The organism is Sphingomonas asaccharolytica NBRC 15499 (assembly GCF_001598355.1).
Classification (GTDB): domain Bacteria; phylum Pseudomonadota; class Alphaproteobacteria; order Sphingomonadales; family Sphingomonadaceae; genus Sphingomonas; species Sphingomonas asaccharolytica.
The window spans coordinates 1-104,811 of sequence record NZ_BCYU01000003.1; the positions used below are offsets into that span (position 1 = coordinate 1).

Genomic DNA, 104,811 nt, shown 5'->3' on the forward strand with positions numbered 1-104,811 from the left:
TATTGGACCGGCAGGTCGCCGGCCCAGCCCAGGATCGTCCCCGCCGATACGTTGGGGTGCAGGCGGATCGGAATCTTTTTGTTGAGGTACGGATTGTAATAATATTCGACCACGCCGCCGGCGGTCAGCGCGACTTCGCCCGCCTTCGGATCCTGGAAGTAATTGAGCAGCGAAGCGGTGCCCGACGCCAGCACCTTCTTGGTGATGTTCCGCTGCTCCTGGCTGTTCACGTAGAGCACGTCGACCGAGCATTGATAATTGTCCCACATCGACTGCATCATCACGTCGATCTCGGTCACCGACCCTTGACCCGAAGAGGTGAGGGTCGTGCCCGCGCCCGGCGTGCCGGTGGCGAGATAATTGACGTATGCGCCCGACCCCGGCTTCAGCGCGGTAGTCAGCAAACCGTCGAACGCGGTCGAGTTGGTCGAGCAATCCGCGCTGACCGCGCTCGCCGCCTGGCCGGTGCCGGCAAGCGGCTTGGCGAAGACGACGCTGTTGGTCGAGCTGATCGCCTCGAGCTTCTCGCTGCCGGCGGTACCGACGAACCAGGCATAGCCCGCCGCACCCTGGATCGCCGGGACGCTGCACGACAATGCCTGGCCGGCGGTCGTAGCCTGGCTTGCAGCAGATGACTTCATCGACGAACCGCCGTTGATAGAGAAGCTCTTGCCGTCGGCGCCGGTCACCGACTTCGACGTCGCGACACCGTTCGACAGCGTGCTGTTGCGCATGCCTTCCATCGTCAGCGCGACGACGATCACCGAATAGGTCACCGATCCCGACAGGGTCGACCCGGTACCGCCCGCGCTCAACGTCGGCGCGCTCGGCGTGCCGAGCGCCAGCGAGGCGTTGCCGAAGATCACGCCGGCTTCTTCTTTCAGCATCGTCTTCTGCAGCAGGCGCTGCGTCATCGACGCCTTGATGTCCTCGAACGTGCGGCCGGCGGAGATCGCTTCGAACGTCGCCTGGTCTTCCTCGCCCAGCGTACGATACGGCGCCGCGCGATCGGCGGTCGTGTAGGCCATCTGCCCGGCGCGCTGTCCCTCGGGCACCCAGGGCGTGTTGTCGAAGCCCGAGCCGGTCAGCGCGGTGACCGACTTCCAGTTGGTCGCGGTGCCGCCCCCGCCGCCGACGCGCGGCAGCGATTTGATGATCGGCGTGTTGACCGGATAGAGGTTCTTGGCCGGCGCCTGCAGGTCATAGGCAACCAGGCCGGTGCCGGTCGAAATGGCTTTCTCGACCATGTCGGGACGTCCGCCCGCCATCAGCATGATCGCGCGCGAAATATTCTCGTCGGGGTTCGACAGGCTGGAGACGAGCGACTTCTTGATCTCGTCGGGAGTCAAATTGGTCATTGCTATCCGTCCTTTGGATAGGCGCAGGAGTGAGGCCCGGGCGCGATGGCGCGGGCAACGGGGTCAGGCGACTGCGCGGGCCGCGTGAACCAGAGTGGGATTGGACAAGGCGATGCGCAGCAGGAACTGGCCGCGCTCCTGCTCGGGCAGGGTGTCGATCACTTTCTTCAGGTCATCGGCGCTGATCGCCGATGCGCCATTGGCGGAATTGGGCGAGGCATCCTCGGCTTTGCTCACCGCGCGCAGCGGGCCGGCCGCGGTCCGGGGTGCGGCGGGTTCCGCCTCGACCCGTTCCAGACGCTTGGTCAGATCGCCGATCGTCGCGTTCAGCATCGTGATCGTATCGCCGAAGCGCTTGGCCAGGTCGGCCATCATGGCGTCGCCCAGCGTGTCGCCGCGGCGCAGCTTCTCGGTGTCTTCCTCAGGATCGGGAACGGGCGGCGCTGCCTGTGGGCCAGGGCGCGCGGTGGCATTGGACGGCGGCTGATCCGCGTCGCCGCAATTGTCTTTACGGCACTGCGCACCCAGCGCGACGAGGTGATCGTGCGCAGCCTGGATGCGATCGGCATCGGCTCGGGCAGCCCCAGCATCATCGTTGCCGGTGTCGTCGTTGTCGATGCCATCTCCGCTAGCCGCGACGCGCTTTACGCGATCCTTGTTGCCGGGCGCTGGCTTGGATTTCGGCTTATGCGGCGGTGCGTCGTCGTCGGTATCGGCCGGAGCGTCGCTGTCGCGCGGCGCGTCGGAAGTATCCGTGTGGGCATCGCTATCGGCTCCCTGGTCGGCTGACTTCGGTTTCGGTCGCGGCTTGGCGGAGGGCTGCTTGTCCTGATCCTCCGGCTTGCCACGGTCGACATCAGCGGCGGGAGCATCGTCGTTGTCATGGGCGTCGGCCGCCTCCGCATCCCGGTCGCGATCCTCGTCCTGATCGTCCTTATCATCGTCGTCCAGATCGCTCGCCAAGGCCGCGGCGATCAGCCGTTCACGCGCCTTGAACAGGAAGTCCTTGTACCGCCGCGACCCCGCGTCGTCGGCCAGCTGGCGGGCCTTCGCGACCACTTCGTCGCTGGTCGGAACATAATCCATATCGGCCTTCCACATGTTGATGACGGCGTCGGGGTTGCAGGGGCTGTCGACCAGGCTGATCTCGACCAGCTTCAGCGCGGTGATCACGCTGCGGTCGGTAGTGTCGCGCTTCAGCACCTTCCCGCCGATTGAAAAGCCGGCATAGACGCCCGCGCGCACCTTGGTGATCGCCAGCGGATCGACGACATGCGCGCAGATTTGCGTGATGCCATGATCATCGACATCGGCCTCGACCACGCGCCCGGCGGCACTAGGCTCGTGCATCTCGCGCAATGCCGGGAAGCGCTCGTAGTCGGGCAGCGCCGCCTTCATCGCTTCGGCGGTGATCGTCTCGCCCTGCTGGTCGCGCGCCTCGGACGAGGCCACGCCCCAGACCCTGATCGTGCCGTCTTCCTGATCCTCGATCTTGGTGATCGCGCCGAACTGGCGAAACCGCGTCATGCGATGGCTTTCCTTTCGATGGACGTGAACGGACGCACCGCGGCAGCGGCGAGCAGGAGTTCGACTAAGTGTTCGATGATGCGGGCTCAGCTGTCCGCGGCGCTCAGTTGCGATGGCGGGACGAGGACGCGCTCCATCAGCACGGCCCCCTGAGTCGTGTAGATCATCGGCTGCGAGCCCAATCCATCGGACAGGGGATCATCCCCGCGCGCATGTCGCACTTCGTCGATCGTCTTCGACCCGTTGCGCAGATCACGGTCATCGATCTCCGACTGCACCTGGGGATCAATGCTCGTCGCCTTGACGAACGAGAATTCCAGGTCGGCATAACCGAACTCGATCTGGATTACGTCGTCGATCCAGCGCTTCATCCACAATTGCAGCGGCTCGAGTCCTTCCTCGAGCGACCGCTCCTGATCCTCCATCGCGGTCGATCGGTTCATCTGGCGCACGAACGGGGTAGGGGGCAGCGAGAAGGCGAAGGCAACGATCCGCGCCAGCCATTCGTCGAACTCGTCCTTGATCGGCGCCGCCTTGAACGCGGTGAATTGCGATCCGTGCGGACCCCAGATCAGCTTGTTCTGCTCGGCGGCATTGCCGGCGATCCGATCATCGAACCATTGCTGCAATTCCTGGATCTTCGCTGCGTCCCATCCCTCCGGCGCGTTGAGCAGGCCCGCCGGGACATTACCTTCGGTGAAATAGCTCAACTGCGCGGCCTGACGCCGCAGGATGGTGTTGATCGTGACGACGATCTGCTCGACCGGCCCGAAGCCATAGAGGTGATGCGGCCGCACGTTACGCGGCGCGTAGAGCAGGTCGGCATTGGTCAGGTTTGCCCAGACGACGCCCTTGATCACTTGCTGATAGGCGACGTCGGTCGAGCCGCGCGGCCGTCGCCCGGTATCGTCGACCATCGGGTGGATGGTATCGCCCGGCACGATCTCCAGCGCGATCAGCTTGCCACTGCGGTTGCGCCGTTTCTCGAACGCCGGCGCGTCGAGCGTCAGCAGGTCTTCCAGGCTCGACCGCATGAAGGTCGCGAATGGCGTGACGCCATCGGGCTTGCGCCAGAACCGCGTCAGCTCGGCAATACGCGGATCATCGGCGACCTTGGCCGCGCCGTCGACCGGCTTGATCTGCCAGTCGAGCCGCTCGACTTGGTCCTTGCGCGTCTCGATCGCCAGCCGCACCAGTTCGACATTGGCGAAAGCGCGCAGCGCCGGAAAGCCAGTCTGCTCATAGGCGCGCGGTTGCAAAGTGGCGTTGATATTGGGCTTGAAGTCATACCCACGCACCGGCTGCTGGACGACCGGCGTGAGTGGAAAACCGGGGGAAAACGGACCCCATGCATTCTCGTTGCTCGAATTGCCCCAGCTATAGGTGATGTTCGCCTGCGTGCCGCCCTTGGGCATCTGGTTCTCCTCTGGGCGCGTGCGGCGCCGGTTTTCAGCTGGTAAGGAATGGAAAGGCAGAGCGTCGCGGCATGGCCGCCGCGACGGTCCGATCTTCCGCATCAAAAAGGTTGCGTTCCGAACGCACCGGAGATAGGCTCAGGCCGTGCTCGAATTAGGCAGTCGCAGCTCGCATTTGTGCATCCACCACAATTCGCCGCGCCAATCGAGGTCGCCGCGCTCGGCCAGCGCGACCAAACGGGCCTGCAGCAACAGGTCGCTGGTCTGATAGACACCGGTCTCGGACTGATCCATCAATGTCGTGCCGACGATCCTCGCCATCCTCTGCCATTCGCCACTGACGTTCGCGATCAACGCGGCGTCGAAATGATCGATCGGCGCGGATACCAAGTCGCCGCCTTCGACGATCCTGAGCGGCGCATTCTCATTTCGCAATTGTTCCCAGCGAGCGCGATAAGCAGCGCGATCCCCGTCCGATAACGGAATCTCCCGTCCAAATAGCGCCGCAACCTTGGGGTCTTGAAGCAGCGGTAGACTGTTCGCCCGGACGATCGAGCAAGGCCGGTCACCGATCTGCGACAGCCACCACAGGAAACCCGCGACGATCGGTGCGACGTTCGGCGAATACCAGGCGACGACTTCACCGACTGCGGATCGTGACGCGGTCAGCACGTCATCACCGCGGTCGATCACCTCCCGCCAATCTTCGAGACCCAGTTCTGTATCGAACCACGCCGCGCGTTCGTTGGCATCGTCGGAGGCAATCGGACCCAATGCCAGATCGTCGAACGTACAGACAACGCGGTCCTCGCGGCCCGCTTCCTTGAGCGCCACCCGCAACGACCCCGCAAAAGAGGGGCTGAAGGCTACGTGAAGTGGAAGGGTGTCTGACGGCATGCAGAATTCCAGCCTAAAGGCTGGGTCGATTGGCGACAACGGGTTACGTGCCGATACCGGTATTCCCCGCGGCGTTCGCGGTCCGCACCAAATCCAGGAACCCCGCCGACGCCACCGCGTCCTCCGCCGGCCAAAACGCCATTACCAGCGCATCGGCCTTGTTGGGCGACCTGGTGCCGTCCGGCTTCTTGTCGACCACCAGCTTCAGCGCGCCGTTCACCGCGCGGGTCGCCTGGCTCAATTCCTTCCGCAGCGACGCCAGCCCCGGCATATCGCGTGGCAGGCTGATCAGGTCGGCGGGGTCGTAGACCTCGCCCGCCGTCACTGCCTTGTGCGTGCGCTCGAAGCGCAGCCGCAATTGCCACCACGCCTGCGCCTTCAAATTCGCATAGAAATCGCCATTGACCGGCGTCTCGCTATCCCCCGGCACGACGTGTTCGCGGGGCCGGAGTGGCGATGCCCCGGCATTCCACGGTCGGAAGGTGATCTCGGCGGGCAACAATGCTTGCCCGTCCGCGTCAACCTCATCGCGCAACCGATTGGCTTCCGCCTTCACGCCTGCGCCGACGCCGATACTGTCATATTGCAGCGCGACCGTTCGACCGCGCAGCCGGTCGACCGCCAGCCGCGTCGCCTTGCCGACATCGCCTTCGCCCCAATCGTCGACCGAGTGCACGACCGATCCCTTGGCGATGGCCAACGCGTGCCGGTCGCCGCCTTCATCGGCCGGATCGAGCCCCGCGCGCCACGCTCCGTCGTCGTCGAACCCCAGCACCAGATGCGCGTCGATCGCACTCGCCACCCAATCGCCGGGGATGATGATTCCCTCGATCGCGGCGGTGTAATTGCGATCGACTTCCTGCGCGAAGACGTGGAGCAGTCCGTCCGCCGCCGCCTTGGCCCGCCGCCCGGCATACCAGGCGGCGTCCTTGGCCGGATGGTCGCGCCAGTCCATCACGAACACATTGACCCGATCGGTGACGAGTACCGCCCCGGGCGCCCATTCGACGCCGCTTTCGCGCCGGCGATGGAACACGTTGCCGGGTCCGTTGACCGAACTCATGTCGATCTGAACATTGGTCGTATCGGCCAATGCCGCCTCGATCTTCTCGGGCCGCTCGTAATGCGCGCTCTCGTCCTTGAAATAAATCAGCTTGCGCCCGCCGCGCCCGATATTGTCGCCAGACTCGCCGGTGATCGTGGCGCCGGTTGCGCGGTTGACGATCTTCATGCTCGGCATATCGTCGCGAGGATCGAACCCGGCGGGTAGCATCAGTCGCGGCAGGTGGCGGACGATTATCCGCATCTTCTCGAAAATGCTGTCGGGATCGCCGATCTTGTCGACCAATTGCTCCTTGCGGGAACCCCAGCCCACAGCGGCACCCGGCCGGTATAACCACAGCCATACCGAGAAGGCGCAGGCCAGCCACGTCGCGCCCATGTCGCGAGCTTTCTCGATCAACCCGCTCTGCTGCTGGTCGACAGCGGCGTGCAGGAACGTGATCATCTCGATCTGGCGGAGAAAGGGCACGAACGGCATCACCGGCGGCTCATCGCTCGCCGCCTTGCGCGGATCGTACGTCACTGCCCAATGCGCGATCCACCCGGCCGGATCATTGCGATATCGCTCGGCCAACCCGGCGCGCAGCCCGGCGTCCGCCTTCAGCCGGCGCAATCGATGCTGCCGCGCGATCAGCTCAGCGATATAGTCTGGCGGCCAGGTTGGAGAGGCCGGCGCGGAAACCGCCGTCACCCCAGTTCTTCCCGATAGCGTTCCGCCGCCTCGCGCGCCGACATATCAGGCGTAATCACCTCCGTAGCGCGCGTGCCGATCCCATGCGGATCGGGCGCCGAACCCTCGCGCCGCCCTGCGCGCGTCTTCTCCCACCACAGCATCGCCGTGGTGTTCCCGTTCATCGCGGTCTCGAACAAGGTCAGCGCGATCCGCGCATTGGCCACTTCGACGCCCGCATCCAGCTCGGTGCGGCACCGGCGTTTCAACGTCGTTGTACTCATTCCCATGATCCGCGCGATGATCGCATAAGGCGTCCCGATCTCGGCGAAGCGTCGCACGTCGGCACGCATCGCGTCGGTAATTTCGATCGTTATCCGTCCGTTCTTATGCGCACCTTTGGGAGCGGGCGCCGTCGCGGGCGAGGCTGGGCCGGTGGTATTGATAGCGCCCCTGGTCGATGTTCCCGACCCCGCACGCCTCCGTTCCGCCATCCGAACTCCACCCGATCGCTATCCGCCCGACGTGCCGTAACACCCCGCTACGGCAACGTTCGGACGTTGCCGAATGAGTGTCGCGGAATCGGTGGATTTTCTGCGAGAAAACTGCGCGACGTCGTCTCGGTCGAACGCAAAATTGGATGATTGCTACATACACGTTTTTTCGTGGCAGTCAAGAAGTTTTCACGTTTTGTTCTTATTTTCTTGGGTGAGCGGAGGGACGGCTGACGCCGCCCCTCCATCCGATGAGCTAGGCGATCGCCGGCGGCCCGAACCAAGTCGTCAGCGCCTCACCCAGCCCGTCGTCATTGCCATCTCCAACCCAGGCAACATGCCCGTCGGGCCGGACCAGCACTGCAGTCGGGGCGGGCACCACGCCGATCACCGGCAGCTCCCAAATGCCTGCATAGCTCGCGTCCAACAGCTTTACCCGATCCGCCCAGGGCGAGATGTCTATCGCGCCCGGCTCGCTCAGATTGATCAGCACCGGTCCTGCATCGTGCAGCAAGCCGAACACCCGCATCGGGCCGTCAGCGCTGACCAGGTCGAGGTCCGGCATCCGCCGCCCGAGCAGCGCGTGGCCTTCGCCAAGATCGTACCGCACATCCAGCCCCGACATCATCCCCGCGATCCGCCGGCGCGGTTCGTCCATGTCCAGCAGTTCGGCGACGATCTCGCGCAAAGCGCCGGTGCGCTCGTCCGCGCGCCGCAGGGCGACTTGCGCCATCGTATTGCGCAGCACCCGCGCGGCGACCGGATGACGTTCGGCATGATAGCTGTCGAGCAGGCTCTCGGGCGCCGTCCCTGCGGCGACGCGCGCCAATTTCCATCCCAGGTTCACGGCATCGTGCAACCCGATGTTGAGGCCCTGGCCCCCGTCAGGCGAATGGACATGCGCCGCATCGCCGGCCAGCAAGATTCGGCCCTTGCGATACGTCGCTGCCTGCCGCGTCATGTCGCTGAAGCGCGAAATCCAACTCGGATTATGCACGCCGAAATCGGTCCCATAGACCGCGATCAGTCCTTCGCTCAGGTCGCTGAGTCCCGGATCACCAGCACGCCCGGCCCACTGCTCGGTGATCATGACGCGCACCGTCTTGCCGTCGTCCATTCGGCTCAGCCCATGCAGCCCGATCGCGTCACGGCGGATGCCCCAATCGGGTTCCTCGTCTAACTCGACCTCTGCGATCAGATTGCTGATGGTGGGATCCCACCCCGGAAAGTCGATCCCCGCCGCCTTGCGGATCAGGCTGCGGCCGCCATCGCATCCGACCAAATAGCCGGTCCGCAGTGAGCTCCCGTCGGACAGCGCGATGTCGACGCCCATTTCATCCTCGACGAACCCGACCACGTCGCGTGCGCGATAGGTCGGCACCCCAAGCTCCTCGACGCATTCGGCCAGGATGCGCTCGATATGGTTCTGCCACAAAGCCAGTCCGTAATTGTGCCGCGTGGGAAAGTCGCTGATGTCGAGCCTGGTGAGCGCGAAGCCCGTGACCTGCATCGCTTCACCAGCGGCCAGGAACCGATCGGCAATGCCGCGCTGGTCGAGCAACTCGATCGATCGAGCGTGTAGCCCGCCCGCGCGCGACCCTGCGAGTTTCTGGTCGGGCCGCCGCTCCACGATCGCGACATCGGCGCCCGCCAGCGCCAGTTCGCCGGCCAGCATCAGCCCGGTCGGCCCGGCGCCGCAAATCACAATCGAATGATCGATCGCCTTCGTATCGGCGTCCTCACGCAAGTCATAAGTAGATGATACCGCCCGCATATCGCGTCTCCCTGCGAATCGATGGGGCAGGGGCTTTACGGCAAAGGGCGGGTCTTGAAGCAAGGGCCTTGCCAACTATATCTCGAAAGTGCGGGGGAGATATGTCCGCCGCGCACTCCCAAAAATTCAGCACGAAAAGTCAGGCGATCGCTCTGCGGGGCGGTCTGGTGACGACCTCTCGTGACGCGCCGGACAATGTCGGCCCAGTTACCGTTGCGTTCCCAGCAGCTCGCCCGCACCCAGCCGAGCGTACACCGTCTCGACATCCTCGCGGTCCACATCCCGTCGCGCTGCCGACGCCATCTCGGGCCACATCCGCAATGCTGTGATCAGCCGTTTGCGTGCCGTCCGCCATTGCATCCCATGCGCGTGCGCCAGTTGCACGAACGACTGGTCGCTCAGGACCATGTCGAGCACCATCGCCCGCGGCCGTGGGATTGCCTCGCACCATGCGCGATAGGCGACCTCCATCCGTATTCGTTTCAACGATTCGACCAGCTGATCTCGCCCCGAATTGGCGAAGTCGACACGCGTTTCCAGCGATACCGACCGTATCGATCCGGCGCGCCGGATGCGCTCTGCCACGTCGGCAATCTCTTGGGCCGCGGCGCGCTCGTCCGCGCTGATCTTGCCCAGCCGCTCCATCCGGTGGAGCGGCGATTGCCGCCGCCGCTCGGGCAGCGCGTTCGCCTTTTCGTGCGTCTCCGGCGTGCCTTCATTCTTGTGCCGCCACCGCGCGATCATTGCCTCGTGCCGTCGTTCCGACTCCTCGCGCCGGTGCAGCGCGGCGGCGAGACGGTGGGCAGCATCGGGCTGCTGCTCGCGTTGTGGGAGCGCGGCCAATCGTCGTGCGGCACTGGCGCGGATCATCGCGAGCCGGTCTTCCGCGCCACTCTCAGCGCGCGGGCTCGCCCGCCGGATCTTCGGATTGCTATCCGCCAACGTCTTTTCTCCTGATAAATTCGGTGTCTGATTTGACCGGCGCGGCGGCTATCCGGTTTGCATTTCGGTTGTCGGCGTGGGCCGGAGGGATGCGGGGACAATGCCGCCGTAGATCGGATCGGGATGGTCGCAGAGCGGGCATCCACATTCCGCGCACTTCGTTTGCGGCCCGTCCTTTGGCGATTGGCTAGAGCGGGCGGAGCGAGCAGGGCTGGTCATCGACAAGAAATTGGACATATTGTCCAACATATCAATCGTCAATTGGTGGTTTGATATGAGGCGATGTCATGGTACAATTTGTCCATGACCGATCCGATCACGCCCGAGGAGTTCGATGCTCTTTACATCGCTAGGGTGAAAGCGCTCCGCCAGCTCAGGGGGATGACGGCTGGACAGATGTCGACTCTGCTCGGCGTGCCGGCCGAACGCTATCGCAAATACGAATCGCGCACGCCGATGCCCCACGCGCTGATGGAGCAATTTGCCTTGATCACGGGCGTGTCGGTTGAGTTTCTTCTCACCGGACGGCGCGTGGCTGGGAAGGGGCCTTATCCTGACGTACCCGGTCCGCATATGATCGAAAAATGGCGCGCCGACCAACGGAGTAGGGATTTACGAAAACACGGCTGATTTGGCCAGATTGTCCATCATATCACCGTGCCTCGGATTCGGTATTCGCCAATCCCTATGTTGAATAGTTGGACAATATGTCCCATTTATGCCGCTCGCCGTCTTTCGTCGTGGAGAGCCATAATTGCCGCCTGCCGCTCTTCAGCTCTCGCCCGACCTCCATCCCGAAAGCGTACGTCTGCTCGCGATCGATTGCTGGACTGGTGACCCGGCGGTTGCGGCGTTGATCGATGCGGCTCGCGCCCTGATTCCGATAGCGGAGAGGCTACGTGATCTGTGTACCCGGCGTCCCTCGGTCGACCGGCTGATCGCCGACGAAATCGGCCTGCTCGTTTGGGAAACGATCGAAACGGGACGGGTCAATGTCTGGCAGCGAGAACCGCGAGCCAGCGGCGTGATCGGCGCGATCTGGACAGAGCTGGAAAGCCTGCGCACGCGCTGGATAGCCGCGCGCTTGCAGTTCGAAGGGTTTTCGCCGGCCGCGCACGACATCGGGCCGTGGTACGATCGATTGCAAGCGCTCGAAGAGGAAGCGCCGACGGTGGCAATGTTATGGAGATCGCCCGCACGTGCGGTAGTCTAGCTACGCTGATGCTGAGCATCCGATCTGACATGGGCGGCTGGTGGAGCTGAGGGGAATCGAACCCCTGACCTCTGCAGTGCGATTGCAGCGCTCTCCCATCTGAGCTACAGCCCCGCCCACGCCGCAAGAGCGCTTCCGCCCTTGGGAGCGCGAGCCTCTAGCGACCATTTTCCGGCTTTGCAACACGCGGTTTGCCGCGTTGGTCGAACGGGTCGCGCCGAGCCGCCGGACAACCTCGTTAACCTGCGTCAAGTGGCCGCTGAATCGCGGAACTGGCGGGCTTTGTGTCCCGTTTAAGAGGGCAGGCGGGCGCGGTCCCCCCTTTCCGCGCCCGCCGTCCAAACGCGATGAGAGGACCCGCCAGATGGCATATGAACGCTACCCCCGCGGCAATTCGCTGCAAGGCGATTATTACGCACCCGGCGACGACGATTACGGCCGCGATTATGGCTCCGGCCAGGACCACACCTATACAAGCGCGCGCGAATATGAGGCCGCCGGCATGATCGGCCCGCGCCGTGGCCCGGATCGTGATCGCGACGATTACGATCGCGGCTATTACAGTCAGGGCCGCAGCCCGAACTTCGCCAATCGCGGATACGATTATGGCTCCGGTCCACGCTATCGTGGCGGCTACGCGTCCGACCGCTTCTCCGATATCGGCCGCCGCGACGACGATCGCGATTACGGTCGGCCAGACACGTATCGCGGCCGGCGCAACGCGGGCGCGGGCCGTGGATATGATCGCGATCCACGCGACTATAGCTATGAAGACCGCAACTTCTTCGCACGTGCCGGCGACGAGGTGCGATCGTGGTTCGGCGACGAAGAGGCCGAGCGTCGGCGCGAAGCGGACCAGCGCTACGATCAGCGTTATGGCGGCGATGGTGGCTATCGTGGCGACCACGACTATCACAGCTGGCGCGCTGGCCAGATCGCCGCGCTCGACCGCGATTATGACGAATATCGCCGTGAGAACCAGCAGCGGTTTTCCAACGAATTCGGCAGCTGGCGCAACGAACGCCAGACCCAGCGATCGAGCCTGCAGCGCGTCACCGAGCATATGGACGTGGTCGGTTCCGATGGCGAGCATATCGGCACGGTCGACAAGGTGCGTGGGGATCGCATTCTCCTGACCAAGAGCGATCCCGACGCTGGCGGGCGCCATCATTCGATCCCGTCGCGCTGGATCGACCGGGTCGACGACAAGGTAATCGTGCGCAAGACGGCCGAGGAAGCCAAGGCGCATTGGCGCGACGAAGAGCGAAGCGCCTTCTTCGGCGGTGACAGCGCCGGCCGCGATCAGGAGGAAGGCGGCGACGGCCGCATCCTCAACCGCAGCTTCTCGGGCACGTACTGAGCAAGCGGTAAGCGTAAGGGTGGGGCTCGGACGACACGGTCCGAGCCCCATTTCTATGTTCGCTTAGTGACCGTTCCCAAGAGCGTCGGTCGTCAATCCTTGATACCGGGCTCGTGGCCGGATCACCGCACCGCTGGCCGATTGTTCGATGGCGTGCGCCGCCCATCCTACCCCGCGCGCGGTGGCGAACAGCCGGAACGGCGCGTCGGCAGGCAGGTCAGCGGCGACCGTCATCGCAAGCAAGGCGAAATCGATATTGGGCAGCGCCTCGGTTGCATCCACGACAGCGTTGCGCAGTTCGGTCAGCATGGGATCCAGCGTCACTAGCGGCAACAGGGCGGCGGCGCGCGGATCGCCATGCGGATAGAGTGGGTGGCCGAACCCCGGCAAACCGTGGCCTGCTGCCAACCACCGGGCCACCGCCATATCGACGCCGTTCGCTTTGGCCTCCGCCGCGAGTGCGCTGAGTGCGGCGCCGGCACCGCCATGTTTCGGCCCCGACAACGTCGACAGTCCCGCCATCAGGCACGCCGCCATCGGCGCTCCGGTCGACGCAGCGATCCGCGCCGCAAAGGTCGAAGGGTTGAGTTCATGGTCCGCGAGCAGCACCAGCGCGCGTCGAACGAGGTCGGTGCCCGTCGCATCGAGCGACCAGCCACGCGCCAGCCGTTCGTGTATCGCTCCGTCGCCCGCCGCACCAAACGTGCCGGCGATCGCCGCGACCGCTACGGACGCTTCCTGAGCGAGTTTGGCGGGCGCTCGTCCGATCATCGGCTTGGCGCCCGCGATCAGCGCCGCCAACGCGCGGAAGGGATCGCCATCGCCAGCCGCCGCCGGAAACACCGCCACTGGCTGTTCCCATAACATTGCGGCGATCTCCTCCAACGTCGCGTGATCGGCCAGTTCGGTCGCACGGCGCCCGCGAAAGACCAGTTGCCCGTGCGCCACGGTCGAAATCCGCGTCGGGATCACTGGCTCGCCCCACGCCATGGCCGATGCCGCGATCGACGCGGTGCGCCGCCCCCGCGCGCGCCGCTTGGTCAGCGCCAGAATGTCGTCGCCGCGATATTCGCTGCGCCGCGGATCGACCGCGTCGGCGCGGCGCTCGATCAAGCCGCGACTGACATAGGCATAGAGCGTCTGCGGTCGGACTCCCAACGTGACCAGCGCCTCGTCGCGCGAAAGCCATTCCTGCATGATTGATTCACTTGATCAAGATTGATTCGCAATCGCGACGAGACCATCTGAGCTGCGTCACGTCAAGGGAGTTCGGCTGATGAATAGCGGTTTGGAAGATGTCGTCGCCGCGGAGACGGTGCTGTCCGATGTCGATGGTGAGGCAGGGCGGCTGATCATCCGCGGCCATCCGTTGGAAGCACTGGCGGGCCGCTGGACGTTCGAACAGGTCGTGCATTTGCTATTCGATGGTTTCTTCGACGACCTGCCCAATCCCGATCGCTTGGCCGCAATGCTGGGGCAGGCGCGTGCCGACGCGTTCGAGCGCGCCCGTCCGTTACTGCCGCTGCTGGCGGAGCTATCCGTTTATGATGCAATGCGCGCGGCGCTCGCGCCGATGCCGGACGGCGTTACGCTCGACGACGCGTTGCGCCTGATCGCAGCACCCGCAGTGCTGATTCCCGCCTTGCTCCGTCAATCTGCAGGACAGGACCCGATCGCACCCGGTCCATCCCGCGGCCATGCCGACGACGTAGTACGGATGCTCGGCCGCGATACCGGCGGTGCGGCGCTCGACGCCTATCTGGTGACGGTCAGCGACCACGGCCTCAACGCGTCGACCTTCGCGTCGCGCGTCGTCGCGTCGACCCAGGCCGGGCTGACGTCGGCTGTGCTGGCGGGGCTGGGCGCGCTCAAGGGCCCGCTCCATGGCGGCGCGCCCGGCCCGGTGAGCGAAATGCTCGACGGTATCGCGGCGGAAGGAGACGCACAGACCTGGATCGACCGCGCACTCAATCGCGGCGAACGGCTGATGGGCTTCGGCCACCGCATCTACCGTGTTCGCGATCCGCGCGCCGATGCCTTGAAGGCGGCCCTCCACATGCTCGACCGTGTCGGTGGCCGATTGGAATTCGCCGAGCAGGTCGAACGCATCGCGCTCGTCGCCTTGCGCCAGCGCAAGCAAAGCCGCGTCATCGAAACCAATGTCGAATTCTACACCGCCTTGCTGCTCGAAGCAGTCGGCTTTCCCAAGGAAAGCTTCACCGGCGTTTTCGCGATGGGCCGCGTCGTCGGCTGGATCGCGCATGCCCGCGAACAGGCGCTGACCGGACGCCTGATCCGGCCCAAGTCGACCTATATCGAGGAGGGCAGGGCGCGAGCGGCTTAGACCGCGACCTCGGCCCGGGTGGCAGCGCTGCGCAGGCCGGCGTCGAGCATTTCCATCACCGCGATCGCTTCGTTCGGCGGAACCGGGTTTGGCCCGTCGCCGCGAATCGCGGCAGCGAGCGCCAGCCAGAACATCCGATAATCGCCACGTTCGTTGGGTACGGATAAGGTGGCGCCGTCCTCGCCGATCGTCAGCGTGCCTTCGATCGGATCGAGTCCCCAATCGCCGCTTCCCGGCGCGCGACCGGCGAGCGTGGCGGCTTCCTGTGGATCGCTGCCATGCTTGATCCAACTCGCGCGTGTGCCATGCACCGCGAAGCGCAGACCGTACTGCGCGGCAAGCTTGGTGGCGTGCAGGATCACGCGGCGTTTCTCGTAACGCAACACGGCATGGAAATAATCGGGCGACGGCGAGCCGTCGCGTAAGGTCGCCAGGTCGAGGCTGATTCCTTCGGGTCGCCCGAACAGCACCAGCGCCTGGTCGACCAGATGCGGCCCCAGGTCGAGCCAGGCACCGCCTTCGCGCGCTTCTTTCCACAGGCCGGTCGGCGCTGGGCGCCAACGATCGAAATGGCTTTCCAGCTGGACGATCTCGCCCAACGCACCTTCCGCGATCAGCCGCTGCAGCGTTCGAAAATCCGCGTCCCAGCGGCGATTCTGGAATATCGTCACTTGCTTGCCCGCCGCTTCGCCGGTCACCGCAACGCGGCGCGCATCGGCCAGGTTGGCGGCGAACGGCTTGTCGATCAGCACATGCTTACCGGCGCCCAGTGCCGCGATCGCGTGCTCGGCGTGAAGAGCATCGGGGCTGGCGACGACGACGAGGTCGATACCGGGTTCGGCCAGCAGCGCCGCGACATCGGGCACTACACGCATATCGGGCAAGTCGGCCTGCACCTTCTTCGGATCGCGTGTGACGATCGCCCGCAACGCCATGCCGGGCGTGGCGCGGATATAGGGAGCATGGAATGCCCGGCCTGCAAGGCCATAGCCGATCACGCCGACACCGATTTCCCGCATCATTGTCGCTCCGCCACAACCTCGATCGCCGCCGCCTATGTCGGATTGATACCCATGGCTCAAGCTACGCCTGGCGGATGGCGAGCCAGACCGCCGATGTAACCCCGAGCCGGCCCGCTTCGAACCTGTCGCGCAATCGACGAGGGATAGCATGCTCACAAACCTCTACGCCGCGACGACCCGCGGGCTTTCCGCGCGCTGGGCGCCGATTCCGCTCCGGCTGATCGTCGGATACGGTTTCCTCGAACACGGCCAGGCCAAGCTGGGGCGCGGCGTCGGCGCCTTCGCCCAAATTCTCCAAGCATTGGGCATGCCGTTTCCCGATCTGCTCGCCTGGGGGGCGGTTCTGGTCGAGATGATCGGCGGTGTGGCGATTCTATTGGGTGCGTTCGTCGCATTTGCCAGCGTTCCGATGGCTATCGTCCTGCTGGTTGCTATCTTCACCGTGCATCTCCCCAACGGGTTCAGCTCGATCAAGCTGCAGTCGGTCGATGGAGGCGGCGCGCATTTCGGCCAGCCGGGCTATGAAACCGACCTGCTCTACCTCGCGGGCCTCGCGACGTTGGTCCTTGGAGGTGCCGGCCGGTGGTCGGTCGATGATCTGATCGAGCAGCGATCGACCGCTGCTCGCAAGCTGTTCGGCAGATTTCGACACAATCGTCCCTAACGATCGATTACCGCGGGAACGGGTCGGCCGGCGCCGGGTTGTCGACGGCATGAAGCGCGCTCGTTCCCGCTACGAAGTATTCCCGGCCAAGGCCGTCTTGGCTGGCGGACGCTTCCGTATAGCTTGGGCTTGGCGACGCCTCGCACGCTCAGGCACAACCCGCCATGCGGCACTCTTCGAGACGCTCGAAGACTGCTTGACCTCGATCAATCGCCATTCGCGCGCCCAGGCACTGCCGACGATCCGCGTCATCCTCGACCCGACGGAAGGCTAGTGGGCAAACGCGTCGCGATCATCTTTGCCCGTCGCGCGCTAGTCAGGACGACACGCTGAATGGCGGCGTCATGGCAGTATCGCTCTCCAGATAGGCCTCGATAGCCGGGGGCAGGAGCTCGCTATCGAGAATGTCGAGATGATTGGCGTTTGGCACGATCATCAAGCGGGACGCGCTGCGCCCCTTCGCGAAACCGTCTGCCTTGCCGCCGCCCATCAATTCGAAAAGCGCAAGGGCATGCGCGGGACGAACGCTGTCGGCGTCGCCACCGATCATCAATATCGGTGCCTTCACACCGTTGGCGATCGCATCGCTCCAGTCGTAGCGCGACGACATCAACCGTGAAACGTTGCGCACGAGCAGCGGCCAATCCTGCGGGCGTGGGGCCGCTTTCTCATAGGCCTGGTGCCATTTGGATCCCTTCATCGCCTCGCCATCCATCGCCTGGGTGCCGGCCAACACTTCGGGAAACCAGCCGTCGGTCGCATGCGGTGCAGAAATGACGACCAGCTTTCGCACCTTGTCGGCGTGACGCAGGCCGAGCTGCAAGGTGACTCCGCCGCCCACCGAATAGCCCGCAACGTCGACCCGGCCCAATCCGAGCACCGCGATCAGCCCCGCGATGTCGTCGGCCATCGCTTCATAGGTCATTGGCCGACCGTTGTCCGCGGTATGGCCGTGCCCTTGCAACTCCACTGCAATCACTCGCCGTTTGGCCGCGAGGGCCGGAAGCAGGCGCCCGAAAATGGCATCGATCGTCCCCAGGCCACCATGGAGCAGGATCAGCGGCGTACCGGCGCCGTGGCTTTCATAATAGAGTTCGATCCCGTTGACTGCGACATACTGTCCCTTGTTCGTCATGATCTTCTTCCCTTGGGCTGGCGGAACGGTCGAGACGGCCGCGGCGACCGTCAACGCGGCTGCCGCGCGCAAAAGGTCGCGTCTCAACATGACCCCCTCCGCGTTTCGCAAATCAGGAAAATGATGCACGCAATCGCCGCGAGGCCGATCGCGGCAATCGCGAAAGCGGCGGCATATCCGCCGGCGGCGGCCAATGCCCCGATCCCGAGCCCTCCCAGGCCCAGCCCGGCGTCATAAGCCGCGTTCCACACCGCGCTGACGCCGTCCGCATGGGTCGGAGCGGCACGTTGCAGCAATTGCGTCAGCGTCGCGCTCTGCAACACGCCGAACGCGGCGCCGCTGCCGACCATGCCCGCGATCACCGCCGCATCACCTGGCAAGGCCAGGCAGAACATCGCTGCAGTGGTACTTACCACGCCTGCAATTATTGCTTTCTTCGGGCCGTGACGGTCGATCGAACGGCCCGTCGCCAACCGCGCGACAGCGGAGGCGATGCCCTGCAGCAGCAAGGCGAGCATGATCGTCGTCACAGCGACTTCGCGGTGCGCCAGCGGCAGGAAGGTGATCGTAGCGCCCACCGCAATCGCGCCGATCGCCAGGGCACCGGCCGGCCATGCCGAGACACGGAGCGCAGGAAGGGCATGCGGTTGGTGCTGTCCATCCGCAGGCGCCACCCGGCCGGGAAAGGCCGCGAGTCCAGCCAATGCCCCGAGCCCCATCGCGGCGGCAATGCTTGCCGTTACGATGGGGCCGAACGCCGCCAGCGCCCAGGGCCCGAGCGGTACGCCTAGGATCGCCGGCAGCGCCGATGCCAGTCCATAAATGCCCATCGCCTCGGCGCGGCGGCTCGCCGGCGCCAACGATGCGGCAAGTCCGCATGCTGCGACCAGGAGGACGCCAAGGCCAAGCCCCCGCGCCGCGCAGCTCGCCAACACGATAGTCACGTCGTTCGAAAAGGCGACCAGCGCGGGCAGCGCGAGCACCAGCAACGCGATGGCGGTCGCCAAGCGGCGGCCCAGCCGCGCGATCAACCGCGGCGCGATCACTTCCCCGACGATCGTCGTCGCCATCAGTGCGGCGGTCGTCGATCCTGCGGCCAGTTCGCCGTCCAAAACGGCGGCATGCGCCGGCACGGCCGACAGCAACAGATAGAAGCTGCCCATCGCCATCGCGATCGTGCCGCATAGCGCCAGCATCGGCGCGGTGAGAATGGGGTCACGCCGATGGCCGGCGATCTTTGTTTCAAGTGCGAACGTGCCCATCGGGATTTCCTCCGGCTTTGCTGTCGGAGGAGTAACGCGCTACTGGTATCGTCGTGATGACCAGTTATGGGCAGATATTGTTGACCAGTTCGGCACCGGATCTACCTTTTGCTCTGGAGCGAACGGCGGGTGAAAGTCTGACATCGCAACTTCGCCGTCGATTGCTCGATGCACTCCGCTCGGGATCGTTGCGCGCCGGCGTTCAGCTACCCTCGACGCGCGCCCTGGCGGCCCAGTTGGGCGTATCGCGCCCGCTCGTGCTTGATGTCTATGCCCAGCTTGCGGCGGAAGGATATCTGATCCTGCGTCGCGGTGCGCGACCCGTGGTGGCGGCGGTCGGCGCGACAATGGCCGCCGAGGCGCAGATCGCACCACCCACCGATCACATTCGGTTCGATCTACGCCCGGCCATGCCCGATGTTGGGCAGTTTCCTCGCAAGGCGTGGTTGCGTGCAATCCGCAATGTCCTCGGCGAATTGCCGGCCGGCGAGCTCGGTTATGGCGATTTGCGCGGCAGCATCGTGCTGCGCACCGTAATTGCCGATTATCTTGGTCGCGTCCGAGGCGTAATCGCCGACCCGAGCAGGATCTACATCACCAGCGGCTTTGCCGAGGGCCGCGCGCTGACCAGCGCTGCGTTTCATGCGCGAGGCATACGGCGCCTCGCGGTCGAGAATCCCAGCTACAGCGATTGGATTGCGGTCGACAAAGCGGGCCTTACCCGCATCCCTATTCCGGTCGACGAGCGCGGAATGGATATCGATGCGCTGGACGCCTCCTCCGCCCAGGCAGCGTTCGTGACACCTTCGCACCAATTCCCGATCGGCGGCGTGCTCAGCGCGGATCGTCGGCAACGGCTCGTCTGTTGGCTACGCGATCGTAACGGCTTCGCGCTGGAGGACGATTACGACGCCGAATTTCGCTACGATCAGGCACCCGTCGGGGCGTTGCAGGGGCTCGCGCCCGATCGCGTTATCTATGCCGGTACCGCCAGCAAGACGCTTGCGCCGGCGCTCCGTCTCGGTTGGCTGGTCGTCCCGCCGGACCTCGTCGGAACGATGAACGACGAACTGCGCCGCTGGAGCGAAGGCCCGCCCCGGATCGACCAGGACGCGCTCGCCGACCTGATCGAGTCTGGTTTTTACGACCGGCACTTGCGACGGATGCGGCGACTCTATCGCGATCGCCGCGACCGTCTGATCGATCGCCTGGCTCGCGCTTTGCCCGGGTTGGAAATCGAAGGCGCAGCGGCGGGGCTGCACGTGACGTTGCGCCTTCCAGCGGCAATCGACGAAGCCAGCGAAATGGCGATCGTCGCCGCGCTCGGCCGGCGCGGCGTCGCGACCGAAGGGCTCTCTCGATACAGCCGAACCGCTGCCGGGCCGCGCCGGCTATTCCTGGGCTATGGTCGCGCGTCCGACAGCGCGATCGACCAGGGTGTGGACGTGCTCGCCGAGATCGTCGAGGCAGCTGTGGCGCGTATCTCGCGTTGAATGGATAATGGGCGATCGGCTTGATGCAGGCGAGCACGCACTCGCCGGGTTCTATTTCGGCCAGGTCGGCGTCGGCGTTGGCGCAGCGGTCGGTGAGGGTTGCGGCTGCATCGCCTTCTGCCATTCCGGCGACAGATCGGCGATACCCGGCGACGCCGGAAAGCGCGTGCGTGCCGTCGCGAACAAGGTGCGCGCCGTCGCCGCCCCGGGAACGGTCGCATTGATACCGACCCAGCGCCAATGCCACGGTTCCCACGTCACCCCCTGCGCATTGCCCGGCGGGAACGACAATTCGAATCCGAACTCGGTCGCATGCTGCAACAGCCATTTGCCCGGCGGTGTATTGGCGATGCAGTCGCTGACATCGCCGCAGCCGCGGGTAAGTGGCCGGATGGCGAAATCGAGCGCGTAACCTGTGGCGTGCTCGCTATAGCCAGGCGGGCCCGAGCTTTTCGCGCGCTCGGCGGCATCCTTGCATCGCTTGCCCGGTCCGATCTGTCCGCAGAAGATTTGGCGCTGGCGTTCGATCGTGCGGAAACAGGATATGCCGCGCAACTTGCCTTTCACTTCCGGCACCTGATCGGCAGCGGCGAGCAACGCGGTCATCGCCACCGCGGCGTCATGATGCAGTTGGCATGGCCGCCCCGCCCCGAAATTGCCGGGAATAGCCACCATGTCGGCCGGATTGCCTTCCGGATAGGGAATATGTCCCAACATCCGTCCGTCCGGCAGCGGGTCGATAGTCTGGCCGTTGCACAAGGTGACCGGGGTCAGCGCGAGAGCGGCGGCGGGAGCGAACAGGAACAGGGCAACCAGCAACCAGCGCAACGGCATCAATATGCTCCGTGGGGGGAAACAAAGCGCACAACCACTGGCACGCGGGCGGCTTGAGTGGCAAGGGGTGCGCCATGCTGGCGGATAAGGTGTTGTTCCTCGACGGTGAGGCGATGGTAATCGACAAGCCTGCCGGCTTGCCGGTCGATCCGCCGCGCCGCGGCGGGATCAGTCTGGAGAACCATCTAGACAGCCTGACCTTCGGGTTCCAGCGCTGGCCGATGGCGGTGCACCGGCTCGACCAGGACACGTCGGGTTGCCTCCTGCTCTCGCGAAATCCCAAAGCGCATGCCCGGCTGCAACAGGCGTTCGAGGCGAACCGCGTGGAGAAACGCTATCTCGCCGTACTTGAGGGCGTACCGGTGGACAGCGAGGGCGTGATCGACCTGCCGCTGGCCAAGGTCTCGACGCGAGAAGAAGGGTGGCGGATGACCGGTTCGCCCGAGGGCAAGGCCGCGCGCACCGCTTGGCGCGTGCTGCGCACCGAAGGCGGACGGGCGCTCGTCGAATTCCGTCCGGCGACCGGCCGGACCCATCAGATTCGCGTCCATGCGCTCGAGGGAGTGGGTATGCCAGTGGTGGGGGATCCGGTCTATGGCCGCGCCGATACGCTCGGCATGCTGCTCCATGCCGCCGAACTGATTATCCCGCGTGACGGCAAGCCGGCGATCGAGGCGGTCGCGCCGATCCCCGAACGGTTCGTCGCGGCGGGCTTTGGTCATGAGTGACGGCGACGGCTGGGTCGACCGTATCGATACAGCCATCGTCGAAGAGCGTTTCCTCGCCGCGACTGGCCCCGGCGGGCAGAACGTCAACAAGGTTGCGACCGCGGTCCAGCTTCGCGTCAACGTCTTCGCGCTCGGGCTCCAGCCTTTTGCTTATGAACGGCTCAAGGAACTGGCCGGCAGCAAGATGACCGCCGGGGGCGAATTGCTGGTCACCGCGCGCCGTTTCCGCACACAGGAAGCGAACCGACAGGATGCGCGCGAGCGGCTGGCCGAACTGGTCCGCGCCGCGCACGTACGCCAGGCCAAACGCGTCAAGACCAGGCCGTCGCGCGCGGCCAAAGCGCGGCGCGTCGACGAGAAAAAGGGGCGCAGTACGGTAAAGGCCGGGCGCGGCAAGGTCCGTATCGACTAAAGGGATAAGGATGGCGAAACCGAGCCCGAACCTGCGCCGCTACACCAGTTTGCCGGTAGTGATCGACATGCTGATGAACGAGCGGATCACACTCGTCAGCCCGTCGGCCTGGGTCGACGCCAACGACCGCAAGGCGATGGCGGTGTATCAGGAACATCTCGGCCACGGCTTCGTCGGCGCGGTCTGCCTGACCGAAGCGCCCGAAACCTTCCATCACTGGCAGGTGTTCGCCGGCGGATCGGCGGGCGTGTGCGTCCATTTCGACAAGGCGCGGTTCTGCGCGATGTTCGATGGCCGCAGCAATTGCCTGATCGGGCCGGTCGATTATGTCCGCATCGCCGATATCGCGACGATCGACGCCAGTGACATCCATCGCCTGCCGTTCATGAAGCGGGCCGGTTTCCGCGACGAAGCCGAGTTCCGCGCGATCGCCGTCGGCGGGGACGAGGACGAGGTGATCCACATCCCGCTCGATCGCACCGCCATCAGCCGCATCACCTTCAGTCCGACCATCCCGCCCGCGCTGGTCGACACCACGCGGCGGTTGCTCCATCAGCTTCCCGGCTGGGAAAAGCTCCGCATCGTCCAGTCGCGCCTGACCGACAGCGAATCGTGGCAACGCGCGCTGGAGAAATATCCGGCGCGGCATGCGGGAGGCACGACGAAAACGCGGAAAAAAGGATGACCCCATGCATCCGACCTTGCTGAGAGGACTTAGCGTGATCGGCGTCGCCATCGTCGTTGCGCTGGCCGTCATCTGGCTGTCGAGAAGCCCGCCCGACGACATCATCCCGGTGGAATTCCGGGGGATATGGCTCGATCCGGGCGCCGACTGTCAGGATACGAGCGCTCAGATGCGGATAACGGGCAGCACGATCAACTACGACCGATTGTCCTTTAAAGCAGACGGCCTGGCGGAACGGCGAGAAGACACCGTCTCATTGACTGGAGAGTCGTTCCCGAACGGAGAGGCGGTGCGAGAGACGGTCCAGCTTCGCGTGCAGGATCATCGCACTAGGCTCGTCATCGTCACGCACGATCTGACGCGCCAGGGTTCGTTTGTCAGATGTCCCTCGCCGGACAAGGAATGATCGACAGCGTTGCCCCGCTTGAGTGACGAGGTTGAGGCGAGCCTCTGCGGATCATTTTCTCGAAACCCCTCCCGCAAGCGAAGTGTGATCGCTACATCGCGGCGCATGTACGCCTTCGACATCGCCGCCGGCTCAAAGCCTGATCTCTATCGCGACCTGCTCGCCGCCTGCGACGCCGTCACCGCGGATGAGCCCGATGGGGTCGCCAACATGGCCAATGTCGCCTCGCTGCTGTGGCAATATCTGCCCGATCTCAATTGGGCAGGTTTCTACCGCAATGTCGGCGACGAGCTCGTGCTCGGGCCGTTCCAGGGCAAGGCGGCGTGCATCCGCATTCCGTTCGGCAAGGGCGTATGCGGCGCCGCGGCGGCGACGCGTGAGACCCAGCTCGTCGCCGACGTCCATGCTTTCCCTGGCCATATCGCGTGCGACGCCGCAAGCCGTGCCGAATTGGTCGTGCCGATCGTGGCGGGCGATCGCGTCGTCGCGGTGATCGATCTCGACAGTCCCGAACCCTCGCGCTTCGATGATGAGGATGCCGCAGGAATCGAACAGATCGCCAGACTGTTGACGGACAGGGTTAACAACTGAATCCTGATCCAGATCGGGACAAACATAAGGCTGGTGAAAAACTGGCGGAAAATCGGGGTTTTTGGTACTCATTCCCAAGATTGATCGCGCCGGCTTGGTTAATGGCCGCGCCGAGTAACAGGGAGTGTTAACCATGCGAACCCTAGTGATTGCTGCGGTTGTGGCCACATTGGCCTTTGGCGGAGGTGCCGCCGACGCCCAGCGACTCGGCAATGGCGGCGCGCCCGCCGGCGGCTGGAGGGGCGGCCAACCGGCGCCGCAAGGCCAGCCGATGCCTCGCCCCAATCCCGGCCAATGGCAGGGGCCGCGTCCAGGCAATCCGGGCGGCTGGAACGGCAACGGCCCGCGTCCCGGCAATCCCGGTGGCTGGAACGGCAATGGCCCGCGCCCCGGTCATCCGGGGAATTGGAACAATGGCGGCCAATGGCGCGGTAGCTGGAACGGCAATCGCAGCCGGTGGGGCAATCGCGTCGGCGGCTATTGGTGGGCCGGCGTCCAGGCGCCCGGCGGCTGGAACGGCTATTCGCGCATCAAGCGCGGCAAGCGCATCCCGAATTATTGGCTGTCGTCCAATTTCATGATCGGCGATTGGCAGCTCTACGGCCTGATGACGCCGCCCGCCGGCTATTATTGGACGCGCTATTACAACGATGCGTTGCTCGTCGACCGGTATGGCGTGGTCTATGACGGCGCCTATGACATCAATTGGGACCGTTATGACGACGGTTATGCCTATGACGACAGCAACGGCTATGCGTCCGGACCGGATTTTGGCGGCCCGGCTCCGGCCTTTGGCGCAGACTATGCTGTGCCGGGCTATGGCGGCAACAGTAGCTATTACGAGGAACGCACGGACTATCGCGCCGTGCCGCAGCCCGTACCGGCGCCGACCGTCGCCTATCGCGGTGGCTATGCCGGCACCTATTACACCCCGCCAGGCACCACGACGACGATCGTGATTCCGGGCGCAACCACCACGACCACCACTACCGAATATATCACCGAGACGTATCGCCCGGTCGCCCGCAAGGTCTATCGCGCGCCGGTGAGGAAGTGGCGGCCCAGGGTGCGGTGCACCTGCAGCTGCGGTTGCCGCTGATCTAACCAGTTCGTTGGGGGGACGCTGCCCGTCGTCGCTATCGCGACGGCGGGCAGTTCCGTTTGGGCGATGGCGGCATGAAGCAGGATGCGAATGGGTGGATCCAGCTGTTCGCCATCAAGCAGCGGCCACAAAGGATTGAGTCGCGAAAAGGTCATGTCCGCGACCTTTTCCGGCGCTCGGGTGGCAACTTTGTTCGCGTTGAAACTCAGCCCGACGCGCAACAAAGCTTTGTAACATCACGTATTGCAACGGCAAATTCTCCATTGCCGCATCCATCTTGCAGCAAAGATAGTTTATGCTACCGTTAGGCGTCTTCACTCGAAAAGGAGTGGTTATGTGTCGAGCAGTCGCGGTTGGAGTTTCGCTGGTGGCCCTTGCATGGGCCGGGTCGGCATCGGCGCAGGATGCGCCGGCAGGCAATCCTCCGGCGGCGGCAACCACGCCTCCCGACGATAATGCGCCGCGGGTCGATGACATCATCGTGACTGCCCAGAAGCGCGCGGAAAATCTCCAGGACGTGCCGGTCGCGGTCAGTGCGGTGACCGGCAAGACGCTCGAGAACAAACGCATCCTCGACCTTGTCGATTTGTCGAACGCGACTCCGGGCCTACAGATCAAATCGGACGATAACGGTGCCAATCCGCGCATCTTTATCCGCGGCGTCGGCGTCAACGACTTCAACCCGGCAACCGCCAGCGCGGTCGGCATCTATGCCGACGGCGTTTATGTCGGATCGCCGCTCGCGCAGCGCTTTGCGTTCTTCGATCTGCAACAGGCAGAGGTCCTGCGCGGGCCCCAGGGCACGCTCTATGGCCGCAACACCACGGGCGGCGCGGTCAACGTCACCAGCCGCAAGCCGGGCAACGACGTCGAAGCGGACTTCCTGGCCGAATATGGCCGGTTCAACTCGGTCAACCTTCAGGGCGGAGTCAGCCTGCCGCTGGCCAGGGACCTTCTCTCTGTGCGCGTCGCCGGCATCTACCAGCGCGACGACGGCTATTCGGTCAACCGGCTGACCGGCAATCGCGGCAATAACGCCGATCGCTGGGCGGTGCGCGGCAGCGTCCATTTCACCCCATCGAGCGCGATCACCGAGGATCTGGCCGTCACCGTCGGCAAGTCGCGCGGCGGGTCGATCTGGGCCTATAATCGCGCCCTGTTTCCGCTCAGCCCGGACGTCGCCGGCCCCGACGGTCTTTGCGCGCCGGCCTATTATGGCACTGCCAACTGCACCAACGTCCTCGGCTACGCCAATGCGAGCAAGAACCTCTATGAGGGCGATTACAGCTTCGAGGGGAAGGATCAGGTCAACCTCTTCACCGTCGCCAACACGCTGACCATAAATCTCGGCTCGGCCGACATCGTCGCGGTGACCGGCTATCAGCATGCCAAGCGTAACGACCAGGAAGAAACCGACGCCAATCCGCTGCCGGTAATCACCGCCAGCTATATCGCGCGCCAGAACACGTTCAGCCAGGAATTGCGCCTGCAATCGAGCGGCAAGCCGGCGCTGCGCTATGTGTTCGGGCTCTATTACGCCCATGACGATCTGACCAACAATTCCGCCTATGACGTGCTGGCGATCCTGCCCGCCGACCCAGTGTCGGGAATCGGGCGTTTCGTCTGGCCGCTGGCGCAGAAGACCGACAGCTATGCCGCATTCGGCCAGCTGGACTACGACCTGACCAGCCGGCTGACCGCGACGGTCGGGTTGCGCTACTCGGCCGACCGCAAGGATTTCCACTATTTTAGCGGAGAGACGAACACGGGCACGCCGTTCTTCACCTTCGATGGCTCGAAGACCTTCGATTCCGTGTCGGGCAAATTCGGGCTGCAATATCGCTTCACGCCCGATGTGAACGCTTATGCGAGCTACAGCCGCGGGACGAAAAGCGGTGGTTTCTTCAGCGGTCAGACCGGCAATATCGCCGATATCGGTCCCTACAAGGATGAGACCGTCAATGCCTATGAGGCTGGTCTGAAGACTGAATTGCTCCACCACACGCTGCGCGCCAATCTGGCCGCCTTCTATTACGATTATCAGAACCTTCAGGTCTACACGACGGTGATCGACGGGTTCATCACGCGCCAGCTGTTCACTAATGCGTCCGCCGCGCGCATGTACGGCGGAGAGCTCGAACTGGAGGCGACGCCGGCGCGGGGTCTGACCATCTCGATGAACGCGGCTTATCTCAACGCGACCTACCGAAACTTCGTGTCGGCCGGCGCCGATTATTCGGGCAACACATTGCCGTCGGCCCCCAGGATCAGCGTCCAGACCGCGGTCGACTACACCCAGCCGGTATCGTTCGGTGCGATCGTCGCGAATGTCAGCGCGAGCTATCGCAGCAAAGTGTTCTTCGACACCGCCAACACGCCGCGATTGAGCGACCAGGCCAGGGTCTATGTCGATGGGCGGCTGGGCGTGCAGCTCGTTCGCGACAAGCTCGAGATCGGCATATGGGGTAAGAACATCTTCGGAGAGACCAACATCTCAGACATCACGCCGATCGCGAGCCTGGGCTTCGATGTCGTCAGCGTCGGGCCGCCGCGCACCTATGGCCTCTATCTCCGCGCGCATTACTGAGGGGGGACGGGGATGACCGTCATCGCGATCGAGAACGCACATGGCTGGATCGGGCCGCGCCCCAGCGCGGCCCAGATCGGGGCGATCCTGTTCGTGGGCGTCGCCGGCATCCTGTTCGCCGGCGTGGGACCGCTGCTGCTCGGCGGGCTCGAAGCCTCGGGTCGCATCAGCTCGGCGCAACTCGGCCAGGCGGGAACCGCCGAATTGCTGGCGATGGGCGTGGCGGCGGGACTGACCGGGCCGCTTTATGGCATCAGGAACCTGCGGCTGCTGACGATCCTGTGTGGGCTGGCCATGGCCGGGCTTAACGCGCTGTCGATCGTCGTTGACGGCTGGACCGTGGTGCTCGTTCGCGGCCTCAATGGGATCCCGAGCGGTGCGCTGATCTGGCTGATGACCGCGATGATCGTGCGCTCTGCGCGTCCCGATCGTTGGGCAGCGATATACCTGACCGTCCAGACGCTGGCGCAAGCGGTGATCGTCGCGGCGCTAGGCGCCTTAGTCGAAGGGACGGCCGGTGTAGGAGCGGGGTTCGCCGTGCTGGCCGCGATCGGCATCGCGACCGGGCTCGCTGGACTGGTGGTGCCCAACAGCCTGGCGGTGTTGCCGGTCGATCCTGATGAGCCGACCGGGCGCCTGAGCACGCGCGGGCTGGTCGCGCTTGCCGCCGCCTTCGCGTTCAATGCCGGCATCCTGGCGGTGTGGATCTATGTCGAGCCGCTGTCGCGCCAGTCGGGGCATCCGGCGGGCACGGCGGGGCTGGCGATGGCGCTGTCGCTCGGCGCGCAGGTCGCCGGCGGATTGATCGCCACCTTCGCCGCCGGGCGCCTGCCGACCGCACCGACCTTGGCCGTCTCGCTGCTCGGTATGGGCGCTGCGATGATCGTCTTCGCCTATCTGCCGGGCGTCACTATTTTCCTGACCGTCTCGGCGATGTTCGGCTTCCTTTGGATGTTCGCCTCGCCTTTCTTCACGCCGCTGGCGATTGAAGCGGACCCGACGCGGCGCGCGGCGATGTTCGGGTCGGGCGCAGCGTTGCTCGGCTGTGCCGCGGGTCCGTTCCTGGCGTCGCTGTTGGTCGGGGAGACGGACGTGCGGCAAAGCCTCATCCTCGGCGTCGGTCTCCTCGCGACATCGCTCGTCATTGTCCTGCTGCTGTACTTTGTGCGGGCCAAAAGCCACTCCTTCGCCGCATGACGACAGCCTCATCTCCTTCCGATCCCGCCCACGCCGCGAGCGGCAAGCGCCGCCGCCGGGCGATCCCGCTCGCGACCAAGCATCGCCCGATCCAGGCGCGCGGTCAGGACACGTTCGAACTGATCCTGGACGTCGCCGGCGAATTGCTGCGCGAGATCGGCTTCGAACAGCTCACCACCAACCTGATCTGTCAGCGCGCCGGACTGACGCCGCCAGCGCTCTATCGCTATTTCCCCAACAAATACGCGGTGCTGAAAGAACTCGGCGACCGCCTGATGCGCGCGCAGGATGACGAAGTGCTCGTCTGGGTCACCGAGGGCGGCCTGACCGGCGCGACGTTCGAGGAACGGTTGGCCAAGAGCATCGCGATCCAGGAACGCATGGTCGCGGTCCATCGCGAATTTCCCGGCGGCATCGCGATCGGCCGCGCCTTGCGCGCGGTGCCGCTGCTCAACGATCTGCGCATCCGCTCGCGCGATATGGTCGCGAGCGCGTTCGCCGAGACGCTGCGCCGGCAACATCCCAATAGCGATGAGCGGCGGGTGCAGGTGGCCTGCCGCCTGATCGTCGAGCTCGGTTACTCGGCGAGCGAGATGGTGGTCGAGGAACCCGACCGCGACGCCGACCTCATCAACCGCGAAGTATGCGTGATGTTCGCGCGCTATCTTGAGCATTTCGACTGACCGCTGCCCATGGAGAGAGCAGGCATGGATTGGCACAATTGGTCGGGCAGCGTCGCCGCTCGTCCGCAGCGTATCGAGCGCCCAAAGACCCGCGTTGAACTGGCGGGCCTGATCCAGGCCGCCGACAAGGTGCGCGTCACCGGTGCCGGCCATTCCTTCATGCCGCTGTGCGAGACGTCCGGCACCTTGCTCAGCATGGGCGATTACGAAGGCGGCATCGACATCGCGCCGGATCGCCGCACGGCCTGGGTTCCCGCCGGCTGGGGGCTCGACCGACTGACCGAGGCTTTGTGGGCGCAAGGGCTGTCGCTGATCAATCAGGGCGATATCAATCCGCAGTCCCTGGCCGGCGCCACCGCAACCGGCACGCATGGCACCGGGGCGGAGCTGGGCAGTCTATCGACCCAGGCGTGCGGTTTCGAACTGATGCTGGCCGACGGCAGCCTGGTTGAATGCGGTCCCGACCAGAACCCCGATCTCTATCAGGCACAGCGACTGTCGCTTGGCCTGTTCGGGGTGGCCACGCGGATCCGCATCAACGTGTTGCCCGCTTATTATCTCGAGGAACGGATCGAGCGCCGCCCGCTCGCCGAAATGGCCGAGCGCTGGGAGGAACTCGGTGCCGCCACCCGCCATTTCGAGTTCTTCGTCTTTCCTTATGCCGATTACGTGATCTTCAAGACGCTCCACCCCGTGGAGGGCAGCGGCGATCTCAAGCACAGCACCGACATCGACGAGTCGATCTTCCGCAACGTCTGCGAAATAGGGCGTCGCGTGCCCAAGCTGATCCCGACGCTGCAGCGATTCATGATGAAGATGAGTGCGAAGCCGACCCAGCGTGTCGGGCCCGCCTGGCGCGTCTTTCCGTCCGACCGCACGATCCGGTTCGAGGAAATGGAATATGAGGTGCCGCGCGCTGCTGGGCTGCCGACGTTGCTGGAAGCGATCGCCTATATCCGCCGCCGCAAATTGCCCGTCGCTTTCCCATTCGAATTCCGCCTGACCGCGGCCGACGACATCTGGATGAGCCCTTTCCACGCCGGGCCGGCCGCCTCTATCTCTTTCCACCAATATGCCAAAATGCCGTGGCGTGACCTGTTCACCGAAATGGAAGCAGTGCTGCGCAGCTCGGGCGGCCGCCCGCACTGGGCCAAGCGCCACACCATGACCGTCGACGATGTCGCGCGTCTCTATCCGCGCACCGGCGATTTCCTGCGTGTCCGCGAAACCGTCGATCCGGGCCAGAAGTTCGTCAATGACGACCTTGCTCGCCTGTTCGGCCTGACCCCTCCCGCCCGGAGCTGACTTACGTGAACGACCAGCAACTGCATGCCCATCTGATTGGCCGCCAGGGTTCGCGCCATGATCTCAACACCCCGGTGCTGGTGCTTGATCTCGACCGGCTGGATAGCAATATTGGCCGGATGGCCGCGTTCGCCGCGGCGCACGGACTCAAGCTTCGTCCGCACGCCAAGACGCACAAGAGTGTCGATATCGCCCAGCGCCAGATCGCGGCCGGTGCGGTCGGGCTGTGCTGCGCCAAGATCGGCGAGGCAGAAGCGCTGGCCGATGGCGGCATCACTGGGTTGCATATCACGTCGCCGGTCGTGCCGGCGCCTGCGGTCGATCGGCTCGCTGCGCTCAACCTGCGGTCGGCGGAGCTGATGACCGTGGTCGACAACCCCGACAATGCGCGAGCCATCGCGCAGGCGGTCGAACGGGCAGGGGACGCCAAATTGTCCGTGATCATCGACGTCGATCCCGGCATCCACCGCACCGGCGTTGCCTCGCCGGAGGCCGCGGTCGGGCTGCTCGAGACGATCCGCGCGCTACCCGCGCTCGTCTATCGCGGCGTGCAATTCTATTGCGGCTCGCACCAGCACATCCACGCCTTCGCCGAGCGCGAAACGGCGATGCGCGAGCGCGCCGACTATCTCCGCGCCGTCATCGCCGCGCTTGCCGAGGCCGGAGGCGCGCCGGAGATCGTCACCGGGGGCGGGACGGGGACGCATCGCATCGATGTCGGCCTGGGCATCTTCACCGAACTCCAGGTCGGTTCCTACATTTTCATGGACGACGAATATCGTGCCTGCGATCTGACCGGCGAAGAGGACGCGCCAATCCCGTTCGAAACCTCGCTGATGATCGACACCAGCGTGATCAGCGCCAACACCCCGGGTCTTTTCACGCTCGATGCCGGGATCAAGTCGATGGCGACCGACGCCCCGCTACCCTCGGTGGAAACCGGAGCCCCCGATGGTGCGCGCTTCTTCCTGATGGGCGACGAGCATGGCGCGGTCCTGACCCTGCCGGACTCGCTCGCGCTCGGCGATCGCATCTCGCTCCGCACGCCGCATTGCGATCCGACGGTCAACCTGTACGACAATTATCACGTCGTGCGCGGACAGACGCTCGATGCGATCTGGCCGGTGTCGGGGCGCGGCCGGTCGCGCTAACCCGAAACCCTCCCCGGGGCGAGTACGCGGGTATCGGGCCAAGTTCGAAACGTGCTCCTGCGAAAGCAGGAGCCCAGGGTCGCATGCGATACCCTTCGTAACTCTGGGCTCCTGCTTTCGCAGGAGCTCAAGCCTTGCTTGCCCCGATCAGGACAAAGGCCGGAACCTCATTGCGCTATCGTCGCGGCGCCGGTCCGGCGAAAGTCACCAGGCTTTCCGATCCGTCCGCTGCGATCGACGACACGCCGACGAAATTGTCGTCGATCGGCACGTTCTTCAGCACCAATTCGGTGGCGCCGACAACATCCCGGCTCGTCGCCCAATTCTGCGTGTCGGCGCGGCGCCAATGCACGCGATATTTCACCGCACCCTCGGCCGGCTGCCAGCGCACTGTCGTGTCGCGCGACAACGCGCCCTGGACGGTCACGCCTCCCGGTGCAGCTGGCGCGGCAGCGAGCCGGCGGATCGTCGCGATGTTGATCGCCGCCACCTTGGCCAGATAGGCGAAGTCCATCTTGTCGATCGTATCGCCATAAGCGACGCCGTTCTCGGTCCGGACATATTGGTGCTGGCCGTCCCAGCGTTCGGCCGCGACAGTGAAACGCACCGCCGGATAACCGAGTTCGAGAAACGGCAAGTGATCGCCGCCGCGCCCAAACCGATCGGGGCGGCGCACGATGAACGCGTCGAGCCCGCCGCGAATGCCCGCCGCGACCTGATCGATCGTCTTGGCCAGCGCGCGGCTGGGGCCGTCATCCTCGCCGCCATTCATCCGCCGCGCGAGATCGCCCTTCAGATCCTCGCTTTCGCGAATGCCTTCGGAAAAGACTCGCACGCTCTTGTTCGCGACCACGCCACCCTGGCCGACCGAATTGCCGACGATGTCGTTGTTGAGCATCGCGGTCACCGTCCAGCCGCGCTCCTTGGCGGTATCGGCGAGCAACTTGCCGCCCCACAATCCCTGTTCCTCGCCGGAGAAAACGGCATAGATGATCGTCGCGCGGAACTTGCGCTTCGACAGGATGCGCGCTGCCTCCAGCACCACCGCCACGCCCGATGCATCGTCGTTGGCGCCGGGCGCGTCCGCCTTGGCATCCATGACATCTCCGACGATCGAATCGATATGTCCGCCAATGATGACCACGCGATTGGGGTCGGAGCCCTTTTGCACCCCCAGTACATCGACGATGTCCACGCCGTTGGGTGCCCGCGGGCCGGTAAAATCGCGCGCGATCGTTTCGCTGGTCAGGCATCCTCCGCAGTCCGCACCGATCGTGTCGAACTGCGCGTTCGCCCAGGCGCGAGCCGCGCCAATCCCTCGCTTCGGGGCATTGGGATCGGACAGCGAGTGTCGCGTGCCAAACGCGACCAGCGCGCTGACAGTCGCTCTCATCCGAAGCGGGGAAGGCTGCTCGACCGCAGGCGACGCGGAAACGAGTAGGAGCGGGGCGAGCATCACGACTTTGCGCATCGCGGCAACGTGGCCCGATGCGGGCATCTGCGCAACGAAATTAGGCGGTGGAAGAAGCGGCTAGCCAGTCTCCGCGCGCGCGCGTCTCAAGTGCGACGGGATGATCCTCGAGTTGGCACGCAGATTTTGGCGCGATTTGAATAATATTACGCAACGGCTGCGAAACGGTTGGCACTTACATAGTTAAGATACGTTCGTTTCAGTAACAGGAGGTGCGCGCGATGGCCACGGAACGCGTAGTCGCGTTCGGGTTTCTGACGAGCAGAGACCTTGAATTGTTGGGCAGTGGCTTCAATCGCCATTTTCCGGTGACGAATGACGACTTGTTTGCCGAATTGATTGACCAGCTCGATCGAATCGAAATCGAGCCGGCGGATCGAGGTATCATTTTGCGTACCAGGGACAGGTGATCACGGCGCTCAACTGAGCCGGTCGATCGCCTCGCGGTCCAGGCTTCCCGGAATCACCATGATCGGCACCGGCAGCGTGCCCGCCTCGCTTCCCGCGAAGTGGCTGACCAACGGCCCCGGCGATCCGCTCGGTGCCGCGCCGAGCACCAGGGCGGCGATTTCCGGATTGCCTTCGATCGTCTCGCGGATGACCTTGGGCGCATCGCCTTGCTTCAACGTGATGGCGGGCTTCAGTCCCGATTCCTCGAACAACGTCCCCGCCGCGCCGGCAATGATCGCTTCGGCGTGCTGGCGAGCCTCCGCCTCGATCGTCGCCTGGACGCCGCCAAAGGCGATGAATTCCTGCGGTTCGATGATCGACAGGATCTCGACGCCGCCGCCGGTCTTGACCGCGCGCCGCGCGGCAAAGCGCAATGCGACCTCGGCTTCGGGACTGTCGTCGACCACCACCAGATAGATGCGCATGTCGGCCGGGCTCCCCTCGTTCGCGCGATAGGTGGCGCGGAACGTGCGCTCGCGCAAGCACCACGGTCTTGACCCGGAGCGTGGTGGGGGCGAAGGAGCCGCTTCACATCCGCCTCCCCAGGACGCCCGAGAGGACGCAGAATGCCCATCGAGATCAAGATGCCCGCGCTTTCACCGACAATGGAGGAGGGCACGCTGGCGAAATGGCTGATCAAGGCCGGTGACACCGTCAAGTCGGGCGACCTGATGGCTGAGATCGAAACCGACAAGGCGACGATGGAATTCGAAGCCGTCGACGAAGGCGTCATCGCCGAGATCGTCGTTCCCGAGGGGACCGACAATGTGAAGGTCGGTCAGGTCATCGCGATCCTCGCGGTTGAAGGCGAAGACGCGTCGGCGGCGAAAGCCGCGCCCAAAGCGGAGGCCCCGAAAACGGAAGCGCCGAAGGCCGAGGCTGCTCCGGCGCCGTCGCCCGCTCCCTCTCCCGCGCCCGCAGTTTCCGCAGCGACGCCGGCTCCGTCAGCTGCGGCGTCGGATGACCGGGTCAAGGCAAGCCCGCTGGCGCGACGCATCGCGGCTGAAAAGGGCGTCGATCTCGCATCTTTGGTCGGCTCAGGCCCCAACGGCCGCATCGTTCGCGCCGATGTTGAAGGCGCGAAGCCCAGTGCTGCGGCTCCGGTGGCCACTCCTGCTCCGGCCGAGGCCGCCGCTGCGCCAGCGCCGGCCAAGCCTGCCGCGATCCCGGATATTCCGCACGAAGCGACCAAGCTGTCGAACGTCCGCAAGACGATCGCGCGCCGCCTGACCGAATCGAAGCAGCAAGTTCCGCATATCTATTTGACGGTCGACATCCGCCTCGACGCGCTTCTCAAGCTGCGCGCCGACCTCAACAAGAGCCTCGAGCCACGTGGCGTGAAGCTGTCGGTCAACGACCTGCTGATCAAGGCGCTCGCCGCGTCGTTGATCCAGGTGCCCAAGTGCAACGTGATGTTCACGCCCGACCAACTGATCAGCTTCCAGCGGGCGGACATTTCCGTCGCGGTCTCGACTCCCTCGGGCTTGATCACGCCGATCATCACCCACGCCGATACCAAGGGCGTCGCGGCGATCTCGACCGAGATGAAGGACCTCGCCACACGGGCGCGCGACAACAAGCTCAAGCCTGAGGAATATCAGGGCGGCACTGCCTCCATCTCGAACATGGGCATGTTCGGAATCAAGCAGTTCGAAGCGGTGATCAATCCGCCCCAGGGCATGATCATGGCGATCGGCGCCGGAGAGAAGCGTCCGTATATCGTTGACGACGCGCTCGGCGTCGCCACCGTGATGTCGGCGACCGGCAGCTTCGATCACCGCGCGATCGACGGGGCCGACGGCGCCGAACTGATGCAGGCGTTCAAGGCGCTGATCGAAGCACCGCTCGGCATGCTTGCCTGAGGCACGGACGATGTCCGCGCGGACCATTGCCGAGGCGTGTTACATGGTCGCCAGCGCGATCGTGACGTACCTCATCACCGCGACGGCGGCGTGGGGCTATCCGCAGGGTGCGGCGACGATCTGGCCGATCGGCCTGGTCGCGATGGCATTCGTGATCGGCTTCGGGTTCAAGCCATTCCTCCTTTCGTGGCGCGCTGACCGTAGCGGGCGGCACGACGCATGAGCGCCGCCACCTCGCTTATCCCGCCGGCGCGCGACCCGGCGATCCGGGTCACCGCGATGCCCGCCGACGCCAATGCCTATGGCGACATTTTCGGCGGCTGGCTGATGAGCTTGATGGACTCCGCCGCCGGCCTGGTCGCCGCGCGCCACTCGCATGGCCGTGCGGTTACCATCGCGATGGACGGCATGCAGTTCCACGCTCCAGTCCATATCGGCGACGAAGTGTCGGTCTATGCGCAACTGGCCAAGGTCGGACGCACGTCGATGACGATCGATGTCGAATGCTGGGCGCGAGATCGCCACCGCGACGATCACCGCAAGGTGACCGAAGCGCGGTTCACCTTCGTCGCGATCGATCAGGACCGCAAACCGCGGCCGGTGATCGGCGAATGAACGCCACGCCAACCTCTCCACCCGAAGGCATGCCCGACATCCGCGTGACGGTGATGGCCGCCGACGCCAATCCTTATGGCACCGCGTTCGTCGGCTGGCTGTTTGGCCAGATGTCGCTGGCGGGTGGCAGCCTCGCCTCGCGCCGCACCGGCAAGCGCGCGCCAGTCGTCGCCGCCGACGGTTTCAAATTCCTGGCGCCGGCCGATATCGGCGACGAACTGTCTGTCTGGGCTGAGGTAGTAGGCGAGGGGCGCACCTCGCTGACCATCGCCACCGAAGCCTGGAAGCGCGACCGTCATGGCGAGGCGATGGCCAAGGTCGCGGAAGGGCGGTTCGTCTTCGTCGGCGTCGGCGACAATCGTCAGGCGGTGGCTTGATGCCTTCCCGCTTCCCATATTCTCTTCGATATTAAGCAAGGACCTCCCCAGTGGCTGAAACCTACGACCTCATTGTCCTCGGCTCGGGACCCGGCGGCTATGTCGCGGCGATCCGCGCAGCGCAGCTCGGGCTCAAGACCGCGATCGTCGAGCGCGAATTGCTCGGCGGCATCTGCCTAAATTGGGGCTGCATTCCGACCAAGGCGCTGCTGCGCTCGGCCGAAATCTATCATTATATGCAGCATGCCAAGGATTACGGCCTGGTCGCCGACAAGATCAGCGCCGATCTCGACGCGGTGGTGAAACGCTCGCGCGGTGTCGCCAAGCAGCTCAATCAGGGCGTCACGCACCTGATGAAAAAGAACAAGATCACCGTGCATATGGGCACCGGCAAGCTGACCGGGAAAGGGAAGCTCACTGTCACCGCAGAGGACGGCAAGACGACCGACCTGACGGCCAAGAACATCATCGTCGCAACCGGCGCGCGTGCCCGCGACCTGCCCTTCGCCAAGGCCGACGGCAAGCGCATCTGGACCTATCGCCACGCCATGACGCCGAGCGAAATGCCGTCGAAGCTGCTGGTCATCGGCTCGGGCGCGATCGGGATCGAGTTCGCCAGCTTCTACAAGGATATGGGCGCCGATGTTACCGTGGTCGAGATGCTCGACCGGCTTGTCCCGGTCGAGGATGCCGACGTCTCGGCTTTCCTCGAAAAGGCACTCAAGAAGCAGGGCATGACCATCATGACCAAGGCCGGCGTCGACAAGCTCGATGTGACGGCCAGTGGCGTGAAGGCCTCGATCAAGGACAAGGACGGCAAGGTCACGACGGCCGAGTTCAGCCACGTCATCGTCGCGATCGGCATCCTGCCCAACACCGAGAATATCGGCCTCGAAGAGCTTGGCGTGAAGACCGATCGCGGCCACATCGTCACGGACGGCATGTGCAAGACCAATGTCGACGGCCTCTACGCGATCGGCGACGTGACGCAGCCGCCCTGGCTCGCGCACAAGGCCAGCCACGAAGGCGTGATCGCGGTCGAGGCGATCGCCGGAAAGCATCCGCATGCGATGGACCAGCTGAACATCCCGGGCTGCACTTATTGCCACCCGCAGATCGCCAGCGTCGGCATGACCGAAGCCAAGGCCAAGGAAGCCGGCTATGAGGTAAAGGTCGGCAATTTCCCGTTCATCGGCAACGGCAAGGCGATCGCGCTGGGCGAGGCCGAGGGCTTCGTGAAGACGGTGTTCGACGCCAAGACCGGCGAGTTGCTGGGCGCCCACATGATCGGCGCCGAAGTGACCGAGCTGATCCAGGGCTATACGATCGGCAAGACCGGCGAACTGACCGAAGCCGAGTTCATGGAAACGGTCTTCCCGCACCCGACGTTGAGCGAAATGATGCACGAGAGCGTGCTCGGCGCCTACGGCCGGGCGCTGCATATCTGACGCAGCGCGGCTCGCCCAACAACTCACGACCAGCTGCGTCCACGCGGTTGCGGATCAGCCGACGCGAGAGCGCGCTCAGCCCCTGCCGCTAGGGGTCGCGTCGCCGCGCGCGATGTGCTGATTTGCCCAAGATGGGGAAATCGGGTCGATTCTGGCCCCTTTGGGCAGCGTTACTGCTCGCCGCGACGATGGTCGCGGCGGGTTGGCCGGGGCTCGCCCAATATGACAGCGTCGAACAGTTCCGGCAGGTCCTGAGCGGCCGGTATGACGACTGGCACCCACCGGTCATGGCGCGGCTCTGGTCGCTGCTCCACGTCATGGGTGGAGGCGCCGGCCCGATGCTGGTCCTGCAGATTGCGCTCTATTGGCTGGGGCTGGGGCTGCTCGCTGGCGGATTGGCACGCACCGGCCGCTCGCGTGCGGCGGCGCTGGTTCTCGCGATCGGGGCGCTCCCTGGGTTCGCGGTATGGCAATGGGCCGTGCTCAAGGACGTCCAGATGGTTGCCGCGATGCTGGCGACGGTCGGCATCGTCGGATGGTGGCGCCTTCGCGGTGAGCGCGTGCCGCTGGTCGCTGCAGCGCTCGCGATCCTCCTGTTGGGCTATGCGACATTGGTCCGTGCCAACGCGCTATTCGCGACCGTGCCGCTGGCGGTGATGCTGCTGCCGCGTCGAGGCTGGCCGACGCGGTTGATGCTGGCATTGGCCGGGATGGCCGCGGTGTTGGTGCTGACCCCGCTGATCGATGCGGACCTGTTCGACGCGGCCCCGAGTGGCGTGCGGACGACCGAACCGCTGTTCGATCTCGCCGCGATCGCGGTGCGGACCGGCGATGCCGATGCGACCGGGATCGATCCCGAGGGGATCGCGGCGCTGCGGCGCGGCCGCTGTGTGAAGACCTATTTCTGGGATACGCTGGGCGATGGCCCGTGTGGGGACGCAATCGAGTGCTTGGCATCGCGGCCGGTCGGCGCGATGTACCTGCAACTTGCTTATGCCGCGATCCGCCATCCGGTTGCCTATGCCGAGCATCGGTTGGCGCATTTCAACATGACGCAACGTTGGCTCATCGGCCGCGGGCTGATGGACGGCTGGCCGCCGTCGCGATCCCAGCCCAATACGCAGGGACTGGGCGATCCCGGGCCAGTGGCGTCATGGTGGATCGTCAAGACCGCGGTGCTGGCCGATACACCCCTCGGCTGGCCGATCGTCTGGGTGGCGCTCGCGCTGGCGGCGTTGATCGAAGCCTTATGCCGCGCTGCCTCACCATTGCGCGACCTTGCCTTGGCGCTGCTGATATCGTCGCTCGCGCTGGAGGCGAGCTTCGTCGCGATCAGCATCGCCGCGGACGTGCGGTACCATCTTTGGCCGATGATCGCCGCGGGGTTGGGTGCGATCCTCCTGGTCGCGGACGCGCGCCCGGCAAGGCGCATGCTGGTCGCAAGCAGCGTCACGTTGGCGCTGGTGATCGCAAGCGCTATCGCCGCGCGAGCGATCCTGCCGCCCGCGCCGAGTGGCTATCCCGAGATGTTGGCGAGCTAAGGCTTGGCGAACTCGGCGAGCAATGGCTGATACTCTTCCATCGACGGGAATTGCGCGTACGAATGCGGCGCATCGACCAGCGCCCAGGGCAAGGCCTCGCTGGTGTAGTTCTGCACGAACGGCGTAACCCAGCTTGGGTCGTCCAGCATCGTCGCGCGCACGTTGACGAAGCCCATGTCCGGCTCGAAATCGGTATAGACCCAGCTCTTGCAGCGATCGCAATGCTGATGGTGCAGCCGTTCGCCATGCAACCCGCCGATCACCGTTTCACCCTCGGTCAGCTCAAAGCCCCCGCGCGGCACTGCCACGCTGGTCGAATAGGCGCCGCCGGTCATCTTCTGGCATCCGGTGCAATGGCAGATCGCCGTGAACATCGGCGGCGCGTTGATCCGGAAGCGAACTTCGCCGCAGCGACATCCTCCCTCCATCGGCAATGTCCACTTCGCCATTCCATTCCTCCATGCCTTGAGGCAGCCTGATCTTTAACAAATAAGGGGAGCAAAGAGGATGCAGACTTTCGCGATCTTGTGGCCGGCGATCGCGCTCGCGGCGCTCAGCTTCGCGGTGATGGTGTGGGTGGCGGTCGCACGGACCGGTCATATGAAGAGGAACCCGCCGCGCCCCGACGACCTCGTAACGGGCGAATCAGCGATGCGCTATTTCCAGCCGGTCGAGATGCCTGCCAACAATCTCCGCAATCTGTTCGAAGCGCCGGTGTTGTTCTTCGCCCTCATCCCGCTGCTGCTGATCACCCACCAGGCCGGCCATGCGCAGGTCGCGCTCGCCTGGGTCTATGTCGTGCTACGCGTGATCCACAGCATCGGGCATGTCGTTCTGCACAAGATATCGGTCCGCGCACCCGCTTTCTGGGTGTCGGTGATCGTGCTGATGGCGATGTGGATCGGCTTCGCGATCGATATCGCGGGTGCCCAAACCGCTTATGACGCGGCGATCGACAACATGACGATCTGATCGCCGCAGGGAGTCAGGCTGCTTCCTCTTCGCTCGGCTCGTCGATCATCTTGAATTCGCGCGAGGCGCCCAGCACCGGCGTGACCGTTACGGCCGCCGCGGCAGCCTGGGCGGAGAAATGCTTCAGGCGACCGTCGACATGTGCGCCGGTTTCCAGCGAGATCGTCTCATATTCGACATCGCCCGTGATCCGCGCACCCGCTTCGACCGTCAGCTGGCGGATCGACACCGCGCCCTCGATCCGGCCGGCGATGCGCGCATTTTCGGCGCGGACCTGGCCCTGGATGAGCGCTTCGGTTCCGACAACCAGGCTGCCGCAATCGAGATCACCCTCGACGCGCCCTTCGATGTGGAGATCGGCCGAGGCCCGAACGTTCCCGGTCACGACGACGTCGGAACCGATTACCGAAAAGCCGGCGCCGGAGCTGCCGTTGGTCCGGCGCGCCGCAGCGGCCGCGGGCTGATAGGTCGACGCCGGCGCGTCGTCACGCTTGTTGAACATCCCATACCCCTTTGTGCGAATCCCGAGTCTCGCGCGCCAACCTAGCGAACTCGGCATCAGGCGGGATAGGCACGAAACGGGTTGAGCGGCAGGCCGTTATCATTGGCGGGCGAGACGAGGAACTGACGGCCGAGGAGTAATGTCGCGGCGATCATCGGCAGCGCGCCGAGTACTGCCAGCGCGGTCACGCCGGATAGATAGGCGAGCAGACCGGCCAGCGATGCGAGCTGCACGAGGCCGGCGATCCGCCAACTATGGCGGTCGTTGCGCACGAACGCGAGGACGAGGGCGAGTATGTCGGCAAGGAAGAAATAGCGCTCATGCATGCGTGGCAGCAACCCGACCGTGATGAGGGTGACCAGCAAGGCGGCGGCGAGCAATTGTTCGCGTTCCGGAGCCCGCCAGGAAAAGCGCGCGATCAGCCAGGCCGACGCACCGGTCGCGGCGGCAATGGCCAGCCCGCTCAGCGGCAAGTCGCCGACCAGCGGCAGCGCCTGCGCGATCACCCAGATATTGGGTGCGTTGAGCGACAGGAGCGGAGACCAGTCGGCTTGGTGCAAGTAGATCGTGGCGAGGTCGGCGGCAGGCCAGCCGAGCAGCCACGCTGGCAGCATCGCGGTTACGAACGCCGCCGGCGCGATCGGCCATAGCCGAAAGGGCACGCGCCGCCCGATCAGCAAGGCCAGGATGATTGGCGCAGAGAAGGCCGGCTGCAGCTTGATTGCAAGCGCCAGTCCGCACCATGCCAGCATCATCGCGTGGTGTCGTTTCACTGCTGCCGCCAGCGCCATCACGCTCGCCGCGGCCCAGATCGCGTCGCATTGCCCGAGCAGGCCAGCATTGAGGACCACGGTAGGCAACGCAAACACGATCATCGCCTTGCGGCCAGGATGCATGACATCGAGTGCTGCAAGCAGCCGCCAAACCGCCGCGACCAGTGCAAAGGTGCCGGCGATCGACAGCAGTTTGATCAGCGAGATCGGATCGGCGAGCGGCGCGGCGAGCGTCGCCGTGGCGAGCAGATAGAGATAAGGCGGCGTGTAATTACCGAACGGATGCGCGAACGCGGCGATCGGACCGGTGGCGCGAATATGCTCGAACCAAGGCACGAGATAATTCGGCAGATCCTTACCGAACCAGCCCCAGAGATAAACATATAGACCCGTTGCGACGGCGAGCGCGAACAGGGTAGGGCGCCAGGATCGATCGAACGCGGACATCGTCCCGATCTAGCCCGGCCAGGTTAGCGGCGCGTAAAAGGATCGGCGATGCCAGCGCCCCGTTGACCGTTTCCGACTCCCCGTCTATAGGCGCGCCCGCTCACTCGGCAGTTTTGCCGCGCGGGTAAGAGCTGAACGTTGCCGGAAGACACGGACCCGGGAAGCCGAAAGGCGCTCCCTCGGTCCTTTTTCGTATTCGCTAACAATGGCTCCCGGCAAAGTAACCGCCAGATTCTCTGGTAACATACAAGGTGAAGGGCTTCATGCCGACGATTAACCAGTTGGTCCGCAAGGGCCGTGATCCGCAGAAGGCCAAATCGAAGGTCCCTGCGATGGAACAGAACCCGCAGAAGCGCGGCGTCTGTACCCGCGTCTATACGACGACTCCGAAGAAGCCGAACTCGGCTCTGCGCAAGGTGGCCAAGGTTCGCCTGACCAACCAGCGCGAAGTCATCAGCTACATCCCCGGTGAAGGCCACAACCTTCAGGAGCACTCGGTGGTCCTGATTCGTGGCGGCCGTGTGCGCGACCTTCCGGGTGTGCGCTACCACGTGCTCCGCGGCGTGCTCGACACGCAGGGCGTCAAGGATCGCAAGCAGAGCCGTTCGAAGTACGGCGCGAAGCGTCCGAAGTAATCACACAGCCAGAGTAAGCCCCGGACGGGTTCCGGATCGGCTGAAGTTTGTAAAGGAAAGTTCAAGATGGCTCGTCGTCGTCGTCCCGAAAAGCGGGAAATCCTGCCTGATCCCAAGTTTGGGGATGAGGTTCTGTCGAAATTCATGAACAGCGTCATGCTGGACGGTAAGAAGTCGGTCGCCGAAGGCATCGTCTATACCGCGCTCGACACCGTCGAAACGCGCGCCAAGAAGGACCCGCTCGCGGTGTTCCACGAAGCGCTCAACAACATCAAGCCGGGCATCGAGGTCCGCAGCCGCCGCGTCGGCGGTGCGACCTACCAGGTTCCGGTCGACGTGCGTCCGGAGCGTGCTCAGGCGCTCGCGATCCGCTGGCTGATCACCGCCGCGCGTTCGCGCTCGGAGAACACCATGTCGGCTCGCCTGTCGGGCGAGCTGCTCGACGCGTCGAACAACCGCGGCAACGCGGTCAAGAAGCGCGAAGACACCCATCGCATGGCCGAAGCCAACCGCGCTTTCAGCCATTATCGCTGGTAATAGACTGGATCGGCCGGTTCCGCTGCGGCGGGACCGGTGATCTGGCATTGGTAATTTAATTACCTACATAGCGGGCAGCCGGATCGGCCGGCTCCCCACATTTTCCAAGGAAGCTACGATCATGGCCCGCAGCCATCCGCTCGACCGCTATCGCAACATCGGCATCATGGCGCACATCGACGCCGGCAAGACGACGACGACCGAGCGCATCCTCTATTACACCGGCAAGTCCTACAAGATCGGCGAAGTGCACGAAGGCACCGCGACGATGGACTGGATGGAGCAGGAGCAGGAGCGCGGGATCACGATCACGTCGGCCGCGACCACGTGCTTCTGGCGCGCGGATGAGGGTAACGGCGAAGAGCATCGCATCAACATCATCGACACCCCGGGCCACGTCGACTTCACCATCGAAGTCGAGCGTTCGCTGCGCGTGCTCGACGGTGCGGTCGCGTGCTTCGATGGCGTTGCCGGCGTCGAGCCGCAGTCTGAGACGGTGTGGCGTCAGGCGGAGAAGTACAAGGTTCCGCGGATGTGCTTCGTCAACAAGCTCGACCGCACCGGCGCGAATTTCGAGCGTTGCGTGGAGATGATCAAGGATCGTCTCGGCGCGCGTCCGCTCGTCCTCTATCTCCCGATCGGTATCGAAGGCGGGTTCAAGGGCCTGGTCGACCTGGTCCAGAACCGCGCGATCATCTGGCTCGAGGAATCGCTGGGCGCGAAGTTCGAATATCGGGACATCCCGGATGACCTGAAGGATGCCGCCGCTGCCGCGCGCGCCGAGCTGATCGAGGCCGTTGTCGAGCAGGACGACGCTGTCATGGAGAAGTTCTTCGAAGGCGAAGAGCCCGATCCGGCGACGATCAAGAAGCTGATCCGCAAGGGCACGCTGAACTTCTCGTTCGTGCCTGTGCTGTGCGGCTCGGCGTTCAAGAACAAGGGCGTCCAGCCCTTGCTCGACGCCGTGGTCGACTATCTGCCGAGCCCGCTCGACGTTCCCGCCATCAAGGGCGTCAAGCTCGACGGCGAGACCCCGGACGAGCGTCCGTCGTCGGACGAGGCGCCGTTCTCGGCACTGGCGTTCAAGATCATGAACGACCCGTTCGTCGGCACGCTGACCTTCGCGCGCATCTATTCGGGCAAGCTCGAAGCCGCGTCGCAGGTGGTCAACTCGGTCAAGGACAAGAAGGAAAAGGTCGGCCGCATGCTGTTGATGCATGCGAACAGCCGTGAGGACATCACCGAGGCCTTTGCCGGTGACATCGTCGCGCTGGCCGGTCTCAAGGACACCACGACGGGCGACACCCTGTGCGCGGGCGACAAGCCGATCATTCTCGAGCGGATGGAGTTCCCGGACCCCGTCATCGAGCTGTCGGTGGAGCCCAAGACCAAGGCCGACCAGGAGAAGATGGGCGTCGCGCTCAATCGTCTCGCTCGCGAGGACCCGTCGTTCCGCGTGTCGACCGATCACGAATCGGGCCAGACCATCATCAAGGGGATGGGCGAACTCCATCTCGAGATCCTGGTCGACCGCATGAAGCGCGAATTCAAGGTCGAGGCCAATGTCGGCGCCCCGCAGGTCGCGTATCGCGAGTATCTGGGGAAGAAGGTCGACATCGACTACACGCACAAGAAGCAGTCGGGCGGCTCGGGCCAGTTCGGCCGCGTCAAGGTGACGGTTGTCCCCGGAGAGCGTGGTTCGGGCTTCCAGTTCTTCGACGAGATCAAGGGCGGTAATATTCCCAAGGAATATATCCCCTCGGTCGAAAAGGGCATGCGCGAGACCGCGGAAACGGGCTCATTGATCGGCTTCCCGATCATCGATTTCGAAGTCCACCTGACCGACGGCGCCTATCACGACGTCGACTCGTCGGCGCTGGCGTTCGAAATCTGCGCGCGTGGCGCGATGCGTGAAGCGGCCCAGAAGGCCGGCATCAAGCTGCTCGAGCCGATCATGAAGGTCGAGGTCGTTACCCCGGAAGATTATCTGGGCGACGTCATCGGCGACATGAACAGCCGCCGTGGCCAGATCCAGGGCACCGACGCGCGCGGCAACGCGCAGACCGTCGAGGCAATGGTCCCGCTCGCCAACATGTTCGGCTATGTGAACCAGCTCCGCTCGTTCACCCAGGGCCGCGCGAGCTACTCGATGCAGTTCTCGCACTATGACGAAGTGCCGCAGAACGTGGCTGATGAAGTGAAGGCGAAGCTGGCCTGAGGCGCTTGAGCGCGCAGGGCTGGCGTTACTGAAAAACACCCGCTATTGGGCCGCCTTCGCGCGAGTCCCGATAGCGGGCCCACGAAACGATTTTCCAGAAGGTAGGGAAAAATGGCGAAGGCAAAGTTTGAGCGGAACAAGCCGCACATGAACATCGGCACCATCGGTCACGTCGACCATGGCAAGACGTCGCTGACCGCGGCGATCACGAAGGTCCTGGCCGAGACCACGGGCGGCACCGCAGTCGATTTCGCCAACATCGACAAGGCGCCGGAAGAGCGTGAGCGCGGCATCACCATCTCGACCGCGCACGTCGAGTATGAGACCGCCAACCGCCACTATGCGCACGTCGATTGCCCGGGCCACGCCGACTATGTGAAGAACATGATCACCGGCGCCGCGCAGATGGACGGCGCGATCCTGGTCGTGTCGGCGACCGACGGCCCGATGCCGCAGACCCGCGAGCACATCCTGCTCGCCCGTCAGGTCGGCGTGCCGGCGATGGTCGTGTTCATGAACAAAGTCGATCTGGTCGACGACGAAGAGATCCTGGAGCTCGTCGAGCTCGAGGTTCGCGAGTTGCTGTCGGCTTACGACTTCCCGGGCGATGATATTCCGATCATCAAGGGCTCGGCGACTGCCGCGCTCAGCGGTTCGGACGCGAAGCTCGGCCAGGAAGCCGTTCTCGAGCTGATGAAGGCCGTCGACGAATATCTGCCGCAGCCCGAGCGTCCGCTCGACAAGCCGTTCATGATGCCGATCGAAGACGTGTTCTCGATCTCGGGTCGCGGCACGGTCGTGACCGGCCGCGTCGAGACCGGCATCGTCAAGGTCGGTGAGGAAGTCGAGATCGTCGGCATCCACCCGGACGTCCGCAAGACCACCGTCACCGGCGTCGAAATGTTCCGCAAGCTGCTCGATCAGGGCCAGGCCGGCGACAACATTGGCGCGCTGATCCGCGGCGTGGGTCGTGAAGAAGTCGAGCGTGGCCAGGTTCTGGCCAAGCCGGGTTCGATCACGCCGCACACCGACTTCAACTCGGAAGTGTACGTCCTGTCGAAGGACGAAGGCGGCCGTCACACGCCGTTCTTCGCGAACTATCGTCCGCAGTTCTACTTCCGCACCACGGACGTCACCGGCACCGTCGAGCTGCCGGCCGGCACCGAGATGGTCATGCCGGGCGACAACGTCGCGCTGGGCGTGAAGCTGATCGCGCCGATCGCCATGGACGTCGGCCAGCGCTTCACCATCCGCGAGGGTGGCCGTACCGTTGGTTCGGGCATCGTCTCGGGCATCAGCAAGTAAGCTGATCCCCAAACGACCGCCCCGGCGCCCAAAAAAAGGGCGCCGGGGCGGTTGCTTTTTGTAGGAAGCGCCTGTATCCGCGCGCCTCCAGTTTAGTTTGAACAGCAAGAGGTTGCCCCCGTTTTGGGGAGCCGCCCCGCTCTTTGGCATCGGTAGGAACCATGGACAGCAATATTCGCATTCGCCTGAAGGCGTTCGATCATCGTGTGCTCGATCAGGCCACCGGCGACATCGCCGACACCGCCCGACGTACCGGCGCTCTTATCCGTGGTCCGATCCCGTTGCCGACGCGCATCGAGAAGTTCACCGTGAACCGCGGCCCGCACATCGACAAGAAGTCGCGCGAGCAGTTCGAGGTGCGTACGTACAAGCGTATGCTGGATATCGTTCAGCCGACTCCGCAGACCGTCGACGCGCTGATGAAGCTCGACCTCGCCGCCGGCGTCGACGTCGAAATCAAGCTCGCCTGAGCTAGTTTGGCTAAACCCTCGCGAAAGCGGGGGTTGCCGGTTGACGGGGCGCTCTGCTTCGACTATCGGCGCTGCTCCCGCGGTTGACCAATTCGGTCCTGCGGGACGCTGACAAATAGAGATACCGCTGATCTTCTGATCAGGACAGCGTCTCCCGTCACGTTCTCTGGCTCAGGCCATCGAACAACCAGCCCGGGACGGGGGCTCGCTTCGCATTTCCGGGCTGGACCGATCGGTGCTCGTTACCGGTCACAAGCACCCTTGGGATGGTCCCTTGGGTGCCTCTGTTATGGAGTGAACAGATCATGCGCACTGGCGTGATCGCGAAGAAGTTGGGGATGACCCGCCTGTTCCAGGACGACGGCCGCCACGTGCCGGTCACCGTCCTGTCGCTCGAAGGGCTGCAGGTTATCTCCCGTCGCGAAATTGATAAGGACGGCTACACTGCCGTTCAGCTCGGGGCCGGCACGGCCAAGGCGAAGAACGTCGCCAAGCCGCAGCGCGGTCATTTCGGCAAGGCGGAAGTCGAGCCCAAGGCGATCGTCGCGGAATTCCGTGTCGATGCCGATGGCCTGCTCGACGTCGGTGCCGAAATCTCGGCCGACCATTATGTCGCCGGCCAGATCGTCGATATCCAGGGCAAGACCCAGGGTAAGGGCTTCCAGGGCGGTATGAAGCGCTGGGGCTTCGGTGGTCTTCGTGCCACCCACGGCGTCTCGGTCTCGCACCGTTCGCTCGGTTCGACCGGTCAGCGCCAGGATCCGGGCAAGGTCTTCAAGAACAAGAAGATGGCCGGCCACATGGGTGACAAATATCGCACCCAGCAGAATCTCGAGATCGTCGGCACCGACGTCGAGCGCGGTCTGATCTTCGTGAAGGGTTCCGTGCCCGGCTCGAAGGGTGGCTGGCTGTTCGTCAAGGACTCCGTCAAGGTCGCCCGCCACGCCGACGCGCCGTTCCCGGCCGGGCTGAAGCAGGCCGCCAACAGCAACAACGCTCCCGCAGAGACGCCCGCCGAGACGGTGGACGCTCCTGAGGCGACCGAAGGCCAGGAGGGCTGAACGTGAAGGTCAAGGTTCAATCCTTCGACGCCAAGGCGAAGGCCGCGGACATCGAGCTCAACGACGAGGTCTTCGGCCTCGATCCGCGCGCCGACATCCTGCACCGCGTCGTCACCTGGCAGCTCGAAAAGCGCCGTGCGACCGCACGCGGCACGCGCGAGCGCGCCGACGTTGCCCGCACCGGCAAGAAGTATGGCCGCCAGAAGGGTGGCGGTACCGCTCGTCACGGCGATCGCCGCGCCCCGATCTTTATCGGTGGTGGTAAGGCTCACGGTGCCCGCGTTCGCGACTTCAATCCGTCGCTGAACAAGAAGATCCGTGCGCTCGGCCTCAAGATGGCGCTGTCGACCCATGCCAAGGCCGGGTCGCTGATCGTCATGGACTCGATCGCCATCGACGGCGGCAAGACCAAGGCGCTCAAGGGCAACCTCGAGAAGATCGGCTTCGGCAAGACCGCTTTGGTGATCGATGGCGACGCCGTCGAGAACACCTTCGCGCTCGCCGCCGGCAACCTTCGGGAGATCAACGTTCTCCCGGCCGCCGGCGCCAACGTCTACGACATCCTGAAGCATGACACGCTGGTGCTGACGCGCGCTGCGGTCGAGAAGCTGGAGGCGCGTTTCAATGGCTAAGAAGCCGACCAAAAGCGCGGTCGACATCCGTCACTATGACGTGATCGTCGCCCCGCACATCACCGAGAAGTCGACGCTCGTCAGCGAGCAGAACGCGGTGGTGTTCAAGGTTGCGGGCGACGCGACCAAGCCGGAGATCAAGGCTGCCGTCGAGGCGCTGTTCAACGTCAGCGTGTCGAAGGTCAACACGATCGTCCAGAAGGGCAAGACCAAGAAGTGGAAGGGCGCTCCGTATACGCGCTCTGACATGAAGAAGGCGATTGTCACCCTCAAGGAAGGTCAGTCGATCGACGTGACCGAAGGGGTCAAGGCGTAATGGCACTCAAGCATTACAACCCGACGAGCCCGGCCCGCCGTGGCTTGATCCTCGTCGACCGTTCGGCGCTGTACAAGGGCAAGCCCGTCAAGGCGCTGACCGAAGGCAAGCGCAAGACCGGTGGTCGCAACAACAAGGGCCATGTAACGTCGCGCGGCATCGCCGGCGGTCACAAGCAGCGTTATCGTATCATCGATTTCAAGCGCCGCCTGTGGGATGTCGACGGCACCGTCGAGCGGATCGAATACGATCCCAACCGTACCGCGTTCATCGCTTTGGTGAACTATGGTGCGGGTGAGGATGGCAAGGATCGCGTCGCCTATATCATCGCGCCGCAGCGTCTCGCCGTTGGCGACAAGGTTGTCGCGGGCAAGAAGACCGACGTGAAGCCGGGCAACGCCATGGAGCTGGGCCAGATGCCGGTCGGCACCATCGTCCACAACGTGGAGATGAAGCCGGGCAAGGGTGGTCAGATTGCACGGTCGGCAGGGACATATGTCCAGGTCGTCGGTCGCGACCGCGGGATGGTGATCGTTCGCCTCAACTCGGGTGAACAGCGTTACATTCCGGCGGATTGCATGGCGACGGTCGGTGCGGTGTCCAACCCGGACAACCAGAACACCAACCTCGGCAAGGCCGGCCGCAATCGTTGGAAGGGCATCCGCCCGCTGACGCGCGGTGTCGCCAAGAACCCGGTCGACCACCCGCATGGCGGTGGTGAAGGCCGGACCTCGGGCGGCCGTCATCCGGTCACCCCGTGGGGCAAGCCGACCAAGGGTGCCCGCACCCGTCACAACAAGCAGACCGACAAGTTCATCATCCGGTCGCGTCACGCGAAGAAGAAGGGCTAACCGCTCATGGCTCGTTCCGTTTGGAAAGGTCCGTTCGTCGACCTCAGCCTTCTCAAGAAGGCCGAAGTCGCTCAGGAATCGACTGCCCGTAGTGGCCCGATCAAGACCTGGTCGCGTCGCTCGACCATCCTGCCGCAGTTCGTCGGCCTGACCTTCAGTGTCTACAACGGCCGCAAGTTCGTGCCGGTGTCGGTCAATGAGGACATGGTCGGCATGAAGCTCGGCGAGTTCGCGCCGACCCGGTACTTCCCGGGTCACGCCGCCGACAAGAAGGGCAAGCGTTAAAATGTCGAAGCCTAAGTCTCCCCGCAAGGTCGGCGACAAGGAAGCGCTGGCCGTCGCTACCCAGATTCGTGGGTCGGCGCAGAAGCTCAACCTCGTCGCGGGTCTGATCCGCGGCCGCAAGGCCGGCGACGCGCTCAACATCCTCGCTTTCTCCAAGAAGGGAATGGCGATCGATGCGCGCAAGGTGCTCGCCTCGGCGATCGCGAACGCGGAAAACAACCACAACCTCGATGTCGACGCGCTCGTCGTCGCCGAGGCGTCGGTCGGCAAGTCGATCACGATGAAGCGCTTCGCGACCCGCGGCCGTGGCAAGTCCACCCGCATCCTGAAGCCGTTTTCGCGCCTTCGCATCGTCGTCCGCGAGCAGGAAGAAGCATAATGGGTCACAAGAGCAATCCGATCGGCCTGCGCCTGCAGATCAACCGTACCTGGGACAGCCGCTGGTTCGCGGAAGGTCAGGATTACGGCAAGCTCCTCCTCGAGGACCTGAAGATCCGCAAGTACATCGTCGACACGCTGCCCCAGGCGGCGATCTCGAAGGTCGTGATCGAGCGTCCGGCCAAATTGTGCCGCGTGTCGATCTATGCCGCGCGCCCCGGCGTGATCATCGGCAAGAAGGGCACCGACATCGAAAAGCTGCGGCGCAAGCTCGGCACGATGACGGGTTCGGACGTGTCGCTGAACATCGTCGAGATCCGCAAGCCCGAGATCGACGCCAAGCTCGTTGCGCAGGGCATTGCCGACCAGCTCGAGCGTCGTATCGCGTTCCGTCGCGCCATGAAGCGTGCGGTGCAGTCGGCGATGCGTCTGGGTGCCGACGGCATCCGCGTGCAGTGCGGCGGCCGTCTCGGCGGCGCCGAGATCGCGCGCACCGAAAGCTATCGTGAGGGCCGGGTGCCGCTGCACACGCTGCGCGCCCACCTCGATTATGCCGAAGCGCAGGCGCACACCGCTTACGGTGTCTGCGGCGTCAAGGTGTGGGTCTTCAAGGGCGAGATTCTCGGCCATGACCCGATGGCGCAGGAGCGGTTGATGATGGAGGCTCAGACCTCCGGCGTGCGCCCGGCGCGCGACGACCGCCGCTAAGGACAACAGGACATGCTGCAACCAAAACGCACCAAGTTCCGCAAGGCGTTCAAGGGCCGGATTCACGGCGACGCCAAGGGTGGCGCCACGCTGAACTTCGGTTCCTACGGGCTGAAGGCGATGGAGCCGGAGCGGATCACCGCGCGTCAGATCGAGGCGGCTCGCCGCGCGATCACGCGTCACATCAAGCGCCAGGGGCGCTTGTGGATCCGGATCTTCCCGGACGTGCCCGTCTCGTCGAAGCCGGCCGAAGTCCGCATGGGTAAGGGTAAGGGTTCGCCGGAATTCTGGGCGGCACGCGTCAAGCCCGGCCGCATCCTGTTCGAGCTGGACGGCGTTCCCGGCCCGCTCGCGGCGGAAGCGTTCGAGCGCGCGGCGATGAAGCTGCCGATCAAGACGAAGGTCGTGGCGCGCCTTGGCGACACCTCGCACCTCGGAGGCGAGTAAGATGGCGAACAAGATCGATTATAGCGGCATGGACGAGCAGACGCTCGACCAAGAGTTGGGCAACCTGAAGCGCGAGGCGTTCAACCTCCGTTTCCAGGCCGCGACCAGCCAGCTGGAGAAGCCGAGCCGCGTGCGTGAAGTTCGCCGTGACATCGCTCGCATCAAGACCCTGCAGACCGCGCGTTCGCGCGCTGCGGCAAAGTAAGGAAACGGACATGCCGAAGCGCGTGCTGACCGGGCAGATCGTCTCGGACAAGGGCGACAAGACGGTGGTCGTGAACGTGGAACGCAAGGTCAAGCATGCGCTCTACGGCAAGATCATCCGCCGCTCGAAGAAGTATCACGCCCATGACGAGGGCAACGAGTACAAGCAGGGTGAAACCGTGCGGATCGAAGAGACCGCGCCGATCTCCAAGCTGAAGACCTGGAAGGTGATCGAGCGGGTTGACACCCACGCGACGCCGGAGCGGGTCGACGTCGACGCGTAAGCGTCAGCAGTTTTCATCGGAACCGCCGGGCCAGTCCCGGTAGGCCAAACGAGAAGGAACCGGATCGATGATCCAGATGCAATCCAATCTCGACGTCGCTGACAATAGCGGCGCGAAGCGGGTGCAGTGCATCAAGGTGCTGGGCGGCTCGAAGCGTCGCACGGCCGGCGTTGGCGACATCATCGTCGTCAGCGTCAAGGAAGCGCAGCCTCGCGGCCGAGTGAAGAAGGGCGACGTTCACCGCGCGGTGATCGTGCGTACCGCCAAGGATATCCGCCGTCCCGACGGCTCGGTGATCCGCTTCGATTCGAACGCGGCCGTCCTGGTCAACAAGAACGAGGAGCCGATCGGCACCCGCATCTTCGGCCCGGTCGTGCGCGAACTGCGTGCTCGTGGTCACATGAAGGTGATCAGCCTGGCTCCGGAGGTGCTGTAATGGCTGCTGCGAAGATCAAGAAGGGCGACCAGGTGATTGTCCTGTCCGGTAAGGACAAGGGCCGCACCGGTGAAGTCGTCAAGGCGATGCCGAAGGACGGCAAGGTCGTCGTTTCGGGTGTCAATGTGCACGTCCGTCACGTCAAGCCGAGCCAGACCAACCCGCAAGGTGGTCTCGATCGCTCGGAAGCGCCGATGCACGTGTCGAAGGTTGCCCATGTCGTGGACGGCAAGCCGACCCGCGTCCGTTTCGAAACGGGCAAGGACGGCAAGAAGGTCCGCGTCGCGGTAAAGACCGGGAAGAAGATCGATGGCTGACAAGTACAAGGCTCGCATGCAGGCGCGCTATGACGACGTGATCGTCAAGGCGATGACCGAGAAGTTCGGGTACAAGAATGCGCTCGAAGTGCCGCGGCTCGAAAAGATCGTCTTGAACATGGGCGTCGGTGAGGCGACCCAGGACAAGAAGAAAGTCGAGCAGGCAGCTTCGGAAATGGAGCTGATTGCGGGCCAGAAGCCGGTGATCACCAAGGCGAAGAAGTCGATCGCGCAGTTCAAGCTGCGTGAGGGCATGCCGATCGGCGTGAAGGTCACCCTTCGCCGTGAGCGCATGTACGAATTCCTCGACCGCTTCATCACGATCGCGCTCCCGCGCGTTCGCGACTTCCGCGGCCTCAATCCGAAGTCGTTCGACGGTCGCGGCAATTACGCGATGGGCCTCAGGGAACAGCTCGTGTTCCCGGAGATCAACTATGACCGCATCGACAAGGTGCGCGGCATGGACGTCATCGTAACCACCACCGCGAAGTCCGATGATGAGGCTCGCGAGCTCCTCCGTCTCTTCGGTTTCCCGTTCCCCATCGAGGCGGACGGCGAAGCGAAGCAGGCGGCATAAGGGAAAGAGAACTTAAGTCATGGCGAAACTGAGTTCCGTGAACAAGAATGAGCGTCGCAAGAAGCTGGTGGTGAAATATGCCAACCGCTATGCGAAGCTGAAGGCGCAGGCGAACGACAAGTCGCTCGACGAAACCGAGCGTCTGATCGCGCGGCTGAAGATGGCCGAGATTCCCCGCAACGGGAATCCGACCCGCATCCGCAATCGTTGCGAAGTGACGGGCCGTCCCCGCGCTTACTACCGCAAATTCCGACTCTGCCGTGTGCAGCTGCGCGAACTGGCCAACAAGGGCCTGATCCCCGGCGTCACGAAGTCGAGCTGGTAAGGACACGAAGATGGCAGTGACCGATCCCCTGGGTGATATGCTCACCCGCATCCGCAACGGCCAGCGCGCGCGCAAGGACTCGGTCCTTTCGCCGGCGTCGAAGTTGCGCGTCCGCGTGCTCGATGTTCTCCAGCGTGAGGGCTATATCCGCGGTTATTCCGAGGAAGAGATGGGGCCCGCCAAGGGCATCCGTATCGAGCTCAAATATTTCGAGGGCCAGCCGGCCATCAAGCACGTCGCGCGCGTCTCGAAGCCGGGCCGCCGCGTGTACAGCGGTTCGCAGGAACTGCCGCGCGTGATGAACGGCCTGGGCATCACCATCGTCTCGACGCCGCGCGGCGTGCTCTCGGATGCCGAAGCACGTGAGCAGAATGTCGGCGGCGAAGTGCTGGCGGAGGTGTTCTGATGAGCCGCATTGGCAAAAAGGCTGTCGCGATTCCGAGCGGTGTCACCGCGACGGTCGCCGACGGCACGCTCAGCATGAAGGGCCCCAAGGGCACCCTCAGCATGCCGATGGCCGATGAGGTCATCTACGACGTCCAGGCGGACTCGATCGGCGTCAAGCCGGCCAACGAGACCAAGCGCGCTCGCGCGTTCTGGGGCATGCAGCGGACCCTGGTGCAGAACCTGGTGACCGGCGTGACCGACGGCTTCACCAAGAAGCTGCTGATCACCGGCGTCGGCTACCGCGCCAATGCCCAGGGCAAAAGGCTGAAGCTGCAGCTCGGCTATAGCCACGATGTCGATATCGACGTGCCGGAGGGCCTGACGGTCGCTACCCCGGACAACACGACGGTCGAGATTTCGGGCGCCGACAAGCAGAAGGTCGGCCAGCTGGCCGCCGAGATCCGCCGCTGGCGTAAGCCCGAGCCGTACAAGGGCAAGGGCATCAAGTACGACGGCGAGTACATCTTCCGTAAGGAAGGGAAGAAGAAGTAATGACCAAGGGTCTTTCGCTTTTCGAGAAGCGCCGCCGGCGCAATCGCACCGCGCTCCGTTCGCGTGGCGGCGGTCGTCCGCGCCTCTCGGTGCATCGTTCGGGCAAGCACATCTATGCCCAGGTGATCGACGACGAGAACGGCAAGACCGTTGCCGCCGCATCGAGCCTGGAAAAGGACGTGCGCGACAAGTCGGGCGCGAACATCGACGCCGCGGCCCGGGTCGGCAAGCGCGTGGCGGAAGCCGCGGTGAAGGCCGGGGTCAAGCAGGTCGTGTTCGATCGCGGCGGCTTCCTGTTTCATGGCCGCGTCAAGGCGCTGGCCGATGCGGCTCGTGAAGCCGGACTGGAGTTCTGAGAATGGCTGACGAAACCAACCCGACGGTCGACGCTCCCGTCGATGCGCCTGCGGTCGAAGCGACCACTGCCCATGAGGCGCCCCAGGGCGGCCGTGGTGGTGGCGGCGGCGGTCGCGGTGGTCGTGGTCGCGGTGGCCCGGGCGGCGGCGGCGGTGGCGGCAATCGTGGCGGCCGTGATGGCGGCCGCGGCGGACGTCGCGACGATCGTCGTGGCCAGGGCAGCGACGACGGCGGCGAAGAGCTGATCGAAAAGCTCGTCCACATCAACCGCGTCTCGAAGACGGTGAAGGGCGGCAAGCGCTTCGGCTTCGCGGCGCTGGTCGTGGTGGGCGACGGCAAGGGCCGGGTCGGCTTCGGTCACGGCAAGGCGCGCGAAGTGCCGGAGGCGATCTCCAAGGCGACTGCCGCTGCCAAGAAGCACATGATCCGCGTTCCGCTGCGCGAAGGCCGCACGCTGCACCATGATGGCAACGGCCATTTCGGTGCGGGCAAGGTCACGCTGCGCTCGGCGCCGCAGGGTACCGGCATCATCGCCGGCGGTCCGATGCGCGCCGTGTTCGAATCGCTCGGCGTCGCCGACGTGGTGACCAAGTCGGTCGGCACGTCGAACCCCTACAACATGATCCGCGCCACCTTCGAGGCGTTGGGCGACCAGACTTCGCCGAAGTCGGTTGCGCAGCGGCGCGGTAAGAAGATCGCCGACCTGCTCGGCCGCGGTGGCGCCGACAAGGGCGCGGCCGAGGCTGAAGCCCTGGCGATCGCGGAGTAATCGACATGGCAGCCAAGAAGGACGCCGCGATCGGCACGGTGAAGATCACCCAGACCGGTTCGCCGATCCGCCGCACCAAGGACCAGCGTGCCACGCTGATCGGTCTGGGGCTCAACAAGATGCACCGGACCGTCGAGCTGAAGGATACGCCCGAGGTTCGCGGCATGATCAAGAAGGTCGCTCACATGGTGAGCGTCGCCGAGTAACCCATCTAGCCCTCTCCCGCTTGCGGGAGAGGGTTGGGTGAGGGTCTTCTTCCTTCTTCTCCGCGGTGTTGCGGTAACGAAGAAGAAAGAAGACCCTCACCACTTCGACTAGGCAGCAAGCTGCCAAGTCTCCGTACCTCTCCCGCAGGCGAGAGGGGATAAAGCTACCGTTCGCGGGAGCTTGCGCGACAAAAGCGAAAGCGAGTGCATGATATGAAATTGAACGAACTGCGCGACAACCAGGGCGCGCGCCATCGCAAGATCCGCGTCGGCCGTGGCATCGGCTCGGGCAAGGGCAAGACCGCCGGTCGTGGCCAGAAGGGCCAGAAGAGCCGCGAAGGCGTCTCGATCGCGGGCTTCGAGGGCGGCCAGATGCCGCTCCACATGCGTCTGCCAAAGCGTGGCTTCAACAACATCTTCGCCAAGGACCATGCCGAGGTGAACCTCGGCGCAATCCAGAAGGCGGTCGACGCCGGCAAGCTCGATGCCAAGGGCACGATCGACCACGCCGCGCTGAAGGCCGCAGGCCTGGCGCGCGGCGGCAAGCATGGCGTCCGTCTGCTCGGCAAGGGCGAAGTTACCGCCAAGCTCAGCTTCCTGGTCGCCGGCGCGTCGAAGGGCGCGATCGAGGCGGTCGAGAAGGCTGGCGGTAAAGTCGAGGTCATCGAGCTCGTCTCCGCCGCCGACAAGGCTGCTGCCAAGAAGGGCGTCAAGTATCGCGAGCGCAAGGCCGACAAGGAAGCCAAGCAGGCTGCCGCGAAGAAGTAATCCACACCGGTCCGTCGCTTGTGCGACGGGCGATAGGTGACAAGGCCGAATGGGCGCCTATATGAGCGGCGGGGGCGCGGAACACGCATCTCCGCCGTTTTTATTTCGGGACGATCAAATAAATGGCATCCGCAGCCGATAGTCTGGCCTCAGGGCTCAACCTTTCCAAGTTCGCCCAGGCGACCGACCTCAAGAAGCGGCTGTGGTTCACGATCGGCGCGCTGATCGTCTTCCGCCTGCTCAGCTACGTCCCGCTGCCGGGCGTCGACCCGACCGCGCTCGGCGTGCTGTCGAACCAGACCAATGGCGGTGTGCTCGACTTCTTCAACAATTTCTCGGGCGGGTCGCTCAAGCGCATGTCGCTGACCGCGCTCGGCGTGATGCCCTATATCACCGCCTCGATCGTGGTGCAGCTCGCGACCTCGCTGTCGCCGACGCTCGCCGCGATCAAGAAAGAGGGTGAGAGCGGGCGCAAGCGGCTCAACCAATATACCCGCTACGGCACCGTCGCGCTGACTGCGGTGCAAGGCTGGTTCATCGCGGTCGGGCTGGAAGCCTATGGCGCCAATGCCGGCGTCCAGGCAGTGGTCGAACCCGGCATGCTGTTCCGCGTCGGCGCGGTGATCAGCCTGATCGGCGGCACGATGTTCCTGATGTGGCTGGGCGAGCAGATCACCAGCCGCGGCATCGGCAATGGCGTTTCACTGATCATCATGGCTGGCATCGTCGCCAACATGCCGACCAACATCTACAATCTGATCAATGGCAGCCGCACCGGCAGCATGGACAGTTTCCAGGTGCTCGGGATCATCGCCGCGGTGATCGCGATCATTCTGTTCATCTGCTTCATGGAGCGCGCGCAACGGCGCATCCTGATCCAATATCCAAAGCGACAAACCCAGCGCGGCGTCCAGTCCGATCGCAGCCACTTGCCGCTCAAGCTCAACACCGCCGGCGTGATCCCGCCGATCTTCGCCTCGTCGCTGCTGCTGATGCCGCTGACCATCACTCAGCTCGCAGGCAACAAGGTAAAGGGCGATACCTGGTGGGGCGATGTCGTCATCAGCCTCAACCAGTACCTCCAGCACGGCTCGATCCTGTACATGACGCTGTACGGGCTCGGCATCATCTTCTTCTCGTTCTTCTACACCGCCGTGGTGTTCAATCCCGAAGAGACCGCGGACAATCTGAAGCGCTATGGGGGGTTCATCCCGGGCATTCGCCCGGGCAAGAACACCGAAGCCTATTTCGATTATGTGCTGACGCGCATCACCGTGATCGGCGCGGCCTATCTGGCGGTAATCTGCCTGGTGCCCGAATATCTCGTCTCGGCGCTGAAGATCCCGTTCTACCTCGGCGGCACCAGCCTGCTGATCGTCGTCAACGTGACGATGGACACGGTGACCCAGATCCAGTCGCATCTGCTGGCGCACCAATATGGCGACCTCATCAAGAAGGCGAAGTTGAAGGGCGGCCGCCTCCGTTAAGAGGGGCGGCGCCAACAGGGAGACAAGGGGTGCATACGTGAACATCATCCTCCTCGGCCCACCCGGGGCCGGCAAGGGCACCCAGGCGGCGAAGCTCGTCGCTGACCGCGGCATGGTCCAGCTATCGACCGGCGACATGCTGCGCGCCGCGGTGAAGGCGGGGACGCCGACCGGCCTCAAGGCCAAGGCGATCATGGATGCCGGCGAACTGGTGCCCGATGATGTCGTGTCGGGGATCATCGGCGAGCGGCTCGATCAGATGACGGCGGGTGAGGGCGCGATCTTCGACGGCTATCCGCGTACCGCCGCGCAGGCCGAGGCGCTCGATCAATTGCTCGCCGATCGCGGCCGCAAGCTCGACCATGTGATCGAGCTGACCGTCGACGAGGACGCGCTCGTCACACGCATCACTGGCCGCTACACCTGCGCCAAGTGCGGCGAGGGCTATCACGACACATTCAAGCAGCCCAAGGTCACCGGCGTCTGCGACGTCTGCGGCTCGACCGAATTCAAGCGCCGCCCCGACGATAACGAGGAAACCGTTCGCACCCGGATGGCCGAGTATCGCGGCAAGACCGCGCCGATCATCCCGATCTACGAAGCCCGCGGCATCCTGGCGCGGGTCGACGGCATGGCAGATATCGACCAGGTCAGTGCGGCGGTGGCGGCAGCGCTGGACAGTAAGTAAGGCGATAGGGCCTGAGGCCCGGTCGTCTTCCTTTGGCAAATAGTCGGCATCCTAGCGAAACACCCTACCGTCACCCCAGCGAAAGCTGGGGTCTCGTGGTTTACAAAGCGATCGCGCCGCCGCTTGAGATCCCAGCTTGCGCTGGGATGACGGAAGTGGCTGGGGTGAGGGGAGGGTGTTTCGCGGGAGTGACGGATAGCTTGTGGCACGATAGTCTTCCTCCATCCTGAGGGGGGATCCACCATGTTCCGCGCCACAATTGCCGCCGTTCTGTTTGCGATCGTCACAACACCCGCCATTGCCGATGTCGTGAAAACCGAAGCCGCCGGCTTCGTCGTCGAAAAGACCGTCACGATCGACGCCTCGGCCGACACGGTGTGGGAAACGCTGCGCGCTCCCCAACGCTGGTGGTCAAAGGAACACACTTGGTCCGGCGATTCCGCCAATCTCTATATCGACAGCCAGGCGACGGGGTGCTTCTGCGAGAAGCTGCCGGGCCGGGGCAGCGTCCAGCATGCGCGACTGATCTTCGTCGACAAGGGCAAGATGCTGCGGATGGAAGGCGCGTTCGGCCCGCTCCAGGGTGAGGCGATCGTCGCGACGATGACGTTCGAACTCTCGCCGGAGGGCGACAAGGCGACCAAGGTCAAGATGACCTATGTCGCCGGAGGCTATTCGCCGACGGGGTTCGAGAAACTCGCCCCGCTCGTCGATGGGGTGCTCGGCACCCAGCTTGACGGGCTCAAGACCGCGGCCGAGGCGCCGCCACCTGCTCCCGTCGGCCCAGACGATAAGAAATAGCGGGGAACGCCGATCTTCCTTCTCGCGTTCGATACCTGTGGGCATTGGAAGGAGGATGGCCGGTGCGTGTCGATCGCGGCAATCGTTGGGCGCTCGGGCTCGGCTTGGGCATCCTGGCAGCAGTCGGAACCGGCATCTTGGCGGGCAATCAGACGGTGGCCGAGATGAACCCGTTCTACGCCAACCTAGCCACGGCGGCGGGCGGGGTGGATCGTGGTACCGAGATCGTCGACGCGTCCTTCGTCCAACCCGCCGACACGCTTCCCGACACCGGCGATCTCAGTTATGGACGGGGACGAGCGGATGACGATCGTTATGCCGCCACGGATATCCGCTGAAGCGCGGGCGACTGGCGCATTCCACTGGCAGCCGCGCTTGACAGTATAGCGACTCGACCCTAAGTGAACGCCCTTCCGATACACCGGCTGACCGGCGGCGCTTGCCTGCGTCCGCCGCTGTCGTGCGTTTCGGGCATCGCGATGAGATGGGGTACGTGGCAGCCATGCCGTATCCCGTGGAGCTAGGAGAATAAATTTCATGGCACGTATTGCGGGTGTCAACATCCCGACCAACAAGCGCGTAGTGATCGCGCTTCAGTATATCCACGGCATTGGCCCGGCCAAAGCCAAGGAAATCACCACGAAGCTGAACATCGCTCCAGAGCGTCGTGTTCAGGACCTGACCGACCAGGAAGTGCTGCAGATCCGCGAAGCGATCGACGCCGGCTATATGGTCGAGGGCGATCTTCGTCGCGAGACCGCGATGAACATCAAGCGCCTGATGGATCTGGCCTGCTATCGCGGCCTGCGCCACCGTAAGGGTCTGCCCGTCCGTGGCCAGCGCACGCATACCAATGCGCGCACTCGCAAGGGCAAGGCCAAGCCGATCGCCGGCAAGAAGAAGTAAGCAGGCGCGCTAGCCCGCACCGCTACTTCCAGCTTCGAAGGTTAGGATAGAAAAATGGCACGTGAACCGCAGCGCCTTCGTCGGCGCGAACGCAAGAACATCACCGCCGGCGTCGCCCATGTGAACGCCAGCTTCAACAATACCATGATCACCATCACCGATGCCCAGGGCAATGCGATCAGCTGGTCGTCCGCCGGGATGATGGGGTTCAAGGGATCGCGCAAGTCGACCCCGTACGCGGCGCAGGTTGCCGCCGAAGACGCGGGCCGCAAGGCCGCCGAACACGGCGTCCGCACGCTCGAAGTAGAGGTCAAGGGTCCGGGTTCGGGCCGCGAGTCGGCGCTTCGCGCGCTGCAAGCGGTCGGCTTCCAGATCACCTCGATCCGCGACGTGACCTCGATCCCGCACAATGGCGTGCGTCCGTCCAAGCGTCGCCGCGTCTGAATTCGTCTGGCCGGCGCGCGGTTGATCGCGCTGCGCCGGCATTCGCCCACGGCCGCAGGGGTTACCCCCACCCCCGGCCCAACAGAGGGAAGCCCCCGTGTCTGTCAATGCAAAGAACTGGCAGGAATTGAAGAAGCCCAACGCGCTCGAAAAGAAGGGCGGCGATGGGAAGAGCAAGGCGACCTTCGTTGCCGAACCGCTCGAGCGCGGTTTTGGTCTGACCCTTGGCAACGCGCTGCGTCGCGTGTTGCTGTCGAGCCTTCAGGGCGCGGCGGTCACTTCGATCAAGATCGAGAACGTGCTGCACGAGTTCAGCTCGCTTGCCGGCGTCCGTGAGGACGTGACCGACATCGTGCTGAACGTGAAGCAGATCGCGCTGAAGATGCAGGGCGAAGGTCCGCGTCGTCTCCAGCTCGCGGCCACCGGCCCGGCAGAGGTCAAGGCCGGGGACATCGCCGTGTCGGGCGACATCGAAGTGATGAACCCCGACCTGGTGATCTGCCACCTCGACGAGGGTGCGACGCTCAACATGGAGCTGACCGCCGATGTCGGTAAGGGCTATGTCGCCGCGGTCGCCAACCGTCCGGCCGATGCGCCGATCGGCTTGATCCCGGTCGACGCGCTTTACTCGCCGGTGCGCCAGGTGTCGTACAAGGTCGAGAACACCCGCGTCGGGCAGGAACTCGATTACGACAAGCTGACGCTGACGGTCGAAACCGACGGCACGGTGACCCCGGAGGACGCGCTCGCTTATGCCGCGCGCATCCTGCAGGACCAGCTGGCGCTGTTCGTCCACTTCGACGATTCGGCGATCACCCGCTCGGCGCCGATCGGCGTCGCCGCGGCGCCGTCGGATACCGGTGTCTCGGGCGACACCCAGCAGATCAATCGTTACCTGCTCAAGAAGGTCGACGAGCTCGAACTGTCGGTGCGTTCGGCCAACTGCCTCAAGAACGACAACATCATCTATATCGGCGATCTGGTCGGCAAGACCGAAGCCGAGATGCTGCGCACGCCAAATTTCGGCCGCAAGTCGCTCAACGAGATCAAGGAAGTGCTGTCGAGCATGGGTCTCCGCCTCGGGATGGAAATCCCGGGCTGGCCGCCTGAGAACATCGAAGAGATGGCCAAGAAGCTGGAACAGGAAATCATGGGCTAACGCCCATCCGCCGTCATCCCCGCGAAAGCGGGGACCCAGCTCCTTTACGAGGGACTGGGTTCGACGGCGGGAGATGGGCCCCCGCTTTCGTGGGGGTGACGATTGGGTGTGGTCCGCGTCGCCACCTGGTCTGGGGTACCTGAAACGGCCCCTTAACGAACTGAAAGGACTAAGAAATGCGTCATAAGGTTGGCGGTCGTAAGCTTCAGCGTACCTCCGCGCATCGTCTCGCCCTGTTCCGCAACATGGCGGCCGCGCTCATCAAGCACGAGCAGATCACCACCACCGTCGCCAAGGCGAAGGAACTTCGCCCGTACGTCGAGAAGCTGGTGACGCTGGCGAAGAAGGGCGGCCTGTCCAATCGTCGTCTGGCGCATGCGCGCTTGCTCGACGACGCGCAGCTGGTGAAGTTGTTCGACGTGATCGGCCCGCGCTACGCCTCGCGCGCCGGTGGCTATACCCGCGTCATCAAGGCCGGCATCCGCGCGTCGGATGCGTCGCCGATGGCGATCATCGAGTTCGTCGATCGTGACGTCTCGGCCAAGGGCCAGGATTCGGGCCCGGTCATGACCGACGAGGATTACGACGTCGCTGCCTGAGCGGCATCGCCCGAAATAGAAAAAAGGCCTCGCGGAAGCGGGGCCTTTTTTTGTTCGGTCACCGCAGCAGCGACCGCGGCGTCGGCGACAACATCAGCACTTGCGGGGTGCGCTCACGGTAATTGGCCAATGCTGGCTGTAGCGACCCACGCCAGACCGCCCTCGCTCGCAGCTTGCGTTGAGCGGACTGATAGGCGGCAGGGCTGGCAACGCGCGTGAACCACACCAGCAGTCGCTCGTTTTGCCGCACATAGAGACGCGGGAAATTGTTGGGCTCGGTCTCGGGGCTATAAGCGGCAAGTACCGGTAGGCCGGCCGCGCGATAGGCAGGCGCCAGCGTGTCGCGGAAATAGGCCGCATATCCCTGGTCTGGCTGTTTCCACAGATATTCGATCGTCGCCACGACCAGCCCAGCCGGTTTGCCGTCGGCGCCCGGCGGCGGCCGTTGCCCGCTTGGTGAGCCGAACCCAGATCCCGACCAGGCGGGCCGCAACAGCAGCACGTCGTCATTGTCGTCGAGCAGCGGGTTGGCCTCGCCGCGATGCGCTTGCCAGACCGGCCCGAAATAGAAATCGTTGAGCGCCTTGCCGCGCGCTTCCATCGACGAGAAGGCGCGGATCCACGTGAACCGGCTGGGATCGTCGCGGTCGCGGAATTGGCCGACCAGCCGCATGCCCAGCTTTTCCTGGCTTTCGACGAACTCGCGCTCGAACAGGGCGATCATGGCGTCTCGCTTGCCCGGCACGATCTTATACTGGCGCAGCTCAATGACCGGATGCGGCGCTGCGTCGTCGGCAGCGATGCCGGGGGCTGGAGCGGAAAGCGCCGCAATGCCGGCAGCGGCGAGCGACAGAAAAGGAACGCGCTTCATGTCCGGCTGAACTCCATGATCCAATTGACCTCCCAGGTGGCGCCGCCGTCAGCCGAAAAGGCTTGGGTCCAGCGTGCCGTGGTCAGCGTCGGCCGCTCCCAAAGGAAGCGCAGCCGGATCGGACGGCCGCGGAAGCTGTCCTCGCCGAAGAAGGTTCCGACGCCATCCTTGAACGCGCCGTAAAGCGGCGGATCGATCTTGGGATCGCGCCCGTCGATCCAGTGCAGCGACCATTGCCCGGTATCGGGATGGAATAGCCGCAAGGTGCAGGCTTCGTAGCGTCCTTCCGGCTGATCGATGACGTTCTGGTCGAAATTGCCCAAGCCGCCCAGGATCGGATCGGCATGCATGGTGCCGCCGAACGCGATCCAGTCGGTACTTCCCACCAAACGGTCCCGCAGCTTGCGATGGCGGACTTGCCAGGATCCGTGAATAAAATCGAAGTCCCCGGCGCCGGTCGGACGAGCGAGCCCAGCTATCGTCATTGCTTGGCCCTCGTGAAGTCCATGATCCAATTGGTTTCCCAGCTCCGCTCGCCATCGTCCGAAAAGGCCTGCGTCCATTGCGCAATGGTCGGACTCAACGGCTCGTAAGTCGTGCGTACGCGAATCGGCCGTCCCGCGAAGACATCGTCCGCGAAGAATGTCCCGCGCTTACCCTCGAACCTGCCGACCACCGGCGGATCGAGCGCGGGTGCGCGGCCATCCAGCCACCAGATCGACCAATGCCCGGTCGCTGTACTGAACAGTCGCAGCGAGTGCGCTTCGTAAGGTCCGCTGGGGTCGGACAGCTCGTTGCGATCGAAATTCCCGGCGCCGTTCAGGATCGGCGATACCGACAACGTGCCTGGGAAATCGAACCACTCGTGATTGCCAGCCAACCGTTTGCGCAGCTTGCGATGGCGCACACGCCACTCGCCGATCAGGAAATCGAACCCGCGCTGCTGATCAAACCGACCGCCCGCCGCCAATGCCGGCTGCCACGCTGCGGCCAGCGGCAGCGCAGCGGCGAGCGCCAATGACTTACGGCGATTCAGTTCCTTGTTGGTGTCCATTCGACGCCTCCTTGTGTAGAACAGGGCAACCGGTTTGTTTTGTCAATAGGCCAGTCGGCCGACTCTACTTCTGGTTGGGGGTACGAATGGCATTCTTTTCCACCGGCTCCGAACTGCATCGGGTCGGCGGCTGTAGTTCGGCTATGTCGGGGCTGGGGGAACCATCCCGCTCAGGCCTACATCGAAAGCGAGCGGTTTCTCCCGAATTATTGGGCCGCGCTCCGTATGGAAGCGCGGCCCGCATGCATCAGCGGCACTTATACTCGCTGTTCGACTGGTCGACCTTCTTGCCGAGGAGCGCGCCGAGAGCGCCGCCGATCAGCGTGCCCGCGACGCGGTTGCGGCCGCCATCGATCACGTTGCCGACGATGCCACCGGCGGCGCCACCGATGATCAGCCCGGTCGTGCCGTCGGAGCGCTTGCAATAATAGCGCCCGTCGGATCCACGATAGACCTGGTCGTTCGAGCTCAGCGTGCGCTCCTGGTAGCGCGGGTCGTCGCGATAATAACGCGAGGCGTCATAATCGGTCGAATATTGGCCGTCATTGGGACCATTGTAGCGCGGGTCGTTATAGCCGCCGTTATTATAGCCGCCATTATTATAGCGGCGGTCGCGCCGCTGCGCCGCTTCGTAATCGGCACGCGCGCGGTCGTAGATCGCGGTTTCGTTGTCATAGCGGCGCTGGGCGGCTTCCCAGCGGCGTTGCTCGGGCACGCTTTGCGCCATTGCGGGGAGCGCAATCGACGACAGCATGATGGCTGCGATTGGGAGGGAGCGGATCATTTTTTCTTCTCCTTGTTACAGGGCGGACAACACCTAAAGGCCGTTATGGGTCCGAAACGGCGCCACTTCCAGCCATTGAACGCGGTGTGCCGCCTGATAAACAGGATGCCCCACGCTAGCTTGCGGAGCCCTGAATGCGCCATATCTTGCCGCTGACCCTGATTGCGCTTGCCGCGCCCGCTCTTGCCCAGACGAGTTCTCCGAAAACCGATATGACCGCTCTCCCTTATCCCGCCACTGAGCGTGGCGACACCGTCGACGAGCAATTCGGCGTGAAGGTCGCCGACCCCTATCGCTGGCTCGAAAACGACGTCCGCACCGATCCCAAGGTCGCGGCGTGGGTCGAGGCGGAAAACAAGGTCACCGACGCCTATCTGGCGACGCTGCCCGGCCGCGACGTGTTCAAGGAACGTCTCAAGAAGCTGATCGACTATGAGCGGTTCGGCCAGCCCGAGCGCAAAGGCGGACGCTATTTCTATCTGCACAATACCGGTCTGCAGAATCAGGCGGTGCTGTTCGTCCGCGACGGCGTCGATGGGCAGGGCAGGGTGCTTATCGATCCCAATGGCTGGTCGAAGGACGGTGCCACCGCGCTCGGCGAATGGGCCCCAAGCGAGGACGGCAAGAAGCTGGTCTATGCGATCCAGGACGGCGGCACCGATTGGCGCACGGTCAAGGTGCTCGACGTCGACACCGGCAAGGTACTCGACGACGATATCGAATGGGTCAAATTCTCCGGCCTGTCCTGGGCCAAGGACGGTTCCGGCTTCTATTATTCGCGCTTCGCTGCCCCGCCGGAAGGCAAGAAGTTTCAGTCGACCAATGAGAACCAGACGGTCTATTTCCACAAGCTCGGCACGCCGCAATCGGCGGACGCCCTGGTTTATGCGACTCCCGATCATCCCAAATGGGGCCATGGCGCCGGCGTCACCGACGACGGCAAATGGCTGGTCATCTATACGACCGAGGGCACCGACAACCGCAACGACGTGACGGTCATCGACCTGACCGCGCCCAATCCGATGCCGCGCAAGCTGTTTACCGGCATGGCCAATATGTGGGGGCTGATCGGCAATCGGGGCGGCAATTTCTACTGGCTGACCAACAAGGATGCGCCGCGCAACAAGGTGGTGATGACCAATCTCTACGCGCGCTCGGCAATCCCGCCCGAGGTCGAGGTCATCCCGCAGGATAAGGCCGTGCTCGACACCGCCAGCCTGATCGGCGGCAAGCTGATCGGCGAATATATGGTCGACGTGAAAAGCGAGGTCCGCCGCTTCACGCTCGACGGCAAGCCCGATGGCAAGGTGACGCTGCCGGGTATTGGCGCTGCGGGTGGGTTCGGCGGCGAGGCCGACAATCCCGAGACCTTCTTCACCTTCACCAGCTACACCACGCCGACGACGATCTATCGCTATGACGTCGCGACCGGCAAGACGAGCGTCTGGGCGCAGCCCAAGGTGGCGTTCGATCCAGCCGGTTATGAGGTCAGCCAGGTCTTCTATCCGTCCAAGGACAAGACAACGGTGCCGATGTTCATCGTCCGCAAGAAAGGCGTGACCGGCCCTGCACCGACGCTGCTTTATGCTTATGGCGGGTTCAACATCTCGATGACCCCCGCCTTCTCGGCGACGCGCGTCGCCTGGCTCGAACAGGGTGGAGTGCTTGCGGTCGCCAACATCCGCGGTGGCGGCGAATATGGCAAAGCATGGCACGATGCCGGGCGGCTCGCCAACAAGCAGAACGTGTTCGACGATTTCATCGCCGCGGGCGAGTATCTCAAGGCCAAGGGCTATACCGGCAAGGATCAGCTCGCGATCCAGGGCGGATCGAATGGCGGCCTGCTGATCGGTGCGGTGGTCAACCAGCGGCCCGATCTGTTCGCCGCCGCGCTGCCTCAGGTCGGGGTGATGGACATGCTGCGCTTCGACCGATTCACCGCCGGCCGCTATTGGGTCGACGATTACGGCTATCCGTCGAAGGAAGCGGATTTTAAAACGCTCTACGCCTATTCGCCTTATCACAACATCCGCACGGGCAAGCCCTATCCGGCGATCCTGGCGGCGACGGCCGATACCGACGATCGCGTCGTGCCGGGGCATACCTTCAAATATACCGCGATGCTCCAGTCGCTGGATCTGGGCCCGAAGCCGCACCTTGTTCGGATCGAGACGCGCGCCGGGCATGGATCGGGCAAGCCGACCGACAAGATCATCGACGAGACCGCGATCGACTGGGCGTTCATTGCCAGATGGACTGGCCTCGATGTGAATCCCATCGACTGAATGGGGTTTATGGTCCGGCGCTTTCTATCTTGCGCCGGACCGTTTTTCAAAGATAGGGTATGGTCATGAACGACCAGACCCCGCTCAAGAAGCCGATCGACAAAAAGGCGCTGCTCGCGAAATATATCGCCGAGCGCGACAAGCGCCTGCGCGACGACGGCAACGCCCAATATCTCAACCTCGAGGGCAATCTGGCGCATTATGCCGCCGATCCACACACGCCATTCACCGAGCGCGATCCGGTCACCGACTATGTGACGTTCGCCTTTGTCGGCGGCGGGTTTGCCGGCTTGGTGACGGGTGCGCGGCTCGCCGAGGCCGGGATCAGCGATTTCCGCATCATCGAAAAGGGCGGCGACTTCGGCGGCACCTGGTATTGGAACCGCTATCCCGGAGCGCAATGCGATACGGCATCGATGATCTACATCCCGCTGCTCGAAGAAACCGGGCATATGCCGACCGAAAAATACGCGCATGGCCCCGAAATCCTCGAGCAATGCCAGCGGATCGGCCGCCAATACCATCTCTACGACAAGGCGCTGTTCCACACCCAGATTCGCGAGGTCACTTGGGATGGCGAACAGTCGCTCTGGGTGATCACCACCGACCGCGACGATCGCTTCACCGCCAAATATGTCGGCATCGGCACCGGTCCGCTCCACGTCGCCAAGCTGCCGGGCATTCCCGGCCTCACCAGCTTCAAGGGTAAGTCGTTCCACACCAGCCGGTGGGACTATGACTATACCGGCGGCGACGCCAAGGGCGCGCTGATGACTGGCCTGGCCGACAAGCGCGTCGCGATCATCGGCACCGGCGCGACCTCGGTCCAGGCGGTCCAGCACCTCGCGCGAGCCTGCAAGGAACTGTACGTCGTCCAGCGCACGCCCTCGTCGGTCGACGTCCGCAACAACGTACCGATCGACCCCGACTGGTTCGCGAGCATCGCCACGCCGGGGTGGCAGCGCCGCTGGCTGGAGAATTTCACCGCCAACCAGACGCCGGGCAATATGATCGAGGAGGATTGGGTCCAGGACGGCTGGACCGATCTGTCGCGCCGGATCAAGGCGCGGGTGGCGACCCTGCCGCCCGACAAGCGCAGCCTGACCGACATCATGTCGGTATGGGAGGATTCCGACTTCGAGAAGATGGAGGAGATTCGCGATCGCGTCGACGCGATCGTCGAGGACAAGGAAACCTCAGCGAAGCTGAAAGCCTGGTACCGCCAGCTCTGCAAGCGTCCGTGCTTCCACGATGCCTATCTTCAGGCGTTCAACACCCCCGGCACGCATCTGATCGATACCGACGGGCAGGGAGTCGAACGGATCGACGAGACCGGCTTCGTCGTTGCCGGCAAGCATTATGAGGTGGATTGCATCGTCTACGCCTCGGGTTTCCATGTCGGGACGAACTTGCAGAGCTTGCTCGGCTTCGACGTGATCGGCCGCAACGGCGTGAAATTGACCGACAGCTGGGCGCTGGGGATGCGCTCGAAGCACGGCATCCACGTCCATGATTATCCCAACATGTTCGTGGTCACGCCGACCCAGGGTGCGAACCTGATCTCCAACGTCCCGCACAATCTGACCGAGTCCGCGCGCGCGATCGCGGCAGTCGTTCGCCACGCGGAAGCGATTGGCGCCAAAGAGGTCGAGGTGACGCAGGAAGCGCAGGAGGCCTGGGTCGATCTGTTGCTGACCGGACCGGGGCGAACGTTGCGCAACGCACCCGATTGCACGCCTGGTTACTATAACAATGAGGGCAAGGATCCGGGCCCTGCGGCGGCGCTCGCGGTCGGCTATCCGCTCGGGGCTTTCGCTTACTTCCGGTATCTCGACGACTGGACGCGGTCGGGCAAGTTCGAAGGCCTGGCCTTCAGCTGAGCTGCCGCCCGCCGCTTCGTCGAACGGCGGCAGGCCGTTCCCCCGGGCATGCCGCGGCCCGACCCCCTCTGGGAAGCCGGGCCGCGCCCCTCTAAATCAGCGCGAGGACATCTGGGGAAAGCGTACCAGCGCCGCGCGCGCGACATTGCGCGACCAGATCGCATCGCCGGTCTTGGTTTCCATCATCTCGTTGTCGAGCACGAGCGCATGGCGATAGGCTGCAGCAGCATCCGCCGTGCGGTCTGCGCGCAAATACGCCTGGGCGAGCTCGATATAGGCGCCGCCATCCTTGGGCGCGACGCGGGTAAGCGCTTCGGCCGAACGGACATCGGAGTCGCGCGCCGTGACGAGCGCCGTGGTCTGGCCGTCATTCGAGGCCGCCGCTGCCGGAACCGCCGCCAGCGGCGCCGCGACAAGCAAAGAGAATATTACCGTCTTGATCATGTCTGCATCCTTCCAAAACCATCGCTTGATCGCGATGTTACAGAATCATGACACATTTCCTGCACTTTTGTGAAGTGTAAATCGTATTCGGACTTATACGGAGGCGACGAAGAGGTTTCGCGACGCCCCAACTGGCGTTCGGGGAGATCAGTCGCTATCGGGCGCCATGAACCAGCACAGCGACTCGATCCTCATCGTAGATTTCGGCAGCCAGGTGACGCAGCTCGTCGCGCGCCGCGTGCGAGAGGCGGGGGTCTACTCCGAAATCGCCCCCTTCCAGTCGGCAGCGGACGCCTTCACGCGGATGAAGCCGCGCGGGATCATCCTGTCGGGCAGCCCAGCCAGCGTATTGGATGACGATAGCCCGCGTATTCCCCAGCCGATCCTCGACAGCGGACTGCCGATCATGGGCATCTGTTACGGCCAACAGGTGATGATGCATCAGCTGGGCGGCACCGTGGAGCTGGGCGACAGTGGCGAGTTCGGCCGCGCCTTTATCGAGATCGACGACGGCTGCGAATTGTTCGACGGACTATGGACCGAAGGCGAGACCCACCAGGTGTGGATGAGCCATGGCGACAAGGTCACCGCGCTCGCCCCCGGCTTCCGCCCCGTAGCGGCCAGCGCCGGCGCACCGTTCGCGGTGATCGCGGACGACACCCGCCGCTATTACGCGATGCAATTCCATCCGGAGGTCGTCCACACGCCCGACGGCGCCCGGCTGATCGCCAATTTCGCGCGTCACGTCTGCGGGCTGACCGGCGACTGGACGATGGCCGAATTCCGCGCCGCCAAGATCGCCGAGATCCGCGCCCAGGTCGGAGACAAGCGCGTCATCTGCGGCCTGTCGGGCGGCGTCGACAGCGCGGTCGCCGCGGTGCTGATCCACGAGGCGATCGGTCATCAGCTGACCTGCGTGTTCGTCGATCACGGCCTGATGCGCTCGGGCGAGGCCGATCAGGTCGTCAGCCTGTTCCGCGGCCATTACAACATCCCGCTCGTCCACGTGAACGCCGAGACATTGTTCATGAGCGGCCTCGCGGGCGTCACCGACCCCGAGGCGAAGCGCAAGTTCATCGGCAAGACCTTCATCGATGTATTTGAGGATGAAGCGAAAAAGATCGGCGGCGCCGATTTCCTCGCGCAAGGCACGCTCTATCCCGACGTGATCGAAAGCGTGTCGTTCACCGGCGGCCCGTCGGTGACGATCAAGAGCCATCACAATGTCGGCGGCCTGCCCGATCGCATGAACATGAAGCTGGTCGAACCACTGCGCGAATTGTTCAAGGACGAGGTGCGCGCGCTCGGCCGCGAGCTCGGCCTGCCCGACATCTTCGTCGGCCGTCATCCGTTCCCCGGACCCGGCCTCGCTATCCGCATCCCGGGCGAAGTGAGCAAGGAACGCTGCGATATCCTGCGCAAGGCCGATGCGATCTATCTCGAGGAGATTCGCAACGCCGGGCTCTACGACGCGATCTGGCAGGCATTCGCGGTGCTGCTGCCGGTGCGCTCGGTCGGCGTGATGGGCGACGGCCGCACTTACGACAACGTGCTGGCGCTGCGCGCCGTGACCTCGGTCGATGGCATGACCGCCGATGCCTATCACTTCACCGGCGAATTCCTGTCACGGGTTGCGACGAGAATCATCAACGAAGTCAGAGGTATAAATAGGGTCACCTACGATTATACCTCAAAGCCACCTGGAACGATCGAGTGGGAGTGAGGTGACCATTCCGGCCTCGTCAAACCTACGCCCAGCCTAAGTCGCGACTTCGTCCAATAGCCAATCACGAAAGATCCGCGTGGCAACTCGGCTCTTGCGGGACAATAACCGCGTGAGCCAATAGCGGCCGGCATCGACCTCGACCGCGAAAGGCTGGACGAGACGATCCGCGGCCATCTCCCGCGCGAACATGATCCTCGGTGCAAGGGCGATGCCCAGGCCGCTCATTGCCGCGCCAACCATCAGCGCGGAACTATCGAACAGAGGACCCCGCAGCGTGGGTGGTGTGGCGCCTGCGGCCTCGAACCACCGGGTCCATTCGCTGGCGCGATAGGATCGCAGCAGTCGTTCGCGGGTGAGGTCGCCCGGCGTCCGCAATCGCTGCGCCACGGCGGGCGAGCATAATGGGGTCAGTGGCGCCTCGATCAGCGGCTCGGCATGCGTTCCATGCCAGGCGCCGTCGCCGAACCGGATCGCATAATCGAGCGCTTCGCCGGCAAGATCGACCCGATTGTTGTTGATTGATACGCGGAGTTCGATGTGCGGATGCGCCGCGGCGAAGCCGTCCAGCCTTTCGAGCAGCCAGCCCGTCGCGAACGTGCCGACGACGCCGATGCTAAGCGCGTCCCGGAACCCTCCATCGGCATAACGATCCAGCGTCGCGCCGATCCGATCGAACGTCTCTGCCAGCACCGGCACCAAGGCGTGGCCGTCGTCGGTCAACGCCAGTCCGCGTGGCAGCCGATCGAACAGGCGCGTCCCCAGGCGACGTTCGAGCTGCGCGACCTGATGGCTGACCGCTCCCTGGCTGACGCACAATTCGATCGCGGCGCGGGTAAAATTGAGATGGCGTGCCGCTGCCTCGAACGCTCGCAAGGCATTGAGCGGAAGTCGAGCGCGATCCATGCCCGATCATGAATTCAGCTCATGGCTCTGTCCAGAGAAGATGCTTTGTCGTTCATCCCACCCGGCGGCATCACGGCGGCGAAGGAGAACAGGACATGCTCGCCAAACTCGCCGTCATCGTTGCCATTGCTCTCGTTGGACCCGCCGCCGCGGCCGATCGCGACGATCCGCTGACCCGACCGATCGCCCCGGAACGGGCGGCGGAATGGCTAGCTCCGCGTCCTCCCGTCCGCATTTTCGGCAATAGCTATCTTGTGGGCTTCGGCGGGCTCAGCGTCGCATTGATCGATACCGGCGATGGCCTGATCCTCATCGATGGGGCGTTGCCACAGGCCGAGCCGACGATCCTCGCCAATGTCGCGACGCTCGGCTTTCGTCCTCGCGACATCAAATACATTCTCAGCACCGAACCGCATTTCGATCATGCCGGCGGTATCGCGGCGCTGGCTCGCGATACCGGAGCGACGGTCGTCGCGAGCCCGCGCGGAGCAGAAGGGCTGCGATCGGGGCGCCTCGCCGACGACGATCCACAGCGCGGCTATGACAGTCACTTTCCGGCCGTGCCCTCGGTGCGGGTCATTCGCGATGGCGAAACACTGCGGCTCGGCAACACCGTCGTTACCGGGCGCGCCACGCCGGGCCACACGATGGGCAGCATGAGTTGGACCTGGCGGTCGTGCCAGGCGCGGCAGTGCAAGTCGGTCGTTTTCGCCTCGAGCCTCAATCCGGTTTCGGCGGACGGCTACCGCTTCACCTCACCATCAAGTCGACCCATCGTCGCCGGGTTTTACCGCAGCTATGCCGCGATGGCGGCGATGCGTTGCGATATTCTGATCACAGCGCATGCCGACCAGTACGGCGCCAAGGAAAGATTTCAAACGGCACCCGGAGCTTGCCGCGCCTACGCCCGCGCGGCCGAACGCTCGCTCGCTGCCCGAATACGCAAGGAGGGCGCGATGTGAGCGAGGTACGGCCGGCGCCGATCGTCAAAAGGTCGATGGCGCTTGCTGGATGCCCAGCGCGCAGGCGAGCTCCACATTGAAAGTCATGGCCGTGCCTCCTCGGGAGGTGAGATCTCCGGCGCGGCCGTCAGACATTCGAGGAGATGTCCATTCGGATCGTCGAAGTAGAAGCCCCGGCCGTTGAACCGGTGGTTCAACTGGCCGCCCAGCGTTCTAGCCGGGTCCGCCCAGATGGGCTGAGATCTGGATCGCAGCCGCGCCAGCACGTCCTCGAACTCGTGCTCCGCGACCTGAAAGGCATAATGCTGGGGCGAGACCTCGCCGGTCTTCTCCATGAAGTCCATCGAGACCCCGTTGGAGAGTTGCACGACCATGAAGTGCAGAAAGGGGCGGGCGGGCGGCAGGCCCAGGGTTTCCGTAAGGAATTGCGACGAGGCCTGCTTGTCGCGACACCAGACGATGGTGTGATTGAACTGGATCGACATGGTCGTCTCCTTTGCCGTGCAAGGGTGGCTGCCGCGACGGCAGCACACCCCTTGCAACCATGGGTCGGATCAATCCGCCGCGCTCGAAAAGCCCGACATGTCCATCCACACCGCTTCCCAGACATGCCCATCGGGGTCGGCCAGACTGCGATTGTAGAGGAAGCCGAGGTCCTGCGTCGGATTGATGTCCGCATTGCCCCCATGGTCGGCGGCGGCGTCGTTCATCTGATCGACCGCCTCGCGGCTGTCGCACGAGATCGCCAGCATCACTTCGCTCGAGGTCGCCGGCGCGATCGGCCGGCTGGTGAAGCCCTGCCACTTGGGGTGGGTGAGGAGCATGACGTTGATCGTCTCGCTCCACACCATGCACGCCGCCGTTTCATCGCTGAACTGCGCGTTGTTGGTAAATCCCAATGCCTCGTAGAACGCCTTGGACCGAGCGAGGTCGGTCACTGGCAGGTTCACAAAGATCGTCTTCGCCATCATAGGGCTCCTCTGGTCGGCAAGTCCTACCGGCCGACAAGGAGGCGGTAGTTGCCGTTCCAAGCTCCGCCATGACCGTCATGGCGATTGCTTGTCAGGGAGGAGTAGAGGCGTGTCGGCCGCGAAGAATTGATGTTTGGTATGAAATCGCGTCAGCGACTGTCTGGTCTCCGCATGGCGATCGTTTTCCGCAACCGGCTGAGGCTTTCCGGCGTAATGCCCAGCCAGGCCGCGATGTGGTGCTGCTTCAAGCGCCGGTGCAGCTCCGGCTCGCGCTGAATGAAATCGACGTAACGCTGCATCGCGTCGTCATGCCGGAAGGCGATCTCGCCCGGCTCTTTTTCGATGATCCAGTGGCGCTCCATATAGCTGATATAGAAAGCGGCAATGTCGGGGACTTCGCGGACGAGCGCCTTGAAGGCGGCGAATTCATATTCGAGCACGGCGCTGTTTTCGATCGCCGTGATCGTGAATAGGCTGGGCTCGCCGAGCAAGGTCGCGCTGACCGACGCGGCAATGCGGTTTTCGGGGAAGAAATATTTAATGACCAGGTCGCCGTCGCGGCCGACATAATGCTGGCAGAGCAGACCCTCGACGACGAAGGCGCAGGTCGTGGGGACGTCGCCCGCCCGAATGAACGGCTCGTCCTTGCGATACTGCCGGGGCCGCAGGAGCGATGACCAAGCCAGCTCGGCTTTCGCCGACAGATCGGTATAGGTCCGGACCTTGGAGAAGAATGCGTCTGCGCTCATTACGTGAATCCACCACTTGGCGATGGCTGAGACTTGGCTCCTCCCATAGGCGACCCGAGGGGGCAACTGGCTTGGCGTCCTCTCGAACGCCGACCGCATCGACCCGGACTTCAGGCCAATAGCGGCAGTTTGCTGGCGGTTCCGGTGACGGTATAGTCGATTTCATTCAAGCGACGGTGATCGTCTCGCATCGTTCTGCCGGTCCACCGACGCCGGCCGTGAAGGAGCAACCGACATGATCGACAGGCGAACCTTCTCTGCCAGCCTGGCTGCCGGCGCTGCCGCCTCGCTGGTTGCCGCCCGCGGCATGGCCGCGATTCCGGTCCCGACGAAGGCGCGCAATGTCGTCCTCGTCCATGGATTATTCGCCGACGGCTCATGCTGGTCCGAGGTGATCGCGCGTTTGCAGGCAGCTGGGCTTAATGCCACGTCCGTGCAGAATCCCCTGACGACGCTGCCTGAAGCAGTCGCATCGGCGCAGCGCGTGCTGGACCGTCAGGACGGCCCGACTGTGCTGGTTGGACATTCATTCTCCGGAATGATCGTCACGGAGGCCGGCGTTCATCCGAACGTCTCGGCACTTGTCTATGTGGCGGCGCGGGCGCCGGACTCCGGTGAGGACTATACGGCTCTGGCGAAGACGTTTCCGACGCCCCCGGCATCCGCCGGGATCGTCTATGACGGCGATGAGGGGCGTCTCAGCGAAGCAGCGTTCCTGCGCGATTTCGCGGGCGATCTGCCGAAAGAAAAGGCCAAGATCCTCTACGCTGTCCAGCAACCGTTCCAAAAAGTCCTGCTGACGGGAAAGACCACGCACGCGGCCTGGCGGTCGAAACCGAGCTTCTATGCCGTTTCGACGGAGGACCGGACGATCAACCCCGATCTCGAACGCTTCATGGCCAAGCGCATGGGCGCCAAGACCATCGAAGTGAAGGCAAGTCACCTCTCCCTCATTTCTCATCCCGGGGAGATCGCCCAGCTCATTCTCGAAGCCGCCGGACAACGCAGGTAACCGGAGCGAACGACTTCTGCTGACCCAGGCGATGAGCGCGGGGTTCGTCTTCCATCGATCGGCGGGACGAACCTGTTAGCGCTTCACGAACCGATAGGCGAAGCGATCGGTCTCGCCCTTGATCGAGGGGTCGAACACCTTGATCGAGTGCGGATCGTCCTTATTCGCCAGCGTGGTGCTTTGCGCATCCAGCGAGAAGCCCGCCGCCTCCACCTCCTCGCGGACCGACGCCGGATCGATCCGATGCAGCGATTGGGTATCGCTCGTGCCTGACCCTGCGGCGGCGGCGTGATCGACGATGACGTAGGACCCACCAGGCTTCAGCCGCTCGTAGACGGCTCGATTGAAGTCGGCTGCGGTCGCACCCTTGGACTGGATCAGCTCGGTGTGGAGATCGTGGTAGAACAGGTGAAGCCACAGAACGTCCGCTGGTTGCGTGACTTCCGGCATCGCCAGCAGATCCGCCGAGACGGCTTCGACATTCGCTCGGCCCGGTTCCTTGGCAAGCGTCCGCATGAGGCCGACCGGATCGTTCTCGAAGTGAGCGACTTCGGCCGGGACAAAGCTGTAGACCCGTCCTTCGGGTCCAACGATGTCGGAGAAGAGGCGGGTCCAGTTGCCGTCGCCCGGATAGACGTCGATGACGGTGGAGCCCGCATCGACGCGTGCGAACCGGATCAATTCGGATTGTGTGGATTGGTCGTACATAGGGATCTCCGTTGCAGTTTGGCATGCGACGGGCACGTCGCGGACGAGGCGGCGAGCCGGATCAAGAAGCGCGCAGATCGCTGCCGTCATCGGGCCGACCTTCTGCACTCTCCGGGCCCGTCATCGCGGCGGCCCGCGCCAATGCCTGCGTGTCGACATACTCCCGGATGCTCGTCAGCCTGCCGTCTCGAACCGTGATGGCGAAGATCCAGTCATCCTCGAACGTCTTGTTCGTGGCTTTGATCCTCCCTTCGGCAAAGCCGACGACCAGAACCCGGTCTCCCTGCGCTACGAACTCGCGCGGTTCCGTGGACGTTTCGATCGACTTGGAGGCGGTCTCGAGCAAATCCGCCAACCCTGCGTGCCCGCGGCGCGTTCCGGCCAGCGGCCAATCCTTGCCCGGGATGATCCACTCGATGTCTTCGGCGACCAGCGCCAGCAGAGCCCCTCTATCGCCGCTCCCGATCGCGGCGAAAAACTCCTTCACGGTCTGAACGTTGTTCTGGATACTCATGGCGATCTCTCCATTCCCCCCTTTCGCGATCGGATCCGCTCGATCCGATCGCGTCCGTTGTGTTGCTGTGGGTGGGAACGTCGTGTTGATCAGTCGAACTTGACCAAATCCTTGAAGATCAACCGGCCCCAAACATTGCCGTGCGCCTGCACAAGCAATCCGCCTTCCGAAAGCCCGCCCAGGTTGATCGGCGCAAAGCCGAGCTTCTCCGCAAGCGCGCCGATTTCCGATGCCGCAGCGTCGTCGTCGCTCGTCAGGAACACGACACGCTTGCCGCCGTGTACGGCCGGATCCTGAGCGAGGATCGAACCGACGAGATGGTTGAAGCCCTTGACCAGCTTGCCGCCGGTAAAGGCCTGCTCGACGACCCTGGCGGAAGGCTGTCCGCCCAGTTCTTCATCGGGCACGCCGTATGCGTTAGTCACGTCGACGATGATCTTGCCCTGCCAATTGGGCAACGCCTTCGCGACATCCGTGTGCTGATGGAAACGGACGGCCAGGAAGATGACGTCAGCCTTGACCGCCTCCGCGAGCGTTTTGGGCGTGATCCCGCGTCCGATCGCGGCCGCGACGGATGCAAAGCTCTGCGGATCGCGGGTGGTCGCGACGCCTACCTCGATTCCCTTGCGCGCAAATGTCTTGGCGAGGGTCTGGCCGATCTCGCCGAAGCCGATGATTGCGTAACTCATGCCGTGTCTCCAATCGTATGTGATGCCTGGGGTCAGACTTGCGCCAGGCCGCCATCGACGGCGAGATCGACGCCGGTGATGTAGGAACTTTCGTCGGAGGCGAGGAACGTGACGGCAGCCGCGATTTCCTCTGGCTGGCCCCTGCGACCCATGGGGACTTGCGAAGCAAATTGGGCGGCCGCTTGCTCGGCTTGCTCGGGGGTTAGCCCCGTCGTTGTCGCCAAAGCGGGGGTGTCGATCGGTCCCGGGCTCATCGTATTCACCCGAATCTTGCGGTCTTTGAGCTCGAGCGTCCAAGCGCGCGAGAAGCTGCGTACGGCCGCCTTGCTCGCGGCGTAGGCACTAAATGCCGGCAATCCCATGATGTTAGAGACCGAGGAGGTCAGGATAATCGATCCGCCGTCTTTGAAGAGCGGAAGTGCCTTTTGGACCGTAAAGAACAAGCCCTTCACGTTCACGTCGAAGGTCTGGTCGAAATGGGCCTCGGTTGCCAATTCGAGCGGAGCGACGGTCCCCGCGCCAGCGTTCGCAAAGAGAATGTCGATGCGACCATGTTTCTCTTTCACGACGGCGTAGAGCCGATCCAGATCTTCCAAGCGCGATACGTCGCCGACGACCGTCGTAACGTTTTCTCCAATAAGGGCTGCAGCCTCCTCCAGCTCTTTCTCTCGCCGCCCGGTGATCACGACATGCGCACCTTCTTCGACGAAGCGCTTGGCTGTGGCCAACCCGATTCCGCTGCTGCCGCCGGTGATGACCGCGACCTTGTCTTCAAGCTTCTTCATAAATCTTATCCTTGCTTGTGTGTGGAGCCGCCGGCGTCAGAGCTGCGCCAGGCCGCCGTCGACCGCGACTTCGCTGGCGGTCATGAAGCTGCTGTCCGACGACGCGAGAAAGGCGGCCACGGCCCCAATCTCCGCCGGATCGGCCATGCGCTGGAGCGGAGTCATCGCGGCGAAGGCCTTCTGGCCCTCTTCGCCCAGCGCTTCCTTGGCGAGTTCGGTCGCCGTCGCTCCGGGCGACAGCACGTTTACCCGTATGCCGGTGCCCTTCAGGTCCTCGGCCCAGGTCCGCGCGAGGTTGCGCACCGCCGCCTTGCTCGCGCTATAGGCGCTGAATGCCGGGGCGCCGGTGGTGCCGGCGCTCGATCCGGTCAGGATGATCGACCCGCCCGGGCCCATCAGCGGCAGGGCGTTCTGGACGGTGAAAATCGTACCCTTCACATTGGTGTCGAAGGTATCGTCGATATGCTCGGCGGTGATCTCGCCCAGCGCAAGCGGGCTTCCCGCCCCGGCGTTGGCGAAGACGACGTCGAGCGTTCCACGCTCGGCCTTCACTGCCGCGTAAAGCCGGTCGAGATCGGCCAGATCGGAAACCGAGCCTTTGACCGCGCGGGCATTGGGCCCGAGTTCGGCCGCAGCCGCGTCGAGCGTTTCCTGCCGGCGGCCGAAGATGAAGACAAAGGCGCCCTCCGCGATGAAGCGCTTTGCCGCGGCAAGGCCGATGCCCGTCGCGCCACCCGTGATGACTGCAGTCTTATTCTCTAGCTTTCCCATGACATCTCTTTCGACGCGATCTTTGGTTGATCGGGGGAGGCCCCCGAGAAGCTCAAACATGGGTCTGCAGAGTGGGGCGCGGAGTGCGAAAGTGCGCACATCGGTGGTGCGAAATCGATCCGGCTGGATGACTGGCATGGCCTGTACCCGACGATATCGGCTATGCTCGCCGGTAGATATCGGGTCTGGAAAGGCGCACCGCGCGGTGCGAGACTGCACCATGATCGACTGGGATGACGTTCGCTACTTTCTGGCCATCGCGCGCGAAGGCTCGGTGCGCGCTGCCGCCCAGCGTCTCGGCGTGAACCATGCGACCGTGCTGCGACGCGTCGCGCACCTCGAGGAACGCCTTGGCGCGCAGATGTTCGAAAAGCTGCCGTCGGGCTACCGCCTGACGATCGCAGGCGAGGAGGTCGTCGAGCTCGCGACCCAAATGGAGGCGTCGTCGCATCAGCTGGAGACGCGCGTCTTCGGACGTGACCAGAGCGTGCGCGGGCCTTTGCGGGTGACACTGGCACCGCCTCTCGCGACACACCTGCTCATGCCGGACTTCGCCGATTTCGCGCGCCTGCATCCGGACATCGAGATGGACGTCTTGTCGTCCGGCGATCTCGCCAACCTGACAAACAGAGAGGCCGATGTCGCGATCCGCGTTGTCTACGACCGCAAAACCCTGCCGCTCAATCTCCACGGCCTGAAGGGACCGGAGGTGTTTGGCTGTGTCTACATGTCCCGCGATCGACTCGCCGCCTGGCGCGCGGGCGCGCCCGATCCCATCCGATGGATCGTCATAAGCGCGCACGGAGTTCCGGATTGGGCTAGTGAGGGCGAGCTTCGCACCACGGGAGTTCCATTCCGTACCACGGATGCCCAAGCGCAAATCGTTGCTGTACGGCACGGGCTTGGGATCACGACATTGCCATGCTTCGTCGGCGATGCCGACCCCCTATTGGTGAGGGTGCCGAGCGTCGACCTGCACCTGTACGGAACGCTCTGGCTTCTCACACAGGGAGAGACGCGCAAGACCAAGCGCGTGCGGCTCTTCACGGACTTCGTATCCCGCAGGCTGGCTGCCTACGCTCCGCTTCTCGCCGGACTGTCCATATCGGGCGACTGACGCGCAGAGGGTTATTCAATGGTCATGGGTCGGGGGGATGCGTCGCGCGGCGGTTCCTTGGCCCCTTTTGCTGATACTCGGTTGCTAGCAGTCCGGCCCGCCGATAGGAATATGTACGATTTATTTTGGCGCGGGAGCGAATATGAAGAGGCTGCGGATCGGACTGGTGGGACTCGGCAAGATCGCGCGGGACCAACATCTGCCGGCGCTCGCCGCGAACCCGGATTACGATCTCGTCGCGATCGCTAGCCGCAACGCCACGCTCGATACCGTTGCCAACTTCCCGACCATCGAGGCGATGCTCGGCGGCGATGTCGCACTCGACGCCGTATCGCTCTGCACGCCGCCGCGTGGCCGCTTCGATCAGGCGCGCATGGCGATCGGGGCAGGGCTGCATGTCATGATGGAGAAGCCGCCAGCCGCGACTATTTCGGAAGCGGTCGCGCTGGCCGATATGGCGAAAGCGAAAGGCGTGGTGCTGTTCGCCACGTGGCATTCGCGCGAAGCAGCCGGAGTCGAGCCGGCGCGCGCCTGGCTCGCCGGACGACAGATCGATGCGGTCCGGATCGCGTGGCGTGAGGATATCCGCCGCTGGCATCCGGGACAGGATTGGATACTCGAGGCAGGCGGGTTCGGCGTGTTCGATCCCGGCATCAACGCTCTTTCGATCGCGACCAGGATACTGCCCGAGCCCTGGCGGGTGGACAATGCGACGATCACCGTTCCTGCTGGCCGGCAGGGGCCGCTCAAGGCGACGCTCGCGATGTTGGCAGGCGCCGTCCCGGTATCGGCCGAATTCGATTTCCTGCAGACCGGCCCACAGACCTGGGACATCGAGGTCGATACCGATGCCGGCACGTTGGTGCTGTCGATGGGCGGTTCGATCCTGCGCCTGCCCGGCGAGCAACCGCGCAAAGCGGCGGACGCCGAATATCCAGGTCTCTACAGTCGCTTCGCGGAACTGGTTGCGACCGGCAAAAGCGATGTCGACTTGCGGCCGCTTCAGCTCGTGGCGGACGCCTTCCTGATCGCGGAACGTACCACCGGCGATGCGTTCGAATGGTGATCTTCTGCGGACAACCGGAAAAAACGGAGGGATGAGGCCATGATGTTACGTGCTGCGCTGGTGTTCGCAATCGCGCTCCAGGCTACGACTCCGGCGCCTGTCGCGACCTGGGTGCGCGATCCGCGCAACTGGCCGACGCCGGTCATGGACACGGTCCCGCCGGCGATCCCGGCAATGCGCAAAGGTGCGGTGCTGGTGCTCTCCAAGACCAACGGGTTTCGCGATCCAGATCAGATCGCCGCCGCGAAGACGGTGCTGGTCGAGCTTGTCCGCAAACAGCATCGCGACGTGTTCGAGACCGAGAATGCTGCCGTGATGAACCCGCGTGACCTCGCGCGTTTCGCGGTGGTCGTGCTCAGCAGCACCAGCGGGAAGATCTTCGACGACACTCAGCGCGCCGCGTTCGAATCATGGATCGAAAAGGGCGGTGGAGTGGTCCTGCTCCACGGCGCTGGCGGCGACCCGCATTATGACTGGAGCTGGTACCCGACCACGCTGATCGGCGCGCAGTTCATCGGCCATACCGCCTATCCCAAGCAATTCCAGCAGGCGACGATCGACGTGATCGACCGCAGCAATCCGGCGACGCGCGACCTGCCGGCGAAATGGGTGCGGACCGAGGAATGGTATTCGTTCGATCGGGTGCCGACCGGCAACGATACGCACATCCTCGCGACGCTTGACGAGAGCAGCTACGAACCCTTCCCCGAGCGCATGCGGATGGGCAAGATCCATCCGATCATCTGGACGCGCTGCGTCGGTCGGGGGCGGGTGTTCTTCTCCGCACTCGGCCATAAGGCGGAGACCTATTCGGAGCCGCTCCACCAGAAGATGATCGGCGGCGCGATCCGCTGGGCCGCGCGTGCGGAGGGGAAGGGCTGCTGACGCTGCCCGGCCGTCAGGCCGGGTTGGTCACCTTGCAGCCCCAAAGCGCGTAATACAGCACGTACATCTCGCACAAAGCCGTGACGATGAAGGCGAGCTGGATGCCGAAATTGTCGGCGACGCTACCCTGGATGAACACCAGCGCACCGCCGGCGATCGACATGATCAGCAATCCCGATCCCTCTTCGGTCAGCGGCCCGAGGCCGCGGATCGCAAGCGCGAAGATCGTCGGGAACATGATCGAGTGGAACAGGCCAACGGCGATCAGCGCGTACATTGCCGTGGGGCCAGGCACGAAGGTCGCGACGAGCGCCGACACCAGCGCCCCCACCGCGAACACCGCGAGCACCTTCTCCGGCGCGAAATAGCGCATGATCCACGCGCCGGCGAAGCGGCCGATCATCATTCCGCCCCATACGAAGGTCAGGTAGAAAGCAGCCTGCTCGTGGGTGATGTTGGCGATATGGGGCTGCGACGCGAAGTTGATGAACAGGTTGCCGACGCCGATTTCAGCCAGCACGTAGAGGAAGATCGCGCCACAGCCGAGGATCAGGTTGCGGTGCTTCCACAGCGATAGATGCTTGCGCTCATCGGCGTTGGCGCGCTGCGTTGCGGAGCCAAGCGCGGGCAGCTTGGCACGCGCGATGACGACGGTCAGCACCGCGAGCACGATCGCGACGATCAGATACGGCAATTCGGTCGCCTGCGCGTCGGCCATGCGCTGCGCATGGCTCAGCTGGACGCCCTCCGCCGAGGTGCCGGCGGTGGTGCGGGCGAGGATCAGATACCGGCCGAACACGATCGCCAGCACGTCGCCGGTTGTGTTGAACGCCTGGACCAGGGTGAGTCGCGACTCCGCGGTCTGGGGCGAGCCGATTACCGCGACATAAGGATTGGCGGCGACCTGGAGCAAGGCGATCCCGCACGACACGATGAACAGGGAGGCGAGCGTGACACCATAGGAAGGCAGGCTGGCCGCCAGGATCATCCCCAGCGACCCCACCGTCATCACCGCGAGCCCGACCGTCAGCGCCTTTTGATAGCCGATCCGCTCGATCAGCTTGGCCGCGGGAATCGAGGCGACGAGATAGCCGACGAACCACGTCGATTCGATCAGGGTGGTCTGCAGGTAATTGAGCTCGAAGACGCTCTTCAGGTGGGGCAGCAACGTGTTGTTGATGACCGTGATGAACCCCCACATGAAGAAGAGGCTGGCGAGCAAGGCGAGCGCTGGCCCGTATCTGCCGCCGGTCTGCATTCCGACCTGCTGACGCGGGGTAGTTGCCGCGGGACCTGCCATCATCCTCTTCCTTCATACGACCGCAAAGCTTGTGCCTTGGCTAATTGTCTGATTATATATCGCTTGTGCCGCGGTCAATCCGGTCGGCACCGAAAGGAGGGGCGGCATGCATAATGTATTGAGATTCATGAAATTCGCGGCCGCCTCGTGCCTCGCTCAATCTCCCCTGGAGCCCTGAATGCCCTCCGACAACATGCCCAAGCTCCGCAGCCGCGCCTGGTTCGATAATCCCGACAATGTCGACATGACCGCGCTGTATCTCGAGCGGTACCTGAATTTCGGCCTCAGTCTCGAGGAGTTGCAATCGGGCAAGCCGATCATCGGCATCGCGCAGACCGGATCCGACCTCAGCCCGTGCAACCGCCATCATCTCGTGCTCGCCGAGCGCGTGCGCGAAGGAATTCGTGAGGCGGGCGGCATCGCGCTCGAATTCCCGGTCCACCCGATCCAGGAAACCGGCAAGCGCCCCACCGCCGGTCTCGACCGCAACCTGTCCTATCTCAGTCTCGTCGAGACGCTCTACGGCTATCCGATCGACGGGGTGGTCCTGACGATCGGCTGCGACAAGACGACGCCCGCCTGCCTGATGGCGGCGGCGACGGTGAATATCCCGGCGATCGCCCTGTCGGTCGGGCCGATGCTCAACGGCTGGCACAAGGGCGAGCGTACCGGGTCGGGCACGATCGTCTGGAAAGCGCGGCAGATGCTCGCGGCAGGCGAGATCGACGATGCCGAGTTCATCCGCCTCGTCGCCTCGTCGGCCCCTTCGACCGGCTATTGCAACACGATGGGCACGGCGACGACGATGAACTCGCTGGCCGAGGCGCTCGGCATGGCGCTGCCGGGGTCGGCGGCGATCCCGGCGCCGTATCGCGACCGTCAGGAAGTCGCCTATCGCACCGGCAAGCGTGTGGTGGAGATGGTCGCGGAGGATCTCAAGCCGTCGGATATCCTCACCAAGGATGCCTTCCTCAACGCGATCGCGGTCAATTCGGCGATCGGCGGATCGACCAACGCGCCGATCCATCTGACCGCCATCGCGCGCCATGTCGGCGTCGATGTGCCGCTCAAGACCTGGCAGGACCATGGTCATGCCATCCCGCTGCTGGTCAATCTCCAGCCAGCCGGCGAGTATCTCGGGGAAGACTATTACCGCGCGGGCGGTGTTCCCGCGGTAGTCGCGCAATTGATCCAGCACGGATTGATCGCGGAAGGCGCGATGACCGCCAATGGCCGCACTATCGGCGACAATTGTCGCGACGCCGTGATCGAGGACGAAAAGGTCATTCGCCCGTTCGCCGATCCCCTGATGAAGGATGCCGGCTTCGTCGTCCTGTGCGGCAATCTGTTCGACAGCGCGATCATGAAGACCAGCGTGATCTCGCCCGAATTCCGCGACCGGTATCTCTCCAACCCCGACGATCCCGACGCGTTCGAGGGGCCGGTCGTGGTGTTCGACGGGCCGGAGGATTATCATGCGCGGATCGACGACCCTGCTACCGGCATCACGCCCGCGACCCTGCTGGTGATGCGCGGCGCGGGACCGATCGGCTATCCGGGCGCCGCCGAAGTGGTGAACATGCGGCCACCTGCGCACCTGATCCTCGACGGGGTCCACGCATTGCCCTGCATCGGTGACGGCCGGCAATCCGGCACGAGCGGCAGCCCCTCGATCCTCAACGCCTCGCCCGAGGCCGCGGCGGGCGGCGCGCTGGCGTTGCTCCGGACCGGCGATCGCGTGCGCATCGACCTCAGGCGCGGCACTGCCGACGTGCTGGTCGACGAGGCCGAACTCGCCGAACGGCGGCGTGTCTTGGAAGCGGCGGGCGGCTATCGTTATCCCGCGTCGCAAACGCCGTGGCAGGAAATCCAGCGCGCGGTGGTCGGCCAGCTCGGCAGCGGCGCCATCCTGGAAGGGGCGGAGGCCTATCAGCGCATCGCCCAGACCAAGGGTCTGCCGCGCGACAATCACTGACACTCCAATTTCCCCTCCCTTTAAAGGGAGGGGATTAAGGGGTGGGTGAGTATCGGGCGAGGCTCGATGCCTTGTCCGATACTGTTTTGCCGATAGGTTATTGAGTCTTTTGGGCGCGCAGACGCGCGCACCCACCCCCGACCCCTCCCTTGCAGGGAGGGGAGCTTTGTTACTCCCTCTCGGGCAATTCCATGTCCGTCAGCGCGAGCCGCAGCAGGTCGGTCATCGTGCGCCGCGCGCCATCGGCATCCTTTGCCGCGATCGCTTCATGAACGCGGCGGTGATCGGGCAGCGGGTCACGCGGCAGGTTGCGGCGCCGCTGCTTGAACTTGGTGGTCCAGCTCACCGCCGCGCCGACTGTGCTGGCAAGCGCGGTCAGCGGTTCGTTGCCCGCGGCGGCCAGGATGGCGCGGTGGAAACGCTGGTCGGCGGCGCGTCCGCGCTCGTCGGCCAGGCCGAATGCCTCCATGCCTTTGAGCGCGTCGGTCATTTCGGCAAGGTCCTGGTCGCTGCGCCGCTGTGCCGCGAACGCCGCCGCGGCTGGCTCGATAACCTCGCGCAGCTCGAACAAGTCGACGATGAACTGGGGGTCGGGCTCGCCCTCGAACGTCCAGGCCAGGATATCGGGGTCGAGCAGATTCCAGCGGTTGCGCGACGTGATTCGCGTTCCTGCCTTGGGTCGGCTTTCGACCAGCCCCTTGGCCGCGAGGATACGGATCGCTTCGCGATAAGCGGTGCGCGAGATGCCGAGTTCCTCGCTTGCCTCGATCTCGCCGTCCAATATGTCGCCAGGCCGGCGAATGCCGCCGACGATCTCGATACCGAGCTTACGCGCGATCGTACCGTGGATGCGTGGCGCGGGAGGGGGACGGTCGTCATCCATCGACCGCGCGAGCCTATGCGGTCGCGGCCCGGGTGACAATGCTCACAAGCTGCGCACCGCGATCTGAACTGCTGCCGCTCGCGCGAGCGGATTGCGCGCCGGCAGCGTGAAGGGGGGTGCTTCGACCTCGAACACGTCGCCCGGCTCGGTCTTCACCCCGTCGCTGAACGACAAAGTCGCGGTGCCGAAGAAGTGGACGTGCAGGTCGCCAGGGCGGCGAAAACCGGCATATTTGAAATGATGGTGCTCGAGATTGGTGATGCTGTGCGACATGTTCGCCTCGCCTGAGACGAATGGCTTCTCCCAGATCACCGCCCCGTCGCGCAGGATGCGGCTGGTGCCGCGAACATCTTCGGGCAGCTCGCCGAGCAGCAATTCCGGACCCAGCGCGGCGGCGCGCAGCTTCGAATGCGCCAGCCACAGATAATTGCCGCGCTCAGTGATATGGTCGGAGAATTCGTTGCCGAGCGCGAAGCCGATCCTGACCGGGGCGCCGTCCGGCGCGATCAGATAGATGCCGGCGATCTCTGGCTCCTCGCCGCCGTCGAGCGCGAAATCGGGCATCGCGAGCGGCGCGTCGGGCGCGGCCAGGATCGCGCCGTCGCCCTTGTAGAACCATTCTGGCTGGACGCCGATCGCGCCGGTCTCGGGCTTGCCGCCTTCCACCCCCATCAGGAACATCTTCATCGAATCGGTTGGCGCCGGGTTCTCGATCGCCGCGCGGTGCATCTTGTCGCGTCCCTCGGCCGAGCCGAGATGGGTAAGGCCGGTGCCGCTGACCAGCAGGTGCGCAGGGTCGGAATGATCGATCGGACAGAGCAGGGCGACGCCCGCAAGATCGATCGGCTCGCCGAGCCGCGCGCCAGCGAGTTCAGCGAGCGAGACGCCGGCCGCCATCGCTTCGGTAGCAAGCGCCAGCGTCGTCGTCGCACCGGACACGCGGCGTGCGCCGTCGTCACCCAGTGCGGCGACTCCGCGCGCACCATCGTCGAATTGGATGAGGGACCGGATCAATTGGGCGACTCCTCTCGCTGGCCATCGATGCGGCGGGCTATTCCCCACTCATTCGCGTCGCCGATCGCGGCGGGGATCAGGCTGGCCGGCAGATTCTGGAAGCAGACCGGACGCAGGAAACGCTCGATCGCCTTGCTGCCGACCGAGGTGGTGCGGCTGTCGCTAGTTGCGGGGAAGGGCCCGCCATGAACCATCGCGTGCGCGACCTCGACTCCGGTCGGCCAGCCATTGGCCAGGATGCGGCCGACGCGGCGGGCCAGCAGCGGCAGGATTTCCGCGGCAGCGGCTTCGTCGGCCGGATCGATCTGGATCGTCGCGGTCAATTGTCCCTCCAGCCCGGCGACGACTTTCGCCAGCTCGGCGGTGTCGCGGCAGCGCACGACGATCGAGGACGAACCGAACACCTCGTTGCCCAGCGCCGAATCGGCGAGGAACTGCTCGGCGCTCGTCTCGAACAGCGCACCCACTGCCTGGTTTGCCCCGTCACCCGGTCCGCCGCGCGCGACGGTGCGGACGGCGTCATGTCCGGCGAGCGCGCCGACACCCTTCTCGAACGCGGCGTGGATGCCCGGGGTCAGCATGGTCGCGGACCCGGTGCCCTGGAGCGCCTGACCGGCTGCCGCGACGAATGCGTCGAGGTCGGGACCGTCGAGCCCGATGACCAATCCTGGATTGGTGCAGAATTGCCCTGCACCCATCGTCAACGAGGCAACGAACGACGTGGCCAGCGCCGGTCCGCGCGCGGCGAGCGCGGCAGGGAACAGGATGACGGGATTGATGCTCGACATCTCCGCATAGACGGGGATCGGCTCGGCGCGCGCCGCGGCGATTCGCACCAGCGCCAGTCCGCCGCCGCGCGATCCGGTGAAGCCGACCGCGTTGATCCGCGGATCCGCGACCAGCGTCCCACCGAGCGCGTTGGTCTCGCCGGGAAGGTAGGAGAAGACGCCCGCCGGCAAGCCGCTCGATGCTACCGCCGCGGCGATCGCGCGCGCTACCAGTTCGCCGGTGCCGGGATGCGCGGGATGGCCCTTGACCACTACCGGACAACCGGCCGCCAGGGCCGAGGCGGTGTCGCCACCCGCAACCGAAAAGGCGAGCGGGAAGTTCGACGCGCCGAACACGGCAACCGGCCCCAGCGGCAGGTTCATCCGCCGAAGATCGGGGCGCGGCAGTGGCTGGCGGTCTGGGAGAGCCGGATCGATCGTGGCGTCAAGCCAGTCGCCTTGGCGAACGACGGACGCGAACAAGCGAAGCTGTCCGACGGTCCGCGCGCGCTCGCCCTCGAGCCGGGCACGGGGCAGGCCGGTTTCCTGCATCGCGCGAACGATCAGCTCATCGCCGATGTCGAGGATCGCCTGCGCAGCGGTATCGAGGAACGCGCCGCGCCTTTCGGGCGTGATCGCCGCATAGGCCGGAAAGGCTGCCTCGGCGAGCGCACAGGCCGCGTCCACCGCCTCGGCTCCGGCAGAGGAGAAAGCGGGCTGCAGAGCCTCACCGGTCGCCGGATCGACGGAAGTGAAGCGGGTATCGGACTGGCGCGCCTCCGCACCGATCAAGATGGAACCGTCTATCAAGGAATGTCTCCAATAACTCAGACATAATTAGCCTGGTTGATCGGTCGCATCAACCCCGTCCGAGATTGCGCGATTGGATCCTGCACTCGCCAGGAACACTGTAAGTACCGCCTTGGTCGCGAATGCTTGCCGCCTGAGTCGATGATGCCTGACGCACTTGGCGCTGGCCGAAGCTTGTTATAGCGCGGACCAGACGCGCAGCACTCCAATTCCCAGCCTTGAGGACCAAGACGTTGATCGACCTTACCGGAAAGACCGCCCTCGTGACCGCCGCCGCGCAAGGTATCGGACGCGCCTCGGTGCTGGCGCTTGCCGCCGCGGGCGCGCGCGTCATTGCGACCGACGTCAACGAAGCGGGGCTGGAGGGGTTGGCCGGCGAGCGGATCGAGACGCGCCGGCTTGACGTGCTCGATCCCGAAGCGGTCGCGGCGCTTGGCGACGAGACGATCGACATCCTGTTCAATTGCGCGGGCGTCGTCCACGGCGGAACGGTGCTCGAAACGAGCGACGCCGATCTCGATTTCGCGTGGCGGCTCAACGTCGTCGCGATGACACGGACCTGCCAGGCAGTGCTTCCCGGCATGGTCGAGCGCGGCGGCGGCGCGATCATCAACATGTCTTCGGTGGCGTCGAGCGTGAAGGGGGTGCCCAACCGCTTCGCTTATACCGTGACCAAGGCGGCGGTGGTTGGACTGACCAAGTCGATCGCAGCCGATTTCGTCGGCAACAACATTCGCGTTACCGCGATCTGTCCGGGCACGGTCGAGACGCCGTCCTTGCATGATCGTCTGTCCGCCGGCGGCGATTATGACGGCGCGCGCGCCGCCTTCATTGCGCGCCAGCCGATCGGCCGCATCGGCGCGCCGGAGGAGATCGCAGACCTGGTCGTCTATCTCGCGGGGGCGACCTACACGACGGGACAGGTGCAGATCGTCGACGGCGGGTGGACGATTTAGCGCTCGGCAGAAAAGCCAACTTCGGCCCAGCGAAGGCCGGGGCCCTGTCGGCGTCCTTTTAAAGGCATCCGGACGGCCACGCGGCTGCCGCTTGCGCCCATCGAGTTCCGGCCCTTATTGTCATACTGTTCACGATCCCGATCGGATTTCCGGCACCGGGCGATCGGAGGAGACCAATGACGATGCAATCCCGTCCTGATTTCGGAAGGATCGCCGACGCGACCTTGTCGAACGCGGACCAGGTCGCACGCTCGATCGGCAGCGATATCCTGTCGGGTGTCTTCGCGCCGGGTTCGAAATTGCCGTCCGAGGCCGAGATGCTGGCGCGTTTCGGTGTGTCGCGCACCGTCTTGCGCGAGGCGTTCAAGACGTTGACTGCGAAAGGCCTGATCGTCGCGCGGACGCGTGTCGGTACCACTGTGCTCGACAGCGTACATTGGAACTTCTTCGATGCCGACATCCTGGCTTGGAAGGTTGCGCAGGGACTGGATGTGGATTTCGTCCGCGACGTCGCCGCGATCCGTATGGCGATCGAGCCGGCGGCAGCCGAAGCCGCGGCCCAGCGGGCAACGCCGGAAGACATAGCGATCCTGCGCGGCTGCCTCGCCCGTATGGCGGAAGCGACGAGCAGCGCGAGCGACTTCGCCCATGCCGATCTCGATTTCCACAAAGCGGTCGGTTACGCCTCGGGCAATGTGCTGATGCGCTCGCTCGCGGCGGTGATCGAAACCGCTTTGCTCGCCTCGTTCCGGCTGAGCTCACCAGTACGCGAGGCCGAGGTGCATGAAGAGAGCGTGCAGGGCCATAGCCGCATCGTCGACCTGATCGAGGCCGGCGACGGCGCCGGCGCGGCACAGGCGATGCGCGCGATCATCACCCATGGCCTCGATCGGCTCGAGCGCGCGAGTGCATCCCGCAAGCGCAAGACCGCGAAGTAATCCTCTATCCGATCCGCCACGACAGACGCGGGCGCTCGACATCGGTGCCGGGCAGGTCGCTGGTATATTCGGCGCGCCGGTCGACAACGCGCACGATCAGAGCGTCAGGCCAAGGCGGTAGAGCCGATTGGCGTTGCCCGCGAACAAGGCGCGGCGCTCGTCGTCGCTGAAATCGGCGACGATGGCGTTATAGGCATCGAGATGCTGATCGAACCCGCCGAACAATTTATCGGTCGGGAAGTCGCTGGCGAACATGGCGCGGCCGGTGCCGAACAGCTCGATCGTCTCGAGCACGTAGCTACGCATCTGCTCGATCGTCCATGGCCGGAAAGCGAAGCCGATGCCCGAAATCTTGACCGCGACATGCGGGATAGCGGCGAGCGCGCGCATCCCCGCGCGCCATTCCTCGCGACCGCTCTCGCCGACCATAATGCCGGCATGGTTGATCATCACCGGCACGTCGGGATGCCGTTCGAGCAACGGCGCCAGGGCGGGAAACTGGCCGGGATAGGCCTGGAGGTCGAAGCTCAATCCGTATTTGCCGAGCAGCGCGAAACCCGCTGCCCAGGCTTTGTCGCCGGTCACGTCGCGCGGCGTGTAGGTGCGCACCGGGTCGGGGTGCCAGTTGACGATATGGCGGATGCCGCGCACCGACCGGCGCTCGGCATGCGCGGCGAGCAAGGCTTCGACTTTGGGGTCATCGAGCGCGGCGAAGGCGACGATCGCGTTGGGCATGCCGCGCGCGTCGGCCATCGCCTGCAGCCAGTCGCTCTCCTGCAGCGCATCCGCCGGATCGGCGCCGGCATCGACATGGACGATGCCCCGCACGTCCCAGCCGTTGGCGTCGGCGAGATAGTCGTCTAGCCCGTAATCCTTCGCGATCGGCTCGACGCTGCCGTTCGGGCCGTCCTCCGCGAATGGCGGCATCAGCCACGGATAGCGGAGGTGGGACAGGTCCCACAGATGGACATGGGCATCGACGAAAGGCAGCCGCTCGGTCATGTCAGAAGGTCGTGCGGCCGCCGGACGTGTCGAAGGTGGATGCGGTGGTGAAGCTGCATTCCTCGCTCGCCATGAAGCAGACCATCGCGGCGGACTCGCTGACCTCGCCCAGCCGGCCCATCGGGATCTTCGAACGCATGTAATCGACCTGGCTTGGGGGCAATTGCGCCAGGATCGGGCTTTCGAACGTCGCCGGGGTCAGCGCATTGGCGATCACGCCCTTTTCGGCGAGCTCCTTGCCGAGCGATTTGGTGAAGCCGATCACGCCTGCCTTGGACGCCGAATAGGCGCTGGCATTGGGATTGCCTTCCTTGCCCGCAACCGATGCGATGTTGACGATGCGGCCATAGCCGTTCGCCAGCATCAGCGGCACGACCGCGCGGTTGCAGTAGAACAGGCCGTTCAAATTGATGTCGATCACCCGCTGCCAGCTGTCAATCGGGAATTCGTGGACCGGAACGGTCGCGCCGGTAATGCCGGCCGAGCACACCAATATGTCGACCTTGCCGAGCGCCGCGCCGCTGGCCTTGGCCGCTGCCTCGACCGCGGCGGGATCGGAGACGTCGAGCGCCTGCGTGTCGGTGGCGCCAACCTCGTCCTTCGCGGCGGCCAGCGCTTCGGGATTGAGATCCCAGAGCGCTACCGTCCCACCCTCCGCGACAATGCGCTTGGCGACGGCCTTGCCGAGGCCGGACGCGCCGCCGGTGACGATCGCTGCGCGCCCGGCGAAGCGACCTGCATAGACGCTCATTTGGCGGCGTCCCAGGCGACGAATTCCTGCCGTTGCTCGCCGAGCTTCTCGATGCCGAGCTCGACCACGTCGCCGGCCTTGAGATACCAGGGCTCGGGCTTCTGGCCGAGGCCGACGCCAGGCGGCGTGCCGGTGGTGATCACATCGCCCGGCAGCAAAGTCATGAATTGCGAGCAATAAGCGACGATCTGCGCGACGGTGAAGATCATCGTCTTGCTGCTGCCGTTCTGCATCTTCTTGCCGTTGACCGACAGCCACATCGCCAGGTTCTGCGGATCGCCGACCTCATCGGCGGTGACCATCCACGGGCCGATCGGTCCGAACGTCGGGAAGCCCTTGCCCTTGTCCCAGGTCAGGCCGCGCTCGATCTGCCAGTGACGCTCGGACACGTCGTTGACCACGCAATAGCCGGCGACATGGTCGAGCGCGTCCGCCTCGTCGACATAGGAAGCGGCGGTGCCGATCACGACGCCCAGTTCGACTTCCCAGTCGGTCTTCTTCGAGTCCTTCGGAATGGTGACGGGGTCGTTCGGCCCCTGGATGCAGCTCACCCATTTCTGGAACACGACCGGTTCCTCTGGCACCGGCAGGTTCGATTCGGCGGCATGATCGGCGAAGTTCGTACCGATCGCGATGAACTGGCGGGTGCCGGTCACGCAGGCGCCATAGCGGACCTCACCCTCGACCAGCGGCAGCGAGGCGGGATCGATCGCCGCGAGCTTGGCCAGGCCCTCCTTGCCCAGTTCGTCCGGTCCGATGTCCGCGACATGGCCCGACAGGTCGCGGATGCGCCCGTCGGCGTCGATCAGGCCGGGCTTCTCGGCGCCCACGGCACCATAACGGCAGAGTTTCATGGATAATCCTTAGTTTGAATAGGGACGGTGGAGCGCGATATCGCGATTGAGCTCGACGCCAAAGCCCGGCTTGTCGAGTTCGCTCGCGCGAATCTTGCCGTTCACCGGCACCGGCTCGCCCAGCAATTGCGGCGCGAACATCGGCACGATCTCGGTGGGCCCGGGGTGCATCATCAGGAACTCGGCGAACGGCGAATTGTGCCGCGTGATCACGAAGTGATAGCTGTAGACCGACGATCCGTGCGGCACCATCATCACGCCGCGGCTATCCGCGTAATTGGCGATCTTGATCAATTCGGTGACGCCGCCGCACCAGCCCACATCGGGCTGGATGATGTCGCAGCATTCCATGTCCATCAGCATGCGGAAGCCCCAGCGCGTCGCCTCATGCTCACCGGTGGTGACGAGCAGGCCCTTGGGCGCGTTCTTCTTCAGCTGGGCGTAGCCCCAATAATCGTCGGGGCTCAGCGCCTCCTCGATCCATTTGAGTCCGCATTCGTGCCAGGCGCGCTGCGCAAGCCGGGTCGCATAATCGATGTCGAGGCTCATCCAGCAATCGTACATCAGCCAGAAATCGTCGCCGCACTTGCTGCGCATGTCGGCGAGCAACGCGATGTTCTTCTCCATTCCCTCCAGCCCCTCGGCCGGGCCATGATGGAGCGGGAGCTTGCCGCCGATGAAGCCGAGTTGCTTGGCGATATCCGGCCGCGAGCCGGTGGCGTAGAATTGCAGCTCGTCGCGCACCGCGCCGCCGAGCATGTGATAGACCGGCTCGCCGCGCAATTTGCCGAGCAGGTCCCAGAGCGCGAGGTCGACGCCCGAAATGGCGTTCACCACCAGTCCCTTGCGCCCGTAATATTGGGTCGCGAAGTACATCTGGTCCCAGATCTTCTCATATTCGGCCGGGCTGCGGCCGACCAGGAATCGCGACAGATGCTTCTCGACGATGAACGCGGCGGGCTCGCCGCCGGTGGTCACCGCGAAACCGATTGTCCCGTCATCGGCCTCGAGTTCGACCACCAACGTGCCGAGGACGTTGATGCCGAAGCTCCGCCGCGACTGGCGATATTCCGGATACCGCGCCATCGGCGTCGAAATATGATCGTCGATCCAATGGCCGTCGCCCTGGTCGTGATAGTCGGCGCCGCCGCCCCGGACGGTGAACGCGCGAACATACTTGATCTTCGGCAGGCCCATCCGAATCCTTCCCCTGTCACGCCCTTAGCGGCGTCGCCTGTCTTGATTGTATAATATGACTATTAAAGTCAACCGCCCTTGGGGACTTCACGGCCGGCAAGTTGCGGTGGAACGGGTCCTCCGGTGGCCCAGTCGAGCAGCTCGATCGTGTGAACGACCGGAATACCGAGGCGCGGCGCGAGCTGCATCGCGCAGCCGATATTGCCGGTAGCGATCACGTCGGCGTCGAGCCGGGCAAGATTGGCCGCCTTGCGCTCGCCGAGCTTGCCGGCGATGTCGGGCTGGAGGATGTTGTAGGTGCCCGCCGATCCGCAGCAGAGATGCGCCTCGATCGGCGTGCGGACGGCATAACCCGCGCCGGCCAGCAACCGCTTGGGCGCGTCGGTCACTTTCTGTCCATGCTGCAACGAACAAGCGGCGTGATAGGCGACCGTAAGGCCGCGGCCGTCGCCTAGGGGCAAATCGGCGTCGATCAGCACTTCGGTGATGTCGCGCGCGAGCTCGGAAATCCGGGCCGCCTTGTCGGCGTAATTGGCATCGCTGCGCAGCATGAACCCGTAATCCTTGATCGTCGTGCCGCAGCCCGACGCGGTGACCACGATCGCGGCGAGCTCGCCCGTTTCGATCTCGCGCGTCCAGGCGTCGACGTTGCGCCGGGCGGCTTCCAAGCTGGCCTTCTCGCGCCCCATATGGTGCACCAACGCACCGCAGCATTCCTCGCCGGGTGTCAGCACGACATCGTAACCCGCGCGATCGAGCAGGCGGATCGCCGCGGCGCGGAATTCGGGGCGCAGCACCGGCTCGGCGCATCCCTGCAGCAACGCAATGCGCGGACGCGTCGTGGACGCTGGAACATGTTTTGGTGGCGCGGCCGGGATCCGTCGCGGTGCCAGCGCGAGCATCGCCGCGAGCGGGCGCAACGCACCTACTTTTGCGAACAGCGGCGCCAGCGGCCGACCGACCTGCGCCAGTCGCAACGCCGTCCGGAATCGGGTCGGGTGGGGGAGTATCCAAGCCAGAATGCTGCGCAGCATTCGCTCATGCCACGGGCGCGTGTAGCTCTCGTTGATATAGGCCCGCGCGTGGTCGACCAGGTGCATATAGTTCACGCCCGACGGGCAAGTCGTCATGCACGACAGGCAGGACAGGCAACGGTCGACATGCTTGACGACCTCGGCGCTCGGCGCGCGCTCGTTCTCGAGCATGTCCTTGATCATGTAGATCCGGCCGCGCGGGCTATCGAGTTCGTCGCCGAGCAGGACATAGGTCGGGCAGGTCGCGGTGCAGAAGCCGCAATGGACGCATTTGCGGATCACTCCTTCGGACGATGCCATCGCCGGATCGGCCAATTGCTCGGGGGAGAATTGCGTCTGCACCTAGAAGCGTCCCGTCTCGAACACGCCCGCCGGATCGAAGGCGCGACGCACGCGCTCCTCCAGCGCGGCGAGCGCCTTGGGTTGCGGATGGAGCGCCGGCACGACGGCGCGCATCGATGCATCGGCGCGCACGAGCATGGCGTGCCCACCTGCTTGCATGGCAGCGGCGCGGATCGCCTGCGGATCGTCTTCGCTCGCCAGCCAGAGCAGGCCGCCGGCCCAATCGAGCAACCACGCGCCGTCGATCGCGGTGATCACCTTCGCCATCTGTGCAGCAGGGGCGATGATCCGCCACAGCGGCAACCCCGTCGGCAACGGTGCAGCCGTGGCGATGGCGGGCCAGAGGCGCGCGGCCTCTCCGTCAGCGAGCGGCGCGATGCCGTCGACCAGCTGGGTGAGGATCGCCGCGCGCGCCTCAACCGAACTGGGAAAACCGTCGAGGCGGATCGCGGTAAGCGGCGTGCCGTTCCAGTCCTGCAGATGCGCCGCCGCGGACACTTCGGCGGACGATCCCATCGCCCGCGTCATCGCCGAGATCGCGGCGGCGGGATCCAGCCCGGCGACTCCGAGCGTCAGCCGCAGGCGCGGCGCGGGCAGAACCTTGAGGGTCAGTTCGGTGATCGCCGCCAGCCGGCCCCAGCTTCCGGTGATCAGCTTGGGGAGATCGTAGCCGGTGACGTTCTTGACGACCTTCGCGCCTGCGACGAAACGCTCGCCGCGTCCCGATATGCCGACAAAGCCGAGCAAATGATCGCGCGCCGCGCCGCGGCTGACGCGGGTCGGGCCAGCGACACCGGCCGCGACGATCCCGCCGATCGTCGCCTCGCCAACCGCGCCGCCGAGTATCGCGCCGTGATCGAACGGATCGAACGCCAGCACCTGACCCTTTTCGGCGACCAAGGCCTGGACCTCGGCAAGCGGCGTCCCCGCTTTCACTGTCAGTACCAGCTCCGGCGGGTCGTAATCGACCACCCCGGAAAAGCCGCGCATGTTGACGATCCGCGCGTCGGGCGAAGGCGCGCCGACCGCGTCCTTGCTGCCGCCGCCGCGCAGCCGCAGCCGCGTCCCGTCGCGCGCCGCCTCGGCGACGATCGCCGCAAGCGCATCGGCGCTGTCAGGACGGATCGCGTCTGCCATCGTCAGAAGCGCGGCAAATCGGGGAAGGGCAGGGCACCGCGATGGACGTGCACGCTGCCGAGTTCGGCGCAGCGGTGCAGCACGGGGAACATCTTGCCGGGATTGAGCAGCAATTCAGGGTCGAACGCGCATTTTATACGCTGTTGATGCGCAAGGTCGGTTTCGGTGAACATCACCGGCATCAGGTCGCGCTTCTCGACCCCGACGCCATGCTCGCCGGTCAGCACGCCGCCGACTTCGACGCACAATCGCAAAATGTCGGCGCCGAATGCCTCGGCCTGCTCGAGTTCGCCGGGTTTGTTGGCGTCATAGAGGATCAGCGGGTGCAGATTGCCGTCGCCGGCATGGAACACATTGATCACGGCCAGGCCATATTGCTCTGACAGCACGCGCATCCGCGTCAGCACGTCGGGCAGGCGGCGGCGCGGGATTGTCCCATCCATGCAGAGATAATCGGGCGCCAGCCGGCCGGCGGCGGGGAAGGCGGCCTTGCGCCCCGCCCAGAAGGCGACGCGCTCGTCATCGTCGGTCGAAATGCGCACCGATACCGCGCCATTGGCGCGCGCGACCGCCTCGACTTCTTCGAGCAGATGGCTGCATTCGGCGGCTGGGCCATCGAGCTCGACGATCAGCAGCGCCTCGACGTCGAGCGGATAGCCCACCTGGACGAACGCCTCGGCGGCATGGACCGCGGGCTTGTCCATCATTTCCATCCCCGCCGGAATGATTCCCGCGGCGATCACGTCGGCAACGCAGCGTCCGGCGCCTTCGACCTCGGAAAAGCCGATCAGCAGCGCACGCGCGGTTTCGGGCCGCGGCAGGATACGCACCGTCACTTCGGTCACGACGCCGAGCAACCCCTCGGAGCCGACGATCAGCCCGAGCAGGTCAAGCCCCGCCGGCTCAAGCCCGCGCCCGCCGAGGCGCAGCACTTCGCCCTCGATCGTGACGAATTCGACGCCGAGCACATTGTTGGTGGTCAAACCGTATTTCAGGCAATGCACGCCGCCCGAATTCTCGGCGACATTGCCGCCGATGGTGCAGGCGATCTGGCTCGACGGATCGGGCGCGTAATAGAAACCCTCGTCCTCGACTGCCCGCGTGATCGCCAGATTGGTGACCCCGGGCTGCACCACCGCCAGGCGGTCGGTATAATCGACCTCAAGGATGCGGTTGAACCGCGCCATGCCGAGCAGCACGCCGTCGGCCAGCGGCAGCGCGCCACCCGACAGCGACGTGCCCGCGCCGCGCGGCACGACCTTGACGCGATTGGCGTGGCACCAGCGCAGGATCGCGGCGACCTGTTCGGTCGTCTCGGGCAACACCACGACCATCGGCGGCTGGCGATAGGCGGTCAGCGCGTCGGATTCGTAGGGACGCAGTTCGTCCGGCTTTTCGATCACGCCTTCGCCCGGCACGATCGCGCGCATCGCGGCGACGATCTCCCCGCGGCGCGCGAGCACCGCTTCGTCGGGGGCGGGCATGCAGATGGTCACGGCAGCGTTATTGCAGGTTCACGTACATGCCGCCATCGACCAGTAGCGCGGCGCCGGTGACATAAGCCGCCATGTCGGACGCCAAAAAGACGATCGGCCCGGCCAGGTCCTCGGGCATGCCGAGCCGGCCGAGCGGGGTGCGCGCTTCCATATATTTGCGCTTTTCCGCGTCGGCGAGATCGTCCTTGTTGATCTCGGTCAGGATCGTGCCGGGCAGCACCGAATTGCAGCGAATACCGTGCTTGCCGAGTGCGATCGCGGCGGACTGCATCAGCGAATGCACGCCGGCCTTGGTCGGGGTGTAATGCGTCTGGAACTCGCCGCCGACCAGGGCCGAGATCGACGACACCGCGACGATCGCGCCGCCGTCGCCCTGCTTGACCATCTGGTTGGCGGCCGCCTGGACCATGAAATAGGCGCCGTGCAGATTGACGCGGAAGGTGCGCTCGACCGTCTCGACCGGCATATCGAGAAAAGCGTGGAACGGGCAGATGCCGGCGTTCGACACCATCACGTCGACGCGGCCGAACTCGGCGACCGCCCGCGCGACGAAATCGGTCGCGGTCTCGGGCAAGGCGACGTCGCCCTTGATCGCAATGCCGCGCTGCCCGAGCGCCTCGATCTCGGCGACGCAGGAATGCGCCTTGTCGTCGCTCGACGCATAATTGATCGCGACGTTCGCGCCATGCTGCGCGGCACCGATCGCCGCGGCGCGGCCGATGCCGGTCGATCCACCGGTGACCAGCACCGTCTTTCCCTCGAGAAGCTTCATCTCTTTCCTCGTTACTTGATGGGCTCGGCCAGGATCGATCGGTCGATCGCGTCGATGCGATTGACCCCGGTCAAAGTCATCGCGACCGTCATTTCCTTGGCGATCAATTCCAGCAATTTGGCGACGCCGGTCTCGCCTTGCGCCGCCAGCGCATAGACCCAGGCGCGCCCGAGCAGCACGCCCTTCGCGCCCAGTGCCAACATGCGCACCACGTCGAGCCCATTACGCACGCCGCCATCGGCCAGCACGGTGAGCGCGTCGCCGACCGCATCGTCGATCGCGGGCAAAGCGCGCGCACTCGACAGCACGCCATCGAGCTGGCGGCCGCCATGATTGGAGACGACGATGCCGTTGGCGCCGATCGCCGCCGCCTCGCGCGCATCCTCGGGATCGAGGATGCCCTTGATGATCAGCGGGCCATCCCATTCGGCGCGGATCCAGTCGAGATCCTTCCACTGGATCGACGGATCGAAATTGGCGCCGAGCCAGCCCATATAGTCATTGAGCCCGCTATCCTTGCCCAGCACGGGCAGCAAATTACCCAGCGTGTGTGGCCGTCCGCGAAGGCCGACATCCCATGACCAAGCCGGCTTGCCGATCGCCTGCAGCATGCGGCGGAGCGGCGCGTTGGGTCCGGACATGCCCGAATGCGCATCCCGATAGCGCGCGCCCGGTACCGGCATGTCGACCGTGAACACCATCGCGCTGGCGCCGGCCGCTTTTGCCCGCGCGATCAGGTCCTTCATGAAGGCGCGATCGCGGATCACGTAGAGCTGGAACCAGAACGGATCGGCGACCTGCGCGACTTCCTCGATCGAGCAGATCGATACGGTCGACAGACAGGCCGGGATGCCCGCTGCCTTTGCCGCGCGGGCGGCCTGGATCTCGCCGCGCCGCGCATACATGCCGCTGATCCCGACCGGTCCCAAGGCGACCGGCAGGCCGACCTGCCGACCGAACAGGCTGGTGCTCAGGTCGATCGTCGCGACGTCCTTGAGCACGCGCTGGCGCAGCGCGATGCCGGCCAAATCCGCGACATTGCGGCGCAGCGTCACCTCGGCATAGGCGCCACCATCGGCATAATCGAACAGGAAGCGCGGCAGACGTCGCCGCGCCGCTTCCCGGAAATCACTGGCCGAAGAAATAATCATATTATTTCTCTAATGGCGATGCGTAGCCTCGTCACCCCTCAATAAGACGTGAACAGCGCCTCGCGCGCAAGTTAAAGGGCGGTGCCGAGTGCCAGATCAGCGAGCGGACTTCATCCCCGCTTCGATTTCCTCGAGCGACTTGCCCTCGTTGCGTGGCGCGCCGAGGAATCCGATCAGCCCGCTCACCACCAGGAAACCCACCAGGATCCAGGCAAGCGTAGTGAAGCCGGTCGCCGTCAGCGCCGGCACGAAGAAGCTGAAGACGCCCAGCGACACGCGCACCACCGCGAACATCACGCCCTGCGCGGTCGAGCGCAGAAGGGTGGGAAACATCTCCGCGCTCCATAATTGGAAGAAGCTCTGCGCGCCGAACCCGCCGCCGAACATCATCAGGAACACGTGGATGAGCGCAATTGGCAAGGTCAGGGGAAAGATCGCGAGCAGCGACATGCCGACCACCTGGATCACCGCGGAAATACCGAACATCATCCGCTGGTTCACCCGGTCGGCGAATTGCATGAAGACCAGGTAGATCGACATCATGCCGATGAAGAAGCTCAGCGTCTGCACTGCCACGGCAGTGAACTGGCTCTGATTGCCGACCGTGCGCAGGATGAAAGGAAAGAAGAAGCCGTTGGTCCCCGCCCACAGGTTCCAGACGCCGTACATGCCGATCAGGAAGGCCATCGAGCGGATGTTCTGCCAGGTCAGCAGATCTTTCAACTGGCCGCGGCGCTGCTCCTCAACCGGCCTCGCCTGGGCTTCGAGCCAGCGCTTGGACTCGTGCATGCGGGCGCGGAGAAAGGTGAGGGCGACCGCGAGGATGGCGAGGTGCGCGAACACGATGCGGGCGCCGAGCAGGCCCAGCGGTGACAGCGCCGCGAACATCAGCAGCACGACGGTCGGGCCAAGATACCACAGCACCTGTGCGGAGCCGCTATGCTTGGCCCGCGCGTCGTCGGGCGCCTGTTCGGCAATTAGCGACCAGGAGGCGGGAATGTCGGCGCCCACCGCAAGGCCGACCAGGAAGAACCCGAGCACGACCATCCAGGCGTTCATCGCGAACACCAGCCACAACATGCCGAACGCGTAAAACAGCATGTCATACTGGTAGATTTTCTTGCGGCCGAGAGTGTCGCACAACCGTCCGCCGATCAGTGCGCCGATCCCCGCAGATATCGCGTTAGGGCCGAACGCGCCGAGGACGCCGAGCGTCGTGTTGCTGAGCCCGTACGCTTCCTGCCACAATGCCAGCGCCACCGAGCCCGCGACGATCGACCCCGCGTCGATATAATTCGCCAGACCCGCCAGGATCGTATCCCGCCAGCCTCCCGCCGCGGAGCCCCCCGTGGTCATCGCCGCTCTCTCCATCATAGGTATGATAATATTATTTTCGGAGTGTAGCAGCGGCGTCGCGCGGCGCAAGTCCCGCGCAGGAAGGGAGGCGAGCGGTTCTCTCAGCCAAACGAGCGTGGCTTTTCGGCCGGCCAGCGGGGGCGTGGACCCGATCCCCGACTTAAATCATGCCGCGTTCTTGTTCCCGCGCTTGGCGGCGACTTCCACGCGGTCGCGCCCATGGGCCTTCGCCCGCAGCAGCGCGGCGTCGGCGGTTTGCACGAGGCGGTCGGCGGTGCAGTGAACCGGCACTGCCGCCACCCCGACCGACACGCTCACCGCACCAAGCCGAGCCCCATTATAATCGAGGGTGAGTCCCGCCACCCGTTCGCGGATATGTTCGGCCCGGGCCGATGCCTGTTGCGCATCAAGCCCCGGGAGCAGCACCAGGAACTCCTCGCCGCCATAGCGAAACGCCAATTCCCGATCGCGCACGCTGTCGCGCAGCGCCGTGCCGACTTCGCGCAACACGACATCGCCGGCGTCGTGGCCGAAACTGTCGTTGAAGCGCTTGAAATGATCGACGTCGAGCATCAGGCAACTGACCGGCAGGTCGGCGCGCAGCGCGTCCGACAGGATTTGCGCGAGCGTCGTGTCCAACTGGCGGCGGTTGCCGAGCCCGGTCAGCGCATCTCCCATCGCCATCGCGCGCAATTGCTCGCGCAAGCGGATGTTGGCGATCGCCAGGCCGATATTCTCGGCCAGCATCGTCAGATAATTTTCCGAGGTCGACGTTGTTTCCGGCGCTCCCGGCGCACGCTCCAGATACAATAGGCCAAAGGTTTCGCCATGCGCGCTCAGCGGCAGGCACAAGGTATCGAGCGCCAGGCGATCCTCGACATCGAGATGCTCGCACGGAATATCGATCGTGGCGGAGGCCGGCCGGTGCGGCAGCCCCCGACGCAGGGCCCAGCAGGCGGACGGCGCGAATTCGTGTCGCGACCGTTGCGGCTCGAGCCAATGGCACGCTTCGACGACCGC

At 64.5% G+C, this 104,811-nt stretch carries 116 protein-coding genes and 1 tRNA gene; 69 read left to right on the plus strand and 48 right to left on the minus strand.

Features of this window, described 5'->3' with window-relative positions; translation table 11 throughout:
- From SAS01S_RS01105 to SAS01S_RS01140, 8 genes are all read right to left on the minus strand, one after another.
- Window positions 1–1,358 (minus strand): hypothetical protein (locus tag SAS01S_RS01105; RefSeq protein ID WP_066803510.1); only part of this gene is annotated, 1,358 nt, incomplete at its 3' end.
- A 63-nt stretch (window positions 1,359–1,421) separates the two neighbouring features.
- Entirely contained in the window at window positions 1,422–2,885 is a 1,464-nt protein-coding gene (locus SAS01S_RS01110) for an HK97 family phage prohead protease (protein ID WP_066803513.1), read from the minus strand.
- Window positions 2,886–2,971: 86 nt separating this feature from the next.
- Window positions 2,972–4,300, minus strand: coding sequence for a phage portal protein (locus tag SAS01S_RS01115; RefSeq protein ID WP_066803516.1), 1,329 nt, complete (start codon window positions 4,298–4,300; stop codon window positions 2,972–2,974).
- Window positions 4,301–4,438: 138 nt separating this feature from the next.
- The gene (locus SAS01S_RS01120; RefSeq protein ID WP_084238379.1) at window positions 4,439–5,197 is read right to left on the minus strand and encodes a DUF3658 domain-containing protein; all 759 of its coding nucleotides are present in this window, start codon (window positions 5,195–5,197) and stop codon (window positions 4,439–4,441) included.
- Window positions 5,198–5,240: 43 nt separating this feature from the next.
- On the minus strand, window positions 5,241–6,950 hold the full coding sequence (locus tag SAS01S_RS01125; RefSeq protein ID WP_066803521.1) for a hypothetical protein: 1,710 nt from the start codon (window positions 6,948–6,950) through the stop codon (window positions 5,241–5,243).
- On the minus strand, window positions 6,947–7,423 hold the full coding sequence (locus SAS01S_RS01130) for a hypothetical protein (protein ID WP_157082614.1): 477 nt from the start codon (window positions 7,421–7,423) through the stop codon (window positions 6,947–6,949). The genes SAS01S_RS01125 and SAS01S_RS01130 overlap by 4 nt, the downstream gene beginning before the upstream one ends.
- Window positions 7,424–7,679: 256 nt before the next feature.
- Window positions 7,680–9,197 carry an FAD-dependent monooxygenase gene (locus tag SAS01S_RS01135; protein ID WP_066803526.1) on the minus strand — a complete coding sequence of 506 codons (1,518 nt, stop codon included), beginning with the start codon at window positions 9,195–9,197 and terminating at the stop codon, window positions 7,680–7,682.
- Between the two features lie 207 nt (window positions 9,198–9,404).
- Window positions 9,405–10,139, minus strand: a complete 735-nt coding sequence (locus tag SAS01S_RS01140; protein WP_066803529.1) for a hypothetical protein — start codon at window positions 10,137–10,139, stop codon at window positions 9,405–9,407.
- A gap of 303 nt (window positions 10,140–10,442) precedes the next feature.
- Here SAS01S_RS01140 and SAS01S_RS01145 point away from each other — a divergent pair, with 303 nt between their 5' ends.
- Together SAS01S_RS01145 and SAS01S_RS01150 are read left to right on the plus strand one after the other, a co-directional pair.
- The gene (locus tag SAS01S_RS01145; RefSeq protein WP_066803537.1) at window positions 10,443–10,769 is read left to right on the plus strand and encodes a helix-turn-helix domain-containing protein; all 327 of its coding nucleotides are present in this window, start codon (window positions 10,443–10,445) and stop codon (window positions 10,767–10,769) included.
- 124 nt (window positions 10,770–10,893) lie between these two features.
- On the plus strand, window positions 10,894–11,352 hold the full coding sequence (locus SAS01S_RS01150; RefSeq protein ID WP_066803539.1) for a hypothetical protein: 459 nt from the start codon (window positions 10,894–10,896) through the stop codon (window positions 11,350–11,352).
- Between the two features lie 38 nt (window positions 11,353–11,390).
- Here the strand turns inward: SAS01S_RS01150 and SAS01S_RS01155 are convergent.
- A tRNA-Ala gene (locus SAS01S_RS01155) sits at window positions 11,391–11,466 on the minus strand.
- 250 nt (window positions 11,467–11,716) lie between these two features.
- On the opposite strand from SAS01S_RS01155, the gene SAS01S_RS01160 reads away from it, so the two are divergent.
- The gene (locus SAS01S_RS01160) at window positions 11,717–12,712 is read left to right on the plus strand and encodes a DUF2171 domain-containing protein (protein WP_066803541.1); all 996 of its coding nucleotides are present in this window, start codon (window positions 11,717–11,719) and stop codon (window positions 12,710–12,712) included.
- Between the two features lie 63 nt (window positions 12,713–12,775).
- Here SAS01S_RS01160 and SAS01S_RS01165 read toward each other — a convergent pair whose 3' ends face one another.
- Entirely contained in the window at window positions 12,776–13,909 is a 1,134-nt protein-coding gene (locus tag SAS01S_RS01165; RefSeq protein WP_066803543.1) for a citrate synthase, read from the minus strand.
- 79 nt (window positions 13,910–13,988) lie between these two features.
- Between SAS01S_RS01165 and SAS01S_RS01170 the strand changes: the two genes are divergently transcribed.
- A complete protein-coding gene (locus SAS01S_RS01170; RefSeq protein ID WP_066803545.1) occupies window positions 13,989–15,056 on the plus strand; it encodes a citrate synthase/methylcitrate synthase in 1,068 nt (355 codons plus the stop codon).
- On the opposite strand, the gene SAS01S_RS01175 is transcribed toward SAS01S_RS01170, so the two are convergent.
- Window positions 15,053–16,078: an oxidoreductase gene (locus tag SAS01S_RS01175; RefSeq protein ID WP_066803547.1), complete on the minus strand. Its 1,026-nt coding sequence runs from the start codon at window positions 16,076–16,078 to the stop codon at window positions 15,053–15,055. The two genes, SAS01S_RS01170 and SAS01S_RS01175, sit on opposite strands and share 4 nt — an antisense overlap.
- Before the next feature lie 148 nt (window positions 16,079–16,226).
- Here SAS01S_RS01175 and SAS01S_RS01180 point away from each other — a divergent pair, with 148 nt between their 5' ends.
- On the plus strand, window positions 16,227–16,742 hold the full coding sequence (locus SAS01S_RS01180) for an HvfX family Cu-binding RiPP maturation protein (protein ID WP_066803549.1): 516 nt from the start codon (window positions 16,227–16,229) through the stop codon (window positions 16,740–16,742).
- 316 nt (window positions 16,743–17,058) lie between these two features.
- Here SAS01S_RS01180 and SAS01S_RS01190 read toward each other — a convergent pair whose 3' ends face one another.
- Together SAS01S_RS01190 and SAS01S_RS01195 are read right to left on the minus strand one after the other, a co-directional pair.
- A complete protein-coding gene (locus SAS01S_RS01190; RefSeq protein ID WP_066803555.1) occupies window positions 17,059–17,967 on the minus strand; it encodes an alpha/beta fold hydrolase in 909 nt (302 codons plus the stop codon).
- Complete coding sequence (locus SAS01S_RS01195) at window positions 17,961–19,139, minus strand: MFS transporter (protein WP_066803558.1); 1,179 nt, start codon at window positions 19,137–19,139, stop codon at window positions 17,961–17,963. The genes SAS01S_RS01190 and SAS01S_RS01195 overlap by 7 nt, the downstream gene beginning before the upstream one ends.
- Window positions 19,140–19,195: 56 nt before the next feature.
- On the opposite strand from SAS01S_RS01195, the gene pdxR reads away from it, so the two are divergent.
- Window positions 19,196–20,632, plus strand: a complete 1,437-nt coding sequence (gene pdxR, locus SAS01S_RS01200; RefSeq protein ID WP_066803798.1) for a MocR-like pyridoxine biosynthesis transcription factor PdxR — start codon at window positions 19,196–19,198, stop codon at window positions 20,630–20,632.
- A gap of 51 nt (window positions 20,633–20,683) precedes the next feature.
- Here pdxR and SAS01S_RS01205 read toward each other — a convergent pair whose 3' ends face one another.
- A complete protein-coding gene (locus SAS01S_RS01205; RefSeq protein WP_066803561.1) occupies window positions 20,684–21,466 on the minus strand; it encodes a M15 family metallopeptidase in 783 nt (260 codons plus the stop codon).
- 74 nt (window positions 21,467–21,540) lie between these two features.
- Between SAS01S_RS01205 and SAS01S_RS01210 the strand changes: the two genes are divergently transcribed.
- The 11 genes from SAS01S_RS01210 to SAS01S_RS01260 all read left to right on the plus strand — a co-directional run bounded on the left by SAS01S_RS01210 (window position 21,541) and on the right by SAS01S_RS01260 (window position 32,313).
- On the plus strand, window positions 21,541–22,194 hold the full coding sequence (locus SAS01S_RS01210) for an RluA family pseudouridine synthase (RefSeq protein ID WP_066803564.1): 654 nt from the start codon (window positions 21,541–21,543) through the stop codon (window positions 22,192–22,194).
- A complete protein-coding gene (gene arfB / locus SAS01S_RS01215; RefSeq protein ID WP_066803567.1) occupies window positions 22,187–22,606 on the plus strand; it encodes an alternative ribosome rescue aminoacyl-tRNA hydrolase ArfB in 420 nt (139 codons plus the stop codon). Before SAS01S_RS01210 ends, arfB begins: the two co-directional genes overlap by 8 nt.
- 10 nt (window positions 22,607–22,616) lie before the next feature.
- Window positions 22,617–23,291, plus strand: a complete 675-nt coding sequence (locus SAS01S_RS01220; RefSeq protein WP_066803570.1) for a hypothetical protein — start codon at window positions 22,617–22,619, stop codon at window positions 23,289–23,291.
- Window positions 23,292–23,295: 4 nt separating this feature from the next.
- Entirely contained in the window at window positions 23,296–23,697 is a 402-nt protein-coding gene (locus tag SAS01S_RS01225) for a hypothetical protein (protein ID WP_066803573.1), read from the plus strand.
- 105 nt (window positions 23,698–23,802) lie between these two features.
- Window positions 23,803–24,288, plus strand: coding sequence for a free L-methionine (R)-S-oxide reductase MsrC (locus tag SAS01S_RS01230; RefSeq protein WP_066803577.1), 486 nt, complete (start codon window positions 23,803–23,805; stop codon window positions 24,286–24,288).
- Between the two features lie 133 nt (window positions 24,289–24,421).
- Entirely contained in the window at window positions 24,422–25,387 is a 966-nt protein-coding gene (locus tag SAS01S_RS01235; RefSeq protein ID WP_084238381.1) for an RcnB family protein, read from the plus strand.
- A gap of 370 nt (window positions 25,388–25,757) precedes the next feature.
- Window positions 25,758–27,977: a TonB-dependent receptor gene (locus SAS01S_RS01240; RefSeq protein WP_218016225.1), complete on the plus strand. Its 2,220-nt coding sequence runs from the start codon at window positions 25,758–25,760 to the stop codon at window positions 27,975–27,977.
- A 12-nt stretch (window positions 27,978–27,989) separates the two neighbouring features.
- Entirely contained in the window at window positions 27,990–29,174 is a 1,185-nt protein-coding gene (locus SAS01S_RS01245) for an MFS transporter (RefSeq protein WP_066803585.1), read from the plus strand.
- Entirely contained in the window at window positions 29,171–29,857 is a 687-nt protein-coding gene (locus SAS01S_RS01250) for a TetR/AcrR family transcriptional regulator (protein ID WP_084238382.1), read from the plus strand. The genes SAS01S_RS01245 and SAS01S_RS01250 overlap by 4 nt, the downstream gene beginning before the upstream one ends.
- 24 nt (window positions 29,858–29,881) lie before the next feature.
- A complete protein-coding gene (locus SAS01S_RS01255; protein WP_066803588.1) occupies window positions 29,882–31,162 on the plus strand; it encodes a D-arabinono-1,4-lactone oxidase in 1,281 nt (426 codons plus the stop codon).
- A 5-nt stretch (window positions 31,163–31,167) separates the two neighbouring features.
- A complete protein-coding gene (locus tag SAS01S_RS01260; RefSeq protein ID WP_066803590.1) occupies window positions 31,168–32,313 on the plus strand; it encodes a DSD1 family PLP-dependent enzyme in 1,146 nt (381 codons plus the stop codon).
- 175 nt (window positions 32,314–32,488) lie between these two features.
- Here the strand turns inward: SAS01S_RS01260 and SAS01S_RS01265 are convergent, their stop codons facing one another.
- Entirely contained in the window at window positions 32,489–33,784 is a 1,296-nt protein-coding gene (locus SAS01S_RS01265; RefSeq protein ID WP_066803804.1) for a M20/M25/M40 family metallo-hydrolase, read from the minus strand.
- 221 nt (window positions 33,785–34,005) lie between these two features.
- Between SAS01S_RS01265 and SAS01S_RS01270 the strand changes: the two genes are divergently transcribed.
- Window positions 34,006–34,194, plus strand: a complete 189-nt coding sequence (locus SAS01S_RS01270; RefSeq protein ID WP_066803593.1) for a hypothetical protein — start codon at window positions 34,006–34,008, stop codon at window positions 34,192–34,194.
- A 9-nt stretch (window positions 34,195–34,203) separates the two neighbouring features.
- Here SAS01S_RS01270 and SAS01S_RS01275 read toward each other — a convergent pair whose 3' ends face one another.
- Window positions 34,204–34,659: a universal stress protein gene (locus tag SAS01S_RS01275; protein ID WP_066803807.1), complete on the minus strand. Its 456-nt coding sequence runs from the start codon at window positions 34,657–34,659 to the stop codon at window positions 34,204–34,206.
- Window positions 34,660–34,800: 141 nt separating this feature from the next.
- Between SAS01S_RS01275 and SAS01S_RS01280 the strand changes: the two genes are divergently transcribed.
- The 6 genes from SAS01S_RS01280 to SAS01S_RS01305 all read left to right on the plus strand — a co-directional run bounded on the left by SAS01S_RS01280 (window position 34,801) and on the right by SAS01S_RS01305 (window position 40,077).
- A complete protein-coding gene (locus SAS01S_RS01280; RefSeq protein ID WP_066803596.1) occupies window positions 34,801–36,096 on the plus strand; it encodes a pyruvate dehydrogenase complex dihydrolipoamide acetyltransferase in 1,296 nt (431 codons plus the stop codon).
- Between the two features lie 10 nt (window positions 36,097–36,106).
- The gene (locus SAS01S_RS01285) at window positions 36,107–36,319 is read left to right on the plus strand and encodes a hypothetical protein (RefSeq protein ID WP_157082615.1); all 213 of its coding nucleotides are present in this window, start codon (window positions 36,107–36,109) and stop codon (window positions 36,317–36,319) included.
- Window positions 36,316–36,711, plus strand: a complete 396-nt coding sequence (locus SAS01S_RS01290) for an acyl-CoA thioesterase (protein ID WP_066803602.1) — start codon at window positions 36,316–36,318, stop codon at window positions 36,709–36,711. The genes SAS01S_RS01285 and SAS01S_RS01290 overlap by 4 nt, the downstream gene beginning before the upstream one ends.
- The gene (locus SAS01S_RS01295) at window positions 36,708–37,088 is read left to right on the plus strand and encodes an acyl-CoA thioesterase (protein WP_066803604.1); all 381 of its coding nucleotides are present in this window, start codon (window positions 36,708–36,710) and stop codon (window positions 37,086–37,088) included. Before SAS01S_RS01290 ends, SAS01S_RS01295 begins: the two co-directional genes overlap by 4 nt.
- A 50-nt stretch (window positions 37,089–37,138) precedes the next feature.
- Complete coding sequence (gene lpdA / locus SAS01S_RS01300; RefSeq protein ID WP_066803606.1) at window positions 37,139–38,536, plus strand: dihydrolipoyl dehydrogenase; 1,398 nt, start codon at window positions 37,139–37,141, stop codon at window positions 38,534–38,536.
- 131 nt (window positions 38,537–38,667) lie between these two features.
- A complete protein-coding gene (locus SAS01S_RS01305; RefSeq protein ID WP_066803608.1) occupies window positions 38,668–40,077 on the plus strand; it encodes a hypothetical protein in 1,410 nt (469 codons plus the stop codon).
- Here the strand turns inward: SAS01S_RS01305 and SAS01S_RS01310 are convergent.
- Complete coding sequence (locus SAS01S_RS01310) at window positions 40,074–40,526, minus strand: GFA family protein (RefSeq protein ID WP_066803610.1); 453 nt, start codon at window positions 40,524–40,526, stop codon at window positions 40,074–40,076. The genes SAS01S_RS01305 and SAS01S_RS01310 overlap by 4 nt on opposite strands.
- A gap of 58 nt (window positions 40,527–40,584) precedes the next feature.
- Between SAS01S_RS01310 and SAS01S_RS01315 the strand changes: the two genes are divergently transcribed.
- Complete coding sequence (locus tag SAS01S_RS01315; protein WP_066803612.1) at window positions 40,585–41,049, plus strand: MAPEG family protein; 465 nt, start codon at window positions 40,585–40,587, stop codon at window positions 41,047–41,049.
- Between the two features lie 13 nt (window positions 41,050–41,062).
- On the opposite strand, the gene SAS01S_RS01320 is transcribed toward SAS01S_RS01315, so the two are convergent.
- Together SAS01S_RS01320 and SAS01S_RS01325 are read right to left on the minus strand one after the other, a co-directional pair.
- Entirely contained in the window at window positions 41,063–41,551 is a 489-nt protein-coding gene (locus tag SAS01S_RS01320; RefSeq protein ID WP_084238383.1) for a bactofilin family protein, read from the minus strand.
- Between the two features lie 56 nt (window positions 41,552–41,607).
- Complete coding sequence (locus SAS01S_RS01325) at window positions 41,608–42,771, minus strand: putative hexosyltransferase (RefSeq protein WP_066803614.1); 1,164 nt, start codon at window positions 42,769–42,771, stop codon at window positions 41,608–41,610.
- A 263-nt stretch (window positions 42,772–43,034) separates the two neighbouring features.
- On the opposite strand from SAS01S_RS01325, the gene rpsL reads away from it, so the two are divergent.
- The 33 genes from rpsL (at window position 43,035) to rplQ (ending at window position 63,880) form a co-directional block, all read left to right on the plus strand.
- Window positions 43,035–43,406, plus strand: a complete 372-nt coding sequence (rpsL, locus tag SAS01S_RS01330; protein ID WP_022691828.1) for a 30S ribosomal protein S12 — start codon at window positions 43,035–43,037, stop codon at window positions 43,404–43,406.
- Between the two features lie 66 nt (window positions 43,407–43,472).
- Window positions 43,473–43,943, plus strand: a complete 471-nt coding sequence (gene rpsG / locus SAS01S_RS01335) for a 30S ribosomal protein S7 (protein ID WP_066803617.1) — start codon at window positions 43,473–43,475, stop codon at window positions 43,941–43,943.
- Window positions 43,944–44,064: 121 nt separating this feature from the next.
- Entirely contained in the window at window positions 44,065–46,161 is a 2,097-nt protein-coding gene (gene fusA / locus SAS01S_RS01340; protein WP_066803620.1) for an elongation factor G, read from the plus strand.
- A gap of 111 nt (window positions 46,162–46,272) precedes the next feature.
- Complete coding sequence (gene tuf, locus SAS01S_RS01345; protein WP_066803623.1) at window positions 46,273–47,466, plus strand: elongation factor Tu; 1,194 nt, start codon at window positions 46,273–46,275, stop codon at window positions 47,464–47,466.
- A gap of 161 nt (window positions 47,467–47,627) precedes the next feature.
- Window positions 47,628–47,936: a 30S ribosomal protein S10 gene (gene rpsJ, locus SAS01S_RS01350; protein ID WP_007406109.1), complete on the plus strand. Its 309-nt coding sequence runs from the start codon at window positions 47,628–47,630 to the stop codon at window positions 47,934–47,936.
- Between the two features lie 305 nt (window positions 47,937–48,241).
- The gene (gene rplC, locus SAS01S_RS01355) at window positions 48,242–48,997 is read left to right on the plus strand and encodes a 50S ribosomal protein L3 (RefSeq protein ID WP_066803626.1); all 756 of its coding nucleotides are present in this window, start codon (window positions 48,242–48,244) and stop codon (window positions 48,995–48,997) included.
- Between the two features lie 2 nt (window positions 48,998–48,999).
- Window positions 49,000–49,629 carry a 50S ribosomal protein L4 gene (gene rplD / locus SAS01S_RS01360; RefSeq protein ID WP_066803629.1) on the plus strand — a complete coding sequence of 210 codons (630 nt, stop codon included), beginning with the start codon at window positions 49,000–49,002 and terminating at the stop codon, window positions 49,627–49,629.
- Window positions 49,622–49,945 (plus strand): 50S ribosomal protein L23, encoded by a 324-nt coding sequence (locus SAS01S_RS01365; RefSeq protein ID WP_066803631.1) that lies wholly within the window; start codon window positions 49,622–49,624, stop codon window positions 49,943–49,945. The genes rplD and SAS01S_RS01365 overlap by 8 nt, the downstream gene beginning before the upstream one ends.
- Window positions 49,945–50,796, plus strand: coding sequence for a 50S ribosomal protein L2 (gene rplB / locus SAS01S_RS01370; RefSeq protein WP_066583996.1), 852 nt, complete (start codon window positions 49,945–49,947; stop codon window positions 50,794–50,796). Before SAS01S_RS01365 ends, rplB begins: the two co-directional genes overlap by 1 nt.
- A gap of 6 nt (window positions 50,797–50,802) precedes the next feature.
- Window positions 50,803–51,081 (plus strand): 30S ribosomal protein S19, encoded by a 279-nt coding sequence (rpsS, locus tag SAS01S_RS01375; protein ID WP_066803633.1) that lies wholly within the window; start codon window positions 50,803–50,805, stop codon window positions 51,079–51,081.
- 1 nt (window position 51,082) lies between these two features.
- Complete coding sequence (rplV, locus tag SAS01S_RS01380; protein ID WP_066803635.1) at window positions 51,083–51,460, plus strand: 50S ribosomal protein L22; 378 nt, start codon at window positions 51,083–51,085, stop codon at window positions 51,458–51,460.
- On the plus strand, window positions 51,460–52,167 hold the full coding sequence (gene rpsC / locus SAS01S_RS01385; RefSeq protein WP_066803638.1) for a 30S ribosomal protein S3: 708 nt from the start codon (window positions 51,460–51,462) through the stop codon (window positions 52,165–52,167). The genes rplV and rpsC overlap by 1 nt, the downstream gene beginning before the upstream one ends.
- A gap of 12 nt (window positions 52,168–52,179) precedes the next feature.
- Entirely contained in the window at window positions 52,180–52,614 is a 435-nt protein-coding gene (rplP, locus tag SAS01S_RS01390; protein WP_066803641.1) for a 50S ribosomal protein L16, read from the plus strand.
- A gap of 1 nt (window position 52,615) precedes the next feature.
- The gene (gene rpmC, locus SAS01S_RS01395) at window positions 52,616–52,819 is read left to right on the plus strand and encodes a 50S ribosomal protein L29 (protein WP_066583985.1); all 204 of its coding nucleotides are present in this window, start codon (window positions 52,616–52,618) and stop codon (window positions 52,817–52,819) included.
- 10 nt (window positions 52,820–52,829) lie between these two features.
- Window positions 52,830–53,102: a 30S ribosomal protein S17 gene (gene rpsQ, locus SAS01S_RS01400; protein WP_066583982.1), complete on the plus strand. Its 273-nt coding sequence runs from the start codon at window positions 52,830–52,832 to the stop codon at window positions 53,100–53,102.
- A gap of 67 nt (window positions 53,103–53,169) precedes the next feature.
- Window positions 53,170–53,538 carry a 50S ribosomal protein L14 gene (gene rplN, locus SAS01S_RS01405; protein ID WP_066583980.1) on the plus strand — a complete coding sequence of 123 codons (369 nt, stop codon included), beginning with the start codon at window positions 53,170–53,172 and terminating at the stop codon, window positions 53,536–53,538.
- The gene (gene rplX, locus SAS01S_RS01410) at window positions 53,538–53,855 is read left to right on the plus strand and encodes a 50S ribosomal protein L24 (RefSeq protein WP_066803644.1); all 318 of its coding nucleotides are present in this window, start codon (window positions 53,538–53,540) and stop codon (window positions 53,853–53,855) included. The genes rplN and rplX overlap by 1 nt, the downstream gene beginning before the upstream one ends.
- Window positions 53,848–54,432 (plus strand): 50S ribosomal protein L5, encoded by a 585-nt coding sequence (gene rplE, locus SAS01S_RS01415; protein WP_066803647.1) that lies wholly within the window; start codon window positions 53,848–53,850, stop codon window positions 54,430–54,432. Before rplX ends, rplE begins: the two co-directional genes overlap by 8 nt.
- A gap of 19 nt (window positions 54,433–54,451) precedes the next feature.
- On the plus strand, window positions 54,452–54,757 hold the full coding sequence (rpsN, locus tag SAS01S_RS01420) for a 30S ribosomal protein S14 (protein WP_066803651.1): 306 nt from the start codon (window positions 54,452–54,454) through the stop codon (window positions 54,755–54,757).
- Between the two features lie 10 nt (window positions 54,758–54,767).
- Window positions 54,768–55,163 (plus strand): 30S ribosomal protein S8, encoded by a 396-nt coding sequence (gene rpsH / locus SAS01S_RS01425; RefSeq protein ID WP_066583973.1) that lies wholly within the window; start codon window positions 54,768–54,770, stop codon window positions 55,161–55,163.
- A complete protein-coding gene (rplF, locus tag SAS01S_RS01430; protein WP_066803654.1) occupies window positions 55,163–55,696 on the plus strand; it encodes a 50S ribosomal protein L6 in 534 nt (177 codons plus the stop codon). The genes rpsH and rplF overlap by 1 nt, the downstream gene beginning before the upstream one ends.
- Window positions 55,696–56,052 (plus strand): 50S ribosomal protein L18, encoded by a 357-nt coding sequence (rplR, locus tag SAS01S_RS01435; RefSeq protein WP_066803657.1) that lies wholly within the window; start codon window positions 55,696–55,698, stop codon window positions 56,050–56,052. The genes rplF and rplR overlap by 1 nt, the downstream gene beginning before the upstream one ends.
- 2 nt (window positions 56,053–56,054) lie before the next feature.
- Complete coding sequence (gene rpsE / locus SAS01S_RS01440) at window positions 56,055–56,822, plus strand: 30S ribosomal protein S5 (RefSeq protein ID WP_066803661.1); 768 nt, start codon at window positions 56,055–56,057, stop codon at window positions 56,820–56,822.
- A 29-nt stretch (window positions 56,823–56,851) separates the two neighbouring features.
- Window positions 56,852–57,028, plus strand: a complete 177-nt coding sequence (rpmD, locus tag SAS01S_RS01445) for a 50S ribosomal protein L30 (RefSeq protein ID WP_066803810.1) — start codon at window positions 56,852–56,854, stop codon at window positions 57,026–57,028.
- A gap of 213 nt (window positions 57,029–57,241) precedes the next feature.
- Window positions 57,242–57,796, plus strand: coding sequence for a 50S ribosomal protein L15 (gene rplO / locus SAS01S_RS01450; RefSeq protein ID WP_066803664.1), 555 nt, complete (start codon window positions 57,242–57,244; stop codon window positions 57,794–57,796).
- A gap of 122 nt (window positions 57,797–57,918) precedes the next feature.
- Entirely contained in the window at window positions 57,919–59,283 is a 1,365-nt protein-coding gene (secY, locus tag SAS01S_RS01455) for a preprotein translocase subunit SecY (RefSeq protein ID WP_066803667.1), read from the plus strand.
- A gap of 37 nt (window positions 59,284–59,320) precedes the next feature.
- Entirely contained in the window at window positions 59,321–59,971 is a 651-nt protein-coding gene (locus SAS01S_RS01460) for an adenylate kinase (protein WP_066803669.1), read from the plus strand.
- 243 nt (window positions 59,972–60,214) lie between these two features.
- Window positions 60,215–60,772 (plus strand): SRPBCC family protein, encoded by a 558-nt coding sequence (locus SAS01S_RS01465; protein ID WP_066803672.1) that lies wholly within the window; start codon window positions 60,215–60,217, stop codon window positions 60,770–60,772.
- Between the two features lie 62 nt (window positions 60,773–60,834).
- Entirely contained in the window at window positions 60,835–61,110 is a 276-nt protein-coding gene (locus SAS01S_RS01470; protein ID WP_066803675.1) for a hypothetical protein, read from the plus strand.
- A 199-nt stretch (window positions 61,111–61,309) separates the two neighbouring features.
- Entirely contained in the window at window positions 61,310–61,678 is a 369-nt protein-coding gene (gene rpsM / locus SAS01S_RS01475; protein WP_066803677.1) for a 30S ribosomal protein S13, read from the plus strand.
- Window positions 61,679–61,732: 54 nt separating this feature from the next.
- Window positions 61,733–62,122: a 30S ribosomal protein S11 gene (gene rpsK, locus SAS01S_RS01480; RefSeq protein ID WP_066583941.1), complete on the plus strand. Its 390-nt coding sequence runs from the start codon at window positions 61,733–61,735 to the stop codon at window positions 62,120–62,122.
- Between the two features lie 97 nt (window positions 62,123–62,219).
- A complete protein-coding gene (locus SAS01S_RS01485) occupies window positions 62,220–63,281 on the plus strand; it encodes a DNA-directed RNA polymerase subunit alpha (RefSeq protein WP_066583937.1) in 1,062 nt (353 codons plus the stop codon).
- 176 nt (window positions 63,282–63,457) lie between these two features.
- Entirely contained in the window at window positions 63,458–63,880 is a 423-nt protein-coding gene (gene rplQ, locus SAS01S_RS01490; protein ID WP_066803680.1) for a 50S ribosomal protein L17, read from the plus strand.
- Window positions 63,881–63,938: 58 nt separating this feature from the next.
- On the opposite strand, the gene SAS01S_RS01495 is transcribed toward rplQ, so the two are convergent.
- The 4 genes from SAS01S_RS01495 to SAS01S_RS01510 all read right to left on the minus strand — a co-directional run bounded on the left by SAS01S_RS01495 (window position 63,939) and on the right by SAS01S_RS01510 (window position 66,589).
- The gene (locus SAS01S_RS01495) at window positions 63,939–64,751 is read right to left on the minus strand and encodes an NIPSNAP family protein (protein WP_066803683.1); all 813 of its coding nucleotides are present in this window, start codon (window positions 64,749–64,751) and stop codon (window positions 63,939–63,941) included.
- Window positions 64,748–65,137: a hypothetical protein gene (locus tag SAS01S_RS01500; RefSeq protein WP_218016226.1), complete on the minus strand. Its 390-nt coding sequence runs from the start codon at window positions 65,135–65,137 to the stop codon at window positions 64,748–64,750. The genes SAS01S_RS01495 and SAS01S_RS01500 overlap by 4 nt, the downstream gene beginning before the upstream one ends.
- A gap of 95 nt (window positions 65,138–65,232) precedes the next feature.
- Window positions 65,233–65,805 carry a DUF1579 domain-containing protein gene (locus SAS01S_RS01505; protein ID WP_218016227.1) on the minus strand — a complete coding sequence of 191 codons (573 nt, stop codon included), beginning with the start codon at window positions 65,803–65,805 and terminating at the stop codon, window positions 65,233–65,235.
- Between the two features lie 247 nt (window positions 65,806–66,052).
- The gene (locus tag SAS01S_RS01510) at window positions 66,053–66,589 is read right to left on the minus strand and encodes a glycine zipper 2TM domain-containing protein (RefSeq protein ID WP_066803689.1); all 537 of its coding nucleotides are present in this window, start codon (window positions 66,587–66,589) and stop codon (window positions 66,053–66,055) included.
- A gap of 134 nt (window positions 66,590–66,723) precedes the next feature.
- Between SAS01S_RS01510 and SAS01S_RS01515 the strand changes: the two genes are divergently transcribed.
- The gene (locus tag SAS01S_RS01515; protein ID WP_066803701.1) at window positions 66,724–68,874 is read left to right on the plus strand and encodes a prolyl oligopeptidase family serine peptidase; all 2,151 of its coding nucleotides are present in this window, start codon (window positions 66,724–66,726) and stop codon (window positions 68,872–68,874) included.
- Between the two features lie 65 nt (window positions 68,875–68,939).
- Window positions 68,940–70,754, plus strand: coding sequence for a flavin-containing monooxygenase (locus tag SAS01S_RS01520; protein WP_218016228.1), 1,815 nt, complete (start codon window positions 68,940–68,942; stop codon window positions 70,752–70,754).
- A 96-nt stretch (window positions 70,755–70,850) separates the two neighbouring features.
- Here the strand turns inward: SAS01S_RS01520 and SAS01S_RS01525 are convergent, their stop codons facing one another.
- Complete coding sequence (locus SAS01S_RS01525) at window positions 70,851–71,198, minus strand: hypothetical protein (protein ID WP_245656708.1); 348 nt, start codon at window positions 71,196–71,198, stop codon at window positions 70,851–70,853.
- Window positions 71,199–71,364: 166 nt separating this feature from the next.
- On the opposite strand from SAS01S_RS01525, the gene guaA reads away from it, so the two are divergent.
- On the plus strand, window positions 71,365–72,921 hold the full coding sequence (gene guaA, locus SAS01S_RS01530; RefSeq protein ID WP_066803703.1) for a glutamine-hydrolyzing GMP synthase: 1,557 nt from the start codon (window positions 71,365–71,367) through the stop codon (window positions 72,919–72,921).
- A 36-nt stretch (window positions 72,922–72,957) separates the two neighbouring features.
- On the opposite strand, the gene SAS01S_RS01535 is transcribed toward guaA, so the two are convergent.
- Window positions 72,958–73,827 carry a LysR family transcriptional regulator gene (locus tag SAS01S_RS01535; RefSeq protein WP_066803705.1) on the minus strand — a complete coding sequence of 290 codons (870 nt, stop codon included), beginning with the start codon at window positions 73,825–73,827 and terminating at the stop codon, window positions 72,958–72,960.
- A 95-nt stretch (window positions 73,828–73,922) separates the two neighbouring features.
- On the opposite strand from SAS01S_RS01535, the gene bla reads away from it, so the two are divergent.
- Window positions 73,923–74,789: a subclass B3 metallo-beta-lactamase gene (gene bla / locus SAS01S_RS01540; protein WP_066803707.1), complete on the plus strand. Its 867-nt coding sequence runs from the start codon at window positions 73,923–73,925 to the stop codon at window positions 74,787–74,789.
- An 83-nt stretch (window positions 74,790–74,872) separates the two neighbouring features.
- Here bla and SAS01S_RS01545 read toward each other — a convergent pair whose 3' ends face one another.
- From SAS01S_RS01545 to SAS01S_RS01555, 3 genes are all read right to left on the minus strand, one after another.
- Window positions 74,873–75,274, minus strand: coding sequence for a VOC family protein (locus SAS01S_RS01545; protein WP_066803710.1), 402 nt, complete (start codon window positions 75,272–75,274; stop codon window positions 74,873–74,875).
- Between the two features lie 69 nt (window positions 75,275–75,343).
- Window positions 75,344–75,757: a VOC family protein gene (locus SAS01S_RS01550; RefSeq protein WP_066803823.1), complete on the minus strand. Its 414-nt coding sequence runs from the start codon at window positions 75,755–75,757 to the stop codon at window positions 75,344–75,346.
- A gap of 152 nt (window positions 75,758–75,909) precedes the next feature.
- Window positions 75,910–76,509 carry a Crp/Fnr family transcriptional regulator gene (locus SAS01S_RS01555; RefSeq protein ID WP_066803713.1) on the minus strand — a complete coding sequence of 200 codons (600 nt, stop codon included), beginning with the start codon at window positions 76,507–76,509 and terminating at the stop codon, window positions 75,910–75,912.
- 235 nt (window positions 76,510–76,744) lie between these two features.
- Here SAS01S_RS01555 and SAS01S_RS01560 point away from each other — a divergent pair, with 235 nt between their 5' ends.
- Window positions 76,745–77,521 (plus strand): alpha/beta fold hydrolase, encoded by a 777-nt coding sequence (locus tag SAS01S_RS01560; RefSeq protein ID WP_066803715.1) that lies wholly within the window; start codon window positions 76,745–76,747, stop codon window positions 77,519–77,521.
- Between the two features lie 75 nt (window positions 77,522–77,596).
- On the opposite strand, the gene SAS01S_RS01565 is transcribed toward SAS01S_RS01560, so the two are convergent.
- From SAS01S_RS01565 to SAS01S_RS01585, 5 genes are all read right to left on the minus strand, one after another.
- Window positions 77,597–78,319: a class I SAM-dependent methyltransferase gene (locus tag SAS01S_RS01565; protein WP_245656709.1), complete on the minus strand. Its 723-nt coding sequence runs from the start codon at window positions 78,317–78,319 to the stop codon at window positions 77,597–77,599.
- Window positions 78,291–78,743 carry a nuclear transport factor 2 family protein gene (locus SAS01S_RS01570; RefSeq protein ID WP_066803722.1) on the minus strand — a complete coding sequence of 151 codons (453 nt, stop codon included), beginning with the start codon at window positions 78,741–78,743 and terminating at the stop codon, window positions 78,291–78,293. Before SAS01S_RS01570 ends, SAS01S_RS01565 begins: the two co-directional genes overlap by 29 nt.
- 89 nt (window positions 78,744–78,832) lie before the next feature.
- Window positions 78,833–79,468, minus strand: a complete 636-nt coding sequence (locus SAS01S_RS01575; protein ID WP_245656711.1) for an NADPH-dependent F420 reductase — start codon at window positions 79,466–79,468, stop codon at window positions 78,833–78,835.
- The gene (locus SAS01S_RS01580; protein ID WP_066803728.1) at window positions 79,465–80,217 is read right to left on the minus strand and encodes an SDR family NAD(P)-dependent oxidoreductase; all 753 of its coding nucleotides are present in this window, start codon (window positions 80,215–80,217) and stop codon (window positions 79,465–79,467) included. Before SAS01S_RS01580 ends, SAS01S_RS01575 begins: the two co-directional genes overlap by 4 nt.
- 36 nt (window positions 80,218–80,253) lie before the next feature.
- Complete coding sequence (locus SAS01S_RS01585; RefSeq protein ID WP_066803731.1) at window positions 80,254–80,988, minus strand: SDR family NAD(P)-dependent oxidoreductase; 735 nt, start codon at window positions 80,986–80,988, stop codon at window positions 80,254–80,256.
- A 220-nt stretch (window positions 80,989–81,208) separates the two neighbouring features.
- Here SAS01S_RS01585 and SAS01S_RS01590 point away from each other — a divergent pair, with 220 nt between their 5' ends.
- From SAS01S_RS01590 to SAS01S_RS01600, 3 genes are all read left to right on the plus strand, one after another.
- On the plus strand, window positions 81,209–82,105 hold the full coding sequence (locus tag SAS01S_RS01590; protein ID WP_066803734.1) for a LysR family transcriptional regulator: 897 nt from the start codon (window positions 81,209–81,211) through the stop codon (window positions 82,103–82,105).
- Window positions 82,106–82,247: 142 nt separating this feature from the next.
- Window positions 82,248–83,171: a Gfo/Idh/MocA family protein gene (locus SAS01S_RS01595; protein ID WP_066803737.1), complete on the plus strand. Its 924-nt coding sequence runs from the start codon at window positions 82,248–82,250 to the stop codon at window positions 83,169–83,171.
- A gap of 39 nt (window positions 83,172–83,210) precedes the next feature.
- Complete coding sequence (locus SAS01S_RS01600; protein ID WP_066803740.1) at window positions 83,211–84,056, plus strand: ThuA domain-containing protein; 846 nt, start codon at window positions 83,211–83,213, stop codon at window positions 84,054–84,056.
- Window positions 84,057–84,069: 13 nt separating this feature from the next.
- On the opposite strand, the gene SAS01S_RS01605 is transcribed toward SAS01S_RS01600, so the two are convergent.
- Complete coding sequence (locus SAS01S_RS01605) at window positions 84,070–85,356, minus strand: sugar MFS transporter (protein WP_066803831.1); 1,287 nt, start codon at window positions 85,354–85,356, stop codon at window positions 84,070–84,072.
- A gap of 178 nt (window positions 85,357–85,534) precedes the next feature.
- Between SAS01S_RS01605 and SAS01S_RS01610 the strand changes: the two genes are divergently transcribed.
- Entirely contained in the window at window positions 85,535–87,331 is a 1,797-nt protein-coding gene (locus SAS01S_RS01610; protein ID WP_066803744.1) for an IlvD/Edd family dehydratase, read from the plus strand.
- A 169-nt stretch (window positions 87,332–87,500) separates the two neighbouring features.
- On the opposite strand, the gene SAS01S_RS01615 is transcribed toward SAS01S_RS01610, so the two are convergent.
- From SAS01S_RS01615 to SAS01S_RS01625, 3 genes are read right to left on the minus strand one after another with little or no spacing between them, the layout of a single operon-like run.
- The gene (locus SAS01S_RS01615; protein ID WP_066803752.1) at window positions 87,501–88,214 is read right to left on the minus strand and encodes a FadR/GntR family transcriptional regulator; all 714 of its coding nucleotides are present in this window, start codon (window positions 88,212–88,214) and stop codon (window positions 87,501–87,503) included.
- 42 nt (window positions 88,215–88,256) lie between these two features.
- On the minus strand, window positions 88,257–89,228 hold the full coding sequence (gene araD1, locus SAS01S_RS01620) for an AraD1 family protein (RefSeq protein WP_066803756.1): 972 nt from the start codon (window positions 89,226–89,228) through the stop codon (window positions 88,257–88,259).
- Window positions 89,225–90,805 (minus strand): aldehyde dehydrogenase (NADP(+)), encoded by a 1,581-nt coding sequence (locus SAS01S_RS01625; RefSeq protein ID WP_066803758.1) that lies wholly within the window; start codon window positions 90,803–90,805, stop codon window positions 89,225–89,227. Before SAS01S_RS01625 ends, araD1 begins: the two co-directional genes overlap by 4 nt.
- 233 nt (window positions 90,806–91,038) lie before the next feature.
- On the opposite strand from SAS01S_RS01625, the gene SAS01S_RS01630 reads away from it, so the two are divergent.
- Both SAS01S_RS01630 and SAS01S_RS01635 read left to right on the plus strand, forming a co-directional pair.
- On the plus strand, window positions 91,039–91,761 hold the full coding sequence (locus SAS01S_RS01630) for an SDR family oxidoreductase (protein ID WP_066803833.1): 723 nt from the start codon (window positions 91,039–91,041) through the stop codon (window positions 91,759–91,761).
- 176 nt (window positions 91,762–91,937) lie between these two features.
- Window positions 91,938–92,699, plus strand: a complete 762-nt coding sequence (locus tag SAS01S_RS01635; protein ID WP_245656710.1) for a FadR/GntR family transcriptional regulator — start codon at window positions 91,938–91,940, stop codon at window positions 92,697–92,699.
- Between the two features lie 96 nt (window positions 92,700–92,795).
- Here the strand turns inward: SAS01S_RS01635 and SAS01S_RS01640 are convergent, their stop codons facing one another.
- The 11 genes from SAS01S_RS01640 to SAS01S_RS01690 form a co-directional block, all read right to left on the minus strand.
- Entirely contained in the window at window positions 92,796–93,701 is a 906-nt protein-coding gene (locus SAS01S_RS01640; protein ID WP_066803761.1) for an amidohydrolase family protein, read from the minus strand.
- Between the two features lies 1 nt (window position 93,702).
- Window positions 93,703–94,452, minus strand: coding sequence for an SDR family NAD(P)-dependent oxidoreductase (locus tag SAS01S_RS01645; RefSeq protein WP_066803768.1), 750 nt, complete (start codon window positions 94,450–94,452; stop codon window positions 93,703–93,705).
- Window positions 94,449–95,306: a fumarylacetoacetate hydrolase family protein gene (locus tag SAS01S_RS01650; protein ID WP_066803771.1), complete on the minus strand. Its 858-nt coding sequence runs from the start codon at window positions 95,304–95,306 to the stop codon at window positions 94,449–94,451. The genes SAS01S_RS01645 and SAS01S_RS01650 overlap by 4 nt, the downstream gene beginning before the upstream one ends.
- A gap of 9 nt (window positions 95,307–95,315) precedes the next feature.
- Entirely contained in the window at window positions 95,316–96,503 is a 1,188-nt protein-coding gene (gene rhmD / locus SAS01S_RS01655; RefSeq protein WP_066803774.1) for an L-rhamnonate dehydratase, read from the minus strand.
- Window positions 96,504–96,571: 68 nt separating this feature from the next.
- Window positions 96,572–97,879 (minus strand): glycolate oxidase subunit GlcF, encoded by a 1,308-nt coding sequence (gene glcF, locus SAS01S_RS01660; protein WP_066803776.1) that lies wholly within the window; start codon window positions 97,877–97,879, stop codon window positions 96,572–96,574.
- The gene (gene glcE / locus SAS01S_RS01665; RefSeq protein WP_066803778.1) at window positions 97,880–99,016 is read right to left on the minus strand and encodes a glycolate oxidase subunit GlcE; all 1,137 of its coding nucleotides are present in this window, start codon (window positions 99,014–99,016) and stop codon (window positions 97,880–97,882) included.
- Between the two features lie 2 nt (window positions 99,017–99,018).
- Complete coding sequence (locus tag SAS01S_RS01670) at window positions 99,019–100,500, minus strand: FAD-linked oxidase C-terminal domain-containing protein (RefSeq protein ID WP_439646825.1); 1,482 nt, start codon at window positions 100,498–100,500, stop codon at window positions 99,019–99,021.
- A gap of 19 nt (window positions 100,501–100,519) precedes the next feature.
- Window positions 100,520–101,284, minus strand: a complete 765-nt coding sequence (gene lra1 / locus SAS01S_RS01675) for an L-rhamnose 1-dehydrogenase Lra1 (RefSeq protein ID WP_066803790.1) — start codon at window positions 101,282–101,284, stop codon at window positions 100,520–100,522.
- 11 nt (window positions 101,285–101,295) lie between these two features.
- Window positions 101,296–102,435 carry an FMN-dependent L-lactate dehydrogenase LldD gene (gene lldD, locus SAS01S_RS01680; RefSeq protein WP_066803792.1) on the minus strand — a complete coding sequence of 380 codons (1,140 nt, stop codon included), beginning with the start codon at window positions 102,433–102,435 and terminating at the stop codon, window positions 101,296–101,298.
- Window positions 102,436–102,531: 96 nt separating this feature from the next.
- A complete protein-coding gene (locus SAS01S_RS01685) occupies window positions 102,532–103,791 on the minus strand; it encodes an MFS transporter (RefSeq protein WP_084238385.1) in 1,260 nt (419 codons plus the stop codon).
- A gap of 165 nt (window positions 103,792–103,956) precedes the next feature.
- Window positions 103,957–104,811, minus strand: an 855-nt coding sequence (locus tag SAS01S_RS01690) for a sensor domain-containing diguanylate cyclase (RefSeq protein WP_157082616.1), incomplete at its 5' end; no start/stop codon positions are given.

What these genes read in the sequence shown, in the direction of transcription:
- SAS01S_RS01110 (WP_066803513.1), bottom strand. Translation starts at nt 2,885, where the DNA reads ATGACGCGGTTTCGCCAGTTCGGCGCGATCACCAAGATCGAGGATCAG.
- SAS01S_RS01115 (WP_066803516.1), bottom strand. Translation starts at nt 4,300, where the DNA reads ATGCCCAAGGGCGGCACGCAGGCGAACATCACCTATAGCTGGGGCAAT.
- SAS01S_RS01120 (WP_084238379.1), bottom strand. Translation starts at nt 5,197, where the DNA reads ATGCCGTCAGACACCCTTCCACTTCACGTAGCCTTCAGCCCCTCTTTT.
- SAS01S_RS01130 (WP_157082614.1), bottom strand. Translation starts at nt 7,423, where the DNA reads ATGGCGGAACGGAGGCGTGCGGGGTCGGGAACATCGACCAGGGGCGCT.
- SAS01S_RS01135 (WP_066803526.1), bottom strand. Translation starts at nt 9,197, where the DNA reads ATGCGGGCGGTATCATCTACTTATGACTTGCGTGAGGACGCCGATACG.
- SAS01S_RS01145 (WP_066803537.1), top strand. Translation starts at nt 10,443, where the DNA reads ATGACCGATCCGATCACGCCCGAGGAGTTCGATGCTCTTTACATCGCT.
- SAS01S_RS01160 (WP_066803541.1), top strand. Translation starts at nt 11,717, where the DNA reads ATGGCATATGAACGCTACCCCCGCGGCAATTCGCTGCAAGGCGATTAT.
- SAS01S_RS01165 (WP_066803543.1), bottom strand. Translation starts at nt 13,909, where the DNA reads ATGCAGGAATGGCTTTCGCGCGACGAGGCGCTGGTCACGTTGGGAGTC.
- SAS01S_RS01170 (WP_066803545.1), top strand. Translation starts at nt 13,989, where the DNA reads ATGAATAGCGGTTTGGAAGATGTCGTCGCCGCGGAGACGGTGCTGTCC.
- SAS01S_RS01175 (WP_066803547.1), bottom strand. Translation starts at nt 16,078, where the DNA reads ATGATGCGGGAAATCGGTGTCGGCGTGATCGGCTATGGCCTTGCAGGC.
- SAS01S_RS01180 (WP_066803549.1), top strand. Translation starts at nt 16,227, where the DNA reads ATGCTCACAAACCTCTACGCCGCGACGACCCGCGGGCTTTCCGCGCGC.
- SAS01S_RS01190 (WP_066803555.1), bottom strand. Translation starts at nt 17,967, where the DNA reads ATGTTGAGACGCGACCTTTTGCGCGCGGCAGCCGCGTTGACGGTCGCC.
- SAS01S_RS01195 (WP_066803558.1), bottom strand. Translation starts at nt 19,139, where the DNA reads ATGGGCACGTTCGCACTTGAAACAAAGATCGCCGGCCATCGGCGTGAC.
- pdxR (WP_066803798.1), top strand. Translation starts at nt 19,196, where the DNA reads ATGACCAGTTATGGGCAGATATTGTTGACCAGTTCGGCACCGGATCTA.
- SAS01S_RS01205 (WP_066803561.1), bottom strand. Translation starts at nt 21,466, where the DNA reads ATGCCGTTGCGCTGGTTGCTGGTTGCCCTGTTCCTGTTCGCTCCCGCC.
- SAS01S_RS01210 (WP_066803564.1), top strand. Translation starts at nt 21,541, where the DNA reads ATGCTGGCGGATAAGGTGTTGTTCCTCGACGGTGAGGCGATGGTAATC.
- arfB (WP_066803567.1), top strand. Translation starts at nt 22,187, where the DNA reads ATGAGTGACGGCGACGGCTGGGTCGACCGTATCGATACAGCCATCGTC.
- SAS01S_RS01220 (WP_066803570.1), top strand. Translation starts at nt 22,617, where the DNA reads ATGGCGAAACCGAGCCCGAACCTGCGCCGCTACACCAGTTTGCCGGTA.
- SAS01S_RS01225 (WP_066803573.1), top strand. Translation starts at nt 23,296, where the DNA reads ATGCATCCGACCTTGCTGAGAGGACTTAGCGTGATCGGCGTCGCCATC.
- SAS01S_RS01230 (WP_066803577.1), top strand. Translation starts at nt 23,803, where the DNA reads ATGTACGCCTTCGACATCGCCGCCGGCTCAAAGCCTGATCTCTATCGC.
- SAS01S_RS01235 (WP_084238381.1), top strand. Translation starts at nt 24,422, where the DNA reads ATGCGAACCCTAGTGATTGCTGCGGTTGTGGCCACATTGGCCTTTGGC.
- SAS01S_RS01245 (WP_066803585.1), top strand. Translation starts at nt 27,990, where the DNA reads ATGACCGTCATCGCGATCGAGAACGCACATGGCTGGATCGGGCCGCGC.
- SAS01S_RS01250 (WP_084238382.1), top strand. Translation starts at nt 29,171, where the DNA reads ATGACGACAGCCTCATCTCCTTCCGATCCCGCCCACGCCGCGAGCGGC.
- SAS01S_RS01255 (WP_066803588.1), top strand. Translation starts at nt 29,882, where the DNA reads ATGGATTGGCACAATTGGTCGGGCAGCGTCGCCGCTCGTCCGCAGCGT.
- SAS01S_RS01265 (WP_066803804.1), bottom strand. Translation starts at nt 33,784, where the DNA reads ATGCGCAAAGTCGTGATGCTCGCCCCGCTCCTACTCGTTTCCGCGTCG.
- SAS01S_RS01270 (WP_066803593.1), top strand. Translation starts at nt 34,006, where the DNA reads ATGGCCACGGAACGCGTAGTCGCGTTCGGGTTTCTGACGAGCAGAGAC.
- SAS01S_RS01275 (WP_066803807.1), bottom strand. Translation starts at nt 34,659, where the DNA reads ATGCGCATCTATCTGGTGGTGGTCGACGACAGTCCCGAAGCCGAGGTC.
- SAS01S_RS01280 (WP_066803596.1), top strand. Translation starts at nt 34,801, where the DNA reads ATGCCCATCGAGATCAAGATGCCCGCGCTTTCACCGACAATGGAGGAG.
- SAS01S_RS01285 (WP_157082615.1), top strand. Translation starts at nt 36,107, where the DNA reads ATGTCCGCGCGGACCATTGCCGAGGCGTGTTACATGGTCGCCAGCGCG.
- SAS01S_RS01290 (WP_066803602.1), top strand. Translation starts at nt 36,316, where the DNA reads ATGAGCGCCGCCACCTCGCTTATCCCGCCGGCGCGCGACCCGGCGATC.
- SAS01S_RS01295 (WP_066803604.1), top strand. Translation starts at nt 36,708, where the DNA reads ATGAACGCCACGCCAACCTCTCCACCCGAAGGCATGCCCGACATCCGC.
- SAS01S_RS01305 (WP_066803608.1), top strand. Translation starts at nt 38,668, where the DNA reads ATGGGGAAATCGGGTCGATTCTGGCCCCTTTGGGCAGCGTTACTGCTC.
- SAS01S_RS01310 (WP_066803610.1), bottom strand. Translation starts at nt 40,526, where the DNA reads ATGGCGAAGTGGACATTGCCGATGGAGGGAGGATGTCGCTGCGGCGAA.
- SAS01S_RS01315 (WP_066803612.1), top strand. Translation starts at nt 40,585, where the DNA reads ATGCAGACTTTCGCGATCTTGTGGCCGGCGATCGCGCTCGCGGCGCTC.
- SAS01S_RS01320 (WP_084238383.1), bottom strand. Translation starts at nt 41,551, where the DNA reads ATGTTCAACAAGCGTGACGACGCGCCGGCGTCGACCTATCAGCCCGCG.
- SAS01S_RS01325 (WP_066803614.1), bottom strand. Translation starts at nt 42,771, where the DNA reads ATGTCCGCGTTCGATCGATCCTGGCGCCCTACCCTGTTCGCGCTCGCC.
- rpsL (WP_022691828.1), top strand. Translation starts at nt 43,035, where the DNA reads ATGCCGACGATTAACCAGTTGGTCCGCAAGGGCCGTGATCCGCAGAAG.
- rpsG (WP_066803617.1), top strand. Translation starts at nt 43,473, where the DNA reads ATGGCTCGTCGTCGTCGTCCCGAAAAGCGGGAAATCCTGCCTGATCCC.
- fusA (WP_066803620.1), top strand. Translation starts at nt 44,065, where the DNA reads ATGGCCCGCAGCCATCCGCTCGACCGCTATCGCAACATCGGCATCATG.
- tuf (WP_066803623.1), top strand. Translation starts at nt 46,273, where the DNA reads ATGGCGAAGGCAAAGTTTGAGCGGAACAAGCCGCACATGAACATCGGC.
- rpsJ (WP_007406109.1), top strand. Translation starts at nt 47,628, where the DNA reads ATGGACAGCAATATTCGCATTCGCCTGAAGGCGTTCGATCATCGTGTG.
- rplC (WP_066803626.1), top strand. Translation starts at nt 48,242, where the DNA reads ATGCGCACTGGCGTGATCGCGAAGAAGTTGGGGATGACCCGCCTGTTC.
- SAS01S_RS01365 (WP_066803631.1), top strand. Translation starts at nt 49,622, where the DNA reads ATGGCTAAGAAGCCGACCAAAAGCGCGGTCGACATCCGTCACTATGAC.
- rplB (WP_066583996.1), top strand. Translation starts at nt 49,945, where the DNA reads ATGGCACTCAAGCATTACAACCCGACGAGCCCGGCCCGCCGTGGCTTG.
- rpsS (WP_066803633.1), top strand. Translation starts at nt 50,803, where the DNA reads ATGGCTCGTTCCGTTTGGAAAGGTCCGTTCGTCGACCTCAGCCTTCTC.
- rplV (WP_066803635.1), top strand. Translation starts at nt 51,083, where the DNA reads ATGTCGAAGCCTAAGTCTCCCCGCAAGGTCGGCGACAAGGAAGCGCTG.
- rpsC (WP_066803638.1), top strand. Translation starts at nt 51,460, where the DNA reads ATGGGTCACAAGAGCAATCCGATCGGCCTGCGCCTGCAGATCAACCGT.
- rplP (WP_066803641.1), top strand. Translation starts at nt 52,180, where the DNA reads ATGCTGCAACCAAAACGCACCAAGTTCCGCAAGGCGTTCAAGGGCCGG.
- rpmC (WP_066583985.1), top strand. Translation starts at nt 52,616, where the DNA reads ATGGCGAACAAGATCGATTATAGCGGCATGGACGAGCAGACGCTCGAC.
- rpsQ (WP_066583982.1), top strand. Translation starts at nt 52,830, where the DNA reads ATGCCGAAGCGCGTGCTGACCGGGCAGATCGTCTCGGACAAGGGCGAC.
- rplN (WP_066583980.1), top strand. Translation starts at nt 53,170, where the DNA reads ATGATCCAGATGCAATCCAATCTCGACGTCGCTGACAATAGCGGCGCG.
- rplX (WP_066803644.1), top strand. Translation starts at nt 53,538, where the DNA reads ATGGCTGCTGCGAAGATCAAGAAGGGCGACCAGGTGATTGTCCTGTCC.
- rplE (WP_066803647.1), top strand. Translation starts at nt 53,848, where the DNA reads ATGGCTGACAAGTACAAGGCTCGCATGCAGGCGCGCTATGACGACGTG.
- rpsN (WP_066803651.1), top strand. Translation starts at nt 54,452, where the DNA reads ATGGCGAAACTGAGTTCCGTGAACAAGAATGAGCGTCGCAAGAAGCTG.
- rpsH (WP_066583973.1), top strand. Translation starts at nt 54,768, where the DNA reads ATGGCAGTGACCGATCCCCTGGGTGATATGCTCACCCGCATCCGCAAC.
- rplF (WP_066803654.1), top strand. Translation starts at nt 55,163, where the DNA reads ATGAGCCGCATTGGCAAAAAGGCTGTCGCGATTCCGAGCGGTGTCACC.
- rplR (WP_066803657.1), top strand. Translation starts at nt 55,696, where the DNA reads ATGACCAAGGGTCTTTCGCTTTTCGAGAAGCGCCGCCGGCGCAATCGC.
- rpsE (WP_066803661.1), top strand. Translation starts at nt 56,055, where the DNA reads ATGGCTGACGAAACCAACCCGACGGTCGACGCTCCCGTCGATGCGCCT.
- rplO (WP_066803664.1), top strand. Translation starts at nt 57,242, where the DNA reads ATGAAATTGAACGAACTGCGCGACAACCAGGGCGCGCGCCATCGCAAG.
- secY (WP_066803667.1), top strand. Translation starts at nt 57,919, where the DNA reads ATGGCATCCGCAGCCGATAGTCTGGCCTCAGGGCTCAACCTTTCCAAG.
- SAS01S_RS01465 (WP_066803672.1), top strand. Translation starts at nt 60,215, where the DNA reads ATGTTCCGCGCCACAATTGCCGCCGTTCTGTTTGCGATCGTCACAACA.
- rpsM (WP_066803677.1), top strand. Translation starts at nt 61,310, where the DNA reads ATGGCACGTATTGCGGGTGTCAACATCCCGACCAACAAGCGCGTAGTG.
- rpsK (WP_066583941.1), top strand. Translation starts at nt 61,733, where the DNA reads ATGGCACGTGAACCGCAGCGCCTTCGTCGGCGCGAACGCAAGAACATC.
- rplQ (WP_066803680.1), top strand. Translation starts at nt 63,458, where the DNA reads ATGCGTCATAAGGTTGGCGGTCGTAAGCTTCAGCGTACCTCCGCGCAT.
- SAS01S_RS01495 (WP_066803683.1), bottom strand. Translation starts at nt 64,751, where the DNA reads ATGAAGCGCGTTCCTTTTCTGTCGCTCGCCGCTGCCGGCATTGCGGCG.
- SAS01S_RS01505 (WP_218016227.1), bottom strand. Translation starts at nt 65,805, where the DNA reads ATGGACACCAACAAGGAACTGAATCGCCGTAAGTCATTGGCGCTCGCC.
- SAS01S_RS01510 (WP_066803689.1), bottom strand. Translation starts at nt 66,589, where the DNA reads ATGATCCGCTCCCTCCCAATCGCAGCCATCATGCTGTCGTCGATTGCG.
- SAS01S_RS01515 (WP_066803701.1), top strand. Translation starts at nt 66,724, where the DNA reads ATGCGCCATATCTTGCCGCTGACCCTGATTGCGCTTGCCGCGCCCGCT.
- SAS01S_RS01520 (WP_218016228.1), top strand. Translation starts at nt 68,940, where the DNA reads ATGAACGACCAGACCCCGCTCAAGAAGCCGATCGACAAAAAGGCGCTG.
- SAS01S_RS01525 (WP_245656708.1), bottom strand. Translation starts at nt 71,198, where the DNA reads ATGATCAAGACGGTAATATTCTCTTTGCTTGTCGCGGCGCCGCTGGCG.
- guaA (WP_066803703.1), top strand. Translation starts at nt 71,365, where the DNA reads ATGAACCAGCACAGCGACTCGATCCTCATCGTAGATTTCGGCAGCCAG.
- SAS01S_RS01535 (WP_066803705.1), bottom strand. Translation starts at nt 73,827, where the DNA reads ATGGATCGCGCTCGACTTCCGCTCAATGCCTTGCGAGCGTTCGAGGCA.
- bla (WP_066803707.1), top strand. Translation starts at nt 73,923, where the DNA reads ATGCTCGCCAAACTCGCCGTCATCGTTGCCATTGCTCTCGTTGGACCC.
- SAS01S_RS01545 (WP_066803710.1), bottom strand. Translation starts at nt 75,274, where the DNA reads ATGTCGATCCAGTTCAATCACACCATCGTCTGGTGTCGCGACAAGCAG.
- SAS01S_RS01550 (WP_066803823.1), bottom strand. Translation starts at nt 75,757, where the DNA reads ATGGCGAAGACGATCTTTGTGAACCTGCCAGTGACCGACCTCGCTCGG.
- SAS01S_RS01555 (WP_066803713.1), bottom strand. Translation starts at nt 76,509, where the DNA reads ATGAGCGCAGACGCATTCTTCTCCAAGGTCCGGACCTATACCGATCTG.
- SAS01S_RS01560 (WP_066803715.1), top strand. Translation starts at nt 76,745, where the DNA reads ATGATCGACAGGCGAACCTTCTCTGCCAGCCTGGCTGCCGGCGCTGCC.
- SAS01S_RS01565 (WP_245656709.1), bottom strand. Translation starts at nt 78,319, where the DNA reads ATGACGGCAGCGATCTGCGCGCTTCTTGATCCGGCTCGCCGCCTCGTC.
- SAS01S_RS01570 (WP_066803722.1), bottom strand. Translation starts at nt 78,743, where the DNA reads ATGAGTATCCAGAACAACGTTCAGACCGTGAAGGAGTTTTTCGCCGCG.
- SAS01S_RS01580 (WP_066803728.1), bottom strand. Translation starts at nt 80,217, where the DNA reads ATGAAGAAGCTTGAAGACAAGGTCGCGGTCATCACCGGCGGCAGCAGC.
- SAS01S_RS01585 (WP_066803731.1), bottom strand. Translation starts at nt 80,988, where the DNA reads ATGGGAAAGCTAGAGAATAAGACTGCAGTCATCACGGGTGGCGCGACG.
- SAS01S_RS01590 (WP_066803734.1), top strand. Translation starts at nt 81,209, where the DNA reads ATGATCGACTGGGATGACGTTCGCTACTTTCTGGCCATCGCGCGCGAA.
- SAS01S_RS01595 (WP_066803737.1), top strand. Translation starts at nt 82,248, where the DNA reads ATGAAGAGGCTGCGGATCGGACTGGTGGGACTCGGCAAGATCGCGCGG.
- SAS01S_RS01600 (WP_066803740.1), top strand. Translation starts at nt 83,211, where the DNA reads ATGATGTTACGTGCTGCGCTGGTGTTCGCAATCGCGCTCCAGGCTACG.
- SAS01S_RS01605 (WP_066803831.1), bottom strand. Translation starts at nt 85,356, where the DNA reads ATGGCAGGTCCCGCGGCAACTACCCCGCGTCAGCAGGTCGGAATGCAG.
- SAS01S_RS01610 (WP_066803744.1), top strand. Translation starts at nt 85,535, where the DNA reads ATGCCCTCCGACAACATGCCCAAGCTCCGCAGCCGCGCCTGGTTCGAT.
- SAS01S_RS01615 (WP_066803752.1), bottom strand. Translation starts at nt 88,214, where the DNA reads ATGGATGACGACCGTCCCCCTCCCGCGCCACGCATCCACGGTACGATC.
- SAS01S_RS01635 (WP_245656710.1), top strand. Translation starts at nt 91,938, where the DNA reads ATGACGATGCAATCCCGTCCTGATTTCGGAAGGATCGCCGACGCGACC.
- SAS01S_RS01640 (WP_066803761.1), bottom strand. Translation starts at nt 93,701, where the DNA reads ATGACCGAGCGGCTGCCTTTCGTCGATGCCCATGTCCATCTGTGGGAC.
- SAS01S_RS01645 (WP_066803768.1), bottom strand. Translation starts at nt 94,452, where the DNA reads ATGAGCGTCTATGCAGGTCGCTTCGCCGGGCGCGCAGCGATCGTCACC.
- SAS01S_RS01650 (WP_066803771.1), bottom strand. Translation starts at nt 95,306, where the DNA reads ATGAAACTCTGCCGTTATGGTGCCGTGGGCGCCGAGAAGCCCGGCCTG.
- rhmD (WP_066803774.1), bottom strand. Translation starts at nt 96,503, where the DNA reads ATGGGCCTGCCGAAGATCAAGTATGTTCGCGCGTTCACCGTCCGGGGC.
- glcE (WP_066803778.1), bottom strand. Translation starts at nt 99,016, where the DNA reads ATGGCAGACGCGATCCGTCCTGACAGCGCCGATGCGCTTGCGGCGATC.
- SAS01S_RS01670 (WP_439646825.1), bottom strand. Translation starts at nt 100,500, where the DNA reads ATGCCCGCCCCCGACGAAGCGGTGCTCGCGCGCCGCGGGGAGATCGTC.
- lra1 (WP_066803790.1), bottom strand. Translation starts at nt 101,284, where the DNA reads ATGAAGCTTCTCGAGGGAAAGACGGTGCTGGTCACCGGTGGATCGACC.
- lldD (WP_066803792.1), bottom strand. Translation starts at nt 102,435, where the DNA reads ATGATTATTTCTTCGGCCAGTGATTTCCGGGAAGCGGCGCGGCGACGT.
- SAS01S_RS01685 (WP_084238385.1), bottom strand. Translation starts at nt 103,791, where the DNA reads ATGACCACGGGGGGCTCCGCGGCGGGAGGCTGGCGGGATACGATCCTG.